This window comes from Pseudoalteromonas sp. PAB 2.2, from assembly GCF_001938575.1.
In the GTDB taxonomy this organism is placed as follows: Bacteria; Pseudomonadota; Gammaproteobacteria; order Enterobacterales; family Alteromonadaceae; genus Pseudoalteromonas; species Pseudoalteromonas lipolytica.
In genome coordinates this window covers 1-115,343 of record NZ_LYPI01000009.1, presented here as the reverse complement: position 1 = coordinate 115,343, position 115,343 = coordinate 1, and the positions used below count along the sequence as shown (strand labels likewise).

Annotated in this window: 105 protein-coding genes, 18 tRNA genes, 1 other RNA gene and 1 pseudogene (1 of these 125 running past the window's edge); 63 read left to right on the top strand and 62 right to left on the bottom strand. The window is 42.5% G+C overall.

Going from position 1 to position 115,343, the window contains the following annotated elements; genetic code table 11:
- The 3 genes in view from BWD47_RS07305 to BWD47_RS07295 are tightly spaced (at most 14 nt apart) and all read left to right on the top strand, a layout consistent with a single transcriptional unit that may run on beyond the window.
- A protein-coding gene (locus BWD47_RS07305) for a DUF3019 domain-containing protein (RefSeq protein WP_036967167.1) crosses the window boundary here: on the top strand, positions 1-97 show its 3' portion. It extends 290 nt beyond the left edge of the window; the window shows 97 of its 387 coding nt (coding positions 291-387); its start codon lies off the left edge, out of view; it ends in the stop codon at positions 95-97.
- A 14-nt stretch (positions 98-111) separates the two neighbouring features.
- The gene (locus tag BWD47_RS07300) at positions 112-804 is read left to right on the top strand and encodes a response regulator (protein WP_074989704.1); all 693 of its coding nucleotides are present in this window, start codon (positions 112-114) and stop codon (positions 802-804) included.
- Between the two features lie 6 nt (positions 805-810).
- Positions 811-2,067: an ATP-binding protein gene (locus BWD47_RS07295; protein ID WP_074989703.1), complete on the top strand. Its 1,257-nt coding sequence runs from the start codon at positions 811-813 to the stop codon at positions 2,065-2,067.
- Positions 2,068-2,383: 316 nt separating this feature from the next.
- Here the strand turns inward: BWD47_RS07295 and BWD47_RS07290 are convergent, their stop codons facing one another.
- From BWD47_RS07290 to BWD47_RS07280, 3 genes are all read right to left on the bottom strand, one after another.
- Complete coding sequence (locus BWD47_RS07290) at positions 2,384-2,599, bottom strand: DUF3820 family protein (protein ID WP_065978107.1); 216 nt, start codon at positions 2,597-2,599, stop codon at positions 2,384-2,386.
- A gap of 140 nt (positions 2,600-2,739) precedes the next feature.
- On the bottom strand, positions 2,740-3,021 hold the full coding sequence (locus BWD47_RS07285) for a hypothetical protein (RefSeq protein ID WP_036967185.1): 282 nt from the start codon (positions 3,019-3,021) through the stop codon (positions 2,740-2,742).
- 284 nt (positions 3,022-3,305) lie between these two features.
- Positions 3,306-4,877: a cation:proton antiporter family protein gene (locus BWD47_RS07280; protein ID WP_036967189.1), complete on the bottom strand. Its 1,572-nt coding sequence runs from the start codon at positions 4,875-4,877 to the stop codon at positions 3,306-3,308.
- Positions 4,878-5,101: 224 nt separating this feature from the next.
- Between BWD47_RS07280 and BWD47_RS07275 the strand changes: the two genes are divergently transcribed.
- Together BWD47_RS07275 and BWD47_RS07270 are read left to right on the top strand one after the other, a co-directional pair.
- The gene (locus tag BWD47_RS07275) at positions 5,102-5,845 is read left to right on the top strand and encodes a sporulation protein (RefSeq protein ID WP_065978106.1); all 744 of its coding nucleotides are present in this window, start codon (positions 5,102-5,104) and stop codon (positions 5,843-5,845) included.
- Positions 5,846-5,908: 63 nt separating this feature from the next.
- Positions 5,909-6,346 (top strand): GNAT family N-acetyltransferase, encoded by a 438-nt coding sequence (locus tag BWD47_RS07270; protein WP_075593719.1) that lies wholly within the window; start codon positions 5,909-5,911, stop codon positions 6,344-6,346.
- Between the two features lie 23 nt (positions 6,347-6,369).
- Here the strand turns inward: BWD47_RS07270 and BWD47_RS07265 are convergent, their stop codons facing one another.
- The 6 genes from BWD47_RS07265 to BWD47_RS07240 all read right to left on the bottom strand — a co-directional run bounded on the left by BWD47_RS07265 (position 6,370) and on the right by BWD47_RS07240 (position 12,301).
- Entirely contained in the window at positions 6,370-7,722 is a 1,353-nt protein-coding gene (locus tag BWD47_RS07265) for a sodium-dependent transporter (protein WP_075593718.1), read from the bottom strand.
- Positions 7,723-7,895: 173 nt separating this feature from the next.
- On the bottom strand, positions 7,896-9,185 hold the full coding sequence (locus BWD47_RS07260; RefSeq protein WP_075593717.1) for an ATP-binding protein: 1,290 nt from the start codon (positions 9,183-9,185) through the stop codon (positions 7,896-7,898).
- 10 nt (positions 9,186-9,195) lie between these two features.
- On the bottom strand, positions 9,196-9,903 hold the full coding sequence (locus tag BWD47_RS07255) for a response regulator transcription factor (RefSeq protein ID WP_036967204.1): 708 nt from the start codon (positions 9,901-9,903) through the stop codon (positions 9,196-9,198).
- Between the two features lie 179 nt (positions 9,904-10,082).
- Positions 10,083-10,469, bottom strand: coding sequence for a DUF3019 domain-containing protein (locus BWD47_RS07250; RefSeq protein ID WP_075593716.1), 387 nt, complete (start codon positions 10,467-10,469; stop codon positions 10,083-10,085).
- Positions 10,459-11,307 (bottom strand): MipA/OmpV family protein, encoded by an 849-nt coding sequence (locus BWD47_RS07245; protein ID WP_075593715.1) that lies wholly within the window; start codon positions 11,305-11,307, stop codon positions 10,459-10,461. Before BWD47_RS07245 ends, BWD47_RS07250 begins: the two co-directional genes overlap by 11 nt.
- A 190-nt stretch (positions 11,308-11,497) precedes the next feature.
- A complete protein-coding gene (locus BWD47_RS07240; RefSeq protein WP_075593804.1) occupies positions 11,498-12,301 on the bottom strand; it encodes a hypothetical protein in 804 nt (267 codons plus the stop codon).
- A gap of 116 nt (positions 12,302-12,417) precedes the next feature.
- Here BWD47_RS07240 and BWD47_RS07235 point away from each other — a divergent pair, with 116 nt between their 5' ends.
- On the top strand, positions 12,418-13,578 hold the full coding sequence (locus BWD47_RS07235) for a serine hydrolase (RefSeq protein ID WP_036967213.1): 1,161 nt from the start codon (positions 12,418-12,420) through the stop codon (positions 13,576-13,578).
- A gap of 68 nt (positions 13,579-13,646) precedes the next feature.
- Here BWD47_RS07235 and yhbY read toward each other — a convergent pair whose 3' ends face one another.
- Entirely contained in the window at positions 13,647-13,943 is a 297-nt protein-coding gene (yhbY, locus tag BWD47_RS07230) for a ribosome assembly RNA-binding protein YhbY (RefSeq protein ID WP_036967216.1), read from the bottom strand.
- Positions 13,944-14,032: 89 nt separating this feature from the next.
- Between yhbY and rlmE the strand changes: the two genes are divergently transcribed.
- The 8 genes from rlmE to BWD47_RS07190 all read left to right on the top strand — a co-directional run bounded on the left by rlmE (position 14,033) and on the right by BWD47_RS07190 (position 21,433).
- On the top strand, positions 14,033-14,662 hold the full coding sequence (gene rlmE / locus BWD47_RS07225; RefSeq protein WP_036967218.1) for a 23S rRNA (uridine(2552)-2'-O)-methyltransferase RlmE: 630 nt from the start codon (positions 14,033-14,035) through the stop codon (positions 14,660-14,662).
- Positions 14,663-14,719: 57 nt separating this feature from the next.
- Positions 14,720-16,666 carry an ATP-dependent zinc metalloprotease FtsH gene (gene ftsH / locus BWD47_RS07220; protein WP_176714535.1) on the top strand — a complete coding sequence of 649 codons (1,947 nt, stop codon included), beginning with the start codon at positions 14,720-14,722 and terminating at the stop codon, positions 16,664-16,666.
- Between the two features lie 114 nt (positions 16,667-16,780).
- Complete coding sequence (gene folP / locus BWD47_RS07215) at positions 16,781-17,629, top strand: dihydropteroate synthase (protein WP_075593714.1); 849 nt, start codon at positions 16,781-16,783, stop codon at positions 17,627-17,629.
- Positions 17,622-18,977 carry a phosphoglucosamine mutase gene (gene glmM / locus BWD47_RS07210; protein ID WP_036967223.1) on the top strand — a complete coding sequence of 452 codons (1,356 nt, stop codon included), beginning with the start codon at positions 17,622-17,624 and terminating at the stop codon, positions 18,975-18,977. The genes folP and glmM overlap by 8 nt, the downstream gene beginning before the upstream one ends.
- A 69-nt stretch (positions 18,978-19,046) precedes the next feature.
- Positions 19,047-19,796: a triose-phosphate isomerase gene (gene tpiA / locus BWD47_RS07205; protein WP_036967226.1), complete on the top strand. Its 750-nt coding sequence runs from the start codon at positions 19,047-19,049 to the stop codon at positions 19,794-19,796.
- Position 19,797: 1 nt separating this feature from the next.
- Positions 19,798-20,145 (top strand): preprotein translocase subunit SecG, encoded by a 348-nt coding sequence (gene secG / locus BWD47_RS07200; RefSeq protein ID WP_036967228.1) that lies wholly within the window; start codon positions 19,798-19,800, stop codon positions 20,143-20,145.
- A 75-nt stretch (positions 20,146-20,220) separates the two neighbouring features.
- Positions 20,221-20,305: transfer RNA gene (locus BWD47_RS07195), tRNA-Leu, on the top strand.
- A 174-nt stretch (positions 20,306-20,479) separates the two neighbouring features.
- Entirely contained in the window at positions 20,480-21,433 is a 954-nt protein-coding gene (locus BWD47_RS07190) for a general glycosylation pathway protein (RefSeq protein ID WP_065978100.1), read from the top strand.
- Between the two features lie 70 nt (positions 21,434-21,503).
- Here the strand turns inward: BWD47_RS07190 and BWD47_RS20115 are convergent, their stop codons facing one another.
- Positions 21,504-21,656: a hypothetical protein gene (locus tag BWD47_RS20115; protein ID WP_178387086.1), complete on the bottom strand. Its 153-nt coding sequence runs from the start codon at positions 21,654-21,656 to the stop codon at positions 21,504-21,506.
- A complete protein-coding gene (locus BWD47_RS07185) occupies positions 21,653-22,498 on the bottom strand; it encodes a VOC family protein (protein WP_065978099.1) in 846 nt (281 codons plus the stop codon). The genes BWD47_RS20115 and BWD47_RS07185 overlap by 4 nt, the downstream gene beginning before the upstream one ends.
- Before the next feature lie 390 nt (positions 22,499-22,888).
- Between BWD47_RS07185 and BWD47_RS07180 the strand changes: the two genes are divergently transcribed.
- On the top strand, positions 22,889-25,111 hold the full coding sequence (locus BWD47_RS07180) for a TonB-dependent receptor (RefSeq protein ID WP_075593713.1): 2,223 nt from the start codon (positions 22,889-22,891) through the stop codon (positions 25,109-25,111).
- Between the two features lie 54 nt (positions 25,112-25,165).
- Here BWD47_RS07180 and BWD47_RS07175 read toward each other — a convergent pair whose 3' ends face one another.
- A complete protein-coding gene (locus tag BWD47_RS07175) occupies positions 25,166-25,531 on the bottom strand; it encodes a hypothetical protein (RefSeq protein ID WP_036967240.1) in 366 nt (121 codons plus the stop codon).
- Positions 25,532-25,581: 50 nt separating this feature from the next.
- Here BWD47_RS07175 and BWD47_RS07170 point away from each other — a divergent pair, with 50 nt between their 5' ends.
- Positions 25,582-26,142 (top strand): GNAT family N-acetyltransferase, encoded by a 561-nt coding sequence (locus tag BWD47_RS07170; RefSeq protein ID WP_075593712.1) that lies wholly within the window; start codon positions 25,582-25,584, stop codon positions 26,140-26,142.
- A 57-nt stretch (positions 26,143-26,199) separates the two neighbouring features.
- Positions 26,200-27,879 (top strand): gamma-glutamyltransferase, encoded by a 1,680-nt coding sequence (gene ggt / locus BWD47_RS07165; RefSeq protein ID WP_075593711.1) that lies wholly within the window; start codon positions 26,200-26,202, stop codon positions 27,877-27,879.
- A gap of 93 nt (positions 27,880-27,972) precedes the next feature.
- Here the strand turns inward: ggt and BWD47_RS07160 are convergent, their stop codons facing one another.
- Entirely contained in the window at positions 27,973-29,175 is a 1,203-nt protein-coding gene (locus BWD47_RS07160) for an aromatic amino acid transport family protein (protein ID WP_075593803.1), read from the bottom strand.
- Positions 29,176-29,575: 400 nt separating this feature from the next.
- On the opposite strand from BWD47_RS07160, the gene BWD47_RS07155 reads away from it, so the two are divergent.
- A complete protein-coding gene (locus BWD47_RS07155; protein WP_036967245.1) occupies positions 29,576-30,481 on the top strand; it encodes a DMT family transporter in 906 nt (301 codons plus the stop codon).
- A 25-nt stretch (positions 30,482-30,506) separates the two neighbouring features.
- Here the strand turns inward: BWD47_RS07155 and BWD47_RS07150 are convergent, their stop codons facing one another.
- The gene (locus tag BWD47_RS07150; protein WP_036967246.1) at positions 30,507-31,385 is read right to left on the bottom strand and encodes an OmpA family protein; all 879 of its coding nucleotides are present in this window, start codon (positions 31,383-31,385) and stop codon (positions 30,507-30,509) included.
- 216 nt (positions 31,386-31,601) lie between these two features.
- Between BWD47_RS07150 and rnt the strand changes: the two genes are divergently transcribed.
- Positions 31,602-32,282, top strand: a complete 681-nt coding sequence (gene rnt / locus BWD47_RS07145) for a ribonuclease T (RefSeq protein WP_036967250.1) — start codon at positions 31,602-31,604, stop codon at positions 32,280-32,282.
- On the opposite strand, the gene BWD47_RS07140 is transcribed toward rnt, so the two are convergent.
- Complete coding sequence (locus BWD47_RS07140) at positions 32,266-33,891, bottom strand: FapA family protein (protein WP_036967253.1); 1,626 nt, start codon at positions 33,889-33,891, stop codon at positions 32,266-32,268. The genes rnt and BWD47_RS07140 overlap by 17 nt on opposite strands.
- 278 nt (positions 33,892-34,169) lie before the next feature.
- Here BWD47_RS07140 and ssrA point away from each other — a divergent pair.
- Positions 34,170-34,526, top strand: a transfer-messenger RNA (tmRNA) gene (ssrA, locus tag BWD47_RS07135).
- An 89-nt stretch (positions 34,527-34,615) separates the two neighbouring features.
- Here ssrA and BWD47_RS07130 read toward each other — a convergent pair.
- The gene (locus BWD47_RS07130) at positions 34,616-35,332 is read right to left on the bottom strand and encodes an enoyl-CoA hydratase/isomerase family protein (RefSeq protein WP_065978090.1); all 717 of its coding nucleotides are present in this window, start codon (positions 35,330-35,332) and stop codon (positions 34,616-34,618) included.
- A 192-nt stretch (positions 35,333-35,524) separates the two neighbouring features.
- Between BWD47_RS07130 and BWD47_RS07125 the strand changes: the two genes are divergently transcribed.
- Positions 35,525-36,298: a sulfite exporter TauE/SafE family protein gene (locus BWD47_RS07125; RefSeq protein WP_075593710.1), complete on the top strand. Its 774-nt coding sequence runs from the start codon at positions 35,525-35,527 to the stop codon at positions 36,296-36,298.
- On the opposite strand, the gene BWD47_RS07120 is transcribed toward BWD47_RS07125, so the two are convergent.
- Together BWD47_RS07120 and mnmC are read right to left on the bottom strand one after the other, a co-directional pair.
- On the bottom strand, positions 36,295-36,933 hold the full coding sequence (locus tag BWD47_RS07120; RefSeq protein WP_036967306.1) for an SDR family oxidoreductase: 639 nt from the start codon (positions 36,931-36,933) through the stop codon (positions 36,295-36,297). The genes BWD47_RS07125 and BWD47_RS07120 overlap by 4 nt on opposite strands.
- A 136-nt stretch (positions 36,934-37,069) precedes the next feature.
- Complete coding sequence (gene mnmC / locus BWD47_RS07115) at positions 37,070-39,115, bottom strand: bifunctional tRNA (5-methylaminomethyl-2-thiouridine)(34)-methyltransferase MnmD/FAD-dependent 5-carboxymethylaminomethyl-2-thiouridine(34) oxidoreductase MnmC (protein WP_075593709.1); 2,046 nt, start codon at positions 39,113-39,115, stop codon at positions 37,070-37,072.
- Between the two features lie 179 nt (positions 39,116-39,294).
- Here mnmC and fabB point away from each other — a divergent pair, with 179 nt between their 5' ends.
- The 4 genes from fabB (at position 39,295) to BWD47_RS07095 (ending at position 47,518) form a co-directional block, all read left to right on the top strand.
- On the top strand, positions 39,295-40,509 hold the full coding sequence (gene fabB / locus BWD47_RS07110; RefSeq protein ID WP_036967312.1) for a beta-ketoacyl-ACP synthase I: 1,215 nt from the start codon (positions 39,295-39,297) through the stop codon (positions 40,507-40,509).
- A 175-nt stretch (positions 40,510-40,684) separates the two neighbouring features.
- Positions 40,685-41,806 (top strand): 4-phosphoerythronate dehydrogenase, encoded by a 1,122-nt coding sequence (locus tag BWD47_RS07105; protein ID WP_075593708.1) that lies wholly within the window; start codon positions 40,685-40,687, stop codon positions 41,804-41,806.
- Between the two features lie 31 nt (positions 41,807-41,837).
- Positions 41,838-42,854: an aspartate-semialdehyde dehydrogenase gene (locus BWD47_RS07100; RefSeq protein WP_075593707.1), complete on the top strand. Its 1,017-nt coding sequence runs from the start codon at positions 41,838-41,840 to the stop codon at positions 42,852-42,854.
- Between the two features lie 320 nt (positions 42,855-43,174).
- Positions 43,175-47,518: a FimV/HubP family polar landmark protein gene (locus BWD47_RS07095; protein ID WP_075593706.1), complete on the top strand. Its 4,344-nt coding sequence runs from the start codon at positions 43,175-43,177 to the stop codon at positions 47,516-47,518.
- A gap of 60 nt (positions 47,519-47,578) precedes the next feature.
- On the opposite strand, the gene BWD47_RS07090 is transcribed toward BWD47_RS07095, so the two are convergent.
- Both BWD47_RS07090 and BWD47_RS07085 read right to left on the bottom strand, forming a co-directional pair.
- Positions 47,579-49,216, bottom strand: a complete 1,638-nt coding sequence (locus tag BWD47_RS07090; RefSeq protein WP_074989690.1) for a M28 family metallopeptidase — start codon at positions 49,214-49,216, stop codon at positions 47,579-47,581.
- 127 nt (positions 49,217-49,343) lie between these two features.
- Positions 49,344-50,029: pseudogene (locus BWD47_RS07085) on the bottom strand (MBL fold metallo-hydrolase).
- 507 nt (positions 50,030-50,536) lie between these two features.
- Between BWD47_RS07085 and BWD47_RS07080 the strand changes: the two are divergent.
- Entirely contained in the window at positions 50,537-51,130 is a 594-nt protein-coding gene (locus tag BWD47_RS07080; RefSeq protein ID WP_036967326.1) for a TetR/AcrR family transcriptional regulator, read from the top strand.
- Positions 51,131-51,138: 8 nt separating this feature from the next.
- Positions 51,139-51,645 carry a YdcF family protein gene (locus tag BWD47_RS07075; protein WP_065978082.1) on the top strand — a complete coding sequence of 169 codons (507 nt, stop codon included), beginning with the start codon at positions 51,139-51,141 and terminating at the stop codon, positions 51,643-51,645.
- A gap of 39 nt (positions 51,646-51,684) precedes the next feature.
- Here the strand turns inward: BWD47_RS07075 and lipA are convergent, their stop codons facing one another.
- From lipA to leuS, 13 genes are all read right to left on the bottom strand, one after another.
- Positions 51,685-52,650: a lipoyl synthase gene (gene lipA / locus BWD47_RS07070; protein ID WP_036967331.1), complete on the bottom strand. Its 966-nt coding sequence runs from the start codon at positions 52,648-52,650 to the stop codon at positions 51,685-51,687.
- On the bottom strand, positions 52,647-53,300 hold the full coding sequence (lipB, locus tag BWD47_RS07065) for a lipoyl(octanoyl) transferase LipB (RefSeq protein ID WP_036967333.1): 654 nt from the start codon (positions 53,298-53,300) through the stop codon (positions 52,647-52,649). Before lipB ends, lipA begins: the two co-directional genes overlap by 4 nt.
- Before the next feature lie 19 nt (positions 53,301-53,319).
- Entirely contained in the window at positions 53,320-53,598 is a 279-nt protein-coding gene (gene ybeD, locus BWD47_RS07060) for a DUF493 family protein YbeD (protein ID WP_036967336.1), read from the bottom strand.
- Positions 53,599-53,779: 181 nt separating this feature from the next.
- Positions 53,780-54,940 carry a serine hydrolase gene (locus BWD47_RS07055; RefSeq protein ID WP_036967339.1) on the bottom strand — a complete coding sequence of 387 codons (1,161 nt, stop codon included), beginning with the start codon at positions 54,938-54,940 and terminating at the stop codon, positions 53,780-53,782.
- A gap of 54 nt (positions 54,941-54,994) precedes the next feature.
- Complete coding sequence (locus BWD47_RS07050) at positions 54,995-55,765, bottom strand: septal ring lytic transglycosylase RlpA family protein (RefSeq protein WP_036967342.1); 771 nt, start codon at positions 55,763-55,765, stop codon at positions 54,995-54,997.
- On the bottom strand, positions 55,765-56,871 hold the full coding sequence (gene rodA, locus BWD47_RS07045; RefSeq protein WP_036967346.1) for a rod shape-determining protein RodA: 1,107 nt from the start codon (positions 56,869-56,871) through the stop codon (positions 55,765-55,767). The genes BWD47_RS07050 and rodA overlap by 1 nt, the downstream gene beginning before the upstream one ends.
- Positions 56,868-58,748 carry a penicillin-binding protein 2 gene (gene mrdA, locus BWD47_RS07040; RefSeq protein WP_075593705.1) on the bottom strand — a complete coding sequence of 627 codons (1,881 nt, stop codon included), beginning with the start codon at positions 58,746-58,748 and terminating at the stop codon, positions 56,868-56,870. Before mrdA ends, rodA begins: the two co-directional genes overlap by 4 nt.
- 8 nt (positions 58,749-58,756) lie before the next feature.
- A complete protein-coding gene (rlmH, locus tag BWD47_RS07035) occupies positions 58,757-59,227 on the bottom strand; it encodes a 23S rRNA (pseudouridine(1915)-N(3))-methyltransferase RlmH (RefSeq protein ID WP_036967350.1) in 471 nt (156 codons plus the stop codon).
- A gap of 28 nt (positions 59,228-59,255) precedes the next feature.
- Entirely contained in the window at positions 59,256-59,573 is a 318-nt protein-coding gene (gene rsfS, locus BWD47_RS07030; protein ID WP_036967352.1) for a ribosome silencing factor, read from the bottom strand.
- Positions 59,574-59,629: 56 nt separating this feature from the next.
- Positions 59,630-60,265: a nicotinate-nucleotide adenylyltransferase gene (gene nadD / locus BWD47_RS07025; RefSeq protein ID WP_075593704.1), complete on the bottom strand. Its 636-nt coding sequence runs from the start codon at positions 60,263-60,265 to the stop codon at positions 59,630-59,632.
- 12 nt (positions 60,266-60,277) lie between these two features.
- On the bottom strand, positions 60,278-61,318 hold the full coding sequence (gene holA, locus BWD47_RS07020) for a DNA polymerase III subunit delta (RefSeq protein ID WP_065978079.1): 1,041 nt from the start codon (positions 61,316-61,318) through the stop codon (positions 60,278-60,280).
- On the bottom strand, positions 61,318-61,809 hold the full coding sequence (gene lptE / locus BWD47_RS07015; RefSeq protein WP_065978078.1) for an LPS assembly lipoprotein LptE: 492 nt from the start codon (positions 61,807-61,809) through the stop codon (positions 61,318-61,320). Before lptE ends, holA begins: the two co-directional genes overlap by 1 nt.
- Before the next feature lies 1 nt (position 61,810).
- Positions 61,811-64,399: a leucine--tRNA ligase gene (gene leuS, locus BWD47_RS07010; RefSeq protein ID WP_075593703.1), complete on the bottom strand. Its 2,589-nt coding sequence runs from the start codon at positions 64,397-64,399 to the stop codon at positions 61,811-61,813.
- A gap of 176 nt (positions 64,400-64,575) precedes the next feature.
- On the opposite strand from leuS, the gene BWD47_RS07005 reads away from it, so the two are divergent.
- From BWD47_RS07005 to BWD47_RS06995, 3 genes are all read left to right on the top strand, one after another.
- Entirely contained in the window at positions 64,576-65,034 is a 459-nt protein-coding gene (locus tag BWD47_RS07005; RefSeq protein WP_074989684.1) for a zinc ribbon-containing protein, read from the top strand.
- A 69-nt stretch (positions 65,035-65,103) separates the two neighbouring features.
- Positions 65,104-67,506: a Lon protease family protein gene (locus tag BWD47_RS07000; RefSeq protein WP_075593702.1), complete on the top strand. Its 2,403-nt coding sequence runs from the start codon at positions 65,104-65,106 to the stop codon at positions 67,504-67,506.
- On the top strand, positions 67,503-67,979 hold the full coding sequence (locus tag BWD47_RS06995) for an FKBP-type peptidyl-prolyl cis-trans isomerase (protein ID WP_065978075.1): 477 nt from the start codon (positions 67,503-67,505) through the stop codon (positions 67,977-67,979). The genes BWD47_RS07000 and BWD47_RS06995 overlap by 4 nt, the downstream gene beginning before the upstream one ends.
- A 135-nt stretch (positions 67,980-68,114) precedes the next feature.
- Here BWD47_RS06995 and lnt read toward each other — a convergent pair whose 3' ends face one another.
- Genes lnt through miaB form a run of 5 tightly spaced genes read right to left on the bottom strand, consistent with a single transcriptional unit; the run spans position 68,115 to position 73,556 of the window.
- Positions 68,115-69,668: an apolipoprotein N-acyltransferase gene (gene lnt, locus BWD47_RS06990; RefSeq protein ID WP_178387085.1), complete on the bottom strand. Its 1,554-nt coding sequence runs from the start codon at positions 69,666-69,668 to the stop codon at positions 68,115-68,117.
- The gene (corC, locus tag BWD47_RS06985; RefSeq protein ID WP_036967376.1) at positions 69,649-70,533 is read right to left on the bottom strand and encodes a CNNM family magnesium/cobalt transport protein CorC; all 885 of its coding nucleotides are present in this window, start codon (positions 70,531-70,533) and stop codon (positions 69,649-69,651) included. Before corC ends, lnt begins: the two co-directional genes overlap by 20 nt.
- Before the next feature lie 22 nt (positions 70,534-70,555).
- Complete coding sequence (gene ybeY, locus BWD47_RS06980; RefSeq protein ID WP_036967379.1) at positions 70,556-71,011, bottom strand: rRNA maturation RNase YbeY; 456 nt, start codon at positions 71,009-71,011, stop codon at positions 70,556-70,558.
- On the bottom strand, positions 71,008-72,060 hold the full coding sequence (locus tag BWD47_RS06975; RefSeq protein ID WP_074989681.1) for a PhoH family protein: 1,053 nt from the start codon (positions 72,058-72,060) through the stop codon (positions 71,008-71,010). The genes ybeY and BWD47_RS06975 overlap by 4 nt, the downstream gene beginning before the upstream one ends.
- 50 nt (positions 72,061-72,110) lie before the next feature.
- Positions 72,111-73,556: a tRNA (N6-isopentenyl adenosine(37)-C2)-methylthiotransferase MiaB gene (gene miaB, locus BWD47_RS06970; RefSeq protein ID WP_036967384.1), complete on the bottom strand. Its 1,446-nt coding sequence runs from the start codon at positions 73,554-73,556 to the stop codon at positions 72,111-72,113.
- A gap of 258 nt (positions 73,557-73,814) precedes the next feature.
- Here miaB and BWD47_RS06965 point away from each other — a divergent pair, with 258 nt between their 5' ends.
- Positions 73,815-74,984, top strand: coding sequence for an FAD-dependent oxidoreductase (locus BWD47_RS06965; protein WP_074989680.1), 1,170 nt, complete (start codon positions 73,815-73,817; stop codon positions 74,982-74,984).
- A 141-nt stretch (positions 74,985-75,125) separates the two neighbouring features.
- On the opposite strand, the gene BWD47_RS06960 is transcribed toward BWD47_RS06965, so the two are convergent.
- From BWD47_RS06960 to lolB, 16 genes are all read right to left on the bottom strand, one after another.
- Positions 75,126-75,200 (bottom strand) — tRNA-Gln (locus BWD47_RS06960).
- Positions 75,201-75,238: 38 nt separating this feature from the next.
- Positions 75,239-75,323 (bottom strand) — tRNA-Leu (locus tag BWD47_RS06955).
- A 65-nt stretch (positions 75,324-75,388) separates the two neighbouring features.
- A tRNA-Gln gene (locus tag BWD47_RS06950) sits at positions 75,389-75,463 on the bottom strand.
- A gap of 40 nt (positions 75,464-75,503) precedes the next feature.
- A tRNA-Leu gene (locus BWD47_RS06945) sits at positions 75,504-75,588 on the bottom strand.
- A 65-nt stretch (positions 75,589-75,653) separates the two neighbouring features.
- Positions 75,654-75,728, bottom strand: a tRNA-Gln gene (locus BWD47_RS06940).
- Between the two features lie 40 nt (positions 75,729-75,768).
- Positions 75,769-75,853, bottom strand: a tRNA-Leu gene (locus tag BWD47_RS06935).
- Between the two features lie 86 nt (positions 75,854-75,939).
- Positions 75,940-76,016, bottom strand: a tRNA-Met gene (locus tag BWD47_RS06930).
- A gap of 4 nt (positions 76,017-76,020) precedes the next feature.
- Positions 76,021-76,095, bottom strand: a tRNA-Gln gene (locus tag BWD47_RS06925).
- A 35-nt stretch (positions 76,096-76,130) separates the two neighbouring features.
- Positions 76,131-76,215, bottom strand: a tRNA-Leu gene (locus tag BWD47_RS06920).
- 60 nt (positions 76,216-76,275) lie between these two features.
- Positions 76,276-76,352: transfer RNA gene (locus BWD47_RS06915), tRNA-Met, on the bottom strand.
- Between the two features lie 452 nt (positions 76,353-76,804).
- Positions 76,805-77,896, bottom strand: a complete 1,092-nt coding sequence (gene ychF, locus BWD47_RS06910) for a redox-regulated ATPase YchF (protein ID WP_036967393.1) — start codon at positions 77,894-77,896, stop codon at positions 76,805-76,807.
- Positions 77,897-77,930: 34 nt separating this feature from the next.
- Positions 77,931-78,515 (bottom strand): aminoacyl-tRNA hydrolase, encoded by a 585-nt coding sequence (gene pth / locus BWD47_RS06905; RefSeq protein WP_036967395.1) that lies wholly within the window; start codon positions 78,513-78,515, stop codon positions 77,931-77,933.
- A 19-nt stretch (positions 78,516-78,534) separates the two neighbouring features.
- On the bottom strand, positions 78,535-79,143 hold the full coding sequence (locus BWD47_RS06900; protein WP_036967397.1) for a 50S ribosomal protein L25/general stress protein Ctc: 609 nt from the start codon (positions 79,141-79,143) through the stop codon (positions 78,535-78,537).
- Between the two features lie 150 nt (positions 79,144-79,293).
- Positions 79,294-80,241, bottom strand: coding sequence for a ribose-phosphate pyrophosphokinase (locus tag BWD47_RS06895; protein WP_036967404.1), 948 nt, complete (start codon positions 80,239-80,241; stop codon positions 79,294-79,296).
- Between the two features lie 85 nt (positions 80,242-80,326).
- A complete protein-coding gene (ispE, locus tag BWD47_RS06890; protein ID WP_036967407.1) occupies positions 80,327-81,193 on the bottom strand; it encodes a 4-(cytidine 5'-diphospho)-2-C-methyl-D-erythritol kinase in 867 nt (288 codons plus the stop codon).
- A 2-nt stretch (positions 81,194-81,195) separates the two neighbouring features.
- Positions 81,196-81,783 carry a lipoprotein insertase outer membrane protein LolB gene (lolB, locus tag BWD47_RS06885; protein ID WP_083633643.1) on the bottom strand — a complete coding sequence of 196 codons (588 nt, stop codon included), beginning with the start codon at positions 81,781-81,783 and terminating at the stop codon, positions 81,196-81,198.
- An 83-nt stretch (positions 81,784-81,866) separates the two neighbouring features.
- Between lolB and hemA the strand changes: the two genes are divergently transcribed.
- The 14 genes from hemA (at position 81,867) to BWD47_RS06815 (ending at position 97,338) form a co-directional block, all read left to right on the top strand.
- Positions 81,867-83,123 (top strand): glutamyl-tRNA reductase, encoded by a 1,257-nt coding sequence (hemA, locus tag BWD47_RS06880; protein WP_036967413.1) that lies wholly within the window; start codon positions 81,867-81,869, stop codon positions 83,121-83,123.
- A gap of 7 nt (positions 83,124-83,130) precedes the next feature.
- Entirely contained in the window at positions 83,131-84,216 is a 1,086-nt protein-coding gene (gene prfA / locus BWD47_RS06875) for a peptide chain release factor 1 (protein ID WP_036967416.1), read from the top strand.
- Between the two features lie 2 nt (positions 84,217-84,218).
- On the top strand, positions 84,219-85,061 hold the full coding sequence (gene prmC / locus BWD47_RS06870; protein WP_074989265.1) for a peptide chain release factor N(5)-glutamine methyltransferase: 843 nt from the start codon (positions 84,219-84,221) through the stop codon (positions 85,059-85,061).
- 45 nt (positions 85,062-85,106) lie between these two features.
- On the top strand, positions 85,107-86,645 hold the full coding sequence (locus tag BWD47_RS06865; protein ID WP_075593699.1) for a DUF3369 domain-containing protein: 1,539 nt from the start codon (positions 85,107-85,109) through the stop codon (positions 86,643-86,645).
- A 21-nt stretch (positions 86,646-86,666) separates the two neighbouring features.
- A complete protein-coding gene (locus tag BWD47_RS06860) occupies positions 86,667-87,041 on the top strand; it encodes a SirB2 family protein (RefSeq protein WP_036967427.1) in 375 nt (124 codons plus the stop codon).
- A 128-nt stretch (positions 87,042-87,169) separates the two neighbouring features.
- The gene (locus BWD47_RS06855; RefSeq protein WP_036967428.1) at positions 87,170-87,997 is read left to right on the top strand and encodes a tetratricopeptide repeat protein; all 828 of its coding nucleotides are present in this window, start codon (positions 87,170-87,172) and stop codon (positions 87,995-87,997) included.
- Positions 87,998-88,012: 15 nt separating this feature from the next.
- Positions 88,013-89,266, top strand: a complete 1,254-nt coding sequence (locus BWD47_RS06850; RefSeq protein ID WP_075593698.1) for a DUF819 domain-containing protein — start codon at positions 88,013-88,015, stop codon at positions 89,264-89,266.
- A gap of 10 nt (positions 89,267-89,276) precedes the next feature.
- A complete protein-coding gene (kdsA, locus tag BWD47_RS06845; RefSeq protein WP_036967432.1) occupies positions 89,277-90,131 on the top strand; it encodes a 3-deoxy-8-phosphooctulonate synthase in 855 nt (284 codons plus the stop codon).
- A 113-nt stretch (positions 90,132-90,244) separates the two neighbouring features.
- Positions 90,245-91,141: a transcriptional regulator GcvA gene (locus BWD47_RS06840; protein WP_036967434.1), complete on the top strand. Its 897-nt coding sequence runs from the start codon at positions 90,245-90,247 to the stop codon at positions 91,139-91,141.
- A 1-nt stretch (position 91,142) separates the two neighbouring features.
- Entirely contained in the window at positions 91,143-91,787 is a 645-nt protein-coding gene (locus BWD47_RS06835) for an alpha/beta family hydrolase (protein ID WP_075593697.1), read from the top strand.
- Complete coding sequence (locus tag BWD47_RS06830) at positions 91,784-92,152, top strand: DUF423 domain-containing protein (protein ID WP_075593696.1); 369 nt, start codon at positions 91,784-91,786, stop codon at positions 92,150-92,152. The genes BWD47_RS06835 and BWD47_RS06830 overlap by 4 nt, the downstream gene beginning before the upstream one ends.
- Positions 92,153-92,161: 9 nt before the next feature.
- Entirely contained in the window at positions 92,162-93,247 is a 1,086-nt protein-coding gene (gene rlmM, locus BWD47_RS06825) for a 23S rRNA (cytidine(2498)-2'-O)-methyltransferase RlmM (RefSeq protein WP_075593695.1), read from the top strand.
- A 15-nt stretch (positions 93,248-93,262) separates the two neighbouring features.
- Complete coding sequence (locus tag BWD47_RS19985) at positions 93,263-96,841, top strand: tandem-95 repeat protein (protein ID WP_083633642.1); 3,579 nt, start codon at positions 93,263-93,265, stop codon at positions 96,839-96,841.
- The gene (locus BWD47_RS06815) at positions 96,838-97,338 is read left to right on the top strand and encodes a hypothetical protein (protein ID WP_075593694.1); all 501 of its coding nucleotides are present in this window, start codon (positions 96,838-96,840) and stop codon (positions 97,336-97,338) included. The genes BWD47_RS19985 and BWD47_RS06815 overlap by 4 nt, the downstream gene beginning before the upstream one ends.
- 30 nt (positions 97,339-97,368) lie before the next feature.
- Here the strand turns inward: BWD47_RS06815 and cysZ are convergent, their stop codons facing one another.
- Positions 97,369-98,079, bottom strand: a complete 711-nt coding sequence (gene cysZ / locus BWD47_RS06810; RefSeq protein WP_174403856.1) for a sulfate transporter CysZ — start codon at positions 98,077-98,079, stop codon at positions 97,369-97,371.
- A gap of 254 nt (positions 98,080-98,333) precedes the next feature.
- Between cysZ and BWD47_RS06805 the strand changes: the two genes are divergently transcribed.
- The 4 genes from BWD47_RS06805 (at position 98,334) to speB (ending at position 102,364) form a co-directional block, all read left to right on the top strand.
- Positions 98,334-98,795 (top strand): GNAT family N-acetyltransferase, encoded by a 462-nt coding sequence (locus tag BWD47_RS06805; protein WP_036967450.1) that lies wholly within the window; start codon positions 98,334-98,336, stop codon positions 98,793-98,795.
- 71 nt (positions 98,796-98,866) lie between these two features.
- Positions 98,867-99,328: a hypothetical protein gene (locus BWD47_RS06800; protein ID WP_075593693.1), complete on the top strand. Its 462-nt coding sequence runs from the start codon at positions 98,867-98,869 to the stop codon at positions 99,326-99,328.
- Between the two features lie 195 nt (positions 99,329-99,523).
- Positions 99,524-101,437 carry a biosynthetic arginine decarboxylase gene (gene speA, locus BWD47_RS06795; protein ID WP_075593692.1) on the top strand — a complete coding sequence of 638 codons (1,914 nt, stop codon included), beginning with the start codon at positions 99,524-99,526 and terminating at the stop codon, positions 101,435-101,437.
- 3 nt (positions 101,438-101,440) lie between these two features.
- Positions 101,441-102,364: an agmatinase gene (gene speB, locus BWD47_RS06790; protein ID WP_036967455.1), complete on the top strand. Its 924-nt coding sequence runs from the start codon at positions 101,441-101,443 to the stop codon at positions 102,362-102,364.
- A gap of 57 nt (positions 102,365-102,421) precedes the next feature.
- Here the strand turns inward: speB and BWD47_RS06785 are convergent, their stop codons facing one another.
- Both BWD47_RS06785 and gloB read right to left on the bottom strand, forming a co-directional pair.
- Positions 102,422-104,005, bottom strand: coding sequence for a LysM peptidoglycan-binding domain-containing protein (locus BWD47_RS06785; protein WP_075593691.1), 1,584 nt, complete (start codon positions 104,003-104,005; stop codon positions 102,422-102,424).
- A gap of 144 nt (positions 104,006-104,149) precedes the next feature.
- Complete coding sequence (gloB, locus tag BWD47_RS06780; RefSeq protein WP_075593690.1) at positions 104,150-104,923, bottom strand: hydroxyacylglutathione hydrolase; 774 nt, start codon at positions 104,921-104,923, stop codon at positions 104,150-104,152.
- 53 nt (positions 104,924-104,976) lie between these two features.
- Between gloB and BWD47_RS06775 the strand changes: the two genes are divergently transcribed.
- The gene (locus tag BWD47_RS06775) at positions 104,977-105,735 is read left to right on the top strand and encodes a class I SAM-dependent methyltransferase (RefSeq protein WP_036967464.1); all 759 of its coding nucleotides are present in this window, start codon (positions 104,977-104,979) and stop codon (positions 105,733-105,735) included.
- Here the strand turns inward: BWD47_RS06775 and BWD47_RS06770 are convergent.
- Positions 105,706-106,569 (bottom strand): MBL fold metallo-hydrolase, encoded by an 864-nt coding sequence (locus tag BWD47_RS06770; RefSeq protein ID WP_075593689.1) that lies wholly within the window; start codon positions 106,567-106,569, stop codon positions 105,706-105,708. The two genes, BWD47_RS06775 and BWD47_RS06770, sit on opposite strands and share 30 nt — an antisense overlap.
- A 74-nt stretch (positions 106,570-106,643) precedes the next feature.
- Entirely contained in the window at positions 106,644-107,114 is a 471-nt protein-coding gene (rnhA, locus tag BWD47_RS06765; RefSeq protein ID WP_036967468.1) for a ribonuclease HI, read from the bottom strand.
- A gap of 68 nt (positions 107,115-107,182) precedes the next feature.
- On the opposite strand from rnhA, the gene dnaQ reads away from it, so the two are divergent.
- The 10 genes from dnaQ (at position 107,183) to BWD47_RS06715 (ending at position 111,044) form a co-directional block, all read left to right on the top strand.
- Positions 107,183-107,893 (top strand): DNA polymerase III subunit epsilon, encoded by a 711-nt coding sequence (gene dnaQ, locus BWD47_RS06760; protein ID WP_036967470.1) that lies wholly within the window; start codon positions 107,183-107,185, stop codon positions 107,891-107,893.
- 54 nt (positions 107,894-107,947) lie between these two features.
- Positions 107,948-109,276 carry a TIGR03503 family protein gene (locus tag BWD47_RS06755; RefSeq protein WP_075593801.1) on the top strand — a complete coding sequence of 443 codons (1,329 nt, stop codon included), beginning with the start codon at positions 107,948-107,950 and terminating at the stop codon, positions 109,274-109,276.
- 98 nt (positions 109,277-109,374) lie between these two features.
- Positions 109,375-109,451 (top strand) — tRNA-Asp (locus BWD47_RS06750).
- Positions 109,452-109,478: 27 nt separating this feature from the next.
- A tRNA-Asp gene (locus BWD47_RS06745) sits at positions 109,479-109,555 on the top strand.
- 40 nt (positions 109,556-109,595) lie between these two features.
- A tRNA-Asp gene (locus BWD47_RS06740) sits at positions 109,596-109,672 on the top strand.
- A gap of 31 nt (positions 109,673-109,703) precedes the next feature.
- Positions 109,704-109,780, top strand: a tRNA-Asp gene (locus tag BWD47_RS06735).
- Positions 109,781-109,817: 37 nt separating this feature from the next.
- A tRNA-Asp gene (locus BWD47_RS06730) sits at positions 109,818-109,894 on the top strand.
- Positions 109,895-109,925: 31 nt separating this feature from the next.
- Positions 109,926-110,002: transfer RNA gene (locus BWD47_RS06725), tRNA-Asp, on the top strand.
- Between the two features lie 50 nt (positions 110,003-110,052).
- Positions 110,053-110,129, top strand: a tRNA-Asp gene (locus tag BWD47_RS06720).
- Positions 110,130-110,321: 192 nt separating this feature from the next.
- Entirely contained in the window at positions 110,322-111,044 is a 723-nt protein-coding gene (locus BWD47_RS06715) for a helix-turn-helix domain-containing protein (RefSeq protein WP_075593688.1), read from the top strand.
- A gap of 23 nt (positions 111,045-111,067) precedes the next feature.
- Here BWD47_RS06715 and BWD47_RS06710 read toward each other — a convergent pair whose 3' ends face one another.
- Complete coding sequence (locus BWD47_RS06710) at positions 111,068-111,532, bottom strand: sel1 repeat family protein (protein WP_036967474.1); 465 nt, start codon at positions 111,530-111,532, stop codon at positions 111,068-111,070.
- Positions 111,533-111,653: 121 nt separating this feature from the next.
- On the opposite strand from BWD47_RS06710, the gene BWD47_RS06705 reads away from it, so the two are divergent.
- Complete coding sequence (locus BWD47_RS06705; RefSeq protein WP_065978728.1) at positions 111,654-112,946, top strand: NCS2 family permease; 1,293 nt, start codon at positions 111,654-111,656, stop codon at positions 112,944-112,946.
- A 26-nt stretch (positions 112,947-112,972) separates the two neighbouring features.
- Here BWD47_RS06705 and BWD47_RS06700 read toward each other — a convergent pair whose 3' ends face one another.
- Positions 112,973-113,731: a hypothetical protein gene (locus BWD47_RS06700; protein ID WP_065978727.1), complete on the bottom strand. Its 759-nt coding sequence runs from the start codon at positions 113,729-113,731 to the stop codon at positions 112,973-112,975.
- Positions 113,732-114,037: 306 nt separating this feature from the next.
- On the opposite strand from BWD47_RS06700, the gene cysB reads away from it, so the two are divergent.
- Entirely contained in the window at positions 114,038-115,015 is a 978-nt protein-coding gene (gene cysB / locus BWD47_RS06695; protein ID WP_036967477.1) for an HTH-type transcriptional regulator CysB, read from the top strand.
- 134 nt (positions 115,016-115,149) lie between these two features.
- On the top strand, positions 115,150-115,343 hold a 194-nt coding region (locus tag BWD47_RS06690; protein WP_075593687.1), incomplete at its 3' end, for a transposase DNA-binding-containing protein.

Here is a 115,343-nt window from a genome sequence, read left to right as displayed (position 1 = left end):
CACGGGGAGTAAAATTGCAACAGCTAAAGTTGAAGTGCAAAGCACTGAAGCAAAAACAACGAGACGCAGATTACGCTCACCGTGGAGCTTATTTTAATTCAGGAGCAACCAATGGCAAAGATTTTACTTGTTGAAGATGATCTCGGTTTACAACAGTTAACACGGGACTATCTTCAGCATAACGGGTTGGATGTTGCGGTCCTTGAACGCGGCGATGAAGTGTTTGATTACCTTGAAAACAACCCGGTAGATTTAATGATTCTAGACGTTATGTTACCCGGTAAAGATGGCTTTAGTGTATGCCGTCAGGTACGCGATAAATATAGCCTACCGATTTTAATGCTGACAGCAAAAGGTGAAGACTTTGACCAAGTTATTGGTCTTGAGCTTGGTGCTGATGACTACGTCATTAAGCCGGCTGAGCCGCGTGTTTTACTTGCACGAATTAATGCATTACTTCGCCGTGGCCAAGCAACAAACAAAATCCCTGAAGAAATTACCTTTGGCGATTTAAGCATTGATAAAACCAGTCGCATTGTTACACTCAAAGGTAATGAAATTACACTTACGTCTCATGAATTTGAATTGCTTTGGTTATTAGCGTCAAATGCAGGTGAGGTGCTAAGTCGTGAGCATGTTCATCAACATATGATTGGTCGTCAATACGATGGTTTAGACCGTACAGTTGACGTACGTGTATCACGGATCCGTAAAAAGCTGGGTGATAACAGTGATAAGCCTTATCGTATTAAAACGGTGTGGGGACAAGGTTATTTGTTCGTATCTGATGCATGGGAAATGTAAGTATTAATGGGGAAACTGTTTGCAAGCTTATACCTTTATATAATAGTTTCTTTGTTTCTGGTTAGTGGGGTCATTGAGCAACTTTGGCCCTATGAAGATACTCAACAACACATCGCCCTCGACCAAGAGTTTGGGAAATCTCTCTGGCTCTTAAGTCAAACAGAAGAGGGACTAGAAAAATTACAGCAAGCGTTTAATAGCGAACGCATTAACCGTAATGATGTCGCTCTACCTGAAGAATTAAACGCCAAGTTAAACGCTGATAAACACCTTTATCTTTTTAATCACCAACAAGAAGTCATTTGGTACATAGCACTGAATGATAAGCAGTTGTTGCATGTGGGTCCTTTTTCAGTGTCCAATCCAAGTTTTAGCTCGGTTTGGCCTTACTTTCTATTATTAACAGTGATTGGTGTGCCTGTAGGCTTATGGAGTTTCTTACTGTGGCGCGACTTCAATAAGCTGACACTTGCTTGTGAGGCGGTCGGTGGCGCACAAGATTTTGAACTTCATGATGCGTCTAAATCATTTTTCTTACCAATCACCGATACCTTAAGCGCGATGCAAGAACGCATCCAATATTTGCTTGCAGCTCAACAAGAGCTTACTTCATCAGTTTCTCATGAGTTTAGAACGCCTTTAGCACGGTTAAAATTTGCGGTTGCTATGCTTGAAGAGCAAATAGAAAATGAAAAGTCATTCGATTACATCGATAACATGCAAGCAGACATTGCTGAGCTTGAAGCCTTAGTGTCAGAAATGCTTGAATATGCACGCCTTGATTCCCATCAGCCAAGTTTAACGCGTCGCCCTTGTGATTTAACGGCATTGATTAATAGTGTTGTGAATAAACTAGAGTTTGCCACTGACATTGATGTGCAATTGAATGCGCCGGCAGAGCTCTACTACGAATGTGATGAGCACTTTATGGCACGCTGCATTCAAAATTTACTGGGGAATGCTCAAAAGTATGCAGCCCATAAAATTCAAGTGAGTTTGCAAGAATTTCCTGATTATATACAGCTCAATGTTGAAGATGATGGCCCCGGTATTGCCCCAAGTGAGTGGCAGAGTGTATTTAAGCCATTTACACGTTTAGATAAGAGTCGAGATAAAAAAACCGGTGGATTTGGTTTAGGTCTTGCTATCGTGGCAAAAATTGTAAGCTGGCATCAAGGGCAATCAGAACTGGGTAATTCTGAGCTGGGTGGGGCAAAATTTATTATTCGCCTCTATAAGCTCGACTATACCACTGTGCATTAATAGGTCATCATTTTGAGTGACTAAACCTAACGCTTGACGTCAGTTGTGTTAAAAACTTCTGGTTGGCGACTGCATGCTTGTAGGAGGCCGAATAGTGCAGGAGCAATTGCCAAGGCACCTCAATTACAAAGTATTACCTTCGTTATTACACGGTTTTTTACGTCAGCATAACTCTCTTCGTTAAGCTAACGTGTAGTCACTCATTAGCAGACATAAAAAAAGCGCCTTAGGCGCTTTTTCTGTGGTTAAAACCAAAAATAAACAAGTAGCAAAGTAATAGACTACGTTCAAAAGTAAAAGTTCACGAAAATTGAAATTATTTTTCATCTAATAATGGCATCAGCATTTTCTCTAAACCATTGAGTTTTACTTCGTACATCATTGCTAGTTGCGCGCCAAGTTGTGTGTCTGGAAATCCTTGCTGTTTAAACCATACAAGATAGGGTTCAGGTAGCAATAAGAGGGGGCGACCAGCGTACTTTCCAAACGGCATTTTTGTATTTATCGCGAGCTTTAATTGGGCTGTATCCATTACTGTCTCAATTGGACTTATATTTATTATGAATGATACGGCAAATAGGAAAGAGAAAATAGGCTGTGACGGGCAAGAAACAGCCTATTTAGTGAGGGAGGTAGGCCCTCGGAATGACTACTGCAAAATAATACTGAATGCTAATGTAGTTGTTGGCGACTCTTTTTCGAAAACCCAAGCTGCTTGAGCCTCGTTACGATAGTCGGGTCGTCAATTCGCTCAGGTGTTTCACTGTCACGAAGAAAATGATCACGCGGAACTTGATAAACATCGAGCATCTTGTTGAATAGCACAGTTCTAATATCCATCGCTGTCATGCCATTTTGTTGTAACTCATCAAGCTGCTGTTGAATATCTACAAGTTTCCCGGAATGTGCATCATCCGTGTTTGCTAAAGATTCTCTGGTAAACTTATTTTTCATTTAAACAACCTTAAACAGTCTAACAGTAGTGCATAAATCATGAAGTACGCAAGCAGACTGATAAACTTTTTTTGTGTTAAAAATAGATACTTAGCGTAGTATCTAAGCCCAGTTTACTCCTTTTTTGACAATGATTGCTAATTTGCATGTAAAGCTTTGTAAATAAGAATGACCTAGGGCGGGTACGTCAGGTATGGGGTTAATTTTTATGTCTAAGCAAGTATATGAATATAATGAAAATAATTCTCAGTACCATAATTAGGTGCTGAGAATTATTTTTTACATCAAGAAAAAAGTTTTTGTTTTACATGTTCAGCAAAGCCACTACCGGCTTCTAAATAGAAGTTATAGGTTGAATCTACGCCCATATCTTCTAGTTCTTTTTGCTGATCTGGATAGTTCGCAATAGCAGTAACTTGGCCTTGATAACCCGAGGCACGTAACTGTTCAAGGGCAAAAATATTCTGCATATGTTTTGGCATTGCGAGCATAACCATGCCCACATGAGAATGATTTACGCGTTGCCAAAAATCAGGGTCAGTCGCATCTGCTATGAGTACCCGTCGGCCACGCTTAATATGTTTTTCTACCACATCGGGCTTAATATCAATACCTGCAACGAGATTAGGGTGTGTTTGACTAATCGTTTCGTACGCACCAGTGCCAATACGACCCATGCCAAAAATAACAATTTTTGTGTCATTTAGGTTTACTGGTAACTCTTCGGCAAGTCGCGTATCGCTTTCAAATTTGAGCAGCCAGTTTTCTAGTTTGACATAAATTTCGTTTGAACGTTTGTTTAAAGGAGACGCCAATATAAAGGTAACAGATACGGCAATAGCCATTACAGCGAGCCATTCACTGGTGATCATATTGCTACTTGCTGCAACAGCACACACAATTAACCCAAACTCACTGTAGTTAGAGAGGCTAAAAGCACTTAACAGTGAGGTACGCGCGCGTAGTTTAAAGAGATTAGTCAGTACATAATAAAGCGCCACTTTGATAGGTAATACAAATACAATCACCATGGCAACTAACACGGCATGAGTCGTTAGTTCTGCATTTAAGCCAATATTTAAGAAAAACCCTACAAGAAGAATATCTTTCAAATTAAGTAGTGATTTTGATAACTCACCGGCTTTCTTGTGCGACGCAAACATCATACCGATGATAAGCGCGCCTAAATCACCTTTAAGGCCTGCAAATTCAAATGCTTGATATCCAAGTACGAGTGCAAAGAAAAAACCAAATAAAGGCAATAGTTCACCGTGTTTTGAACGGTTGAGCACCCAAAACATAAGGGGGCGTAAAACAGGTAAGCCTATTAATAGTGCCAGTGCCCACATATTAGGTGCTTTGCCCGTACTAATGGCTAAGAAAATAACCGCGAAGATATCTTGCATCACTAAGATACCGATAGCGATTTTACCGTGTAGGCTTGCCATTTCTCCGCGCTCTTCAAGTACTTTAACTGCAAATACAGTACTTGAGAAACTAAATGCAAAGCCAACGAGTAAGGCACTTTGCCACGTGAGCTGATCAAAAAGGGGCAGTGCAAGCGCACCCAGCAATAGCATAAAAGCACTGAATAACGTGCTACTAAGCACAATGTGAATAGAGGCTGGTGCCCACACTTGGGGTTTTATTAAGTTAGAGACTTTCAGTTTTAGGCCGATGCTAAACAGAAGAAGTGTTACACCTAAGCTTGCGAGAGTATTGAGTAGTTCTGTTGTTTTGTAGCCATATAAGTTGAGGGCGAAGCCCGCCAACAAAAAACCAATAAGGGGAGGAAGCTTTAGCTGATAAACAGCAAAGCCACATACAAACGCGGTAGCAAAGTATATAAGTTCCATAATTCTTCTTTTGACTTCATTTGTTATGAGTGTAGCGAAATATTCTATATTGGAAAACACTAACGAATATAAAGAGTTTAAAAAATAAACACTTTTGCGTTATTTATTGATTAATGCGCCAAAAGTAACATTTTTTCGCTGACATTAGCTTTTAATTGTGGTTAAGATGCAGTAACGAAGGAATTTAAGCCAATTTGTTATAGAACCTGGCTTAAGGAGAAAAGATGTTTAAGAAAATCCTTGCATCAGTTGGTATTGGTGCAGCAAAAGTAGACACTGTACTAGAGACAGAACATTTACAACCCGGCCAAAAATTTAACGCTGTCATTGTGATTAAAGGCGGGGATGTTGAACAGGAAATCGCGGGCTTAGACTTAGCGTTAATGACGCGCGTGAAGGTACAAAGTGATGATGGAGATTACTTCACCAATCACATTATAGAAAAGTGGCGTATTAACGAGATTGGTACAATTGGTGCGGGTGAAGAAAAGCACATTCCTTTCGAGGCGCGTTTACATTCTGAAACGCCAATGACAGAGATCAACGCGGGGTATAATCAGTCGCATGTTTGGATTGAAACAGGCTTAGATATTGATATGGCACTTGACCCAACAGACCGTGATTCGCTCCATGTGTATCCGAATGATGCGGTAAGCACCTTAATGCAAGCAATGGACAAGCTTGGTTTTAATTTGGTGAAGGCTGATGTCGAAAAAGGGTACTTGCGAGCGCCTACCTTTCAATCACATTCAGGTTGCTATCAAGAACTAGAATACAGACCGAATAGCCGCAGTTTATTTGGATTACAAGAAATCGAATTGTCTTTTGTGCCTGAAGCCCATAAAACACATGTGTTGATTGAACTTGACCGTGCCTTTAGAGGCGATGGATATGTTGATTTAACCATTGAACATGATCATGTGAATTTATCGCAATTGTGTGATCAGCTTGAGCGATTGTTCGCATAATACGCCAAGCTAAAAACCTAGAAACCCAGCTTTGGCTGGGTTTTTTGTTATTAAAGGAGAGTTATGTTTTCAATTAAGACTTATGGTGCGTTAAACAAAGATGAGTTATTGAGTATACTTCGCGCCAGAGTGGATGTATTTGTGGTAGAGCAAACCTGTCCATACCCTGAAATAGATGATATTGATAACCATCAAGAAACGTTGCACTTGTGTTTATTTAAGGACAATAGGCTTGCGGCTTATGCTCGTTGTTACCCAAAAAATACTGAATTGAGTACATTTGGGCGGGTGTTAGTGACTGCTGATTTTCGCGGTCAAGGTCTGGCAAAACAGTTAGTGAAAACGGCCATTGATACTTGCCAGCAACATTGGCCTGAGCGAGCTATTACAATTGGCGCGCAATGCTATTTAGTCGATTTTTACCAACAGTTTGGTTTTAAGTGTGTGGGTGAAGATTACCTTGAAGATGGAATACCACACCAAGATATGTGTTTGCAGTAGCCACAGGGCTACTGCAAAATTTGTTAACTTAACAGTGAGTTTGCAAACACGAGTGCGATGGCAATGGGGCATACAAACTTGATATACCAAGGCCATACTTTCCAAAAAAAGCTATTGCCGGCTTCTGGGCAGCCCTGTTGAATCTCTTTTAGTAACGCACTGCGATGCCAAATCCAGCCAACAAAAATACAGCACATTAAGCCAAGCAGTGGTTGCGCTATTTTTGTGGTCAGTGTGATCACAAAGCCAAATAATGAGCCAAGGTTAAACACAATAGTAAAACTAACGAGCGCAATTAACCCGCCTATTAACCACGTTGCTTGCAGACGTTTCAGTGCAAAACGTTCAACAGCGTATGATACCGGCGCCTCAAGCATCGAGATTGACGATGTTAATGCCGCAATACTCATTAGTGCAAAAAAGGCGAAGCCGACAAAAATACCCACATAGCCCATGCTCGTGAATAGGGCCGGTAACACTTGGAATACCAATGTATCTTCAGAAAGCAGGGTGCCCTCAGCTGAGAAAATTTGCACACCTTGCGCTTGCGCAACATACATGGCTGGAATAATTAGTAAACCCGCGACAAACGCAATAAATACATCAATCAACGTGACATAGGCGCCAAGTGAAACGAGGTTTTCTTTTTTACTTATATACGAGCCGTAAATGATCATTACGCTGGTGCCTAAAGACAGTGAAAAGAAGGCTTGTCCTAGCGCGTTGACTAACAACTCAGGGTTCAAAATAGACGAAAAATCAGGCACTAAATAAGCTTTAAGACCTTCAACAGCACCTTCTTGTGTCATTACGTAAATGATCAACATAAACAGAATACCCAGTAACGCAGGCATTAAGCGCTTTGACCATTTTTCAATACCGTTTTCGACACCTTTTGAAATAATAGCAATCGTTAAAATAATAAACGCGGCGGTAAAAATGATGTTTCTTGAGAGTGACTGCTCACTTAGCCAGGTCAGGGCTTGCTCTTGCCCTGTTAATTGAGCAATGGGTTCAAGTGTTGCGCTTAACATCCATCCGGCAACAATGGCATAAAAACTGAGGATTAAGCCTGCACAGATAATGCCCCCAAACCCAACTAAAAACGCAAACTTCTTTTGCCAAGCTTGATTGGTTACTTTACGCAAAGCGCTAACCGCATTTGCTTGACCATGACGTCCTATGACAAGCTCTGCCATTAACGCCGGATAGGCTAAACAAAATGCTAAAATTAAATAAGCAACTAAAAATGCGGCACCGCCATTACTTGCTGTTTGAGTGGGAAAACCCCAAATGTTTCCTAGGCCAACCGCAGAGCCTGCAGCTGCCATAATAAATCCAAAGCGAGAGCTGAACTCCCCGCGTGATGCGCTCATATTATTTTTACTTCTCTATTTGTGACGGCGCTGACAATCTACTTGAATTAACGCTAAATAAAAAGGGTTAATGACGGGCAATTTTGCTCTATGTCTTACCGTGTGTCGTGTCAGCGTAGATTTCAATCTATTGGGCGTAACAATACGAAAGAATTAACACAATTGAAACATTTTTAGGGGCTTTTATTCTGAATTGAAAGTGTAAAGCAAGCGCCACCGAGCTTTTTGCTCTTCGATACACTGATGGTTCCGTGGTGCCAATCTGCGACTTTGGCTGCGATTGCAAGGCCAAGCCCGTAACTTTCTCCATCACGGTTACGGTGAGTTTGTTCTTGGAAAAAGGGACTAAATACTTTATGCCAGTTTTGCTCATTGACCCCTGGTCCGTCATCTTCTACGTTTATCACCACGAGCTCTGGTGAGCAGTGCGCTGTAATGAGGATGTCTGAGTGTGCGAAATCGCATGCATTACTTAATAAATTTACAATTGCGCGAGCTAACCAATGAAGATCAGCGCAAATATATCCTGTCTTAATATCATGTTCTAAATGTAAAGCGCGTTGCTCTAACTTTGGCTCTACTTGATGGATTACAGTCAGTAAGTAACTGTGTAAATCTGATTCATTAAAAGTTAACTGGTTCGCTTTTTGTTCTAACGTTGCAAATGCGAGATAACTTTTTAGCATAGACTCCATTTGATCAAGGTCTTGTTCCATGCGTGCTAAATACTCAAGACGTTTTTCTTCATTTGGACAGTCTTGTGCGGCTTCTAAACCAAATCGTAAACAGGCAATAGGCGTGCGGATATCATGAGACAAGCTCGACGCCATTAATTTATTTTCGTCTAATAGCTTCTCAATTTGGCTCGCCATTCGGTTAAAGGTCAGCTCAACATCTCGTATATACGTGAAATGAGACACATGAATACGGCTGCTTAAGTCTCCTTTAGCAAATCGTTTTGCCGCTTCATTTAATACTGTTAAGCGTTTTGCGAGAGGGGTAATAATAAAGCCCATAAAAACACACAAACCAGCATAAAATAAAAGCGTAAGTAACACGTCGTTGCCTTGGTCATGTATAGGGTCTTTACCAAGGCGCATTTTTAGATGATGTGCTCCAAGAGAGGCTTCACTGTACAGTAAATAGTAACCTTGTTGATCTTCAAGAATTAAGCCGTTAGGTTGGGTTATTTGCTGCAGTAATGAATGAGGCAGTGCGAGTGATTGGGTTGGTCTATATTCAAGTTGCACATTAAAGTAGCTGTTTAACTGTTTTATCGCCCGTTCACGCTCGGTCGGGGCCATAGCAACCAGTTGTTTAGCAAAGCCTTTAATCATTTGTGTTTGGTTATAAAACTCATCCTGTGGCGTATGAGTTTGCTGACTAAAGGCGTCAATTAGCCAGCCCAATACAATAATTGAGATAAGTGCGCTGCCAAGAAGAGAAATATAAAACTTTTTCACAGGTTTAAATCTATTGCCAAGCCGTGGCGACCAGTAGATAACCTCGTCCCCAAATTGTTTTTATTTTTTCGGGATGTTGCGGATCATCACTGAATTTTTTCCGCAATGATGAAATAAGCACATCAACGCTACGGTCCAAACCGTCGTATTCTCGCCCTTTTGTTGCTTTGAAAACGGCGTCTCTTGAGACAACTTGGCCGGCATTACTCGCAAGGTAGTGCAGTAATAAATATTCGGCACTTGATATATGAACTTCTTCATCATTAAAGTAAACCGTGCGAGAATCGGTATGAATCGCTAACTTGCCTACTGTAATAATACTCGATTCAGTGGCTGAGTCTTGTTTGTCAGACTGAGAACGAAGAGCCGCTTTAATACGGGCGAGTAATGCTCGAGGACGCACCGGTTTCATCATGTAATCACTGGCACCCACTTCTAGACCAATAACCTCATCCATTTCATCATCTCGGGCGGTCAGCATAATAATGGGGGCATGATAAAACTGCCTTAAGTCGCGACAAACGCTGATGCCATCTTGCCCCGGTAGCATAATATCCAGTAATACGAGGTCGGGCGGTGAGGTGCGAACTTGTTCAACAACGAGATCGCCACGCTGGCAAAGTGTGGTATTGTAACCTTGCTCTGTTAAGTATTCGGCTACCCAATTCGCCAAAGAAATATCATCTTCAACGAGTAAAATTGTTCCGTAATGCTCCATTATCTACTCCTAATAGTTATACCAATCCGCAAAAATACTTAATCATTTTGAGTGATCAAACCAGTCGCTACCTGCGTTAAAAATTTCTGATTTAGAACAACTAAATAACTAAATTTTTGCTTTGTTATCAACGCGGTTTTATTGCCTCAAAATAGACCACTTAATTAAGCGGAATGGTATTAGAACAGTCGCCAACGACGTTTTTTCTGACGGTTTTTATATACCCACTGTAACTGTATTTCAGTGGAGGCGACAATTTTTCCATTATCACTATTAATCAACTCAAATCCGACCGTTTCTGTAGAGTCAAACTCATACCTAAACAGCCCTTTATGCTGCATAAGCCAGCATTGAATAATATGTTTGCTGTCGGAATTACGTAAACAGTAGTTTCCTATTTGCTGCTGTCGCCAAGAAATCTCAACATCAGCGTAACAATTTCGTCCTTCACGCAGTGCCACACAGGTATCAGGTATTGCAACAAGAGTATTACTATCGGCTGTCTGTTCTTGTGCATTGACGGGTGCAATGGGTAAGGCGAACAAAAAGTAGTATTTAAAAAACATAGCGCAGGCCTACCTTGGCTTTATGCTGATACTCTTGCGATATAATAGGGCTTTGATGAATGTCATTTGAAAACCAAGTTGATAACCAACCCGTTAAAAAGACCCAGTGCTGATTAAGCGGGTATTCCGCATGAAACTCAAAAATGAGACTGTATGATGTATCTGGGATATACAGAGGTCTGTCAGCGCGTGATTCAGGCTGCGAAATCCCAAAATAGTAATTGGTAAAGTCACTTGAGTAAGCACTCAGGCCAACACCTGAACGAAACTCCCAGTTTCGCCATGGAATGATCTGACTAAAAAATGAATTCATTACCCAGCCATTATGAGTGCCAGATACATCGTGTAAATATTCAAAAGAAATGTGTGAATTTTCAAAGCGGCGGGACAGGCGAAGACCAACATCAAAATCATAATTACGGCGTTTTATTCCCTCAAGTTCCGCGATAACATCGTCGCCGTAAAACGTTAAACCTGTTTCGTCAAACCCTGATTGAACATTCGTCCCGACAATATCAAGACCCCACTCAAATTTATCTATAATGCTGTAGCCAAGAGAAAGGCCACCACTTAATTGGCTTTGGTCGTAATCGAGGTAAAATTTCTCGTAAGAGACAGCAAGATGGATATCGGGCTCAAATCCATCATTATAGGAATCCATGCCAACAAGGTATGAATCTTCAACATAATACCCAGCACCAATTCCCCAATCCCAGGCAAAACCTTGGCTTGGTTCGAGTGTATTGTCGGCATAATAACGATTACTTGCTTGGCTCGACGTGCTAAAAATGCATAAGTAGATAAATAAAAGGGCGCTGCAGGCTCGCAAGTTTGTCATCCTTGTTACTAATAAAAATAAGCTCGTACTAGGATATAGTATATTGTTAATGAGTTCCCGAAATCTGTAAAAAAATGTAGGGGTGTAATCAGGTGTGTTAAAAAGTGTGGCTTAAATTAAACGCTGCTTTCCTTGAGGGTAGTAGGTAAGAAAAGCAGCCACATTAACAGTGTGAGCGTTTATAGATGACTCACTGGACTTTAATTTTGTCGATTAAAATACTGGTGAGGTAGTATTGCATCATCGGTGTCAGCGCGCTTATCTCTGTACGATTACACGGACCTTGTTCTTTCGTTAGAGCTGTCATACGTGAAATAGTTTGATAAGCAGGTATCTCAATGTTTTTGTTAATGCGCTCAAGACGAGCTTGCTCAGTGTTTTGCTCATGAATGAAACTGGCAACTTCGAGTTCATTTTTAATCATTTGCTGCTGTTCAAAGCTGTAAATAAGTGGCTCGCGGTGAAAGCTTGCGCTATCGATAGACGATTTTGCAAACCAAACTACATCACCGGTTTTTTTATGTGTCAAACGCATACTCACTTGTCCAAGCATTGTTGCACACTGCTTAGTTGGGAACTGAGCCGCGATATCATCGAATAAAGGAAATGGTTTTTGTGGTTTTACGAGTGTGTACTCAGTGTCAGCAATTAACTCTAAATCTAATTGATGGATTGAGAGCGTGTAATCCGCTTGACCTTCATCAACAACCTTTAATTGTTTTGCCACTAACGATTCAGAAATTTGTGAATATAGCGTATCTGTCACGCTCGTTTTGTCGGCAACAATCGTCACTGTTTGATTCTTACTGACAGTATGAGCCGGTAACTGTACAGACTTAACTTTAGGTGCTGCATGGTCTGTTTCATACTTTATTTGATAACGTTGGCTTTGTAGCAATGGCTTTTCTGGCATTACTAACAACGGAGCTGGTTCTGGTCTTAGGGCACAACCGGCTGAAATTAAAGTAAAAAGCAAAACGACAAGTAAGCGCATAAAAATAAGTCTACCCATGAAAAAAGTTAAGATTGTGCGCATTGTACGTTAGTCGAAGCAAAAGTTCATGATATTATGTTATGAGAAACTTCCGAAACAGATTAAAAAAATAAATAATGAAGTACTCAGCACCTATTATCATTTGTCTATTTTCATTTCTTTTACTGCTCTCTTTTAGCAGTCAGGCTGCAGGTAGCGGTTCACAATGGCAGACATTTTTAGACGATTACAATACGTACTTATCTCGAAAATTAAGAAGTAAAGGTATTCCAGGTGGAGCGCTTTCAATTGTCAAAGTCGGAGAAGATGATTTTGTGCGGGGGATAGGCCGCACAAAAATAGACAATGGCCGAAAGGTTGATAAACACACGCGTTTTCGTTTGGCATCCGTATCAAAAACTTTTGCAGGGTCATTAACCTCAAAACTTGCTGCGCAGGGGGAGTTTAATATCGATGATCCTCTGAGTAAGTTTATTCCTGAGTTTTCCAATACCGTTTATAAAGATGATTTAAAAATTTACCATATTTTAAGTCATTCAAGCGGCTTAGTGCCGAATGCGTATGATAATCTGATTGAATCGCGAATGAGTTACCCTGATATCGTCGAGCAACTGCTGAGCGTGCAACCAATATGTAAGCCGGGTGAATGTTACGGTTATCAAAATGTGATGTTTAGCTTAATTGACTCGGTGATTTTAAAGTCGACTCAAATGGACTACACGCATTGGATTTCTGAATATATCTTTGCCCCCCTTAAAATGGTCGATGCGAGTGTGGGTTATGATGGCATGGTCCGCGACGATAATTTTGCTCACCCTCATGTTCGTGGCCGAAAACGGTGGTATACATCTCGGTTAAAGAAAAATTACTACAAGGTTGCAGCTGCCGCAGGGGTTAATGCCAGCGCAAACGATATGGCTATTTGGCTTAACGCGCAGCTAGGTCAATACCCCGAAGTATTGCCTTTAGATGCACTAATCAAACAAACCCGACCGTATACACACACCAAAAAAGAGACGCGTCGAAGAGTGTGGCGCAGTCATGTTAAAGATGCATATTACGGGCTTGGATGGCGGGTATACAACTATGATGATGAAGTACTTTATTATCATAGTGGCTGGGTGCAAGGTTACCGAAGTGATTTAGTGGTGTTTCCTTATTTAAATATTGGTTTTAGCTTAGTACTCAATGCCGAGACAGGATTGATCAACGAATTAACCACCGAATTTATAAATCGGACGCTTAAGTTCGTTAGAGAGGATAAAACGCTTAAGTAATAAAATTTAGTTACAAAAAAGCCAGCGCAGAGCTGGCTTTTAGTTTATTGCATGACTTTGTTGCAATATTAGCCGCGAGGAAGCTGAATTTTTTTCTCTTCGCTTTGGCGATAAAGCACAATTGTATGACCAATTGTTTGTAATTTTTCTGCGCCGGTCTCGCGAACAATTGCATCAAAAATCAATGCTTTAGTCTCACGCTCGTCGGTAGGTACTTTTACTTTGATAAGCTCGTGAATATTAAGTGCGCTTTCGATTTCAACTAAAACGCCTTCTGTTAAACCATTTGCACCAAGTAATACAACCGGTTTTAAACTGTGTGCTTGACCTTTTAAAAACTGCTTTTGTTTGTTCGATAATTTCATGATGTTACAAATTTTGCTGAATATGGCTTGAATTAAGGGTATTCTAACGCCATCTAGAGAATATTACTAATTAGTTACGTATTAATTTTATGGCAAACAAAAAACATTCAGCCAGTTCTAAGCGTTGGTTGAAGGAACATTTCGACGATCCTTATGTTCACGAAGCGCAAAAGAAAGGTTGGCGTTCTCGTGCGGTATTCAAATTAGACGAAATTCAAAATAAAGATAAATTAATTAAACCGGCTATGACAGTGGTTGACTTAGGGGCCGCACCTGGTAGCTGGTCTCAGTATTTAGCCGAAAAAGTAGGTGATAAAGGGCAGGTTATTGCCTGTGATATCTTACCGATGGATTCTTTAGCCGGTGTTGATTTTTTGCAAGGTGACTTCCGTGAAGAAGCTGTGCTTGATGCACTATTAACACGTATTGACGGTAAAAATGTTGATGTCGTTTTTTCTGATATGGCACCGAATATGAGTGGCAATACATCAGTTGATCAAGCTGGTAGTATGTATCTTGTCGAACTTGCGCTCGACATGTGTCATCAAGTTTTGAAGAAAAATGGCGCTTTTTGTGTCAAAGTATTCCAAGGAGAAGGATTTGATCAATACTTACAGGACGTACGTAATAGCTTTAAGGCGGTAAAAATTAGAAAGCCCGATGCTTCGCGTGCCCGTTCTCGGGAAGTTTATATAGTGGCGACAGGCTACAAACTGTAGTACAGTTGTGCTGCGTTAAGTTGAATTTAAATTAATTGGATACAAGAGGTTAACCCCTTGAGCGATATGGCGAAAAATCTAATACTCTGGCTGGTCATTGCAGTTGTGCTAATGTCAGTGTTTCAGAGCTTTAATGGTGGTGATCAAGCAGATCGCCAAACAAGTTACACTCAATTTGTTAGTGACGCACGTAGCGGCGCTATTCAAGAGGTCTCTATTGAAAGCACAACCGGCACCATTACAGGTACCAAAACAAATGGTGAGCGCTTTCAAACTATCATGCCAATGTATGATAAAGACATTTTGAATGATTTATTGAAAAGCAATGTAAATGTTAAAGGTGTTAAGCCTGAAGAACAGTCTTTCCTCGCCAGCATTTTAATCTCTTGGTTCCCAATGTTACTGCTTATTGGTGTGTGGATTTTCTTCATGCGTCAAATGCAAGGCGGTGGCGGCAAAGGGGCGATGTCTTTCGGTAAGAGCAAAGCCCGCCTAATGAGCGAAGATCAAGTTAAAACTACGTTTGCTGATGTTGCCGGGTGTGATGAAGCGAAAGAAGATGTCACAGAGTTAGTGGACTTCTTACGTGACCCATCAAAATTCCAAAAGCTGGGTGGTAGTATCCCTAAAGGCGTACTTATGGTAGGTCCTCCGGGTACGGGTAAAACTCTTTTAGCGAAAGCGGTTGCCGGTGAAGCAAAAGTACCATTTTTTACAATTTCAGGTTCTGATTTCGTAGAAATGTTTGTTGGTGTGGGTGCATCACGTGTCCGTGACATGTTCGAACAAGCGAAAAAAGCAGCCCCGTGTATCATCTTTATCGACGAAATTGATGCGGTAGGCCGTAAACGTGGTGCAGGCATGGGGGGCGGTCACGATGAACGTGAGCAAACTCTAAACCAAATGCTAGTAGAAATGGACGGCTTTGAAGGTAATGAAGGTATTATCGTTATTGCAGCGACAAACCGCCCAGATGTACTTGACCCAGCGTTATTACGACCGGGTCGTTTTGACCGCCAAGTTGTGGTTGGTTTACCTGATATTCGTGGTCGTGAGCAAATCTTGAAAGTGCATATGCGTAAAGTGCCATTAGGCGATAACGTAGAGGCCGCTGTAATTGCACGAGGTACACCTGGTTTCTCAGGTGCTGACCTTGCAAACTTGGTAAATGAAGCGGCGCTATATGCAGCGCGTGGCAACAAGCGTGTTGTTAGCATGGCTGAGTTTGATGCAGCAAAAGATAAAATCATGATGGGCGCAGAGCGTAAGACCATGGTGATGAGCGAGCAAGAAAAAGAGATGACCGCTTATCATGAAGCAGGTCACGCGATTGTGGGCCGTATGGTGCCAGAACACGACCCTGTTTATAAGGTGTCTATTATTCCACGTGGTCGTGCACTAGGTGTTACGATGTACTTGCCTGAACAAGACCGTGTGAGTCACTCTAAAGAGTTACTAGAGTCAATGATTTCTAGTCTTTACGGTGGTCGTATTGCAGAAGCTCTGATTTATGGTGAAGACAAAGTAACCACAGGGGCAAGTAACGATATTGAGCGCGCGACAGACATCGCACGTAAAATGGTTACTCAATGGGGCTTAAGCGAAAAGTTAGGTCCACTGCTGTATGCTGAAGATCAAAACGAGATGTACATGGGTGGCGGTGGAAGCCGTGCCATGAGCATGTCAGATGAAACAGCAAAAGTTATCGATAGCGAAATTCGTTTGTTCTCAGATCGTAATTACCAACGTGCTGAGCAAATCTTAAAAGACAATATTGATATCTTACACGCGATGAAAGATGCATTAATGAAGTACGAAACAATTGATGCAGGTCAGATTGACGATTTAATGGCTCGTCAGCCAGTGCGTGAACCGCGTGACATGCATGACCGTCGTCCAGATGACAAAAAACCAGCTGCCAAGGCTGAACCTGTTGCTGAAGAGTCAAAATCGGATGATTCAGTAAAAAAGGATGAAACAAACCTTGATGACAAAGCTGAATAATCGTTAAAATACGTTTAGCAAAAGCCCCGCTTGCCGGGGCTTTTTTGTAGCGACATAAAAAATCGTTTAGGTGCAGCACCTAAACATTCGCCATGGAAGCAGTATAGGTGATAGATGACCACTGTTAGTTTACCTCGAGGCCGCACTTTACACCTCGATACCCCTGTTGTGATGGGGATCTTAAATGTCACTCCTGACTCTTTTTCAGACGGCGGCAATTATTGCCAACTAGACAGCGCTGTCAAACAAGCTCATACACTCTTAGAACAAGGCGCAAAAATCATTGATATTGGCGGTGAATCGACACGCCCGGGTGCCCCTGACGTTTCATTGGAAGATGAGCTTGACCGTGTTATCCCTCTGGTTAAAGCGCTCAGAAAAACAAGCGACTGTATAATTTCAATTGATACCAGCAAAAGTGAGGTCATGCGTCAGGCTATTTTAGCGGGTGCAGATATCATTAATGATGTTAGGGCATTACAAGAGCCCGGTGCTATTGAAGTATTAGCTGCATACCCTGACGTTGCAATTTGCTTGATGCATATGCAAGGACAACCTCGCACGATGCAAAGTAATCCACAGTATGAGGATTTATTTGCAGATATTAATGACTTTTTTTCCGAGCGTATCGAAGCATGTGAGCAAGCGGGGATTCAGCAACAACGTATTATTTTAGATCCTGGTTTCGGTTTTGGGAAAACGCTCGCGCATAACTACGAAATTCTTAATAGGTTTGACGAGTTTAATCAATTCAATTTACCGGTCCTTGCGGGTTTATCACGCAAATCCATGATTGGTAATTTATTAAATAAAAGCACGAATGAGCGTTTAGCTGGCAGTTTAGCAGGTGCTTTAATTGCTGCCCAAAATGGGGCAAAAATCATTCGTGTGCATGATGTTTCAGAAACTTTAGATGTGTTGACCGTATGGCAAGCATGTAAGAAAGGAATTATAAATGAGTAAAACAAGAAAATATTTTGGCACGGATGGCGTTCGTGGCATGGTGGGCGAATACCCTATTACTCCAGAGTTTGCATTAAAACTTGGTTGGGCAGCTGGACGCGTATTATCAAAAATTGGTACCAAGAAGGTTATTATTGGTAAAGACACGCGTATCTCTGGGTATATGTTAGAAACTTCACTGGAAGCAGGTCTTATTGCTGCAGGCATTGATGTTGTTTTACTTGGCCCTATGCCGACCCCTGCGGTTGCTTATTTAACGCAAACTTTCCGTGCTGAAGCTGGCATCGTTATTAGTGCATCACATAACCCTTATCATGACAATGGGATTAAATTTTTCTCTAGTCGTGGTTTGAAGCTAGCGGATGAAGTTGAGCTTGAAATTGAAGCCATGATGGAAGAGCCAATGACTTGCGTAGCTTCAGATAAATTAGGTAAAGCGCGTCGTTTAGAAACGGCTGATGGCCGTTATATTGAGTTTTGTAAAAGCCAATTCCCTCAAGGTTTATCATTAGAGGGTCTAAAAATCGTATTAGATTGTGCTAATGGCGCAACTTATCATATAGCCCCGTCTGTTATGCGTGAGCTTGGTGCAGAAGTCATTTGTCATGCGTGTGAACCAAATGGTGTCAACATTAACCTTGAATGCGGTGCAACTCACGTTGAAACACTCAAGCGCAAAGTACTTGAGCATGATGCCGATGTTGGTATTGCGTACGACGGTGATGGTGACCGTGTGATGATGGTTGACCACAACGGACGTGTCTTCGATGGTGATGACATTGTTTATATTATTGCATGCCAAGCTGCAAACGACGATATGTTGGGTGGGGGTGTTGTTGGCACGGTCATGTCGAACATGGGGCTTGAAAATGCATTAAAAGCGCGTGGTATTGATTTTGCTCGCAGTAAAGTTGGCGATCGTTATGTCATGGAGCTTTTGCAAGAGAAAGGATGGAAAATCGGAGGCGAAAGCTCAGGCCATGTATTGAATCTTGATTTAATTAGTACTGGTGACGGTATTATTTCGAGTTTGCAGGTGTTAGCTGCCATGGTTGCACAGAATAAAACACTGCAAGACTTAGGTGCTGGCTTTACAAAATACCCGATGAAAATGATCAATGTTCGTTACCCTCAAGGTACGGATCCAACGCAAGCACAAGCTGTTATCGATATTGTGGCACAAATCGAAGAAAAATTAGGTGATACAGGGCGTGTTCTACTTCGCAAATCGGGGACAGAACCTGTTGTTCGCGTAATGGTAGAGGCTGATCAAGAGAAAACAGTACTAGACAGCGCACAAAAAATTGCTGAAATTGTCGAATCTGTGAGCAAACAAACCGAGGGATAACAATAACCTCTTGTAACTTTGGGCAAGTCGAGTTAGTATCTTGCCCGCTTTCTAATGTGGAGTGGAAATATGGCAACACGTAAGCCAATGGTAGCAGGCAATTGGAAAATGAACGGTTCGTTAGAACTTGTTGAACAATTAGCAAACGCTATCAAAAATGTTCAGTCTGATGAACTTGATATTGTGGTGTTTCCACCATTCCCGTTGATAAGTTCGCTGCAACAACAAAATGTTGTTGTCGGTTCGCAAACGGTCTCAGAAAACCAAGCGGGTGCGTTTACGGGTGAAGTAGATGCTCAGCTGATTAAAGACTTAGGCGCAACGTATACCTTAGTAGGGCATTCAGAGCGTCGCAGTATTTATGGTGAATCTGATGCGGTAGTTGCGGATAAATTTGCTCGCGCTCAACACGTTGGTTTAACACCTATCTTATGTGTTGGCGAAAGCGAAGAACAACGTGAAGCGAATGAAACCGAATTAGTGGTTGCAGCACAAATTGATGCTGTAATTAACAAATTAGGTGTAGCAGCACTGAAGAATTCTGTGGTAGCATACGAGCCCGTTTGGGCCATTGGCACAGGTAAGACTGCTTCTCCTGAGCAAGCGCAAGCTGTACATAAATTTATCCGTGAGAAAATTGCTTCTGCGGATAGTGATTTAGCTGAACAGCTAACCATCTTATATGGTGGTAGCGTGAATGAAAAAAATAGCGAATTATTATTTGCACAACCAGATATAGATGGCGGCCTAATAGGCGGCGCAAGTCTAAAAGCAGAATCATTTACTGCTATTTGTGAAAGTGCAAAAGGGACCGTATAAGATGTACGAAATTTTATTAGTAGTTTATTTAATTGTTGCTTTAGCGCTTGTTGGTATGGTTTTAATCCAGCAAGGTAAAGGCGCTGATATGGGTTCATCATTTGGAGCAGGTGCGTCTGCTACAGTGTTTGGTTCATCAGGTGCAGGCAACTTCATGACAAAAACAACAACAATTCTTGCAACGATCTTCTTCGTGTTAAGTATTGTTTTAGGTAACCTGACTGCCGGTCAAATTAAAAAGACGGACGAGTGGGAAAACCTAGAGGCTGCGCCAGCTGTTGAAACTGTTACTCCAGCACAAACTGATGTGCCAGTGACAGAAGAGAAAAGCTCTGACGTACCAAATTAATTAGCGTTGCTAATTATTGTTAAGCGATTTATCTCCTCAGTAAATCAAACAGCTTAACATCATACAGAATTGTATGCGGATGTGGTGGAATTGGTAGACACGCCATCTTGAGGGGGTGGTGGCTTCGGCCGTGGGGGTTCAAGTCCCCCCATCCGCACCAAATTTAAAAAGCCGTGACCTAAAAGTCACGGCTTTTTTCGTTTCGGTATGTTTTTGCACTTTTTTGGTGCTGTTCGCCCTCTGTTAATACTCTACCTCATTGATTTGTAAGATATATATAACTTGGTTCTCTCCTTGCTTGTTATCTTGTGTGTGTTCACCAGAGGATGCCATTATGGCAAGAATGAGTTATTTAAGCGCAATAGAACGATATGAAGAATACCAAGGGCTGATTCAAAATTTATTGCTTTCAATTCTGGCAAGTGTGCATACAGCGCTTGCTCAAAAAAAAGATGTTCAACCCCTCATTAAACAGTATCCCTTTTTAGAGTTGCAGTATTGTTTAGATAAGCAGGGAATTCAGCTAGGTAATAATGTGTGCTTTAAACCCCAGTATAAGAAAGACTTAGCTAATAGAGGGGCAGGGCAAGATTTAAGCGCTCGACCCTACTTTACAGCGATATCAAACTCGACAGAGGCACATTTCACCTCACCTTATGTATCAACGGCCACGAGGCATTTATGTATTTCGGTTATAAAGTCTGTTCAATTCAAAGAAGGCGCTCCGTGTTACGTCGTTATTGATGTGTGCCTCACCGAACTTATCGAGTTCATCATGGGGGATACGAAACGAGCGAATATGACGGCTTACTTTAAAGTAGGGTATGGGCTTATTGTCGCTTGCTTATTTTGCTTGGTATTTTATTTATTATTTAAAGTATTCGAGGGCATGTTTTCTTTGGTTACGAGCGAGCAGGCACATTCAGATCCTCTAAAGCCCTTTACGATTATTATCTTTGTTACCTTAGCCCTTGCTATTTTCGACCTAGGAAAAACGATTTTAGAAGAAGAGATTTTAATGCACAAAGATATCTTTCGTCACAGTTCAACACGTCGCACTATTACCCGTTTTATCTCAACCATTCTTATTGCAGTGTCAATAGAGGCGTTACTTACGATGTTTAAAGCCGCTTTGGGTCAAACAGAATACGTGATGCCTGCGGTATTGATGATGTTTGCGGTGGTGGGGTTATTAATCGCATTGGCTATTTATGTCTATTTAGGTGCGAAAGCCGAAGGCATATTAACCCAAGTTCAGCGTGCTAAGATTAATACCTCTTTACAATAATCAGACAGCGTAAAACACATAACTTAAAGCAATACCGTCACAGGGCGTATGAGCCCTATGACGGTCGTTTTTATAACGAACCACCTACACCAATGCTTGGGTTAACATAAACAGGGCCCACTTTAAATGGGGCGTTTACATTAAGGCTTGCATAAGGTGAACATGCATTTAATAGAATAGCTGCTGCGGCTACTGTGATGACTTTAATTAAACGCTTTTTCATTTTATTTCCTCTTGAATGACCAGACCTGCACCCGCTGGGTCTCTAATAATAGCAACACTTCCTTTGCGAACGGTTTCATTTGGTGCCATTAATATAACCCCGCCTGCAGCCGTTACTTTAAGTAATGTTGCATCAACATCGGCGACTTTAATGTAGTTAACCCATGTGTTACCGATTTCAGCATCGGGCTTTTTAACAAAGCCAATGGCGGGTTTATCCTCGACAGCGAGGTAGCTGTAATTGAGCTGTTGAAGTGATTTTTCCTTAGAAGAGTAATTGCCGAGGCGTTGGTAAAAAGCTTTGCTTTGTATTGGGTCATCACTCCATACTTCTTGCCAAATCCACCCATTGTCATGTGTGCTCACTGTGGGGTCGCCGTTCACAGTATTAATTAATGAAAATACAGCGCCTTGAGGGTCTTCTAATACGGCAATTGTGCCTCGCCCTTTGATTTCAGTGCTTTTTACTAATACTTTACCGCCTGCAGCAAGTGTTTTATTCGTGGCATCAGTTATATCTTGGCTACTGATAAGGCTTAACCAGAGGCTTGCATTTTGTGTGTTATCTAACTGTGCCATGCCTGCAATTAATTTACCGTCGAGTTTAGCGAAAGTGTAGCTGTCATTTACCTGTTCAAATTGCCAGCCAAACACCTTGCCATAAAAAGCTTTAGACTCCGCTAAATTTGGCGTAATCAAGTCATGCCACACCACATGGCCCGTGTTTTTTGTACCAGAGTCACTAATAGCGGGGAGTTCATTGGAGGTAAGTTGGCAGCCCGCGAGGGACACCGTCGATACAGCAACAATAATCGCAGCGCGTAATGGGGATAGTAATTTCAAAGTATGCTCCTTGCAAAATAGGGTCAAGTAACAGCATAGACTATTTTTTGTTTATTATTCAATCAAAAACAGTGCACTTTAATATTTTCTAAAGGAACTATGATAATGCGCATAGCGTGGTGATTATTTAGACGGAAAGTGGGTTACTCTTTGAAATTCTGCAATTATTTTTCTTTAAAAATTGGGTTTGTGTGAAAAAGTTATCCAATTTGTCATACATATTATGCATTTAGTTTATAAAAAATAATAAAATATAAAATAATTATACGTATTTTCACAAAATTGACATATAATGTCCCTCCAGAGGAAAGATGCTTATACCTAAGCGTCTTTTTTTATGCCTGCGATTTACAGGTAAAAATACACACACGGTATCCTTTGGAGTTTTAATTGAAATTACGTCATTTCTCACAATTAAGTGTGGCTGTTGTAGCTGCCTTATCTTCATCAGCTTTCGCTGAGCAAGAAAAAACCACCGCGAAACAAGATGCATTCGAAAAAATAGAAGTCACAGCTCGCAAACGCACAGAAAGTATTTTTGAGTCGCCAACAGCGGTTACTTCAATCGGTGAAAACCTGATTGATAAAGCCAATATGAGCAACTTAGAAGATATTGGTAAATACGTGCCTAATTTAAATATTACCCGTTATGGTGTGGGTAATGCAGCGCATGCCTCTGTGTTTATTCGCGGTATTGGTTTACAAGATCACGTGATCACCACAGATCCTGGCGTAGGCGTATACTTAGATGGTGTCTACCTTGGGCGTCAAATGGGCTCAAACTTATCACTCCCGAATGTAGAGCGTGTTGAGGTGTTGCGAGGCCCACAAGGTACTTTATATGGCCGTAATACACTTGGTGGTGCAGTTAACATTATTACTAAACAACCTGGTGACGAAGGGATTGTAACGACAACGGCTAAAGTTGGAAGTCGCAATCGTTTATCGGGTGATGTTTATTTTAATAACAGCCTTACAGACACTGTCAGCATGTCGGCCAGTGTGTCGTACAAACAACGTGATGGAGTCGGTGAGGCAATTAACCTTGTTAATCCAGCAAACGAAATTGGTGAAGAGCAAGAGCTAAGTGGTCGTATGGCGTTGAAATGGCAAGCTAACAGCGACTTATCTTTTGTTTTCTCTGTTGATGGCGTCGACAACGAATCAGGTCAATCACCTTACACAATCGAGTTAACGGCACCGTTGGACGCAAATGATCTATTTAATGGTGATTTTCCACTTTTAACTGAAGACATGCTACCAAGTAATCCAGATGATTTAGCAACGACTGTCGCAGGAATCGAATCAACGGCTTACTCAGGCTGGGGGACATCATTATCAGCACATTGGGACATTAATAATACTTACACGACTAAATTTATCACCAGTTACCGCAGCTCAGAATATGAAGGCGGCCTTGATGATGATGCCGTGGCACTTAATTTATCTGAATTCCCAGAAGAGGGTGGTGCCGATCAGTATTCTTTCGAAATCCAGTTAAACGGTAGCTACGATAATATGGATTTTGTGTCTGGTTTGTATTTCTTTAATGAAGATGGATTTACAAGCTCAGGGCCTTTTGTATTTAGCCCATTCAACACGCCAGACGGATTATTGAATGATGGTACAACGGCTTCATTTGGTAATTATGGTTATTTTGATATTAACCAAGAAACAAATTCATACGCAGCGTATATCAACGCAAGTTACGATTTAAGTGACGACTTAACAGTAGGCGGTGGTCTTCGTTATTCAAAAGACAAAAAAGAAGCCGATGCACAATTTCCAAGCTTTGCAACGCGTAAATACGTAAGTGCTGACTTTGATGCGGTAACATGGGACGTAAACGCGTCTTACCAGCTCAGCAATAACATGAACCTGTATGGGCAAATTCAAAAAGGCTATCAAACAGGTGGCTTTCCGCCACGTCCATTTGGTGGTCCTGATCAATTTGTCTCATTTGATGAAACAAAAGCGATTAACTATGAGCTAGGCCTTAAAGGTCAAGTGCATGAAGATATTTCTATGATGCTTGCTGTTTTTGTCACAGATTATACCGATTTAGCACTTCCATTCTCTGATCCAACAGCCGGGGGTGGTTTTGTAACGATTGTTGAAAATGCTGGCGAGTCAAAAGCACAAGGTATCGAGCTTGAAACAACGATAGCATTTACGGATGACTTTACACTGCGTAGTGCGATTGGCTACTTAGATTCAGAGATCACCGAGGTTGACGAAGGAGTGCAAGGCATTGGTAAAGGTGACTCACCTGCATTAACTCCGCGCTGGACTGTTATGCTTGCCCCATCGTACTTTGTTGACTTAAGCAACGGTGGTACGGTGGCGATTAACGCAAACTATTCGTACCGCAGTGACATGCAAGGCCAATCAGTTTACAACCAAAGTGAACATTTTGAATCGCGTGAACTTGTTGGGTTTAACATTTCTTATTTAAACCCTAATGGCGACTTTGAAGTGACGCTATACGGTGAAAACGTATTGAATGAAGTTTACGATGTTGGTCGTTTACAGCAGTCAGGTTTTGTTGGTGTTATGCGCAGTAATGACCGCAGTGAATTTGGCTTAAAGTTCAAAAAAGAATTTGAGCTTTAATCGCAAGGTGAATGAAAAAGGGTAAGCATGGCTTACCCTTTTATTTTTTACAGTTTAATTCTTTTCTTGTTCAAGCTTTTCGCGGGCTGCTTTTAATTCTTCAGCCAACTCTTTTGCTTTTTGCTTGGTTTTTTCAGAAAGTTCACCAGCGGCTTCTTTACTCTCGATCCATGCATCTATGGCAATTTCTTTACCGTCGTCATACATGCTTAAACCCATTTCTTTGCTTTCTGCTAGCAGTGCTTGTAATGAGTCATCGTTAAACTCACTGGTTGCCTCTTTTACATCTTTCCATGCATCATTGACAGCTTGCTTAACTTCTTCTTTCGCTTCGGCTGCGTCTTTTTTTGCTTCATCAGCATCTTCACACCCCGTTAGGGCAATACATCCTAGTAAAACTAAACTTGCTAATTTTTTCATATTTTTCTCTAATGGTTAATTAACACCATAAGCAGTATAAGCATTTAAAAATGAATATAGCTAGAGCAACACGGCTAAGTTTTCGTTTAATGGACGAAAATGATGCAGAATTATTATACGAGCTTGATAACGATCCTCAGGTAATGAAATATTTAACCCGTGGCAAAGTATCAACAATGCAAACAATTAAAAACACTTTTATCCCCCGTTTAAATGCTTTTCGCAATGAACAAAAGGGCTGGGGGCTTTGGCAGGTAAGCGTTACCGACAACAACATGTTTATTGGCTGGGTGTTAGTGAGGCCAATGGGATTTTTTGATAAGCCAGATTATAGCGACCTTGAAATTGGTTGGCGTTTTAAACGTGTTAGTTGGGGGCAGGGTTATGCATCTGAAGCTGCTTTGAGTGTTGCATTGGCGGTTAGTCAACACCCCGAAGTTAAAACACTCTCAGCAACAGCCCTAAAAGATAACCTTGCATCGATTAGTGTAATGAAAAAGCTAGGGCTAAAATTTATAAAAGAATACCTGCACCAAGATGAACACGGAGAATTACCAGCGGTGCTTTATTCATGTCCGAAAGCAGAATTAACCTCACTTAAGCGTAACTAATTGACCTTAGTAGTTTGGCATGTATAAATGAGTATAAAAACGTCAAAAGGAATTAGTATGCGAACTTTAATAAAATACACGGTCAGTGTCTCGCTTCTCGTTGTATTATTTTTTCATCCGCCATTATTAGCCAAACAAGCGGCTGTGGCGATGCCAGACAGTTACAGTAGCGATACTGCACGGGCAATTTTAGAGCAAGGCGGTAATGCCATTGATGCAGCCATAGCAGCCCAATTTGTGTTGGCTGTCACGTTACCTGAGGCCGGTAATATTGGTGGCGGCGGTTTTATGCTGATTCAAAAAGACGGCAAAGGTGACTTTATAGATTACCGTGAAACTGCCCCCGCAGCAGCTCATCGCGATATGTATCTCGATGAAAAAGGGAATGTGATAGACAACATGTCAGTGTACGGTATTCACGCAAGTGGTGTGCCGGGCAGTGTTGCCGGAATGTGGCTAGCACACCAAAAGCATGGCAGCTTAGAGTGGAAAACCCTCGTAGACCCTGCGGTAAAGTTGGCAGAAGACGGTTTTATTGTGCACCCGAAACTTGCTTCAAGTATCCAAAAATATATTTCGCGAATGCAGAAAAAGTCGATAAAAGTTAACTTTGCTGATTATTTTTCTGATGCTAAAGCTAATAAAACCTTTAAGCAACCAGAGCTTGCGGCAACGCTTAAGCGCATTCGTGATAATGGCAAGGCGGGGTTTTATGAAGGCGAAACAGCTAAAATAATTGCCACGTTTATGAAACAGCATGGCGGTATCATTACAGAGCAAGACCTTAAAGACTATCAGGCCAAATCGCGTATGCCTATTAAAGGTCATTGGCGTGGTTTTGAAGTGCTTACTTCACCGCCACCCAGTTCAGGGGGCATTGCTATTTTACAATGGCTAAAAATGTATGATCTTGCTAAACCAACAGGCCCTTTAGAGCATAACTCGACCCGCTATGTGCACATTCTTGCAGAAGTCGGCAAACGAGTCTTTGCTGATAGAGCAGAGTATTTAGGCGATCCTGATTTTTACGATGTACCAAAAACAGCCTTACTCGCGGATGATTATCTCGCTAAACGTGCAACGGGTATTCGTAATGATGTAATTTCAACAACTGAAAACATCAAACCAGGTTTACATGAAAGTGAGCAAACAACACATTTCTCAATTATTGATCAGTGGGGTAATGCGGTCGCAAACACAACAACAATCAACTTAAGCTTTGGCAGCGGTGTGGTTGTTTCTGGAGCAGGCTTTATTCTTAATGATGAAATGGATGACTTTAGTGCTAAACCAGGTGTTATGAATGTTTTCGGTGCATTAGGCGGTGAGGCCAATGAAATTCAACCACACAAACGGATGTTAAGCTCAATGACACCCACCATTTTATTACAAGATAATAAAGTGAAAATGGTAACCGGTTCACCGGGCGGCACCACCATTATTAGTTCAGTGTATGAATCAATCTTAAATGCGGTAGAGTTTAATATGTCTGCTGAGCAAGTCGTAAATAGCCCGCGATTTCATCATCAACTGTGGCCTAAAAACGTGATAAGACACCATAAAGGGCTTGAGCCAAAGGTTATTAAAGCGCTTGAAAAAATGGGCTACAAACTTGATGAGCGTCACTTTGGTGATATGCATGTGATCATCAATAAAGATGGCAAGCTCGATGCCGCATCTGAAGAATCTGGTCGTGGTAAAGCGATGGTATTTGATACCCTTAATTCGTCTAATTAAGTGAGCAATTTTTAACGCAGGTAGCGACCCGTTTAATCCCTCAAAATAATGAAAAAAGGCACCAAAGGTGCCTTTTTCAGTGTGTGATTTTTATTAACCAATAGCAGGGATTACACCAGCCATCTGTAAACCTTGGGCGCTAATGATTAGTACACCAAATAAAGCCGCCAGTGCTAAACCAACATTTCCCCCTTTTACTTGGTAACCTGTTTCAGGTTGGCTTCGGCGTTGTTTGTAAACCATGGCGACAGGCAAAAATACGGCCAGAATAACCAAAGCAATCGCAGCGTAGCCAAGGGCCATAATAAAACCTTGTGGGTAAAATAATGCAAAACCAAGGGGCGGAACAAAGGTAATTAATGCCGTTTTAATTCGGTCTTTACTGCCATCACCTTTTTTAAAGGCATCAGCAAAAAAATCAAATAAACCCAAGCTCACACCTAAAAATGACGTGGCGAGTGCTAAATCTGCGAAAACATTGACCGCAGTCGCAACATGAGGGTTATGTGCAATACTTGCTACACTGCTAACAAAGCCAGATAAACCTTGGCTTTGTATTAAGTCATTTTGGCTCATTATGCCTTGGCTCAACAGTTGCCAAAAAATGTAAATGACGAGCGGTAATGCGGCACCTGCCACCATGACTCTTCGTAAAGTCTTAATGTCGAGACCCACATATTTAACAATCGATGGAATGGAGCCATGAAAGCCAAAAGATGTAAATACCACCGGAATAGCTGAAAGAATTAAACCTTGTTCAATAGGCATTTCGAGTAGGTGCTGGCCATGCACATACGGTGTGAGCATATAAAATAAGCTTGCCAGTACGCACACTTTAATTGTGAAAAGCACTCTATTAAGCTTATCAACCTTACTTGTGCCCAGTGTTACTACGGTACCAATGATCACGGCTAAAATAACGGAGCCAACTTGGGGGGCCAGCGAGAGTGACAAGCCATTATTTAGCTTTTCTTGCAACTGTGCACCACCGCCTGCTATGTATGCGGCGCATAGGGCATAGAACAAGAACATAACTGAAAAGTTAGCCACCCATTGCCCTCGCTTGCCCAACCAAGATTTAGCCAAGGTGTTGAGTGTCGCGTCTCTGTCTGCATATTGATGAAGCTCTAACATTAATAGAGCTGTGTAAGTCATTAAAAACCAAATTAATAAAATGAGTGACAGCGCGGTGGTGAATCCAAGCCCCGCAGAGGCGATGGGCAATGCCAGCATCCCTGCTCCTATGGTGGTGCCAGCAACAATTAACATGCTACCTATTGTTTTATTTTTAAGCACTTTTTGACCCTTAAACTTCGTGAGAGGCATGCAAGATATAACTTGTTTAATAAAACTTAAATAGTTTTGTTATAAATCAAAGAAACTTATTGTAACTTATGATTTACAAGCACGGTTAGGCGCGTAAATATTAGGCTTAATTTTATTCTACATTGTCGTAATTTTGAGTTGACAAAATAATCATATAGGCAGATTCTTAACGCTCTTCTACTTACTTTTTTATGATGATGATGCAGCTAAATAAACGACCAAATAATCGCAGTATGCGTCTGGCAACGCCAGCCGTGTGGTCAGTTATGTGCTGCGGTTAATTAAGTAAGTTTTACTAACCGCGTTCAAAGCGGTTGGCCATTCTTTGTTTTTTCCTCCGCTTTTTTCGCCTTATTACAGGAATAAGCTTGTGCCAGTTAAAGCCTCATATTTTTTAATGGTGGTGATTTGGTCTACAACCCCTCTAGGTATTGTTTGGAGTAGTGAAACCGTTGCGCCCACATTGGCAGTCTTGTTAAGAATGCTGGTGGGTCTTGTGCTTGCTGCATTGGTGGTTGCTATCGCTAATATCCGAGTGCCTTGGCATCGTCGCGCCTTATTCTTATATGCATACTCGAGTATCGGCATATTTGGGGGCATGCTACTGAGCTATATGGCCGCCAAAACAGTGCCTTCTGGCTTAATATCGTTAATGTTTGGTTTAGCACCTATTTTATCGGGATTACTGGCGCAGAAAATTTTAAATGAACCAAAATTCAGCACACTAAAACTCGCTTCACTTGGGTGTGCACTAATCGGTCTTTTTTTAGTAAGCCAGCGTCATATTCAAGGTGGGGTAGAGCAGCTAAGTGGGTTGCTGTATGTATTTATGGCGGTGTGTTTTTTCAGCCTAAGCGGGGTGATGATCAAACGTGTTCGAATCGCTATTCACCCAATGGCGACGACATTCGGTGCTTTAGTCTTTGTAACGCCTTTATTTTTTATAACCTGGTTATTGGTTGATGGTCAACTCAATAGCGAGCTTTGGAGCGTAAAGTCGCTTTACTCGATTGTGTACTTAGGGGTGTTTGGATCGTTAATCGGTGCATTGGCGTATTTTCATGTTTTGCAAAAACTGAATGCCAGCACGGTAGCCCTGACCACCTTAATTACACCAAGTTTTGCTATTGCAATTGGCGGAATATTTAATAATGAGCCGATTGATCAAGCACTGATTGTTGGCGCAACTGTCATTATGATTAGCTTGGCGTTTTTTCAATTTGGTGACAAGTGGCTTAAGCGCTTTAAACGCGTTAAGCCAATTAAAATGAATTAGCAGTGTAGTCGCCGTATAACGGCGACTACATTTTTGCAATTTGAATAACCAAGCGACGGTTTGTATTTCGCCCTAAAATATTGTCATTAGTGGCAACATGGCGTTTTTCACCAAACCCTTCGGTATCCACTTTATTTTCATCGATGCCTAAGCTCACAATATACTCTTTGATTGCTTTAGCCCGCTTTTTAGAAAGCTCAAGGTTATTCCAACGACCACCGTAGCTATCGGTATAAGATGAAATTGAAATAGCAGAAATACTGGTGTCATATTTGAGGTATTCGGCTATTTTATCTAAGCGTTTTTGAGATGATTTTGTCAGCTTACTGGAGTTAGGTTCATAGTTCATTACCGTGAATGAGATATCTTCAAAGCTGTAAGGCAGCATGGCATCTCGGCATTGTAAAAAAGCCCAATAGGCTTGTTTAAAATTAACACTCGACAAGCCTACGGCAATTTTATCGGCACGGTTTTGCCAATCTTGGTAATAAAAAGTAGGCTGATAGCCTTTTTCGAGCTCTGTCAGCATTTCCCAAGCCGTTTTATTGCCTAGCTCACCGTCAAATTTACGTAATAATTTCATATTCGCAATATCGCGTGCTGGTAGGCCTGCACGCCAACTGGGCGGCACAGCTTTTAAACCAGCAATACTGTAATTTTCTGGACGTACAACCATGTCGAGATTAAAGTTGACGTCTTTATTCTTGCTGGCAGAAGTGCTAAAAATGGCTTCGCCATAAAAAGGAACTTCATGATTTAATTGGCATTCTAAGCGCGATGTTTTAACCATTTGCCAATTTGAAGTATCTGCGGTAGCAGTGTATTCGCGCATGGCACTGCTTGCATGCGTGGCTGCAAACGTTGTTAAAAGGCCGAGGCTTAAAGAAAGTAATGAAAGCTTCATCACAGTAAATCTCCAACAAATCATCAATGCCAAATAATTGGCAAGTTTTATAGCAAGCAGTCCAAAACTGCCTGACAGCGTGTTAGCTCATTAAGTTAAAGCAATTATTGTGCCTAAAAAGCCTGTAAGAATCTGTGATTTAATCGCTTTTGCTCTAGCAGAGCAGCTGTGGTTTTTGACATAATAGCCAGCTTACACTGGCAAACCAAGAAGACTATGGAAAATACTGAACAAACTCTTTTCGCAAAACGCTTTCGTGGCTTTTTCCCCGTGGTTATTGATGTTGAAACGGCAGGGTTTAATAAAGACACTGATGCGTTACTTGAAATCGCTGCTTCTGTTTTAAAAATGGATGACGATGGAGTGTTAAGCATTGACCATACGGTGCATTTTCATGTTGAGCCATTTGAAGGCGCGAATATAGAGCAGGCCGCGATTGATTTTAATGGCATAGACCCATTTTCGGCGTTACGCGGTGCGGTGCCTGAAGAAGAGGCCATTAAAGAAATCTGTAAAGCCGTACGTAAAGCACAAAAAGCGGCAGGTTGTCAGCGCTCAGTGGTGGTTGCGCATAATGCGGCTTTTGATCATGGCTTTTTAAATGCGGCGATTGAGCGTTGTAAAATTAAACGCACACCGTTTCATCCGTTCGTGAGTTTTGATACGACCTCACTAGCGGGGCTTGCGTTGGGGCAAACTGTATTAGCGAAAGCCTGTCGTGCAGCGGGTATTGAGTTTGATAATAAACAAGCTCACTCAGCGCTCTATGATACAGAGCGCACAGCAGAATTATTCTGTCTAATTGTTAATCGTTGGCAACAATTAGGCGGATGGCCATTGCCAGAGCAAGCTGAAGAGAATGAAAAGCCAGACTCAGCCGCTAAAACGACTGAGTAATTTTCCCTTCGAAGTATCGCACTAAGTGGGGAGGGTAAATACGTGAAAAATGTTTACTCTCTTGTGCTATTTTCAGCTCAACGCCCGGATGCATTAACTCATTCACTTTTAAGCGACTGGTTGCCAACAAACGCGCAATCTTTTGCTTAACAAGGTATTTCTTTTTCTTAGTGCTTGCGGTTTTAATTTTTATTTGTTGTTCACTGGCTGTTATTTTATTGATGTAATGCGCACGTTGAGCTGCATTGGTTATTTTATTCGCTTTTTTTCGAGCTTGTTGTAAGGCGGCTGCTTTACTGGCAAGCAGCTTTTCAAAGTCATTGATTTGTTGTTGCTTTTGTCTTAAATCATGCCAGTACTGCGCTATAAAGACACGGGTTTTAGTGCCTGATGGCGCACCTAGCTCACCGGTTTCGATACGCATTGCATCTAAAATATTCCCGCCAATAATTTTGCCGCGAGGGTTATTCGCTTTACCGACACGAATTAGACGACGTGCACTTAAATCACAGTGCAGAGCTTGACGCTCTATAAACAGATCTTGCTCACTTTTAATATGGCAAAACTGTGCATACCCAACCGAAATAGTGCGTGTTGCGCTTATATTGCATGTAAAGTGATCTTCATTTTCACGGTGCCGGCCAATGGCCCCGAGCATAATAGTGACTTCGCTTTTACTTTCGATTGTTGCTGATTCAACAAATCCCAGTACTGTAATATCACCTGTAGCTTTAACGCACATACCATCTTTAACATCGCCACTAATGATAACACTGCCATCAAACTCAACATGGCCTGTACTGATATCAACATGATGAAAGCACAACACATCGTCTACGCGCATGCCGCGGGGCAGTGCAACGGGCACTCCTTTGGTGTCGGCAATGAGTAAATTACTGTTCATCGGATCAAGGCGGGTCCCTTCAAAGGGCTCTAGGGGGTAATCTTTACCTGCTTGCGCGGGTAAAGTATCGCCAAATACAGTAAAGCCATTTTCACCCGCAGTTGCAGGAATACGTTGCATAAGTGGCGCACCGGGCTTAACCGTGATAATCGCGCCCAAGTTTCGCATATCAACTTTGCCACCCGATGTGGCTTGTGGGCTAAGAACGCGATCTTGTGCTGTTGAACATAATCGGACAAACCGTGCATCGTTCCCATCTTTTGGGTTACGGCCATGCGCAACAATAGCACTGTAGTGCGCACCAGCAGGTTGTTTAAACTGCTGACCTAAAAAAGTATCAAGCGCAGAGTGACTTATGCCGCGCTTAACTCCCGCAGCAGATAGCGCTGCTTGTGCATCATCCATACTCACAACTTTGCCACCACGTGCTGTTGTCAGGCTCGCTTCTGCAATCATATTTTTTTCATCAACGGTGATTTCAATATGTGCATCAACGGCTTTTGCAACAACCAATGATTGATTTTGATATTGACTGCTAGGTGTAAAAAGTTTGCCAATATTGGCATCAACAAGTTCACAGTCTGCGTAAGACGATTGCTCAATTAACTCAATGAGTTGTGAACTCGTTATGGGAAAGCCAGCATCGCGCGGATGCTCACACAAGGATACATATCCACTTTGCTCATCGAACAAAAACATCGACATCAAGTAAGTCCTGTAAAAGAGGCCTGTTATTATTATTTTTTCGTTGCTACAGGATTGTTTTAAGAAGAGGTAACAACGTCTCCCATTTCAGCACAACTTTTGTATGATGTTAAGAACTTGTATGCTTAATATGTGAAAATTCGTATAAAAACTGACTTTTCCTGTTTGGTTTTTCAGCACTCAAAGGGGTTATGCCAAAATAACCTGATTAATGCCTTGAGTATAAAGGGTTTACTCAGTTATACTTCACATACACTCTGAATGAGATACCAAATTCAGGGGCTGATTAGGATTCGACGGAATTCAAGACGCCCGAGGTGCATGTCGAGGTGCGGTTGGCCTCGTAAAAAAGCCGCAATTTAAAGTAATCGCAAACGACGATAACTACTCTCTAGCAGCTTAGGCTGGCTAGCGCTCCTTCCATGTATTCTTGTGGACTGGATTTTGGAGTGTCACCCTTACACATGATCGCGACGGAAACCCTGGCCGGGGTTGAAGCGTTAAAACTAAGCGGCCTCGCCTTTGCAGATCGTGTTCGTCCGAGCTGTAAAGGTTAACTAAAAGACGATACTAAGCATGTAGTACCAAAGGTCGAGGCTTTTCGGACGGGGGTTCAAATCCCCCCAGCTCCACCAAACATAAAAGGCCGCTCTCAGAGCGGCCTTTTTTATTGCCTAAAATACACCCCTAATTCATTGAGTCTGAAGGGGTTAATCACATTAAATCACACAACCAACTGAACGGCATCGATGATGAGTTTGTTTTCAACATCAATCGTTTCGATGATGTGTTTATGAAGGCGCTTTTTATGTTCGGCAAATATAGGGCGTTTTTTATCGAACTGGCTGGCAAATTCGAATGCGGTATTAAACAAGCTTTCGCTGTCGGGGCAGGCTTGTTCGATGACGTGGTCTGCAACAAGCTCGCTTGCGGTAACCCGGCGTCCTGTCAATTTCATTTCGTTAAAGCGGTAATAAGGCATCGATTTTTTTACAAATTCAATCATGCCTGGTAAAAACGGAATCGATAAATCAACTTCAGGAAAACAGAAAAAGCCACGGTTACTTTGCATAAATCTAAAATCGCAGGCGCACGCTAAAATAGCCCCATTACCAAATGCATGGCCATTAATAGCGGCAATGACTGGCATTGGGTAAAGTAACAAACGTTTAAATACGGCATCCATAGCGTGCATAAAACCACTTACTTCTTCATATTTTTGTGCTTTTAAAGCGGGCATTAGCCAGTCGGTGTCTATACCTAAACTCCACGATTTTTCATCACTTGAGGTAATAATCAGTGCTTTGTGTTCTGAGTTCGCTTCAATGTCATTAAGGCAATTTAAAAATGCTTCTGCAAACGTGGGGTTATGGCGGTTTTCACCTGCGGTCATTGTGAGAATAGCAACACTGCCTTGTGTGCTTACGGTTATGGGGGTCATGGTGTGCCTTTATCGTTTTCTTTTGTTATAGATATAGTTATATACCATCAGTTGCACAAAATAAACCTCTAGTCCGACCAGTTTGAGTGCTGAGGAGGTTCTCCGCTTTTAGTCGAAATGCAGTTTCAAACAGTCGCTAATACTATCTTGCCATGGTAATTTTAGTCTAAACACTCTATTTAAAGCGCGATAATGGAACTGGTAAGTTGGGATTTCTTTAGTGGGGGGTTGTTAAGCCCGATCAGCACAATTATCTTAATTATATTGGCAGGTTTTACCTCGATGGTGTCTGCTGCATTTGGTGCTGGTGGCGGGTTAATGTTGTTAGTCATTATGGCGTCAATGATGCCTATGAGTGTGGTGATCCCTGTGCACGGCTTAGTGCAGCTGGGCTCTAACGCGAACCGCTTTTTATATACTTTTAAGCATATCGATGGCGCTATGTTTTTATATTTCTCGTTGGGAGGAATCTTTGGTTCACTGGTAGCGTCAACTATCGTCACCGCTATTCCGCTTGAGTTAATGAAAATAGTGGTGGCAGCTTTTGTGCTCTATTTGCTTTGGGGGGTGACACCTAAGATCAGAGAAACATCAACGCTTTGGCGCATATTAGCAGGGCTTTGGACCTCGTTTATTTCGATGTTTGTGGGTGCCAGTGGGCCGCTGGTTGGTAGTTGTTTGTATGTAAATAACTACAATAAGCTGCAATTTACCGCGACATTTTCGAGTTGTATGACGGTACAGCATACTTTAAAGGCTATTTTGTATGGTGCTGTCGGGTTTGCATTTTGGCAGTGGTTGCCGCTTGTAATGTCGATGATTATGAGTGGTGCAATAGGCACTTGGCTGGGTTTGAAGCTATTGCACCGTATCTCATCAGATAAATTTAAACAGATTTTTCGTTTAGTACTGACGTTACTTTCCCTGCAACTTGCGTGGCAGGGAATCTATTTTGTGTTTGCTTAGTTACCTGCTAATAGCTCGTCGAGTGGTTTGTCACCATTAAATAACTCGAATAGTTGCGATTTATCAGGTTTATGACTGGCGATATAAACCAGTGCATCAGCAACATCTTCTCGGTTTATCACGGCATCTTGGCGTGTTGCAGGACGATTTATGGTGAATAATCCAGACGCCGATTCGTTAAGGAGTGTGCCTGGTCTTACTATGCTGTAATGTAAGCCACTGTGTAGTAGATGCTCATCGGCCATGTGCTTAGCCACTAAATAGGGTTTGATGCTGCTTTCAATGCCATCGGGATCATCAGCGCCAATGGAGCTTACCATGATAAAGTGCTCAACCTGTGCATCAACTGCATAGTTAATTGCTTTTACCGCAGCCCATAAATCAATGAGCAAGGTTTTATCGGCACCGGTTGCACCACCAGAGCCGGCACTAAAAATAACTTGCTGTACCCCTGTAAGTGCGCGACTAAAATCATTTTCTAGATCCTGCTCAACAATGCTCAGGTTTGGGTGCTCAATATCAGTCAATTTGCTTTTATCACGTACTAATGCCACGACTTCATGCTCTTGAGCGAGCATTTTTTGGGTGGTCATTTTACCTATTTGTCCGCTTGCACCTATGATTAGGGTTTTCATACCAAACTCCTTCCAGTTGCGTTAACTTTTACGTGTAACTTACTACTTTGGGGTGTGATCTTAATTTTAAAGGGACAAATTAAACTAATTTGTAATCGGCTTGAAAAAGAAGGGGACTTTTTAGCCCCCTGTCTTTTTAGATTTTATTACGAATTAGGTCGCGAATAATAAAGCGAGCAGGGTGAATTGCTTGGCTAACACGTTCGCTAAAAGGTCTGGGTTCATTGTTTAAGCAGGCGACCAAGTGTTCGGCACACAGTGGCGCACTGCACAGACCTCTTGCCCCAAACCCTGTAAGCACATGCAAGCCTTGTTGAGGTTTTGCTAAGGGCTGATATTGGTAACGTTTTCCGAGTCTTAAATTCGCAAAGGCATTGACATAATCGTCTTGCTCCGCCCACTCGCCAGCCATTGGTAGGTGATCAATAAAGCTGCATCTTACTGCTGCTTTGGCTGCGGTAATTTCGCCTAATGATGTGGCAAAGTCACTGTCTTTATAGAAGCTAAGCAGTTGTTCTCGATTTGTTTGGTTGTCTTGCTCTTTCACTTCGCGGCTTTTTGAGTTTTTCTCAAATGTTGCCCCCATGCAGTGATGCTCTTGAAACTCAGGGGTAAAATATCCTTTATGACACAGCACCGTTTTTAATTGTTTGGATTGCTCACTTGCCTCAACATGCGATACCTGACCACGCACACCTACAGCGGGCAATGCCTGGGTTTGCTTAAATTGGTCGCTATGCTCGCCCGCACATATTATTACATCGCTAAATGGACCAAATTGCTGTGTTTTTGTGTGTAACACCCAACCTGATTCTGTTTTTTCAAGTTGTTCAATATGGCAGTTAAAATGGGTTTTAATTGGATTGAGTGAGTATGCCTTATTAAAGAGGGCGGTCACTAAGGCAGGCGGGTTTACCCAGCCACCTTGTTCAAAGAATACGCCAGAGTAGCCTGTGTTTACTCCCGCAATATCATCGCCTTCAGTCGCACTGACATTGCGCATTAATTCAGTTGGCCAAAGCGCTTTGTCGGCTAAATTTTGGTGTTTATCGGCCAAGCCCTGTTTTACTGCGTGTTGCAATACACCACACCATTGGTGAGGGTAGTCGAAGCCGTCATCGAGTAATTGTTGATATAGGCGTTTTGCGTATAAAAAGCTATGCGCAAACATTTCGCTGTGCGGTGAGTTCTTGGCTTGCAGGTGCGGGTAAACAGCGCCCTGAACATTGTGTGAGGCCCCCATAGCAAGTGCGTCATCTTGGCAAAAAAGTGTCGTTGTAATGCCCCTTTTTGCTAAAGAGTACATCACACTACTACTGGCGATGCCGCCACCGATAACAGCAACGTTATTTAATGTACTTGCATGATGAGAAAAATACGAAGGGCCAGATTGCTGCTCTGTGGGTGTTGTTAAGGTGCCAATCAGCATTTCACGTTTTTTGCCGTAGCCTTTGGCTTTGGCCATAGCGAAACCGGCTTCAATTAAACCGCGTCTAACAAATCCTGCAGCTGTGAACGTAGCTAGGGTGGCATGTTCGCGTGAAATTGCACGCATCTTATTAAACACACTTTGCTGCCACATATCGGGGTTTTTACTCGGCGCGAAACCGTCTAAGTACCATGCATCAACAACGCCTTCACGTGGATAACTCATGGCATCAATGCTGTCTTGTACGTCACCAAAATAAAGGTCGAGTACGACTCGCCCGTCGGCAAATTCTAATCTGTGGCAGCCAGCAAGGTTAATGGGGTATTGAGCAATTAACTGGGCACTAAATGTGTGTAAGCTAGGCCACGCCTTTAGTGCATGGGCAAGGTCATCACGTTTAATTGGAAATTTTTCGAACGAGATAAAATGCAAGCGTCTAACCGAGCTATTGACACTTTTATTTACACTAAGGTCGTGTTGATTTTGAACTTCTTGCTTGTCATGCTGCCTATCAAGGTGAGCAGCAAATTGCTGCCAGGTATTTAAAAAGTTAAGCCCTGTACCAAAACCCGTCTCGGCAATAACAAAATGCGCGCGGTCATGATTTTGTAACCGTTGCGAGATATTGTTTTGTTGATAAAACACATAATGCGATTCAGCTAAGCCATCGTCATTGGAGAAGTAAACATCGTCAAACTGATCGGCGACGGGTGTACCAAGGTGATTAAAATGTATATTTGCGTTTTTGATCATGGTTTAACTAAATAACTACAACTTTTTTTCATTATTTTACGTGTTTTCTTTGAAATAGTCTGGCGTTATTTATAAGCTACACATTCAGAGTACATGTGTACGCTAGAAAGCTGACCACTTAACGTGTATTTTCAGCGTAAAATAGAACACAATTTAGTATAGAGCTAAGGTAATTACCCATGAGAAGAGCCGTTATTACGGGCATCGGTGTTGTTTCAAGCATCGGTAACAACAAAGAAGAAGTATTAGAATCATTAAAACAAGGCCGTAGTGGTATCGCGTTCAACCAAGAGTTTGCTGATTACAACCTACGTAGCAACGTTTCAGGCAAAATCGATATTGATGTTAAAGAATTTGTTGATCGTAAAGCGATGCGTTTTATGGGCGATGCAGCAGCATATGCTTATATTTCAATGGCACAAGCAATTGAAGATGCAGGCCTTAATGAAGAGCAAGTTTCAAACGAACGCACTGGTTTATTAGTGGGTTCGGGTGGTGGTTCATCTAAATGGCAAGTTGAAGCCGCTGACATTCTTCGTGAAAAAGGCGTGAAGCGTGTAGGTCCATACATGGTACCGCGCACGATGGCGAGCACCACGTCGGCATGTCTTGCAACACCATTCAAAATTAAAGGTGTTAACTACTCAATTAGTTCTGCTTGTGCAACATCTGCACACTGTATTGGTCATGCGGTTGAGCAAATTCAACTTGGCAAGCAAGATGTGATCTTTGCGGGTGGTGGTGAAGAGCTTCACTGGACACTGGCGATGGAATTCGATGCAATGGGCGCATTGTCGACTAAATATAACGAAACTCCTGAGAAAGCATCGCGCACTTACGATGCAAACCGTGACGGTTTTGTTATCTCTGGTGGTGGCGGTATCGTTGTCGTTGAAGAACTTGAGCATGCACTTGCTCGTGGCGCACACATCTACGCTGAAATCACAGGGTATGGTGCAACTTCTGACGGTTACGACATGGTAGCACCATCAGGTGAAGGTGCGGTACGTTGTATGAAGCAAGCAATGCAAGGTCTTGAAGGCGGCATTGATTACTTAAATACGCACGGTACTTCAACCCCAGTTGGTGATGTTAAAGAGCTTGGCGCAATTCAAGAAGTGTTTGGCGGTAACTCACCGATGATCAGTGCAACAAAAGCAATGACGGGTCACGCATTAGGTGCGGCAGGCGTTCACGAGGCTATTTTCTCGTTGTTAATGCTAGAGCACAACTTTGTTGCACCTTCTATCAATATTGATGAGTTAGATGAGCAAGCAGAAGGTCTAAACATTGTTACTGAGCGAAAAGACGTTGAACTGAATACAGTAATGTCTAACAGCTTTGGTTTCGGTGGCACAAACGCCACACTAGTAATGAGCAAATATAAAGGTTAAACCTCTCCAGTATTTGCCAAAGCCGAGCGTTTGCTCGGCTTTTTCGTTTCTAACTCCGCACTGTATTCTTTGCCTTTTATATTTATTAAGCGTGAGTCTGTATGAGCAGTTACGCTATCCGTATAGCTATATTTTCGTTACAATAGCGCCACTTTTCTGCTTCTCGGACACACAGATGAAAATTCTTGCAGATCAAAATATGCCATTGGTTGAGCAGTACTTTGCCGATTTTGGTGATGTTGAGCGATTTGATGGCCGTAACTTACAACCTGAGCAGTTGGCTGGGGTTGATATACTATTAACTCGTTCAGTGACAAATGTTGATAACGCGTTATTAACTCTGGCAGATAAGTTGAAGTTTGTTGGTACGGCAACCATAGGTGTTGACCACATTGATACTGAACTACTGGCAGAGCGCAATATTGCATTTAGCAGTGCGCCGGGCTGTAATGCCGTTGCTGTAGCAGAATATGTTATTAGTAGTTTATATGCTTTATGCCAAGAAAATGCTGAGTCACTGCAAGGTAAAACCATTGGTATTGTTGGGGTAGGCAGCATTGGTAGTTGTCTGCGCGATAAGTTAAACCTACTGGGTATGAACGTATTGCTCTGCGATCCTCCTAAGCATGAGACGGGTGAATTGGTAGAACATACTGATTTTGATACCCTTCTTGACACTGCCGATATAATTACGTTTCACGTGCCGTTGGTGAAGCAGGGGCCGCATAAAACGTTGCATATGTTAAACAAACAACGTTTAGCGAAGCTTAAAGATGGCACGACGCTTATTAATGCAAGCCGTGGTGATGTTATCGATAATCAGGCTTTGCTAGAGTTATTTGAGCAAGGAGCGAAACTTGATTGCGTGCTTGATGTTTGGGAAAACGAGCCAAATATACTTACTCCGCTGCTTAATTATGTGCGTTTTGCGAGTGTGCACATTGCAGGCCATACCCTTGAAGGAAAAGCCCGTGGTACTCAAATGTTGTACCAAAAAGTGTGCGAACTTGAGGGTGTTGCAGCGCTGAAGTCGCTGGAAGATTTTTTACCTGAACCAATTAGCCATGCTGTCTCGCTCGGTGAAACCTTTACGTTAGATGACATAGGCCGCTTAGTACACCTTATTTACGATGTTCGTCGTGATGATGGCATCTTGCGTAGTAAGTTAAATCAAGAAGGGTTTGATAGCCTACGGAAAAATTACCCGCCACGACGTGAATTTAATACACTGTCGGTGGCTGCAAACAGTGCCTGTGAAGCCGCTTTAGCTGCACTGGGATTTAGAATTAACGAATAAAGTCAGTACTTTATTCATATGAGGAAAACACATGTCGCAAAAATTTAATGTTGCTGTCTTAGGCGCCACAGGTTTAGTGGGTCGTCAAATTATCGAAACTTTAGAAGATCGTAAATTTCCGGTTGGCGAGTTGTTCTTGCTTGCGAGTAGCCGCAGTGCGGGTGAGGAAATACAATTCCGTGGTGAATCGATTGAAGTACTCGACGTAGAAGGATTTGACTTTAGCCAGGCACACATAGGTTTATTTTCAGCTGGGGGAAATGTTTCTGAAAAGTACGCTCCCATTGCTGCAGACGCAGGGTGTGTGGTGATTGATAATACCTCGCATTTTCGCAATGACTTCGATGTACCATTAGTGATACCTGAAGTGAATGCATCGAGCTTAGCGGATTTTAGAAACCGCAATATCATTGCAAATCCTAACTGCTCAACTATTCAAATGTTGGTCGCGTTAAAGCCTATTTACGATGCATACGGTATTGACCGTATTAATGTATCGACTTATCAGGCTGTGTCGGGTGCGGGCAAAGAGGCCGTTGATGAACTTGCTAAGCAAACCGCTAACCTAATGAATGCGCGTCCAATGGATAATGCTGTTTTTTCTAAGCAGATTGCCTTTAATGTCATCCCACAAATCGATACTTTTGAAGACAACGGTTATACCCGTGAAGAAATGAAAATGGTGAACGAGACACAAAAAATCTTAGGTGACACGAGTGTCGTGGTAAACCCAACGTGTGTTCGTGTTCCGGTTTTCTTTGGTCACAGTGAAGCGATTAATATTGAGACACGTATGCCAGTTGATCTTGAGCATGTAAAACAGTTACTGAATGATGCACCCGGTGTAGAACTGATTGATGACTTGGGTGATTACCCAACAGCGGTATCTGATGCAAGTGGTAATGACACTGTGTATGTTGGTCGTTTACGTGCAGACATTTCTCATCCACACGGCTTAAACATGTGGGTAGTGAGTGACAACACGCGTAAAGGGGCTGCAACGAACAGTGTGCAAATCGCTGAAGAGCTAATTGCAAACTACCTTTAAATCTGATGATTTTGACTGAGTCATTCAGTAAAGAGAGCGGCTAATTGCCGCTTTTTTTATGTTTTCAGTGCCAAATTATTGCCGCATACGCTGTAAAAGCGTATAAACTTAACATAACAATAAAAAAGTCTCTCAGCCGCTAATATTTAAGCTATTTACTATCAACGTGTTGCAATAGATATTGCTCACCAACTGGTTTATAGTTTGCAGCTGGAATAGAGCTTGCAAGAAAGCATAATTAAGAATCAATTCTGCAAGAATTACTTGATGTTTAAGCAACCAACGTTGCTGCGTTAACATTTAAAACATAAAGGATCAGCATGCGCGGTTTAGCAACACTCTTCATATTAGCGTCTGCCTTGGTGGTAACACCGACTTACTCTGATGAAGGCTCCACTCTTAAAGGCCCTAAAGGCGTCGATTATGGTGCGCAGGGGCGATCAATTGGTCCGATAAAACCGACTGATACTCTGTGGCGTATTGCCGCTAAAATTCGACCTGATAACTCTGTAAGCATTTATCAGGTTATGCAAGCATTGTACGACAAAAACCCGTCATCGTTTTTAGATCAAAACCTGAATCACATGCGTGATGGCGCGTATCTTAAAATTCCGACTATTGCAGAAATGCGTGCTGTTAACCCGACCCTAGCGAAAGCCCGATCTGAGCAAGACGATGAGCTGTGGGAGAAAAAGAAAAATGGCACATTAACAGTCGCCGAAATAAACGAATCGCAAAAAAAGGTGACGCAAGCTCGTAAAGTCGATTTAGACGAAGCAAAGCAAGAGCTTAAACAAGAAATAAACACAATCAAAACTGAGCAAGGCACGCAGCTTGTTGAATTGCAAAAGCAATTTAAAACATCGGTCGATAATGTTGAAGAAATTCTTGCCGAAAATAATAAGTTAAAACAACAGCTAACAGGTATTTCGAAAGAGCTAGAAACGGTTCGTGACCAACTCGGACAAGACAGTGAAATTCAAAAGCAACTTAAAGAGTTAATTGCCAAACAGAATGAGATTATAGAGCAGCAAAAAGCAAAAAAGATTGAAGAGGACAGTGGGCTTAACGTGTCGTCAATTTTAAGCAACCCATTTGTTCTCGGTGCTTTAATGTTCATTCCTGCGTTACTTATTATTGCGGCTGTTGTGTTGTTTTTGAAAAAAAGAAATAACAACGCGCCAGAAGCCAGCGATGACGATGAGTTTCTACCACAAAGCCCAACTTACACTGAAAATGATGAGTTAGACCCTCTAGTCGATAATGATCCGCTTATTCCTGACCCCGTTGAAGATAACGATGATCTGAGTGTTCGCTTAGATGATGACTTAGACCAAGATATGCTGCCAGATGATGACATTATCTTTGATGACAGTATTGATGATAGTTTTGACGACGATGACAGTGTTTTAAATCAAGATGAACTCGAAGGGCTTTTAAGTGACGATATTGTGTTTAATGATGAGTCAGAAGGCAGTGAAGATGATGATTTAGACGCATTTTTACAGCAAGATTTTGATCAATCTGATGACGACAGCTTAGGCGATGAAATTGATTTAGAAGGTGAACAATCACAAGTCGACTCTTCAGGCGATATTTTAAGTGCGGATGATATTGATGATCTATTCGCCAGCGACAACACCGATGATTCGCAAGACAGCAACAAAAACGATGATATGGCGGCATTAAGTGAAGAGCTTGCCGAAGACGATTTTGATATTGACAGCCTAATTGACGAGCAAAACAATAATACCAGCTCAGAGCAAAATGAAGACGTTAATTTAGATGACATTGACGACTTACTCGATGAAGAGGACGAGACCCCTGTAGGCACTATTGATGCTGAATTAATCGATGAAGATGACTTTGATATCGATAGCTTAATTGATGACGTGCAAACGGATGAGCAGCCAGCACACACATCGAACACAGTGGAAGAGGAATCGGTCGATGCTGACGATATTGATGCTTTATTAGATGAAGCGAGTGATGATGATGCGCTAGATGTTGATGACATTGACTCACTACTTGATGACGTTGCAATGGATGAAGCCGCAACAGAACAAACTCTCAGTGAAGAGCCTGAAGTTGATGACCAGCCTCAAACTGACGAACAGGTCGATGAAAACGAGCTAGTTGACGAAGATGAACTAGACGATTCACTCGATGTTGACGACATTGACTCACTCCTTGATGACGTTGCAACAGATGAAGCCTCAACTGATGAAGCTACGACTGAACAAACTCTCAGTGAAGAACCTGAAGAGGATGACCAGCCTCAAGTTGACGAGCTAGTTGATGAAAACGCGCTAGTTGACGAAGATGAACTAGACGATGCACTCGATGTTGATGATATTGACTCACTCCTTGATGACGTTGCAATGGATGAAGCCGCAACAGAACAAACTCTCAGTGAAGAGCCTGAAGTTGATGACCAGCCTCAAACTGACGAACAGGTCGATGAAAACGAGCTTGTTGATGAAGATGCGCTTGTTGACGAAGATGAACTAGACGATGCACTCGCTGTTGACGACATTGACTCACTCCTTGATGACGTTGCAATGGGTGAAGCTGCAACAGATGAAGTCATGACTGAACAAGCACTCAGTGAAGAGCCTGAAGTTGAAGAGCAGCCTCAAACTGATGAGCTAGTTGATGAAGATGCGTTGGTTGATGAAAACGAGCTAGTTGACGAAGATGAACTAGACGATGCACTTGAGATTGACGACATTGACTCACTCCTTGATGACGTTGCAATGGATGAAGCTGTAACAGATGAAGTAACGACAGAACAAGCACTCAATGAAGAGCCTGAAGAGGATGACCAGCATCAAGCTGACGACCAACCTCAAGTTGACGAGCTACTTGATGAAGATGCGTTGGTTGATGAAAACGAGTCTGTTGACGAAGACGTGCTAGACGATGCACTTGATGTTGACGACATTGACTCACTACTTGATGAGGTTGCAACGGATGAAGCCGCAATTGAAGACGCACAGAGTGAAGAGCCATTAGTCGATGAAGAACCTGAGTTCGATGAACAGGTTGATGAAAATGAGCTTGATGACGCGCTTGATATTGACGACATTGATTCCTTACTTGATGAAGTCGAAACCGATCAAGATGAAGCCGATGAAGAGACAGGCGTCGATACACTTGATGATGAAGATGAGTTAGATGATTCGCTGATTACTGAAGACGATGATCTCGATGATATTGATGAACTCATTCAAGAAGCAAATGAGCTTAAGCAAGAGACAGAAGCGCAAATCTCTGACCTATCGAACGAAGAAGACAGCAACGCGCAGCATAACGAAAATCTACAAGACTCATTAGCTGATCTTGCTGATGCTGATCAAGCTATTGATGATATGAATGTGGAATCAGTGGCATCTGAATTAGTTGATAGCACAGAAGAAGTAGACATTGATGAAGCTCTGCATCAGGAATTTAATGAAGACAGTGATGAGCTGTTAGACGAAGATGACCGCTTAGATGAATATGATGATCCGGCATTAAAAAGTGTTGATGAACTGCTCAACGAAATCGGTGAAGACGAAGACTATGTTGCCCCACCAGATTGGTCTATTGATGAACCCGAGCAGGACTTTGAAGAGGTCGAAATTGATTTAGGTGACGACCCGCTTGCCGAGGACGAGTTAACCGATGAATTTGATTTAGACATTGAAGACGAACCTTTAACGCAAGATACGGTGACACCAAGCCAAGAACTGGAGGAATACCCAGAACTTGAGCTAGATGAAGCAGGTTTTGAGTTAGATGATAATGACACAGAGCTCAAAAACGAAGATACGATAAAGCCGAGCCAAGCAGAGCAAGATCTAGCTAACTCACTCGCAGGTGGCAATGAACTTGACCAGCTTGAAGATGATTTTGATGATGATCTTTTGCTCGATAATGAATTCACTGAAGCTGATGCATTTGAGCCTGAAAGCGACTCTGCTGAACTTGAAAATAAAGTAACAGTAGATGACCCGCTACCAGAGCTTGATGATTTACAAGAGTTTGAGTTAGAAGAGGCTGAACTAGAAAGTGTTGCAGATAATGCGCAAACACTGGCTGATATTGAATCTACGCTTGCGGATAGTGACGGTATCGGTGAGCTTTCAGATGATGAAATCGATGATGATTTTATGGCAGATCTGACGCAAACAGATTTTGATGCATTGCTTAATGAGCTCGCCGAACCGGATGAAACAGACATAACGGATGCCAGTGAGTTCGACGTTGATTTCAATGCACTGTTAAATGAAGACCTGCAAGTTGAAGCCGCAGACGAAAGTGACTTTTCAACTGATATTGAACCCTCAGATGAACAAGCCTCTAAGCAAACAGACGATGAGTTTGTTGATATAGATTCATTGCTTGAACAGAGTGATGATGAAGCGCTTGATTTTGAACCATATGACGATGTTGATATGGATGTGGGTCTTAGCGATTTTAATGACTTGCTTGCAGGTGATAACCCTACAGATGTTGATGCTGAAAGTGGGGGTTACTCTGCCAAGCTTGATTTAGCGCGAGCGTATATCGAAATAGATGATTTTGATTCTGCGTTAGAGGCAATTGAAGATGTGATTGCCAATGGCCCAGAAGAAGTGCAAGAAGAGGCGCTATCTTTAAAAGCTAAAATTAAGTCATAAAGTATCAAAGTAAATAAACCGAGCTTAGTCGCTCGGTTTTTTTGTATTTAATATAGGGTATTACCTATCTTGTAAACGGCGAGCCTTGAAATCAGACTCGGCTTTCCATTTTGGCCAATCACCGTTATTAGCAAGCTTGGCTGCAATATCAACAATCAGTTCAATGTCTTGTTTCACACCGCCCATTGACCATTGCGGCGAATAGTCGTCAGCTTCTTTATGGTATTTATGAGCAATATAGTCGGGGTCTGTATCGCCTAAGCTCATAAATAACAAGCTTGGCACGCCTTGTTTAGCCAATGAAAAATGATCTGAGCGGAAGAACAAGCCATTCTGTGGTCTTGGATCCATCTTTACGTGACGTCCTTGTGACTGTGCTGCCTCAGCTAGGTAGTCTTCCATTTCAGACATGCCTTTGCCGTATTGTAAAATGTAGTCAACGCCATCAAGTACGTTCATACCATCGATATTAAGCAGTGCCACCATTTGTTTGGTGGGGGCAATTTCGCCGGTAGCGAATTGCTCTGAACCAATTAGCCCCGTTTCTTCTGCGGTGAAATTTGCGAAGATTATTGAGCGTTTGAATGGCTTTTTCTTATGCATTTCACTCAAAATGCGGGCAATTTCAATAGTGGCTGCGGTGCCTGAAGCGTTATCGACAGCACCATTATAAATCTTCAGCCCCTCTTCGGTTTGCTTCGTACCAAAATGATCCCAGTGAGCGCCAATAACGATGTATTCATCAGGTGTTTCACTGCCTTTAAGTGTTGCTACAACATTATGCGATTGTGCTTGGGAGATATCACTTTTCAATGTCAGCTCCGCTTTCACTTTTAAATCAAGCGGCTTAAAATCAGCTTTTAATGCGTTGGCTTTTTCGGTTTGATAATCAAAGCCTGCTTGAGCAAAAATTTCATTTGCGGCCTGCTCATCAATCCATCCCATGACAGGAATGTCTGATGCATTATTGTCTTGGTCGATAAGTGTGTATTTACTGCCTGTGTTCGAGCTTTCAACAACTCCCCAAGGGTAAGCGGCTGGTGCTGTTTCGTGCACGATAAACACGGCTTTTGCACCTTGGCGTGCACCTTCTTCGTATTTGTAAGTCCAACGACCATAATAGGTCATGGCATTGCCTGTAAATAGCGTGTCGTCTTGAGTCGCAAATCCTGGGTCATTGACAAGTACAATAACTGTTTTGTCTTTTACATCAATGTCAGCAAAGTCATCCCAGTTATACTCTGGGGCATTAATACCATAGCCAACAAACACCACGTCAGAGCCAGCAATATTGATCTCTGGATTAATTTGTTGCGTGCGTGCGGTAAAATCACTGCCAGCATTAAAGCTTAACTCGCCAACCTTTAGCGTCATATTCTGATCAGGCGTGAGTTTTGCCATTGTCACTGGCTGTAAAAAATTGCCATTAAAACTGCCCGTTAAGCCTAGCTTTTTGTATTCGTCAGCTAAGTAGTTAATGGTCAGAGTTTCGCCTTCTGTGAGTGGACCACGGCCTAAAAACTCATCAGAGGCAAGCGTTTTAATGTGTGAGCGTACTTTGTCAATGTTGACGGTTTCAAGCGTGGATGTGCTTAGTTTATCAGTGCTTGCTTCATCAGCGCTTGGGGTTGGTTGCTCAGAGCAACCGAATAAACCCACAGCAAGCGCTAAACTTGCATATTTAAGGTAAGTTGTCATAGTTTTTCTGGTTGATTGTACAGAGTTTCACTATATGGGACGAGAAGAGGGCTGTCCAGAAAGACGCTACAAACAACTGATTATTCAGGATGAGTAGATAATCATTCAATTTTCAGCCATGAAAAATTTACCACCAGGTTTTGTTTATCGCAGGATCTTGAATACTGAATACCTCGCCAACTAGTGGGGTGCTTAGCGAGACATGCTCTTGTACAGCCTTTTTAGTCACGCGGTTGAGTGGTTCATACCAGGCGTGAAATGCTAAATCGAATGTGCCATTATGCACTGGGACCATGATATTTCCGTGTAAATCTAAATGCGCTTGAACAGATTGCTCTGGTGTCATGTGAATATTTGACCACTCTTGGTCGTAAGCCCCAGTTTCAATAAAGGTAATATCAAATGGCCCATAGCGTTTGCCAATTTCTTTAAAGCCCGCGAAATAACCAGAGTCACCATAAAATAAAAGCGTTTGTCTTTTACTTTTATAGCCCATGAGCCCCACAGTGTTTTGTTTCTATCCGTTAAGCCTCTGCCTGAAAAGTGCTGTGTGGGTGTAAAAACGATTTGGCTGTTTGTAGTCGTATGGTCTTGCCACCAATCAAAGCTAAGCACTTTTTGCTTTTTTACCCCCCATTTTATGAGATCATTTTCTACACCGAGCGGAACATAAAAAGAGTCGGTTTTGTCGGCCAGTTGCTTGATAGCTGCTTTATCTAAATGATCATAATGGTTGTGCGAGATAAAAACCTTCGCAATGTGAGGTAACTGTTTAATGCGTATTGGCGTAGGTTGAAAACGCTTTGGTCCCATAAACGAAAATGGCGAAGCTCGCTCGGAAAATACAGGATCAAACAGCCAAAATTCACCATACACTTTAGCTAAAATTGATGAGTGGCCCAGTTTCACAAAATGGACGCTGTCATTCGATAAAGACGCAAGCTGCTGTGTTGATAAAGCATACATAGGCAGTTCGTGTTTGGGTTCTGCATCAATTTTCTTTTCTGTCATGAAACGTATGAAGATTCCCAGCGTTTTTCTAAAACCAGGCTGCTCAACCTTTGCATTATTATAGAAGGTGCCATCTACTAATTGAGCTGAGTGACTGTCATCACTTACGCCTTCAGCGGCAATTTGATTATTCATAATTAACACGCCGACCATGAAGCATACTGTGGCGATTACGAGCCATCTTAGAAATTTCATATCGTTACCATAAGTAAACTGAGTGGTGTAGTTTTTCATTGTTTGCTTTAAAAGTAAACTATCTAGTGCATTTTTTATTTTTGCGTTACACTATTGATGTCATGGGGGAAGTACATGAAATTATCACAAAGAAAACGACTCGATATTTTGAATGCAGCTGAAACGTTGTTTTTTCAACAAGGTTTTGAACAGACGAGTATGGATCAGGTTGCAAGCTTAGCGGGCGCTTCTAAACGCACTGTTTATAATCATTTTGAAAATAAAGGTGTGCTGTTTCAGGCTATTCTGGTGTTTATGTTTGAAAAAGTGCGTCAAGAAAAAGCCGTTATTTTTAATAAGCAACACCCTATTGCAGAGCAGTTAACACAAATTGCTGTGCAAGAGGTGGCTTTGCTTACCTCGGAAGAGTTTCTAAAAATAGCGAAAGTGGCTTTTATGCAAATGCTCCAACAGCCCGATTTAGCTAAGTCGCTCGCCAACAACAGTATGGGTTGCATGCAAGATTTAGTGGCTTTTTTAGAGGCGGCCAGTGACGCGCATGTGTTACATATTGACGATGCTGAATTTGCGGCTAAACAGTTTGTGTATCAATTAAAATCGCTGATCTTTTATCCTCTTTTGTATGGATTTGAGCGCCAAAATGGCGACACAGAAGAGAAAGTGATTAGCGAAACCGTGAAAATGTTTTTAGCGCGTTATCAACGATAGTATTTCTGATGAAAACGGCAATTGTAGTATTAGGCGCTCCAAATGAACCTGACGGCAGATTATCTGTTATTGCAAAAGCACGCTGTGATAAAGCCTACGCCGTTTTTCGCGATCATCAACATGCAAGTCTATTGTGTACAGGTGGCTTTGGCAGCTTTAATAAAAGTGCGTATCCGCATGGCGAATTAACCAAGCGGTATTTAGTTAAACAAGGTATTCCAGTATCTCGCTTTTTGGCGCATGCCCCAAGCCGTTTTACCTTTGAAGATGCGACACTTGCACAGCCTATTTTAGACCGTGCAGAGATTAAAAAAGTACTATTAGTCAGCTCTGAGTTTCATATTGAACGTGTTCATTATGTTTTTCGACACATTATGCCTTTGATGGAATTTGAGTGTGTGCCTGCAGTCACGCCTTTACCAGCTGAAGAGCTTGCTTTGTTACGTGCTCATGAACAGCAGGCAATGTTAAGAGAAGAGCAAAATATTTTAAGCTACAAAAAAGCCGCGCTATAAAATTTTATAGCGCGGCTTTTAAATGTTTAATAAGAAGTGTTATTTAACTTCTTTACCTGCTGCCTGTTGATCAGCATGGTAGCTTGAGCGAACAAACGGGCCACATGCAGCATGTGTGAAGCCAATTTCGTCAGCATAAGCTTTTAAGCCATCAAACTCGGCTGGTGGCACGTAGCGTTTAACCGGTAAGTGGTGCTTTGAAGGCTGTAAGTATTGACCTACCGTGAGCATATCTACGTTATGTTCACGTAAATCGCGTAATACTTCTTCAATCTCACTGATTTCTTCGCCTAGACCGACCATTAGGCCAGACTTTGTTTTCACTTCTGGGTGCGCTTCTTTAAAGCGACGAAGTAGCTCTAATGACCATTTATAATCAGCCCCTGGACGCGCTAGTTTGTATAATCGTGGTGCCGTTTCTAAGTTGTGGTTGAACACATCTGGCGGCGTTTCAATTAAGATATCAAGCGCTCTGTCCATACGGCCACGAAAATCAGGTACTAGAATTTCAATGGTGATATTTGGGTTATGCTTACGAATTTCACGAATACAGTCAGCAAAGTGTTGTGCACCGCCATCACGTAGGTCATCACGGTCAACAGACGTAATAACAACATAGCTTAACTTCATATCTTTAATCGTTAGAGCTAGTTTTTCTGGTTCTGCTGCATCAGGCTTTAATGGACGCCCATGCGCAACATCACAAAACGGGCAGCGACGCGTACAAATTGCACCAAGAATCATAAAGGTTGCTGTACCGTGATTAAAGCATTCTGATAGGTTAGGGCACGATGCTTCTTCACACACAGAGTGTAAGCCGTGTTTACGCATGGCACTTTTAATACCATCAATACGCTCTGTTGATTTTGGCAAACGAATCTTAAGCCATTCTGGCTTACGTAACATTTCGTTTTTTTCTGTTGGTAAAACTTTCACTGGGATCAGCGCCATTTTCTCAGCATCACGCAGTTTTACGCCTGGTTCCATTTTGACTGGTTTATTCATTCGTTTTCAAACCCTTCAGTGTGCTTAACCACAGTAGCATTAAGCTTTTTAATCATGTGTTTAATAAGCCCTGAACCTGCTTGCTCTAGGTTCTGTGGGCCATTGAGATCGGTTGTCTGCACCATGTTCATACCAGCATAACCGCATGGATTGATACGTAAAAATGGGCTTAGGTCCATATTTACATTCAGTGCTAAACCATGGAAAGAGCAGCCGCGACGAACGCGTAAGCCTAACGATGCAACTTTACTGTCGTTAACATAAACGCCAGGTGCATCCGCCTTTGCATAGGCTTCAATATCATAATCTTTAAGTGTATCGATAATACACTCTTCCAACCAAGTGACGAGTTCACGAACGCCAATATTTAAACGGCGAAGGTTAAACAGCACGTACATCATTTGTTGACCCGGTCCGTGATAGGTCACTTGACCACCTCGGTCTACTTGAATCACTTCAATATCACCGGTGTTTAATAGGTGCTCTGCCTTACCTGCCTGACCCTGTGTAAAAACAGGTTCGTGTTCCACAAGCCAAATTTCATCAGCTGTGTGCTCATCGCGGGTATCGGTAAATGATTGCATTTTTTGCCAAATTGGCATGTAACGCTGTCGCCCTAATTGGCGAACGATTAATTCTCTCTCGCTCACGACTTACTCCGTAATCAGTCTATAGCATATGACGTACGTCATCGATGTTGCTGATCACGTTATAGATTTCTTCGATGTGCTCTTTGCTTGTTACCGTAGCAACAAGTGTGACTGACTCATAATTCCCTTTACTGCTTGGTTTGATCTTAGGTGCGTAATCGCCCGGTGCAATGGGTTGCAGCTTTTCTAGGATCTGATCTGTCAGATTTACATTAGCTAAGCCCATGATTTTAAATGTGAATGGGCAAGGGAAATCTAAATACTCGTCAAACTTAGTATCTTTTACAGGTTGAACCACGACGGTGACTCCTCAAACAATGGTCTGCTTAATAGACGTTTTCTTTGCCATTTCTTGGCGTTAAGCAAACTGGATTACGACGCACTCGACCCAGCGCGACTGATATGGGGCGCATTCTATCATTTTTCAGGCAAAAAAAAACGCCTTGCAGTGCAAGGCGTTTATAATCTTTTTTACGGGTTTACATTATTTGTAAACGTAAGTAATCGTAAATTTTGCTAAAGAAGCTACCTTCTTCCACTTCTTCTAAGGTAACAAGTGGATATTGCGCAATTTCTTCACCTTCAAGCTGTAAGAAAAGTGTGCCTACTTTAGTGCCTTTCGCCAGTGGGGCTTCTAAGGTTTTATCCAGCTCAAAGTTCGCTTTTAAGTTTTTACGTTGACCGCGTGGGATAGTAATGGGTGTATCTTCTAAAATACCTAACGATACGTTTTCTTTATTACCCATCCAAATACGTTGCTCTGCAAAACTGTCACCTGCTTTATAGGGTGTGATTGTTTCGAAGAAACGGAAACCGTAGTTAAGTAGTTTTTTACTTTCTACCTTACGTGCACGCTCGCTTTCAGTTCCCATTACAACTGCAATTAAACGCATATCATCTTTGGTTGCTGAGGTAACTAAGCTATAACCCGCTTCTGAGGTATGGCCTGTTTTAATTCCGTCTACGTTTAAGCTCTCATCCCATAACAATGAGTTACGGTTGTATTGTTTAATGCCGTTATAAGTAAATGATTTTTTTGCATAAACTTCATATTCATCAGGTACGTCACGGATAAGTGCAGCGCCTAATGTTGCCATATCACGTGGCGTGGTAAAGTGCTCGTTGGTATCTAAACCATGGCTATTAACAAAGTGACTGTTGCTCATGCCTAGTTTTTCAGCATGGGCATTCATTAAATCAGCAAATGCACTTTCGCTGCCTGCAATGTGCTCTGCCATTGCTACGCACGCATCATTTCCTGATTGGATTATGATACCGTGGTTAAGATCATCAACACTGATTTGTTTACCCACTTCGATAAACATTTTTGATGACTCTGGGAAGTTCTTTGCCCATGCTTTTTCGCTCACTGTTACCATATCGGTCGGTGAGATATTACCTGCTTTAATTTCTGTACCAATGACATAACTGGTCATCATTTTGGTCAGACTTGCTGGTGCTAGTTTTGTATCAGCTTCGCCTTCGGCAATTACTTTTCCTGTGGTGAAATCAACCAAAAAGTAACCTTTAGCATTAACTTGAGGTGGGGCGGGGATGATTTGGGCTGTTGCAGAAAATACGCTAGCAGTGCAAACAAGGCCACAAACGCCACTTAAGATTTTATATTTTATAGATTTCATCGTACTCATTAATGGTTGAAGTTAAACATGTCGCGTTAACCTATTCTAAAGGTCTTACTCACTGTAAAGCAAGAACGCGTTCTGAAATTGGTTTTGTTTTAATTTATCTAAAACGGATTGTGCTTCTGCAGCATCTTTAATTGGCCCTAGACGCAGACGATAGATCCCGTCTTTTTCAACAATGTTTGTTGGCACATGGTATTGCTGGCGAAGTTGAAACGCGAGCGCTTCGACATTAGAAAGAGTACTTCCCGCTGCAACCTGTATGTAACTTAAACGAGGGGCAGAATTTGCAAGTGTAATGGCTTCAACCTTAACACGGGCTGTACCTTGACGATAGTAGCCAAGCTTATATGCTGCAGAATAAGATAAATCGATCAGTCTATCGTCATGAAAAGGGCCGCGATCATTAACACGCACAATCACTGATTTGCCGTTATCTAAATTCGTGACGCGAGCAAAACTTGGCAGCGGCAGTGTTTTGTGAGCTGCAGTCATGGCAAACATATCGTATATTTCGCCGTTCGAAGTGTGGTAGTTGTGAAATTTTCGACCATACCAAGAAGCGATGCCTTCTTCTGAGTAGCCCGTTTCATCTAGCATGGGCGTGTAGCGCTTTCCTCTCACCTCGTAGGGGCGGCTTGCACTGGCGCTTTTGATAACAGCAGTGACCACAGCATCTTGCATTTCAAGTTCTGTCGGTGTTCGCAGTGGCGCTGCATCATGCTGCATTGCATAGCGCCCTTGTTGTGACGACGGTGAGCTACATGCGCTGAGCACAACACAGATAAGCGCGATTAAAAGGGCATTTATTAAGTGGGTCATTATTTTAACAGCATCCTTTTATCGGTGGCGATAGACATAATAATGCCAAATCCAGCCATCAGGGTCACCATAGAAGTCCCCCCGTAACTAATTAAGGGTAAGGGGACACCAACGACAGGTAATAGGCCAGAAACCATTCCTATATTCACAAACACATAGACAAAGAAAGTCAGGGTTAAGGCCCCAGCGAGTAGTTTACCAAATGCGTCTTGTGCATTTACGGCAATGTACAAGCCACGACCAATAATAAATAAATACATGCACAGCAGTAAGCAAACACCAAATAGACCAAATTCTTCACTGAGTACCGAAAAGATAAAGTCAGTATGGCGTTCGGGTAAAAACTCAAGTTGCGATTGGGTCCCTTGCAACCAGCCTTTACCTTCAATTCCCCCGGAACCAATGGCTATTTTTGATTGAATAATGTGATAACCCGAGCCTAAAGGGTCACTTTCAGGGTCTAAAAAGGTGAGTACTCGCTGACGTTGATAGTCATGCATTCCGTAATGCCAAAATGGCCATGCAGCGAGTGCAACAACGGCTGAGAAAAAGCCAATTAAGCGCCAGCTTAAGCCTGATAAAAACAACACAAATATACCTGAACTGGCAATTAAGATTGACGTTCCTAGGTCTGGTTGTTCTTTAATTAAAATGGTCGGCACCATCACAATTACAAAACCAATGATTAAATGAATCGCGCGTGGTGGCAGGTGATTACGGCCAATGTACCAGGCAACCATCATTGGCACGGCTATCTTCATTAATTCGGAAGGCTGGAAACGCGTGATACCTAAATTAAGCCAACGTTGCGCTCCTTTGGAGCTGACACCAAAGAATAACACGCCAACGAGCATTAATAAGCCCAAGCAATACAGAGGAATGACCATGCTTTTTAAGGTATTCGGTGAAAACTGCGCCAGAATAAACATGCCCAGTACAGCACCAAACATACGTGTAGCATGGCGGATCATCATCGCAGAATCTTGACCACTGGCACTGTATACAATAGCAAGGCTTGCAACCATCATGAGCATGAGCGCAATCAGCAAAGGTACATCAAGATGAAGGCGCTGCCAAATCGAGCGTTTTTTATTTAATGGGATCATGGCGCATCACTTTGAGCAAGTTTTATAGGGTTAGCAGAAAAGTAGTAATCCATTAATTGGCGCGCAATTGGCGCACCAACAGTACTTCCCCCACCGGTATTTTCGACGACCACCGACACCACAATTTGTGGGTCATTATAAGGGGCAAAGCCAACATATATTGCGTTATCTCGTTGGCGTTCTTTGAGTGATTCTGCATCATATCGCTCGCCTTGAGCAATACTGACTACCTGCGCCGTTCCGGTTTTACCGGCTGGGTCATAGGTTGCACCTTTAAACGCTTTGTGTGCTGTACCGGTTACTTTATGCACTGTGTTGTGCATTGCATCGAGGGCTATTTGCCAATGATGTGGGTTTTTAAGTTGTACAGGGGGCTTTTCATCATTATTGATTTGCGTTACTTCGTTTTCTTTTTTGGCTACTTGCACAAGGTGAGGTGGATGATCAATGCCTTTATTAACCAAAATGTTAGTTGCATTGGCTATTTGCATCGGGGTCGCGGTCCAATAACCTTGTCCGATACCCACCGAGATTGTATCGCCTCGCCACCATGATTCTCTGAAACGGGCTTCTTTCCATTCTTTAGATGGCATAATTGCCGTTGTTTCTTCATGAATATCAATACCAGAGAGCTCGCCAAAGCCAAATTGAGTCATAAAGTCACTGATTTTAGTGATGCCTAGTCGGTAGGCAACATCGTAAAAGTAGGTATCACATGACTCCTCAATCGCTTTGTAAACATCGACATGACCATGGCCCCAACGTCTCCAGTCACGCCATTTGTGTTCAACATTCGGAATTTGGAAAAAGCCCGGATCCCACATCTGTGTTTGTTCTGTTACCAAACCTTCTTCGAGGGCTAAAATGGCCATATGGGGCTTAACCGTCGATGCCGGAGCATAGCGACCCTGCGTAGTACGGTTAATAAGTGGGCGGTCTGGATTTAATAATTCTTTGTAGTTTTTACTGCTAATGCCATGCACAAATAAGTTTGGGTCATAACTTGGGTTTGAATACATTGCCAGCACGCCCCCGTCTTTTGCATCAAGCACGACCACTGCGCCGCGCATGTCTTTTAAGGCATGCTGGGCTATTTGTTGCAAGCCAATGTCCAAGGTTAACACTAAGTCATGGCCCGGCTCTGGCGGAGTCAGACTAAGAGTACGGATAACGCGACCACGGTTGTTTACTTCAACGCGTTGTGAGCCAACAACACCGTGTAGTAACTCTTCATAGTATTTTTCGATACCAAGCTTACCAATGTCATGAGTGGCGCGGTAATTCGTTGCTTGGTCTTCGGCTTCAAGTTTAGTGAGTTCTTTTTTGTTTAGCTTGGCAACATAACCTAAGGCATGAGTGAGTGTATCGCCATACGGGTAATAGCGTGCTAAACGCGCTTCTATACTGAACCCTGGAAATTTATGTTGGTTTACTGAAAACGTGGCTACTTCGGTTTCGTTTAACCGTGCTTTAAGCACTTGGCTTTTAAAGCGGCGATTATGTTTGATATCGTCTAAAAAGTCGGCTTTTTGTTGTTCGCTTATCGTAATTAGTTGCTCAACAGCAGCCAGTGCTTTGTCAAGATCATCAACTTCTTCAGGAATGACTTCAAGGTTGTAAACGGGTTTGTTCTCGGCAAGTAACACCCCATTTCTGTCGTAAATCAGGCCTCTATTAGGCGCAATTGGTATTACTTTTATGCGGTTGTCGTTTGAACGTGTTTGATAGTCTTGGTGATCAATAACCTGAATGTTATATAAATTTGATAACAAGACACCAATAAGCAGGGTAACAAACACAAAACCCACAAATGCTCGACGGGCAAATAAATTTGCTTCAGCCGAGTGGTCTCGAATGGTGGGTTTGTGTTTTCGCATGGGCTTTACTACTCGCGATGATAAGGGTGGTTGTTATTTAAGCTCCAGCCACGATAAAGGCTTTCAGCAACAATAATACGCACCAACGGATGCGGTAGCGTTAGGTTCGATAAAGACCATTTTTGCTCAGAGGCTGCTATACACTCAGGTGCAAGCCCTTCAGGACCGCCAATCAGTAGGCTGACATCTCGGCCATCAAGCTGCCATTTTTCCATACTTTTAGCGAGCTGATGCGTATCCATCGGCTTACCGGTTACTTCAAGTGTAACAATGCGGTTTCCTTTGGGGATAGCCGCCAATGTCTTTTCACCTTCAAGTTGTAAAATACGTTTGATATCCGCATTTTTACCACGCTTTCCTGCTGGGATTTCAATGAGTTCTAACGGCATATCACGCGGAAACCGGCGTTGATATTCCGTAAACCCTGTTTCTACCCATGCTGGCATTTTCGTGCCAACGGCAATCAATTGTATCTTCAAAATGCTTTACCTATGTCCTTGCTAAGGGTTAACCCCAAAGTTTTTCTAGATCATAGAAGTCGCGAGTTTGGTCTTGCATTACATGCACAACCACATCACCGAGGTCTACCAGTACCCATTCACCTTCATTTTGGCCTTCGTAGCCGAGTGGCTCTTCACCAGCATGGCGTGCTTCTTTCGCGACATGATCAGCAATAGACTGAACGTGGCGTTTAGAATTACCTGAACACACCACCATGTAGTCAGTAATGTCAGATTTTCCACGAACATCAAGTTGTACCACGTCACGGGCTTTCATATCGTCGACTTTATCAAGGGCAAATGCGAGTAGTTGTTTAGAATCCAAAGTGTTTTCTCAAAAGTAAATAATCGTAATGTGTTATTTTATCACGCAGATAGTATTTATTCATCTGTTTGGTAAAGATGATGCTGCGCAATGTATTGACTGACGCTAGCGGGTAAAAGTTCCGCGGCCTGTTCATTTAAATATAATTGTTTTCGAATCTGACTCGATGCAGCATCAACTTGTAAGCCATTTAAAAAGAATAACTTGCCAGCAGGTGATTGTTTTAGTTGCGCGAGTTTGTCAGTCAACGCATCGGCTTTGTAAGCGGCCAGTTCACCCTCAACATGGCATATTTGGCCAGGGCGCTGATACACCACGATATGGCACAGTGTGACTATTTCTTGCCATTGATACCATTTATCTAAGTTATTAAACGAATCCATGCCGATTAAAAACAGAATAGGGGCGGTCGGGTGTTCACTGCGAAGCTCTTTTAAGCTCAGTAATGAATACGATGCACCGCTGCGGTTAAGCTCTCTGTAGTCTATGGCAAATTGCGGGTTAGACGCTATCGCAAGCTTGAGCATATTAATCCGATGCTCGTCGCTTATACCCGGTTTTGCTTTATGAGCGGGGATAGCGCAAGGCATAAAATAGAGGGTATTCAATTGGCACTGTTTAACACACTGTTCAGCCATATTTAAATGACCTAAGTGAATGGGATCAAACGTGCCACCGAAAATAGCAATCATCAGTTACGACTCTCAGTCAGAATGTGGATGACAAGGTAAGGGGATTGATAACGGCTGACAAAACACTAAACAAATATGAGTCAACGCTTGATAAGGGGCAATTAAGTTACCTTGTTTGTAAGCGGCATCAAATTGAGCGAGTTGTTTAATTATTTGCTCAAGTACTTTGCTGTTTAAACGATTCAGCGCGTGTTGGATTGTCGCCTGTTGATTCTTCCAAATATTAAACTGCTTGTATAAGTCAGTCATATTGGCGCCCGTTAGTCTGGCATGTTGCATAGCAAGTAGGTTGCTGGCTTCTTTATTAATAGCCCAAAAAATACTCATGGCTTCGGTATTATCCGCAGCGAGTTTGGTCATGACTTTGACTGCTTGCTCAGCGTGACCTTTGAGTAATGCATCGCTCAAATCGAAAATATCAAACTTTGATTGATTGAGCAGCCCTTGCATCACGGCTTGTTGGTCAACTAAGTCACTGCCATAAAGCAGTGATAGCTTTTCAAGCTCTTGATGACACGCAAGCAAGTTGCCTTCAGTTGCTTCTATGAGGCTTTGCTTAGCATTGTTATGCAGGTTTAAATTTAAACGATAACATTGCTCATCTAACCAGCGGGTTAGGTGATTGCCTGTTAGCGGATAACAAGGCACAAAGATGCCTTGTTTATCGAGTGCTTTAAACCAAGCGCTACGCTGGATATCTTGGCTGGCTTTGGCGCCTTTTAACACTAAAATAGTGTCATCATTGACCAGCTCAGTAAGCTGTTTAAATATTTGACTGCCCGTGGTGCCCGGTTTTTGCTCGTTTAAATCAAATTCAATCAGGGTGCGTGCACTGAACAGTGACATACTTTGATATTGAGCAATAATCTCTTGCCAATCAAAGCCCTGCATCAATGTGAATTTGATGACTTCGTCAAAACCGTGCTGTTTAGCTGCTTGACGTATCTGTGATACGCATTCCGCTATTTGGTAGGGCTCCTCACCAAACACCATGTAGAAAGGGGCGAGGCCTTTTTTTAGTTGGCTGGTGAGTTGATTCGCATAACAACGCATTACAGTTGCGATAACTCTCTAACAATACGGCGGCTTGCTTGCTTTCTGATTTCACTCAGCAGCAGCTCAAGTTCTTTGGCTTTTGCAAGTGCGTTATCAGGATCGTCTTGGTAGTTACGATACAGCTCAAAACGTTGGTTAACCGCTTCTTGGCCCGGGCGTTTAAGGGTGTAACTGACACTATAAGCAAGCTCATATTCTGCGACCTGACCGTTATCAAATAACGACAATATTTGTCGCTCTAAGCGGTCTTTGTGAATAGTGAGCTCAGGCGTTGAACTGTCGCCGTGGTCAAATTCTACTTTACTGGCTATTAGCTCTTTTTCGACTAACTCGAACAGGGTTGATTTTTCGTCATCACCAACCAGCGAGATCACCTTTAAGTCATCCGGTAAGTTAGAGGCTTTCTTTAAATGAAAGCCACAGCTTGTTACTAGTAAACAGACTAGCACTAAAGCTAGTCTGTTTTTCAGTGCATGAAGCGCTGCCATCTTAGTTAGCAACCACATTCAGAAGCTTGCCTGGTACGTAAATTACTTTACGGATTGTCACGCCGTCTGTGAACTTAGTCACATTATCTTCGGCGAAGGCGAGGGCTTCAACTTGCTCTTTAGTGGCATCTGCTGGCACTGTTAACTTAGCACGAAGCTTGCCGTTAACTTGTACGATGATTAGCTTTTCATCTTCAACAAGTGCCGACTCATCCACAGTTGGCCAAGAAGCATCTAAGATGTCACCTTCTTTGCCAAGGTCTTGCCATAGTTGATGACACATGTGCGGCGTAATAGGTGCAAGCATGATAAGTAATGCTTCAAGCGCTTCGTTTGCTATCGCGACATCTTGTTTATCAGCAAGTGGCGCTTTTAATAACTTGTTTGAAAGTTCCATAATGGCAGCAATTGCTGTGTTGAACGTTTGACGGCGCTCAACATCATCGGTCACTTTTGCAATGGCTTTATGAAGCTCACGACGAAGTACTTTTTGATCGTTGCTTAAAGCGGCTTTATCAAGCGCTTGATAACCTACGGTTTCAACATCGACTGCGTATTTCCAAACACGTTTTAAGAAACGCATTGCGCCTTCTACACCTGAATCAGACCATTCAAGAGTTTGCTCTGGAGGTGCTGTGAACATCATGAATAAACGTACCGTATCGGCACCGTATTCGGCAATAACTTGTTGTGGGTCGATACCGTTGTTTTTCGATTTCGACATTTTACTCATGCCTGCAGAGAATACCGGCTCACCATCTACTTTATGCCATGCTTTTGTCACACGACCTTTTTCGTCAGTTTCAGTTTGTACGTCGGTTGGTGATATCCACACATCACCGCCTTTCTCATCTTTACGATAGAACGTTTCTGCTAATACCATGCCTTGGCACAGTAAACGCTCGAATGGCTCGTCAGAGTTAACTAAGCCAAAATCACGTAGTAGTTTGTGGAAAAAGCGAGAGTAAAGTAAGTGTAAAATCGCATGCTCAATACCACCGATGTATTGGTTTACAGGTAACCAGTAGTTTGCAGCGCCAGGCTCAATCATTCCTTCGTCAAAACGAGGGCTACAGTAACGTGCGTAGTACCACGATGATTCCATAAAGGTATCGAATGTATCAGTTTCGTGAAATGCAGGTACGCCATTTACGGTTGTTTTAGCCCATTCAGGATCCGCTTTGATTGGCGATGTAACACCATTCATAACCACATCTTCAGGTAAGCGTACTGGTAACATGTCTTCAGTAGCGGCAATCTCTTGGCCATTTTCGTCGCTTAACATAGGGATTGGAGAACCCCAGTAACGCTGACGGCTCACGCCCCAGTCACGTAAACGGAAGTTTACTTTACGCTCACCAACGCCCAGTGCTTCTAACTTGTCTGCTACCGCATTAAATGCCGCATCAAACTCTAGACCATCAAACTCACCTGAGTTTACTAACACGCCTTTTTCTGTGAAAGCTTGATTTGCAAGGTCAACCGTATCTTCGCTGCCAGCTGCTGGTGCAATAACTTGCGTAATTTCTAGGCCGTAAGTACTTGCAAACTCGTAGTCACGTTGGTCATGCGCAGGCACCGCCATTACCGCACCTGAACCGTAGTCCATGAGTACAAAGTTAGCGACCCAAATAGGGACTTGCTTGCCTGTTAATGGATGGATTGCGTAAAAGCCAGTTGCAATGCCTTTTTTGTCCATGGTTGCCATGTCGGCTTCAGCGACTTTGGTGTTTTTACACTCATCAACAAACATCGCAACAGCATCGCTATTTTTAGCCGCTTCTTGTGCAATTGGGTGACCGGCTGCAACAGCAACGTAAGTCACACCCATAAAGGTATCTGGGCGTGTTGTGTAAACACGGAATGTGTCATCGTTGTCGGCACGTTTGAATTCAATTTCTAAGCCTTCAGAACGACCAATCCAATTGCGTTGCATGGTTTTAACTTGCTCAGGCCAGTGATCAAGTTTATCTAAATCATCTAAAAGCTCTTGAGCATAATCAGTGATTTTGATGAACCATTGTGGAATTTCTTTTTGCTCAACAATCGCACCTGAACGCCAGCCACGACCATCGATTACTTGCTCGTTGGCAAGCACTGTTTGGTCAACTGGATCCCAGTTTACTGTTGACATCTTTTTGTATACTAAGCCTTTTTCATAAAGCTTAGTGAAGAACCACTGTTCCCATTTGTAGTACTCTGGGTGGCACGTCGCGATTTCGCGATCCCAGTCATAACCAAAGCCTAATTGCTTTAATTGGTTACGCATGTAGTCAATGTTTTCGTATGTCCATTTAGCCGGTGCCGTATTATTTTTAATTGCGGCATTTTCAGCTGGAAGACCAAACGCATCCCAACCCATAGGTTGCATTACGTTTTTACCTTGCAAGCGTTGGAAACGTGATACTACGTCACCAATAGTGTAGTTACGAACGTGACCCATATGCAGTCGGCCGCTTGGGTATGGGAACATTGATAAGCAGTAATACTTTTCTTTGCTCTCATCTTCAGTGACTTTAAATACTTGGTTTTCATCCCAGTAGGCTTGTACTTTTGACTCTATGTCTTGCGGGTTATATTGCTCTTGCATCTACGATTCCAGACTTCTTGCAAATTGATAAAAAATTGTCGCTAAGGATAACCCAAAATACAGGCTAATCACAGCGGCAAATAAGGGCTTTTCCGAAATTATCACTTTCAGGGCAGGTTAACCTATACTCAACTATAGTAAGTATTGATTTTTCATCACTTTTGAAGGAGTAAACGATGGCAGATTATAAAACATGGCTCAGCGATTTAAGTGCATGGCTTAAAGATGTAAAAGACCACGAGTTGAAGGAGGCAATGGAGAAGTTTGTTGAATCTGAGCAGGCACTTAAAGATCTAGGAAAAGAAAAACTTGAGCTGTATCGCGACTACCTTAAACGCGATATTGATCACATCAAAGAAAACGATAAACATTATGACTCCTTAGCGTGGCTTGAACTAAAAGAGTCGCTTTGGTACGAGTTATCGCACATCGAAGACAAAACCCAGTTAGAATGGCAGGCCCTAAATCAAGATTTTAAGCACAATGGTGTCTATCATCAGGGAGAATGGATAGCCATGGGCACATTAGTATGTAAAAATTGCCAACATAGTTACGATGTTTACCATGCTACTCAAATTACCCCTTGTACTGAATGCGGTGGTATTTACTTTAGCCGTAAGGCATTACAACCTTAATCTGTAACGCAAGCAAAAGCTGGGCGTTACCCATAATGCCCAGCTAATCCTGGGAAATAAGAAGTTAGAATGACAAAAAAACTAATCCCATTGCCAGTCTCTACCTTAGCGCCAGAAATTGCCGCCAGTCATGTTGCTACATGCATGAATAATCCATACCCAGAGGCTTTAACGTTTATTGGTCAACAACGTGCTCAAAGTGCGCTCGATTTTTCATTAGGTATGGAGCTACCTGGTTACAATGTTTATGTTATGGGTGAGGCTGCACTGGGTCGTTTTACCTTAGTGAAAGACAAGCTAACAGCCCATTCAAAAGGCCGCCCAACGCCTAATGAGTGGCTGTATGTCAATAATTACGACGACCACCGCGAGCCTATCGCGCTGTTTATGCAAGCTGGGCAAAGCAAGCAGCTTGCAGATGATATTGATTCATTTATTGATGAAGTGCTTGATACATTCCCAGCTGCATTCGATAACCCAGGTTATCAGCGTAAGAAGAAATCAATAGACCGTGAATTCACCGATACTTACGATGCAGCTATAACCGCAGTAGAAATTGCCGCGCTTGAGCAAAGTGTAGCGCTTATCGAAGAAAATGGCGTGGTAGGGTTTGCGCCTTTGGTTAATGGTAAGCAATTAAGCGACAGTGAGTTTGCGGCACTCGAAGAGCCATTGCGTATTGAATTTTATGACGTGATTGAAAAGCTCGAAGATGCGTTAATCGAAGCGCTGATTGAGTTACCGCGTTGGAAACGTGAATCATCTGAAAAACTGCGTAATCTTAAAAAATCAACGGCTGAGTTAGCGACCAAGCCACTTATTAAAGCGCTCGAGCACAAATATGCAACGCATATTGGTGTGCTGCGTTATTTAAAAGACATACGTGAAGAAATCATTGATGCGGTGCTGGAGTGGCTCGACGATGATGACAACGACGAAAACAAAGAAGACTTTGATCGCAAGGGCATGCTAACCGACTTTTTCGCACCCAATATTTTAGTCGAATTTAAAGAAGGGGATGCAGCGCCTGTTGTTTACGAGCCTAACCCAACGTTTGGCAATATTTTTGGCAAAATTGAATACGCGACATCGCAGGGCTCGCTCATAACCAGTTATCGCTCAATTCAGCCGGGTGCACTGCACCGTGCTAATGGCGGTTACTTGATTATGGACGCTGAAAAAGTAATGGCGAATCCACAAGTGTGGGATGGCCTAAAATTGTCTTTAAAAACGCATCAAATTAAGAACGACTTACCATATCAAGACAGTTCAGTGGGGAGCAGTTTTACTTTACGTCCACAGCTTATTCCGCTGGATGTAAAAATTGTGCTGCTGGGCTCACGTGATTTGTATTACACCATTGGTGAGTACGATGAAGAGTTTGCTGAGCTGTTTCGTGTGCTTGCTGACTTTGATTATTACTTACCAAGCAGCGATAAGCTGCAGTACCAGTTTATTACCAAAGTGACTGAATACTGTGAGAAAACCTTAAATTGCACTGCAAACGAAGCAGCAATGGAACGTTTACTCAAGTTTAGTTATCGCCAAGCTGAGCATCAAAATAAGCTGTCTGCACGTTTTGCAGATGTCCTTGAGTTGGTGGCCGAAGCCAGTTTTTATGCCAAGCAAGATGGACATACACTGATTGATGCGCACCACATTGATGAAGCCATTCTTGGTAAACAGTACCGTACTGGGCAAATTTCAGAAACCATGCTTAGCGATATTAAAGAGGGGCAGATCCTCATTGCTACCGAAGGTCAGGCTGTGGGTAAAGTAAACGGCTTAACGGTGCTGCATATCGGTGATACATCGTTTGGTACGCCTGCACGTATTACTGCCACGGTTTATGCCGGTGCCGATGGGGTCATTGACGTTGAGCGTGAGGCCGAGCTGGGTAAAGCAATTCACTCAAAAGGGGTGATGCTACTAACCGGCTACTTAGGTAACAAATATGCGCAGCAATTTAGTTTAACGCTCAGTGCTAATATCGCGATTGAACAGAGTTACGGTTATATCGACGGTGATAGTGCGTCACTGGCCGAGCTCTGTGCGCTTATCTCGGCAATAACCAACTTACCTATTAGCCAGTCAATTGCGCTTACAGGCTCAATTAACCAACATGGTGACGTGCAATCTATTGGTGGTGTTAACGAGAAAATCGAAGGCTTCTTTAAACTCTGTAAAATGCGTGGCTTAACGGGCGAGCAAGGCGTGATCATTCCAAAGTCAAACCAAGTGAACCTGGTGCTTGATGATGAAGTGCTCGACGCCGTTGAAAAAGGCCGCTTTAATATTTATGCCGTTGAAACAGTAGACCAGGCGTTAAGTCTATTAATGGACAAAGACGCGGGTGAAATGACGGAGCAGGGCTATCAAGACGGCTCTATTAATGCCTTAGCATTAGCCCGACTTGCAAACATTGCCGATATTGTTAATGGCGATAATGATGATGAAAAGGAAGCGGAATGATTAACTTAATTCTTTTATTGGTCATAGGTGTATTTTGTTTTTTGATTTTTAAAAATAGCAAAAAAGCGAAATTACAAGCACTTGAAAATGAAACGTTGGCCGCTGATTTTTTAGCGACAAATGGTAAAGCTGATGATATTCATGAAACAGCATCTGGGCTGCAATACAAAATTGAGCACAGCGCGGGTAATGAAGCTAAGCCACATACTAGCAGTAAGGTGAAAGTGCATTACCATGGTACGCTCATGGATGGCAGTGTATTTGACAGTTCAGTCGTACGCAATTCGCCAATTAGCTTTGGTTTAAACCAAGTGATTGCCGGCTGGACTGAAGGCTTACAGTTAATGAGCGAAGGCGATAAGTTCACCTTTTATATCCCGCCACAGCTTGCCTATGGGCGTAAACGTGTTGGCAGCATTCCGCCAGGCTCGTTACTAATATTTGAGGTTGAACTTCTTAAGATTGAATCGTAAGCGTCAGCCAAACGACAAAAAAGAAAGGGCTTCATAAATGGAGCCCTTTTTTGATTTAATTCCGCGGGATTAATGAGGCTATACCCATTAGGTATAGCCTCAAAATAGTACTCTAATTAAACACAGTCGTATTCTTTACGCGTTTGCTTTGGTTTTTCTTACTAACCCTATGACAGTTAGTAATAAAACAGCCAGCCATACCGGCCAATTACCTAAACGACTGTATAGCGTGTCACCTTGAATTAAGGTGATATTCGCTTCAAGCACATCGGCTTTAAACTGTGGCATGCTCAATTGCGATTTTGCGATAGGGTCGTACACAGCGCTAATACCGGTATTCGTTACGCGAATAAGCGGGCGCTGAAGCTCAAGGGCGCGCATACGGGCTATTTGCATATGCTGATGCGGGCCATGAGAGTCTCCAAACCAGGCATCATTACTAACAGTAAACAAAATATCAGAATCACTTCTATAGTTTCCACGTACTAAATCGGCAAAGGCAATTTCGTAGCAAATAGCAGGCAAAATATTTAAACCATTGGCGCGTAAGTTATCTTGTACTTCATCACCACGGGTGAACGATGACATTGGTAAGTCAAATAGAGGGGCGATAGGGCGTAGTAAATCTTGAAATGGCACAAACTCACCAATGGGTAACAATTGATGCTTTTGATAGCGGTTATACCCTAAATACTGATAGTGACCTTCATTGTCACTGGGCTCTTTTTTACCAAGTACAATGAGGGTATTAAAAATATTGCGGGTGTCGTACTGGTAATCAACAATGCCAGTGATAAGTGCGGTGTTATTAAATGTTGCGGCACTGTCAAGGCCAGATAAATATTGCGTCGCAAGGGCTTCTAGCTCAGGCACGGCGGCTTCAGGCCAAACGATTAAATCAGCATTCCAATGCAGGCGTGTCATGTCTTGGTATTTGCTCATGGTATTCCAAAACTCAGACGGCTCAAACCGTAAATGTTGCTTGATGTTACCCTGTACCAGCACGGTTTTAATCGTTTTATCTTGGTATTTAACTGGGCTGTTACCTGCAATAAAATATAAGCCAATGAGCACGGCGACAGAGACTATCAAAGGTTTAATGTCTTTACTTATTAAGCGATATAGCGCAAAGGCGATTAATACACATATAAGCGTAATACCAAACTCACCAATCACAGGGGCTAAAAAGTTTAGTGGGCTGTCTGTTTGTGTATAGCCAAAACTAAGCCATGGAAATCCAGTCAGTAGCGTGCCACGCAGATACTCAGTGACCGCAATACTTGCCAATAATAAGCACACAAAACTATAAGGCCCTGAAGCCAGTCGAGTACTAAGCCAAGCAGCTAAAGCTGGATAAAGTGCAAGGTAGGCGCATAAAACAACCATTAAACCAAGAGAGGCAATTAATGGCATTCCACCAAAGGTGGCTATTGAAACATGCACCCAGCTGATACCGGCACCAAACCACCCTAAACCAAAGATGAAGCCATATTTTGCGCTGCGCTTTGCTGCGTCTTTACCGTTTGCAAGAGGGTTGATGCAATAAAGCAGTGCACCAAGAGAAAGAAAGGCAATGTGCCACAGATTAAAGGGGGCGTAACTTAAGGTTAAAAAGAGGCCCGCAATAAGTGCGAGCCAGGCTTTTTTATCTTTTGCAAGAACGCAGAGGTTAGTTAGCAGTTTCTTCACTGTCGTTATCATCAGCCTTAGGAATGGTGACTTGCAATTGTAAGATGCGACGATTGTCAGAATTGGTGACTTTAAATTGTAAGCCTTCAATGTCTATCGTCTCACCACGGCTTGGCATATGACCAAACGCATGTAAAACCGTACCACCAATTGTATCGGCGTCAGAGGTGCTGTAACCCGTTTTAAAATATTCGTTAAAGTCATCAACAGGTGTTAGAGCTTGAACTGCGTAAACATGTTTCGCAACTTGTCGAATATCTTGTTGTTCCTCTTCTTCATCGTGTTCGTCTTCTATTTCACCCACAATGATTTCGAGAATATCTTCGATGGTTACTAATCCTGACACACCCCCGTATTCATCAATAACGATGGCCATGTGATAACGTTGTTGACGAAACTCATTTAACAGCGTATCAACTCGTTTGCTTTCAGGAACCACCATCGCAGGACGTAAATAGTCACGTAGTGATGGCAATAGTTCATCTTTATTTAGAATTAAAGGCAATAAATCCTTTGCGAGTAATATACCTTCGATGTGATCTTTATCTTCACAAACCACGGGGAAACGAGAATGTGTAGAGTCAACCATCATCGGGAGTAGCTCTTCTAATGGGGCGTCAATTTCAAGCGTCACCATTTGAGAACGTGGTATCATGATGTCTCGAACTTTTAGTTCTGACACACCTAATACCCCTTCAATCATTTCTTTTGTTTCAGGGTCGATAAGGTCGCGTTCTTGCGCATCGGCAATTACTTCTACCAGCTCTTCTCTATTCTGGGGTTCCCCTTGTAACATCTGGGCTATGCGGCCCAGCCACGTTTTACCAGAAGAACCCTGGCTAGTTTGCGAGTTGTCGTCGCTCATTGCGTCTAATTGCTCCGTAAATTTAAATATCGTCTCGATATGGGTCAGCAATGTTCAGATCGGCAAGTAATTGCTTCTCTATGCTTTCCATTTCGAGTGCATCTTCGTCCTTTATATGGTCAAATCCAAGTAAATGCAAGCATCCATGGATCACCATATGGGCAAAATGGTCGTGAAAGGTTTTTTCTTGCTCAATTGACTCAGCTAAAACGATAGCTGGACATATGATTAAATCACCCACTAAAGGTAACTCAATACCAGGGGGGGCTTCAAATGGAAACGATAAGACATTAGTCGGTTTATCTTTACCACGGTAGTCATTATTGAGTTGTTGGCTTTGTGCTTCATCACTGATCACAATTGTCAGTTCAGCATCTTCACGGTAGTGACTGAGGGCTTTATCAGCCCACAGTTGAAATTGTTCAAAGCTTGGTAAGTTGTCAAACTCACACGCTATTTGTAAATCTAATTCGGTCACGAGTTTGCTTCTTGTTGGTTTGCTTGTGCTTCTTTTGCGCGTTGTTTTTCAGCCCGTTTTAAACGTTCAGCTTCATCGTTGCGCTCATAGGCTTCAACAATACGCGCCACAACAGGGTGGCGTACCACATCATGTGATTGGAAAAAGTTAAAGCTAATTTCATCGACACCGTTAAGTACCTCAATCGCATGGCGAAGGCCCGAGCGCGCACCACGCGGTAAATCTACTTGGGTGATATCGCCTGTAATAACGGCCTTAGAATTAAAACCAATACGGGTTAAGAACATTTTCATTTGCTCTGCGGTGGTATTTTGGCTTTCATCTAGGATGATAAATGCGTCATTCAATGTACGTCCACGCATGTACGCTAACGGTGCTACTTCGATAATATTTTTTTCGATCAGTTTTTCAACGCGCTCGAAGCCGAGCATTTCAAATAATGCATCATAAAGAGGGCGTAAATAAGGGTCGATTTTTTGGCTCAAGTCGCCAGGTAAGAAACCCAGTTTTTCACCTGCTTCAACGGCAGGGCGAGTAAGCAGAATACGGCGAATTTCTTGACGCTCCAGTGCATCAACAGCAGCAGCAACGGCAAGGTAGGTTTTACCTGTGCCTGCAGGGCCAATACCAAAGGTAATATCGTGATGCAGAATATTAGCCACATACACGCCTTGGTTATCGTTACGCGGTTTAATAACGCCACGGCGAGTTTTTATCACCATGTCTTTACCATAAACGCCCGGGTTGTCGTCTTGATCAAGGGCGTTTGATTCGCTAATCGCTAAGTGCACAGCGTCGGGTTCAATTTCGCCAATTTCACCACGAACTGGTTGAGTATCAACATAAAGGTTTTTTAAGATTTCGACACTGGCTGCTGCACAGTGAAGTTTACCAGTGACTCTAAAAAAATTATCGCGATGGGCAATTTCAACACCTAGTCGGCGTTCAATTTGTTTGATGTTTTCGTCAAACGGACCACATAAAGATGAAAGGCGTTTGTTGTCGGCGGGTTCTAAATAAATCTCTAAAGTTTTTAATTGATTACTCAAAATTGCTTCCTATTGATGGGTGCTGGCAAGGGCCAGCACCAAAATTCACCCTAAGGGACGAAAGTTGCAACGCCAATTTCGTTAGGGGCTTGTGCAGCGTCTGCTTCGGCTGCTTTACTAAGAATAGACGATGGCGCAATATCACGGCGCAGATTCATTTCTGATTCTGTACGAATTAATTCACCGCGTAAAGAGTTTGGCAACGCTTCAGTAATACGTACATCAACGAATTGACCGATCACTGAATGTGGGCCTTCAAAGTTAACCACACGGTTGTTTTCAGTACGGCCACGTAACTCCATAGGGTTCTTCTTAGAAGGACCTTCAACTAAGATTCGCTGTTCAGTGCCAAACATTTGGCGACTGATTTGCTGTGCCATTTGCGTAATACGGTTTTGTAAAAGGTATAAACGCTCTTTTTTCTCTTGCTCTGATACGTCGTCCGGTAAATCAGCTGCTGGTGTACCAGGGCGTGCACTGTAGATAAAGCTGAAGCTCATATCAAAACCAATATCATTGATAAGGTTCATTGTTGCTTCAAAGTCTGCTTTGCTTTCGCCAGGGAAACCAATGATAAAATCAGAAGACATACTTAAGTTAGGGCGAATTTTACGTAATTTACGAATCGTTGATTTGTACTCTAGAGCTGTATGACCACGTTTCATTAAATTAAGAATACGGTCAGAGCCACTTTGCACTGGTAAATGTAAGTGGTCGACAAGCTCTGGTACATCGGCATATGCATCGATGATGTCAGGAGTAAACTCTACTGGGTGCGAAGTGGTGTAACGAATGCGGTCAATACCATCAATCGCGGCAACATAACGCAGTAGGTCAGAGAAGTAACAAATTTCGCCATCATGCGTTTCACCGCGGTAAGCGTTTACGTTTTGACCTAGTAAGTTTACTTCACGCACGCCTTGCTCTGCGAGCTGGGCGACTTCGAGTAGTACGTCATCAAGTGGACGGCTTACTTCTTCACCGCGCGTGTATGGCACAACACAGAAAGTACAGTATTTAGAACAGCCTTCCATAATCGATACGAACGCACTTGGGCCTTCTGCTTTTGGCTCAGGTAAACGGTCGAACTTTTCGATTTCAGGGAATGATACGTCAACAACAGATGTACTGTCGCCACTTTGCACTTGCTTAATCATCTCTGGTAAACGGTGTAACGTTTGCGGGCCAAAAATTACATCGACAAACGGCGCACGTTGACGAATTGAGTCACCTTCTTGTGACGCTACACAGCCACCTACACCAATGATAAGGTCAGGTTTATCGTCTTTTAATAGCTTCCAACGGCCTAGCTGGTGGAATACTTTTTCTTGCGCTTTTTCACGAATTGAACAGGTGTTGAGTAAGATCACATCTGCATCTTCAGCTTCATCAGTTAACTGATAGCCGTTAGTCGCATCCAGTAGATCCGCCATTTTCTGAGAGTCGTACTCGTTCATCTGACAACCCCAGGTTTTAATATGCAGCTTTTTACTCATTGAAATATAGCCTCGTTTTCAATTCGGTAGTGACACAAAAATGTGTTAGAAACATGATTAAGCGGCTTTAATGCCGACTTAAAGGACGCGTATTTTAGCTGGATACCCGCACAGATCCAAGTATAGTTTTTATCTTTGTGGTGTGAAATCAAACAAGTCACTGTTTTAAAATTCTTAACGCGTAAATGCACTGACACAGTTTAGTGAATTACGTTACAATTTATGCCGTATTCAAATAGCCAAATGAGCGACTATTAAATGAAGAAAAATAAGGTAATTGTTGTTGGTGGTGGCATGGTAGGTGCTGCCACAGCTGTTAAACTGGCACAGCAGGGCAGGGACGTCACTATTATTGAAAAGCACCTTATCGATGCTGATGACATTCTCAGTTCAGATAAGGTGGATATTCGCATTTCGGCTATTAATCGTTTTTCAGAAAACTTACTTGATGAGCTGGGGGCAATGCCGTTATTGCGCCAAAATCGTATCGCTCCATACCAACAGCTTGAGGCGTATCAGCAACAAGGCGAAAACTTATTGTTTGATTGCCATGATATTGGTGAAACACATCTGGGTCATTTAATCGAAAATAGCCTAATTCAAGCGAGTCTTTGGCAGCAATTTTCTCAATATGGCATTGAGGTTATTGAGCAGACAACACCGGTTACAGCGATAAGCCAAGAGAGTGATTCAATCACGCTTCATTACGGTGACACCCAATATACGGCTGATTTAGTGGTTGCTGCAGATGGCGGACAATCACAATTACGTAGCAAAGCTGGCTTAGGTGTAACAGGGTGGCAATATGGTCAACACTGTATGGGTGTGTTAATTAAACTGGATGCGCCGCAACAAGTTAAAACGTGGCAACAATTTACGCCAACGGGCCCTGTGGCGTTTTTGCCTATGCAAGCCCCGTATGCAAATTTAATTTGTTACCACAACGCGTCGGTTTTAAACCGTTGGAATAAACTCCCCACAGAACAACTAAAAGCCCAACTCATTGCGCATTTTCCTGAGTTGCCGGGTGAATTTGAGTTACTTGAGCATGCTGTTTTTCCATTGGCTCGTCAGCACGCAAATGATTATTCGCAAGGGCGCTTAGTCTTAGTGGGCGACTCAGCACACACTATTAATCCCTTGGCAGGCCAAGGGGTTAATTTAGGTTTTCAAGATGTGGTTGCACTTGCAGAGGTTCTTGCTGGCCACGATGATGTTGGTCAGCATGCGGTATTAAAGCAGTATGAGAAGAAACGTCGTCGCGCTAATTTACTTATGATGAGTATGATGGATGCCTGTTACTTCGGATTCTCAAATGAACTACAGCCACTCAGTTGGGCACGTAGTAAGTTTTTAAAACTAGCGAACAATATTGGCCCGGCTAAGAACTGGGTATTAAAATATGCCATTAGTGGGACACTCAGTTAAACAAAATAATACACATAAACGATAAAGAAACGGGTTAATGAAAATTAGCCTGTTTTTTTTGCGCTAAATAAAATGAATTAAATTTTGGAGAAATTAGAAATTAGAAATTAGAAATTAGAAATTAGAAATTAGAAAGGAAGTTGGCTGGGATACCAGGATTTGAACCTGGGAATGGCAGGATCAAAACCTGCTGCCTTACCGCTTGGCGATATCCCAACGCTAAACTTGAAGAGTTTTAGTTCTACTTAAGAACATGGTGCGGAAGGAGAGACTTGAACTCTCACAACCGAAGTTACTGGAACCTAAATCCAGCGCGTCTACCAATTCCGCCACTCCCGCATCATTAAGTTGTATTTTTATACTCTATACAGAGTTTTTCTTATTCACTCTCTTGGTAGAGAAAGTGGCTGGGATACCAGGATTTGAACCTGGGAATGGCAGGATCAAAACCTGCTGCCTTACCGCTTGGCGATATCCCAACAAAGAAAAAGTTGATAGTTTTGGTTCTTATCAAGAACATGGTGCGGAAGGAGAGACTTGAACTCTCACAACCGAAGTTACTGGAACCTAAATCCAGCGCGTCTACCAATTCCGCCACTCCCGCATCATTAAATTGCATTTTTATACTCTATACAGAGTTTTTCTTATTCACTCTCTTGGTAGAGAAAGTGGCTGGGATACCAGGATTTGAACCTGGGAATGGCAGGATCAAAACCTGCTGCCTTACCGCTTGGCGATATCCCAACAAAGAAAAAGTTGATAGTTTTGGTTCTTATCTAGAACATGGTGCGGAAGGAGAGACTTGAACTCTCACAACCGAAGTTACTGGAACCTAAATCCAGCGCGTCTACCAATTCCGCCACTCCCGCATTTTGTGTTTAAAAACACTGGTAGTTATTTTTAACTCTTCATTGAGTGCAGTTTAAACTCCTGCAGAGCCATTCTAAAAGAAGAATGGTGGCTAAGACGGGATTTGAACCTGTGACCCCATCATTATGAGTGATGTGCTCTAACCAACTGAGCTACTTAGCCATTGTGGCTGGGATACCAGGATTTGAACCTGGGAATGGCAGGATCAAAACCTGCTGCCTTACCGCTTGGCGATATCCCAACAAAAATTTGATAATTTTAGTTCTTATCAGAACATGGTGCGGAAGGAGAGACTTGAACTCTCACAACCGAAGTTACTGGAACCTAAATCCAGCGCGTCTACCAATTCCGCCACTCCCGCATTTTGTGTTTAAAAAACACTGGTAGTTATTTTTAACTCTTCATTGAGCAACAAAAAGAATGGTGGCTAAGACGGGATTTGAACCTGTGACCCCATCATTATGAGTGATGTGCTCTAACCAACTGAGCTACTTAGCCATCTTTTTTGTTAGCACTTCATCGCTGAGTGCGGGGCGTATTATGCTGATATGACCTAAATCCGTCAACACCTTTTTTGCAAAAAAACGCTTAACAGGGTTTGTTTGCATTAAAATTAAGCTAAGCGGCTAAATTTTATTTAAATTGCTGTTTTTTTGACAGACAAAGACACCACTAAAAGTATATTACGTATTGTTGCTAATAAAAGCCCACTTTTAATCTGTTTGATTTTCATACAAAAATTAAGGGTGTAAATTTAAAAACTATTTTGTTGAGAGTTTTTATAACACCTAAACGTATTTACAGTGATAGGAGTAGAATACTATACACAGAGCAAATAGATAAAATGGCTCTGTTTACAGCGCTAAAAATAGCCTGCGCGTCGTGGTGTCAATTCAGAAAACAAAAAGGCTCGTGATAACGAGCCTTTTAAATAGAGTGTGCTACACAACTTATACGTTAAATAAGAAGTTCATAACATCACCGTCTTTCACGATGTACTCTTTACCTTCTTGACGCATTTTACCTGCTTCTTTCGCACCGCTTTCACCTTTGAACTCAATATAATCATCAAAAGCGATAGTTTGTGCTCGGATAAAGCCACGTTCGAAATCAGTATGAATTTTACCTGCCGCTTGTGGTGCTGTTGCGCCGACAGGAATTGTCCATGCACGTACTTCTTTTACGCCTGCTGTGAAGTAGGTTTGTAATTTAAGTAATTCGTACCCACCACGGATCACTAAGTTAAGGCCCGGCTCTTCAAGACCTAAGTCAGCCATAAACTCAAGCTTGTCTTCTTCTTCAAGCTCAGATAGCTCTGATTCGATAGCCGCACAGACAGGAATAACAACCGCATCTTCTGCAGCTGCGATTTCACGCACTTTGTCGAGGTATGGATTATTTTCAAAACCATCTTCTGCCACGTTTGCGATGTACATTGTTGGTTTAATTGTTAAGAAGTTTAAAGGCTTAATAGCTGCTTTTTCTTCTTTTGTTAGTTCTAAAGAACGTAACGTTAAACCTTCATCAAGGTGTGCTTTTACTTTTTCGAGAACAGCGTTTTGTTCTTTTGCATCTTTATCGCCACCTTTCGCTTTTTTCGCATTACGGAAACTTGCTTTATCAGCGCTGTCCATATCAGCCAGTACTAATTCGGTGTTAATGACATCAATATCGTCAGCAGGGTCGATAGTGCCGGCAACGTGAACGATGTTTTCGTCTTCAAAACAGCGCACTACATGACCGATTGCATCAGTTTCACGAATATTCGCAAGGAACTGGTTACCTAAACCTTCACCTTTTGAAGCGCCTTTTACAAGGCCTGCAATATCAACGAATTCCATCGTTGTTGGTAAAATGCGTTGCGGATTTACGATTTCGGCTAATGCATTTAAGCGTGCATCAGGCACCGGTACCACACCTGTGTTCGGCTCAATGGTACAGAAAGGGAAGTTAGCGGCTTCAATTCCCGCTTTAGTTAGTGCATTAAATAATGTTGATTTACCAACGTTTGGCAAGCCAACGATGCCACATTTAAAACCCATAGTAAGATACCTTGTGTAATTTCATTAAAACGGATTAAGGTTTAAATGAATGTAGTCTGTTTTGTGCTTTTAACACACCATCTTTTGCAAGAATTTCCATACAACGAACTGCCTCATCAATAGCGGCATCCATTTTTTCTTGATCTTCTTTAGCGGCTTTACCAAGTACCCAGCCTGTCACCATTTCTCGGTGACCCGGATGACCAATACCGATACGAAGGCGCATGAAATCTTTTTGGTTTGCCATTTTCGCAATAATATCTTTTAAACCATTGTGACCACCGTGGCCGCCACCTTTTTTTAGTTTAGCAATGCCGGGATCAAGATCCATTTCGTCGTGCGCTACGAGAATGTTCTCAACAGGGATTTTAAAGAAATTAGCGAGACTACTCACCGCCTTACCACTTAAATTCATGTAAGTAGTTGGGATCAGTAATTTAAATTCTTGGCCTTGAATGATCACTTTGCCAGTGAGGCCGTGATATTTAGGATCGTGTTTGAGTGTGCAGTTATAGCGTGCTGCGAGTTCTTCAATGAACCAAGCACCTGCATTATGGCGTGTATTTGCGTATTCGGGGCCTGGATTAGCCAGGCCCACAAGCATTTGAATAGAATTCAAGGTGTGTACACCTTAAAAATTATTCTGCAGCGTCTTCTGAAGCTTCTTCAGCAGGAGCAGCTTTGTTAGCTTTTACAGTAACAATTGACTGATCGTGGTCTGCACCTTTAGCTAGCTCAACAGATGAAACACCTGCAGGTAGTTTAAGGTCTGAAAGGTGGATTGAATCACCTGCAACTAAATCAGCAACGTTAACTTCAACGAACTCAGGAAGTGACTTAGGAAGACACGTGATTTCGATTTCAGTTAATTGGTGAACAACAGTGTTACCTGCTTTAGTTACTTTCTCTTCACCGATGAAGTGTACTGGCACTTTAGTGTGAAGTTTGTGAGAAGCATCTACACGTTGGAAGTCTAAGTGAGTGATCTTAGGCTTGAACGGGTGACGTTGAATATCTTTAAGGATAGCTTCAACTGACTCACCGCCAATGTTTAAAGTAAGGATGTGCGTGTAGAAACCTTCGTCTTCTTGCGCTTTAATCATATCTTTGTGTGCAAGAACGATTGATGCAGCTTCTTTGTCAGCACCGTAAAGGATTGCAGGAACTTTATCTTCACGGCGTAGGCGGCGGCTCGCACCAGTACCTGTTTCTGTACGTAATTCTGCATTGTATGTATAAGTTGACATAATGTCTCCAAAAATTAAAAGTCTTAGGGCCTTTGCGACCAAGGTCCCCAGCCAAAAGGCGCGCTATCATACCACCACTTTGAGGGAAAATAAATAACGACCACAAAAAAAGCACCTAGACGGTGCTTTTTGGCTATCACTGCGTGTTTATTAGTGTTCAAACATCGCTGAGATAGATTCTTCGTTGCTGATACGACGAATTGTTTCAGCAAGCATATCTGCAAGCGTAAGCACTTTGATTTTATCCAGTGCTTTAAGCTCATCAGACAGTGGAATTGAGTCAGTAACAATCACTTCGTCGATGACCGATTCACGGATGTTTTCAGCTGCGTTGCCAGAAAGTACAGGGTGAGTTGCGTATGCAAATACACGCTTAGCACCATGTTCTTTAAGTGCAGCTGCCGCTTTACACAGTGTCCCGCCTGTGTCGATCATGTCATCTACGATGATACAGTCGCGACCTTCAACGTCACCAATAATGTGCATTACTTGTGAAACGTTAGCTTGTGGACGACGCTTGTCGATGATAGCAAGGTCTGTATCGTTTAATAGCTTCGCGATTGCGCGAGCACGAACAACACCACCGATATCGGGTGAAACAACAACAACGTCATCGAAGTCGCGTTCTTTCATGTCTTCTAATAGCACTGGGCTACCGAATACATTATCAACCGGCACATCGAAGAAACCTTGAATTTGTTCAGCGTGTAAATCAACCGTAAGAACACGGTCAACACCTACACTTGATAGGAAATCTGCAACGACTTTAGCTGTGATTGGTACACGAGCAGAACGTACGCGACGATCTTGACGTGAGTAACCAAAGTATGGGATTACTGCAGTAATACGTCCAGCAGACGCACGACGTAGGGCATCAACCATAACGATAAGTTCCATAAGGTTATCGTTAGTAGGGTTACAGGTTGATTGAACGATGAAAACGTCAGAGCCACGAACATTTTCATTAATTTGAACACTGATCTCACCGTCACTAAAACGGCCAACAACAGCATCGCCTAATTCAATATACAAACGTTTTGCAACTTTTTGAGCTAGCTCAGGTGTTGCGTTACCAGCGAAGAGCTTCATGTCAGGCACGGTAGGGTTCCTCAGGCACTGAATTTTGGGACTAACAGGCTTTGGTAGGCACCAAAGCAGGTTAACTTTTACATTTACTTGTACGTTACTTCATTTCAAAGTGAGCATTTAATGCTGTATGAGCAGGAGAAAGTGTAGCACTAGTTGCTACAAAACCTGTCCACTTTTCTGGCAATTGAGCTAAAACTTGTTCTGCCTCGGCCTGAGTTGAAAACTCAGCAAAGCAGCAAGCGCCCGTGCCAGTCATCTTTGACGGAGCGTATTTTAGCAACCACTGGAGGGCTTTTTCAACCTCGGGGCAGAGCTTTTTGACCAAAGGCTCGCAATCATTGCGTAAATTTTCTGTTTGCCAATCAGCTTTTAGCTTGGCTGTGTCGCGTTTTAAATCAGGGTGAGTAAAGATTTCTGCCGTACTCACATGCTCGCCAGGATGCACAACACAGAACCAACCTGGGGTTAATTCAACATTATGTAATTGCTCGCCAATGCCATGCGCAATTGCGGTATGACCATTAATAAATACGGGCACATCAGCGCCAAGCGTGACTCCTAGCTGTGCTAATTCAGCCAATGACAGATTACAGTTCCATAATCTATTGAGTGCCAGTAAGGTGGTTGCCGCATCTGATGAGCCACCACCAACACCGCCGCCCATAGGCAAGCGTTTAACTAAATGAATGTTTACACCTTGCTGGCACTGACAATGTTGTTGCAATAAAAATGCGGCTTTATATATGAGGTTGTCGTGAGTAGGAATACCTTGTGTGTCACCCGTGACGGTAATTTTACGGTCATCGGTGAGTGAAAACGTTAAATCGTCACCAAAATTTAAAAACGTGAACAGGGTTTCGAGTTCATGATAGCCATCCTCACGACGACCATTAATATGTAAAAACAGATTTAGTTTTGCGGGTGCTATTAAGGTGAGTGGAGCGTGCGAAGTTTCTGTCATGATTAATTAAACTGCCAATCATTAAGTTGAATTTTAATACGAATTTGCGGGTTTTTAAGGCTCAGCTTTGTTGGAAGCCAATAGCCATCTTGTTTTATATAATGAGAATAGGTGATTTGCCATTGCTGGCCGTTTTCAGCGTGCCATATTAGACTTGTTAAGCGATTGAGTTCGTCAAATTGGGTGTGTTCGTTGTTAGCGGTCCCTTTGAGCCATGTCGCCGCGTTATTGAGCGGAATAGTGAAACCCGTCAGCCGGTAAAGTAATAAGGAGGCATCGCGGTCTGTGTAAACATCACCGTCGTATTCAATTTCAGCGCCATATGCATTTTGTTTTAACGACAAAATACGGGTACCGATAAAACTGGTTAAGATCATGTCGCTGTGTAACTCGTCGTGTTGCCAATTGACGTTAGCTGATTGACGTTGCTCTGAACTAATAAAGGCAATTTTTCCTTGTACTTGCCACTTGGCATGGTGATCAAGGCGGGTTTTCCAATCAGGGTAAACGTAGTCAATCGTTGATGTTTTTTGGGCGCAACCACTGATAAATAAAAAAAACATGAATAAAATCAAATATTGTTTAATCAAATGTCGTTCCTTACTTTCCATATTCCGCTGATTTTTGGTAAAATTAACGCCTTTACAGCTGGGCTTAGCAATATTTGGTACATATGACCATCGTAGCACTTGGTATAAATCACAAAACCGCATCCGTAGAATTACGCGAAAAAGTCGCGTTTTCGCCTGAGCAAATGTCTGAGGCGTTACAACAATTAAGTGGCCATGCGCATTTTAATGAAGCGGTTATTGTTTCGACCTGCAACCGAACCGAAATCTATTGTAGCCTTGCTGAGCGTAATTCCCAAACACTGTTGCACTGGTTAGCCAGTTTCCATGGTTTGGATGAACAAGAACTGAGCAGTAACACCTATTATCATGAGGGCGAGCAGGCTATTAATCATTTAATGCGTGTGTCGTGCGGCCTTGATTCCTTGGTATTGGGTGAGCCACAAATTTTGGGGCAAATAAAGCAAGCCTACCATAATGCAAAAACGCATGATGCCATTGGTGTGACATTTGACCGCTTGTTTCAAAAAACGTTCTCGGTAGCAAAACAAGTTCGCACAGAGACAGACATTGGTGCCAGTGCGGTATCCGTGGCTTATGCTGCTGTTAATTTAGCCAAGCATATTTATGGTAAGTTAGATAAAACCAACGTATTGCTGATTGGGGCAGGTGAGACCATTGAACTGGTGGCTAAACATTTATACCAAAATGATCCGCAAAAAATCACGGTGGCAAACCGCACCATCGAGCGTGCAAAAAGTTTAGCTGTCGAAGTTGACGCTGATGTTATCGCTTTGGCGCAACTACCTGAGCGTCTCCACGATGCCGATATTGTTATTAGTTCTACCGCGAGTACTTTGCCAATTATTGGTAAAGGGGTGGTTGAGCAGGCTTTAAAAAAACGTCGTCACAAGCCCATGCTGTTTATTGATATTGCTGTCCCTCGGGATATTGAGAGCCAAGTAGGCGAATTAGATGCGGCCTATTTGTATTCAGTAGATGACTTACAAGCGATAGTGAGCGAGAATATCGCCGCGCGCGAACAAGCGGCGCAGCAAGCGCAAATAATTATTGATGCGCGCACCAATGAATTTGTCATGTGGCTGCGCTCTCTCGATTCGGTCGATATTATTCGTCTGTATCGAAATGATGTACAAGATATTAAATCAGAACTTGTCGAAAAAGCACTTGGCCAGCTGCAAGCAGGCAAAGACGCAGAAAAAGTGATACTCGAGTTGGCAAACAAACTGACCAACCGCTTGATGCACGCACCTACCCGTGCTATTCAAGATGCGGCTAAAAATGGTGAAGCCGCTGAGTTAAGTCAATTAAAGAAAATGTTAGGTATTGATCAGGAATAGCCGTTAAATGAAAGAGTCTGTTTATAGAAAGTTAGAAACCTTAGTCGAGCGTTATGAGGAAGTGCAAGCGCTGCTAAGCGACCCCTCTGTGATCAGCGATCAAAATCGCTTTCGTGCCTTATCTAAAGAATATTCAGAATTAGAAGAAATTGTTAAAGCGTTTTTAGCGTACCAGCAAGCACAAGATGATGTCGCTGCAGCAGAAGAAATGCTAAAAGACTCTGATCCTGAGATGCGCGAAATGGCGCAAGAAGAATATAAAGAAGCAAAAGCACAAATTATTGCATTAGAAGATGAAATTCAGATCTTAATGCTACCAAAAGATCCGAAAGACAATAACAACGTCTTTTTAGAAGTGCGCGCAGGCACGGGGGGCGATGAAGCCGCTATTTTTGCGGGCGATTTATTCCGCATGTACAGCCGCTACGCAGAAACGAAAAAGTGGAAAGTCGAAATAGTGAGCACCAACGAAGGTGAGCACGGTGGCTATAAAGAAGTTATCGCACATATTTCGGGTGAAGGCGTGTACGGCCAGCTTAAGTTTGAATCAGGGGCGCACCGTGTTCAACGTGTACCAGAAACTGAGTCGCAAGGCCGTGTTCATACCTCGGCGTGTACCGTTGCGGTTATGGCAGAAGTGCCTGAGGCAGAGGCTATCGAAATTAACCCTGCAGATATTAAAGTCGATACATTCCGTGCGTCGGGTGCCGGTGGTCAGCACGTAAATAAAACTGACTCAGCAATTCGTATTACCCACCTTCCAACGGGTGTGGTCGTTGAATGTCAGGATGAGCGTTCACAACATAAAAACCGTGCGAAAGCGATGTCGGTACTTGGTGCACGTTTACAACAAGCTGAAGATGAAAAACGCCAAGCGGCTGAAGCATCAGAGCGTCGTAATCTAGTGGGCAGTGGTGACCGTTCAGAGCGTATTCGTACTTATAATTACCCGCAAGGTCGTATTACTGATCACCGTATTAATTTAACACTGTATCGTTTAAATGAAGTTGTTGCAGGTGATTTAGGCTGTGTTATCGAGCCCCTAATGCAAGAACACCAAGCTGATTTACTTGCTGCGATGGGCGATGAATAATCGTGCCACAAAGCATAGAACAAGCACTGATTGCTGCGACGGCGTTATTAACGCCTAGCAGCGACAGCGCGAAACTAGACGCGCAAGTCCTGCTACTTTCTATTCTCGACAAACCCCGTAGTTACTTATTTAGTTGGCCTGAAAAACACCTAACGGAACAGCAAGAAGCTGAGTTTAATCGTGCATGCCAGCGTCGCTTGCAAGGTGAACCTGTCGCGCATATCACCGGCATTAGAGAATTCTGGAGTTTGCCACTAAAGGTGAATGCCACCACTTTGATACCTCGTCCTGATACGGAAACGCTGGTTGAGTATGCGCTGGGGCTTGAATTACCCCATGCTGCAAACGTGCTCGATTTAGGAACCGGGACGGGGGCAATTGCGCTTGCACTGGCCAGTGAAATGCCTAATTGGCAAGTATTAGGGGTTGATAGAGTACCCGAAGCCGTTGCGCTTGCTAACGAGAATCAACAACGACTTAATATTAACAACGCCACTTTTGCTTTAAGTAATTGGTTTAGCGCTGTAAACCATAAAAAGTTTGATCTGATTGTTAGTAACCCACCGTACATTGAATACGATGATGAACATTTGAGCCAAGGTGACGTGCGTTTTGAGCCCTTGTCAGCCTTGGTGGCTGATGATGATGGCATGGCTGATATTAAGCAAATAATTACAATGGCACGTGACTATTTAGCAACAAATGGCTATCTTTTAATTGAACATGGCTACCAACAAAGTGTTAAAGTTCAAGAATTTTTTGCACAAATGTCGTATAGCCATATACTTACAGTTAAAGATCTTGGCGGTAATGACCGTGTAACGTTAGCACAATGGCCTAAATAAAATAACAGAACACTGTGCGCATATAGCCTTTGAGGGTCCCAAACAATGGATGATTTTTTGTTTTCGGATGAAGCACTTGATGATGTATCAGAAGTGGTTCAGGGTAGTTGGAAAGTCATCGTCGTTGATGACGAACCAGAAGTACATGCCGTAACAAAGCTTGCGCTCAGTGACTTTGAATTCCAAGACAAACGTCTTGAATTTATTAGTGCTTACTCAGGTGAAGAGGCAAAGCAATTAATAGAGCAGCACCCAGATGCAGCCATCGTATTACTCGATGTAGTAATGGAAACCGATGACGCTGGCCTGCGGGTTGCAAAATATATTCGTGAAACTGCAAAGAACAATCATATTCGTATTATTCTTCGTACAGGCCAACCCGGTCAGGCACCGGAAAGACAAGTAATCGTTAATTATGATATTAACGATTACAAATCTAAGACAGAGCTGACAGCACAAAAGCTCTTTACAGTGGTGATGTCGAGTTTGCGTTCGTATCGCGATATCTTATCTATAGAGCAATCACGCCAAGGCCTTGAAAAAATTATAAAAGCATCGCGTGATATTTTTTCTACTCATTCATTAGAGCACTTTATTGAAGGGGTGATGCAACAACTCACCTCATTGCTCGGTACAGTAGAGCAAGCCGTGTATGCTACGAGTCTGGTGGCAAGTAACCCGCTCGATAACCAGAAAAAGCTCGTTGTATTCTCAGGTAAAGGTGAGTTTGAACGCAGCGAAGGTAAAGCGATTGAAGAGGTGCTCAATGAAGAGCAGCTACAAGCTTGTCAGCAAGCGCTAAGAGAAAAAACCATCGTTTACCGTGAAAACTACCTATTTGCGTATTGCAGCAGTGAATACAATCATAATTCTATGCTGTTTATTTCGGGTATTCCAAAGCACTTATCCGATACACAGCGCCACCTCATCGAGATATTTTCACAAAACGTGCAACTTGCTTATGAAAACGTTCAGCTTCAGGCTGAAATAGAAGCAACTCAACAAGAACTGGTGTTTAGATTAAGTGAAGCGCTTGAACAACGCTCTACCGAAACAGGAAACCATGTAAAACGTGTGTCGCACATTTGCTACGAATTGGCTGTGGGCTATGGATTACCGAAGCGCGAAGCTGAATTAATTCGACATGCAGCTCCTCTTCATGATGTTGGAAAGGTTGGGATACCCGACGCTATTCTCAATAAACCAGGGCCACTCAGCGATGAAGAGTGGGCAATCATGAAACAGCATGCAGAAAAGGGGCACCGAATATTAAAAGACTCGTCACGTGATATTGTTAACACAGGGGCTGTTATAGCGTTATCTCAACATGAGCGTTGGGATGGCACAGGCTATCCTGCAGGCTTAAAAGGGGACGATATCCCGATTGCTGGGCGCATTGTTGCACTGGCCGACGTGTTTGATGCACTACGACACAAGCGTTGTTACAAAGAGCCTTGGTCTCTTGAAGATGTTGTAAAAGAGATAAACGCTCAGCAAGGAAAACAGTTTGATCCAAAGTTAATAGATGTGTTTAATCAACGCATTAAAGAAATAGAAGACGTACTTGTACGTTACCCAGATTAATGACAATTAGAATTGAGGCATATGGATTATTTAGCAGTTAAACACACTCACATGTTACTCGCTGTGTTGAGTATCATTTTATTTTACGTTCGCTCTTTTTCGCGGTTAAAAACAGCCACATTAGCAAAGAATAAAATCGTTTTTATTGGCAGTCATAGTATCGACACGTTGTTGTTGGTTTCTGCTATTGCATTGATTGTAATGGCTGGGTTTAACCCGCTAGAGCAGTCGTGGTTGCTTGAAAAAATTATTTTAGTGATTGCCTATATCGCTTTAGGAATTGTTGCAGCCAGACAAAGCTCACAATCGGCACGTGTCATTTTACTTGTTGTGACAACCTTCATTTTACTTGCGATTGGTTATCTCGCCTCTGCAAAGAACGCTTTTATCCTGTAAACATTGAAACGCGGTATATCGACTGTTAACCGTTATACCGCTGCTCACTTTCTCTTTTCAAGATTGGCAACTGACGCTAAAAGTAGGTAAACTAGCATCTCGTTTTCGAAAGAGATGTTGCAGTATAAATGACCACCCCTTGGTTTGAAGATCACAATGAATCCTATCAAGATGAGGCCTTTGACGCATTTTCTTCAAACGTGCTTTATCGTTGTATCGATGCTGAATTAACGTGGGACACACAGGTAGATTTAACTGCTTGTTATGACACATTAAATGAGTTTGAAGATACCGTATCAGCACTTTGTACTGAATTTAAAGAGCCACACGAGCGTCTAGATAAACTTCTTGATACCTTTTATCAGCAATGGTTGTTCAGTGCCTCAAGCCTAAAAGTGCCTGAGTACACGTTAAACAGCTTTAGCTACACCATTACGATGCGTAGTGGTACACAAACCACACTGGCGATATTACTTTGTCACTTATTACAGCACGCTGAATTTGATGCCACAGTGACTTTAAGTCAAGGTGAAGTTCATATTCATGTCGCAATAAGCGAAGAAGAGGGCTATTTAATTGAGCCAAGTACGGGCCAGCAAAGTTGGTATATTACCCCCGAAAATGCCTGTGAAGAGAATGGTGATGAACAAGAACCACTTGAGCTAATTTTTGAAGAAGAGCTTTATAAGCTGTATTTAGCACAGCAAAAGTGGTCGTTTATCAGCGAGAGCAAGTTTGGTCATGCCCTTCATTGCGTTGACATGTTAATGGAACTACTCGGTGATGACCCCTATGAACGCCGTGACCGAGGGTACCTGCTTAATCAATTAGATTGCCCTAAAATGGCCCGTGACGATTTGCAGTATTTTATTAATGAATGCCCAGATGATCCGGCCATAGAGATTATTCAGCATCAAATTGCTGAAATCGAAGATAACAATAATACACACCACTAAATTAAAGGAACATTTATGACTGACGCCCACAGTGCGCTTATTACCAATGACGCAGTCGTACTTGGTTTGCTTGCCGTTATTTTGGGGTTTATCTTTAAAACCTCACATAGTAATGATGCGGCATGCCGAAAATTTTATAAATATGTACCCGCACTCCTGCTGTGCTACTTTTTACCCTCGTTATTAAATACTTTTGGGATTGTTGATGGTCACTCGTCGAATGTTTATTTTGTAGCATCTCGCTACTTATTACCGGCTTGTTTAATTCTGTTAACCATCAGCATTGATTTAAAAGCCATTTTAAACCTTGGTCCGAAAGCGTTAATCATGTTCTTAACCGGTACCATGGGGATTGTGATTGGGGGTCCGTTAGCGATTTTAGTGATGAGCGCGGTCTATCCTGAAGCCGTTGGTGGTCATGGCCCCGATGCGGTTTGGCGCGGTATGACAACTATCGCAGGTAGCTGGATAGGCGGGGGCGCTAATCAGGCCTCAATGAAAGAAATGTTTGAAGTTGGTGGGGATATTTTCTCGGCAATGGTAACGGTTGATGTCATTGTGGCTAACTTATGGATGGCTGTACTGTTACTGATGGCTGCTAATCACAAAGCAATTGATGCCAAAACGGGGGCAGACACCCGTGCAATTGAAGAGCTTAAAGAGCGTGTTGAAGCCTATCATGCTGAACATGCACGTATGCCAACACTTAATGATTACATGACCATTATTGCGATTGCCTTTGGTATAACGGGCTTGGCGCATTTTTGTGCGGACTTTTTAGGGCCGTATTTTGGCGCTAACTTCCCATGGGCACAAGAATATAGTTTAAACAGTAAGTTCTTTTGGCTAATTGTAATTTCGACGACAATCGGGATTAGTTTATCGTTTACTAAAGTACGTCATATCGAAGCATTTGGTGCATCAAAAGTGGCTTCAAGCTTCTTATATATTTTGGTGGCATCAATTGGTCTTCACATGAATATTACGGCTATTTTTGATTCGCCAATGTACTTTGTTTTGGGTGTGATCTGGATGTTAACACACGCAAGCTTAATGCTGATTGTAGCGAAATTAATTAAAGCGCCTTTATTTTATATGGCCGTTGGGTCTCAAGCGAATGTAGGCGGGGCAGCATCAGCGCCCGTAGTTGCCTCAGCGTTTCATCCATCACTTGCCCCTGTAGGTGTTTTACTGGCAGTTTTGGGCTATGGTGTCGGAACCTATATGGCATATATTTGTGGATTAATGCTGCAAGCTGTTGCACCTTAAGGAATAAAAAATGAACAACCAGTTAATTAAAATTAACGAGATTGAATTAGCGAACGACAAACCCTTTGTGTTGTTTGGTGGTATGAACGTGCTTGAGTCTCGCGACCTAGCAATGCGCATTGCTGAGCACTATGTCGAAGTAACCTCGAAGCTAAATATCCCATATGTTTTTAAAGCGTCATTTGATAAAGCAAATCGCTCATCAATTAACTCTTATCGTGGCCCGGGGATGGAAGAAGGGTTAAGAATCTTCGAAGAAATTAAAACAACGTTTAACGTGCCACTCATCACCGACGTGCATGAGCCACACCAAGCTGCGCCAGTGGCAGAGGTAGTTGATGTTATTCAATTACCTGCTTTCTTAGCACGCCAAACTGATTTAGTTGTCGCGATGGCGAAAACAGGTGCAATTATTAACGTGAAAAAACCACAGTTTTTAGCACCGCACGAAATGCGTCATATCATTAAGAAATTTAATGAAGCAGGCAACAATAATGTGGCGCTGTGTGAGCGTGGTACAAGTTTTGGTTACAATAACCTTGTTGTTGATATGCTCGGTATGGATGACATGAAGCCAATGGCTCCGGTTATTTTTGATGCAACGCATGCGTTACAACGCCCGGGTGGCCGTGCTGATTCGGCTGATGGTCGTCGTGCGCAAGCGGCAGAGCTTGCTCGCAGTGGTATGGCATTAGGTATTGCGGGTCTGTTTATTGAGGCGCATCCTAACCCTAACGAAGCAAAATGTGATGGCCCTTGCGCCCTTGCACTAAGTAAGCTTGAAGGGTATTTAACACAAATGAAAGCGGTTGATGATTTAATTAAAAGCTTTGCACCGTTAGACACCAGCGCAAGCGATTTATAGAATACTCAGTATTAATGAGTATTTAATGACGAAAAAGGCGACCAAGGTCGCCTTTTTTTATTTGTATCGCTATAATCGACGCATAAGAAAAACTAATTCTAAGCTTGGTGTTTATGTCTCGTCGTGTCCCTCCCTTAAATGCACTAAAAGCGTTCGAAGCTGCAGCGCGTCACTTGAGTTTTACCAAAGCAGCTGAAGAGCTGTATGTGACACAAGCCGCGGTCAGCCACCAAATTAAAACGCTGGAAGAGCATTTAGGCCTTAAATTATTTCTTCGTAAAAATCGTTCGCTATTATTAACGGAAGAAGGGCAAGGGTACTTTCTCGATATTAAAGAGATATTTACTCAGCTGATTGATGCCACTGAAAAGTTATTAGCACGCGGGGCAAAAGGGTCTTTAACGGTTAGTTTAACGCCCAGTTTTGCTATTCAATGGTTGGTGCCAAGGCTTAGTTTATTTAATGAGTTACACCCTGAAATCGATGTGCGAATAAAAGCACAAGACCAAGACGAAAATTCATTGTCTGATGATGTAGACATTGCCATTTACTATGGTCGTGGTCACTGGAGTGGCGTACAAACTTACAAGTTACACACAGAATACCTTGTGCCGTTATGCAGTCCCATGCTGCTAACAGGGCCTAAGCCTTTAAATCAGCCGAGTGATTTGGCTAACCATACTCTGTTGCATGACACAACGCGTAAAAATTGGAAAACGTGGATGAAAACAGCCGGAGTGCGTAATGTCCAAGTAAACCAAGGTCCTATTTTTAGTCACTCATCAATGGTGCTCCAAGCGGCAGTGCATGGTCAAGGCGTGGCAATTGGGAATAGTGTCTTAGCAAAACCCGATATTGATGCCGGGCGTTTAGTGATTCCGTTTAATCACTCATTAGAAAGTAAAAATGCCTATTATTTAGTGATACGCGAATCGCAAACAGAACTGGGGAAAATAGTTTCTTTCAAAGACTGGATGCTGAGCTTAGTTGAACAAGAACAAGAGTATTAACATGTTACAGTGGTTTAAAAGTGCAACGGGTGATGCCCGTGCACAGTTTATATTTGCTCATGGCGCAGGGGCGGGAAGTGACTCAGCGTTCATGCAAAATATGGCAACGTTAATTAGCCAGCATCAGATTGATGTGGCGTTATTTGACTTTCAGTATATGCAAATCGCAAAACAGACCAATAAACGCAGGCCCCCAGATCGTGCCCCTAAGCTGCTGGCTTATTTTGCTGAAGTGTTGGCGCATCGTCAGCCTGATTTACCTGTAGTTATTGGCGGAAAGTCGATGGGCGGTAGAATGGCTTCTATGCTTTGCACACAAGAAGACGCTAAAGAGGTTGCTGGTGTTATTGCGTTTGGCTACCCGTTTCACCCTCCCGGAAAACCCGATAAGCTTCGTATCGATCACTTCATCGATATGCCATGCCCCTTTTTAGTACTTCAAGGTGAACGAGATACTTTTGGTAATCAGCAAGAATTAGCCGAGCTTGAAATGAATAATCCACCAGAAATTAGCTGGCTAAAAGACGGTGATCATTCATTAAAACCGCGTAAGAAAAGTGGTTTAACTGAAGACGATAACTTACAACACGCTGCGAACCTTGCGGCCCAATTTATACTTAAGTTGATTGATGGAGATTCACAATGATCAAACTTTATTTAATCGCGGGGAGTCTGTTTTGCATGCTGTCGGTTGTGCTAGGCGCGTTTGCTGCGCATGGTTTAAAAAGCCGCGTATCCGACTATGCATTAGGTATTTTTAAAACAGCTGCAGAATATCAAATGGTGCACGGCTTGGGCTTAATCGCCATCGCGATTTTAATTAAGTGGGGAATGAACTTAAGTTGGGCTGGTGGCTTTTTTATCGCCGGTATTTTGTTATTTAGTGGCAGCCTATATTTACTCGCATTAACAGGTGCGAAATGGCTTGGTCCAATCACACCCCTAGGCGGTGTGTGCTTTATTGTTGGTTGGACTATTTTATTAGTTCAAGCCGCACGGTATAAATTTTAAGGGTTATCTATGTCGAGTGTTGTTATTTATTGTCGCAGTGGGTTTGAAAGCGACGCTGCCGCTGAAATCACTTTTCAGGCTGCGGAACAAGGGTTTACGGGCTATGTAAAAACGAAGCCGAACACTGGAATTGTCGTCTATGAATGTTTTGACCCGAGCCATGGCGATGAAATCATAAAAAAAATAGATTTCAAAAACATGGTCTTTGCCCGCCAATGGTTTACCGGTACTTTAGTCGATAATATGCCGCTTGAAGACAGGGTCAGTGCGATTGTGAATGCAACCGTTGATTTTCCATCCTGTGGTGACTTACGAGTTGAAACCCCAGATACCAATGAAGGTAAAGAGTTGTCTAAATTTTGTAAAAAGATTTCGACACCGCTAAAAAAAGCCCTAGAAAAACGCGCGACGGTTACGCGTGAACTTGCTGATAAAAAGCCTGTGCTGCATGTACTCTTTTTAAGTAATGACACTGCGTATGTAGGGTATTCGTATACTTTTAATAACTCGCCATTTTTTATGGGTATCCCACGCCTGCGTATGCCAAATGACGCACCAAGCCGTTCAACTCTTAAACTTGATGAAGCGTTTAATGTGTTTATTCCGCCTCATGAAGCCGAAGACCGTTTGCAGCCAGGAATGCGAGGCGTTGATTTAGGAGCGTGTCCGGGTGGTTGGACATACCAATTGGTTCGTCGTGGTATGTTTGTTAGTGCCATAGATAACGGCCCAATGAACGATGATTTAATGGAAACCGGACAAGTAAAACATTTCCGTGTTGATGGCTTTAAATACCGTCCTGAAAAGCGAAATATTCATTGGTTAGTATGTGATATGGTGGAAAAGCCAGCAAAAGTTACTAATCTTATGATTGATTGGGCCGTGAATGCATACGCAAAAGAGCTTATTTTTAATCTTAAACTGCCAATGAAAAAACGCTTCGACAGTGTTTATGAATGTTTAAAGATGATTAAGGAAGAGCTTGAAAAATACGGTGTTAGTTATGAGCTTCAGGCAAAACATTTATACCATGACCGTGAAGAGGTTACGGTTCATTTAAATGTCACAAAGGTGCCGCAAAGCCTATACAGTTAAATAGAGGATAGGAAAATGGGGAATAAAATAGTAACGGTTTGGTTGTGTATTTTATTCCCTATTTTCTTAACCGCGTGTGGGGGAGGAGGCGGCAGCGATGAGCCTGCATCTGCCAGCAACCAAGCGCCACAAGTCACGGTGTCGGGCAATAGCCAAGTTAATGAACTTTCAACACTGACAGTTTCGGCATCAGCAAGTGATTCAGATGGCACTATTAGCCGCTTTACATGGCAGCAAACAAGCGGCCCTACAGTCAGTATAACCAGCAGTAATGAGCAACTCACTGTTGCTATTCCCGCCGTAAACGAAAATACCCCCATCAGTTTTTCAGTCACCGTGACTGATAATCAAGGTGCGACAGCCAGTGCCTTGTATACAGCGACCATTATTAATGTTAACCAAGCACCGAGTATCGTTGTACAAGGCCCACAAACCTCTCCCTCTAGCAATATAATAACACTCAGTGCAAATGCCACCGATGTTGACGGTGAAGTCCTGAGTTATAACTGGAGTCAAACAGCTGGGCCAAGTGTGGCATTTAGTAATGGCAGTAGTGAAATCAGTTTTACGACCCCTTCAGTGAGCAGTAATACAGAATTGGCATTTACTGTGCGCGTGACAGATAACTTTGGTGAGCAAACAAGCACAGATTTTAGTGTTGTGGTCAGTGCCAATATTGCTCCTACAGTATCAATTTCTGGGCAGCAAACAATCCGAGAAGGGGCAGAGGGCACATTAAGTGCGGTTGCCGTTGATAGCGATGGCAGCATTACAAATTACAGTTGGAGCCAAGTATCAGGCCCTACAACTTCATTTACTGCCAGTGGGAGCGAATTGATGTTTACAGCCCCTGAAGTCGATGCAGATAGCGGTGTGCGTTTTCAAGTCATTGTTACAGATAACGACGGGGCTACACGCTTGGCCGAATATGATGTCGTGATTGAAAATTTTGTAAATTTAGCCCCTGTGATTACGGCTGACCCTATTGCCAATATTACCGAGCTCACTGAGGCGTCAATCAGTGTGATTGTGACCGACACTGATGGCACAGTCAGTGAAATTGCGTGGCAGCAACAAAGTGGACCCACACTAAACTTTGTTCAAAATGGCCAAGCAATTAGTTTTACAGCCCCCGAAGTGTCTGTGAATAGTGAGGTCGTATTGTTAGTCACGGCAACCGATGACATGGGGGCGATATCATCGTTAACGCTGACGTTTACGATTGTACATGTTAACAAAGCGCCCACTATTGACGCTATTGCCTTTACTACGGAGTTTAATCAACCGAGGGATTTCACGGTTAACGTAAGTGACACTGACGATGATGAGTTATCGGTTACTTTTGCCAGTGACATTGGGGGAGCAACCATCACTACGCTCAATGCGACACGTTTTAATTACCAATATCAGCCAGCAGAAAATAGTATTGCTCAAGCCCCCTTCAAAGTGACCGTATCAGATGGTGTTGACAGTAACGAGGCGACAGTCAGCGTTACAATCACAGACACAACAGCAGCCACTGTCGTGAATGTGAGCCCACAGGATAACAGTCAGGCAGTGAGTGCAAACGCGCGTATCTCATTTTCGTTATCTGACGTGATGAAGACCACAAGCTTATCGTTTAATGAAAATGAAGGGGTGTGTACTGGCTCAGTGCAATTATCAGCAGATAACTTTAACAGTTGTTTAGCGCTTAGCTCACTCGTCTTATCAGGCCCAGAAGCGAATACCAGTGAATACTTTAACGGTGCTGAATTTACGGCTGCTTTGAGTGAGTCAACACAATATCAATTAAGGCTGACCAGTGACTTAGTTAATTTTGCCGATACGCCCGTGTCTGCGCAGGTTATTACAACATTTACGACGGGCAGCGAAGATTTAAAAATCACCGAGGTGGTGGCGATTCGATTTACGAACGACACCCCATGGTTTGAACTTTACAATGGCACTAACAGTGATGTGAATTTGGTTGATTACAGCGTCAGGGTTAAGAGTCGTGATAGCGCGGATAATAGCGTTGCGGCTTCTACGATTTTTACTCTACCTAATCAAATTCTTGCTGCCGGTGAGTATGTGATTATTCACAGTCGCTTTGGGGATTCATTATTTTATGATGCTGCTGATCAGAATAAATACATTGCCTTTATTGGAGACGTTGGTTCCACTGTTCGCCCTTATTGGTTTTTGAATGGGTTTATTGAATTACTGACGAGCGATCAAGCTCAAACTATTGACTTTGTTCGCTTTGGAAATGATACAACGGAACCGACATCGGTGGGTCAATGGCAAACGGGAGCGGCACCCACAATCTTGAACTTTACGGGCTCAAGTATCAAGCGTGACCAGAGCAGCACAGATACGAATAGTGCCACCGACTGGACATACAGCACCTTTACCACTCCTGGGGGGGTCAATGATATCACGTGTTCGTTAGATGAAGACGAAGACGGTATTCCTGATTGCTCAGAGCAACCAGGCTCAACATTTGCTGGATTACCACTTTATGATTGGGGAGCCAGAGCAAATCAAAAAGATATCTTTATTGAAGTAGATTACATGGACAGCAGTGATGCAGGCATTACACCTCACAGGACGGCGCTTGAAAAAGTGGCATCGTCATTCGCTGCAGAAAACATCGTGGTGCATTTTGATGTGGGTGATTTGTTTCACCAAGCTGAGGGGGTATCACCTGCTGATCATGATTTAGGTGGCGGTGACCGTGTTATCTTTAGGCAATATACACCGTACAGCTTTAACCAAGGCGTTGAGAGTTTATTTCATTATAAAATGGCTAATTTCGATATGCGCCGTAAACCGATTTTTCATTACATGTTAATGGCGAATAGCCGCAATGTTGATGGCAGTGCAGGGTCATCTGGCGTTGCCGAAATTAACGGTAACGATTTAATGATAAGCCTTGGCAACTGGGGCTTGTCGTTGGACAATCAAATCTCAACCAATTTAGCCTATAACTACCAGGCTGCGACAATCATGCATGAACTGGGTCATAATTTAGGGCTTGATCATGGCGGTAATAATGCCGTGAACTATAAGCCGAACCATCTAAGTATTATGAATTATCTTTATCAATTACGCGGTTTAGCGACAATAGGAAATAATGAAGGTGACCGTTATTATTCAAGTCGTTATAGAAACAACCCAAATTGTGGTGTGCAAACAGCCGACCTTATTAATGGCCCACAAGGGTCGCCCGATAACTTTGTGATGTCGTTTTCTCATGGGTTGGGAAATGCACTCGACGAAGCAAATATTAATGAAGCAAATGGCTTGGGCTACCCAGGTTCCACTGCGATAGACTATAACTGTAATTTAGATCTTACTGAAACCTTAAGCCAAGATACCAATGGCGATAGTAACCTTTCAACGTTGAGTGATGTTGATGAGTGGAGTCTTATTGAGCTGCGCTTTTATACCTTTTTCTCGGGTAACCGTTTAGGAATTAATACTGTTCAAAATGATCAATTAGATGTGTCTCAAGTGCCTGTTCAACACATCATTGAAGAGCAAGCTCCTCCACGTTATTTATTAGAAGAGATCAAAGCAGTAAGAACATCACAAGGTGAAAACCCATGAAGTCCTTCGTGTATATAAGTGTGATGTTCGCGCTCTGTGGCTGCAAGCCTGCTGCAGATTCTGCATGGCAAATGTCATCAAGACTTAGCTTTGATGGTTACCCGATTAATTGGCAAGCAGAATCAATAAAAGGGTGTGAACAATGTGAGTTTAAAAAAGAGCGTCTGTTGGAGCCCGATGGTGTCAGTGATGTTATTACTGTTTTTCAGCAAGGGCATTGGCGTGCAGAGCACCGACAATCTCATCAAGCTCGTATTGTCTTTGAAAACGGCGCGCATTTTTTACTTGTTAAAACACGGGAAGATGGCTTATTAGAATTAGAAAACAAGCACGCTGAACTTAAAATAATCACCAAGCTTGCACAACCGTTCACAGTCAATATCGGCGAAAATACGTATGATGCGGTTATTAGTAAATTTGAAGAACCGCGTTCTGATTTAGGTCTTTCAGACCCTTTACCGGTGAAACTCGATTACACGGTACTAAAAAGCCAATAGTGTCACTATTGGCTTAATGGCTTTTAAGATTTAACGGCGGTATTTACTGCGGTAATTATCAACCCATAAACGGGTGCCTCCGCAGACTGCAACAGGCATCACAATTAAATTAACAAAGGGGATTGCTGTGAGCACCATAACGGCAAGGCCAAAACCATAAGAGAGAGTTTGTTTTTCTTTTAAATCATCTTTCATATCATTAAAGCTGACTTTGTGATTGTCAAATGCGTAATCCTCATATTGAACGGCATACATCCAACACGTAAACAACACCCATAAGAGTTGACCAATAACAGGTAAAATCCATAGCAAGATAAAAAAGCCAATTGCTCTTGGTAAGTAATAGCAGAGTTTTGTCCATTCACGCCCAAGCATTCGTGGCACATCTTTCATGGTATCAAGTAGCCCATCATCATTGACTTTTTGACCCGTCAAAAATAGCTCGACTTTTTCACTCAGCAAGCCATTAAAGGGGGCGGCAATAAAATTGGTGATGACGGTGAACAACATACTGTAGCTAAATAAAATCACTAATACGGCAATAGGCCACATTAACCATTCAAGCCAGCTAAGCCACTCTGGTAACAGCGAGTTTAAATAGGCAAAGCCATCGGTAAGCCAGCCGTATAAAAAGAACAGTGAGCTGCCAAAAAGTACGATGTTGATTAATAAAGGAATAAGTACAAAACGTTTTAACCCTTTTTGGCTAATTAATTTAAAGCCAGAAAAGAAGTATTCCATACCTTGAGTAAACTGCACGCGATAACCTCTCATTATTACTTCGTGTTTGCAGTATATGATTTTCACTGTATTTGAACAGCCTTTTTCCGTAACAAAGTGTTTTTTCAGTTACATAGCAAGGAACTACGCGGTAGTATGGTAGTCATACGTACCGATAAGAACGAATAATGAAAACAGCACTAGAGGATCAGACGATGATCCGATATTATTGTTAACAGAATTAACAAAAATGACATATTCAAGATGGGAGTTTTATGCAGTTAGTCGATTTAAATCCACATGATCCTGAAGTAGTACACGTGTTTTCTGATATAGACCGACTTATAAACTCTTTATATCCAGTTGCAACCGCACAATCATTAAGCGTCGAAGAATTAGCAGAACCTAACGTGTATGCAATTGGCTTAAAAAACGAGGATGGTATTGTTGCCTGCGGTGCTATTGTGATGCAAGAAGGGAATCCGCCTTATGGCGAAATTCGCCGTTTGTATGTAAAACCAAGCTATCGAGGTAAAGGGTTATCACGTCGTATTATGCAAATTTTACTGCATCATGCGGGAGAGCAACAAATTCCCCTTATTCGCTTGGAAACAGGCCCTAAGCAAACAGAATCAATTAGTTTGTATGAGAACTTGGGGTTTCATCGTTGTGGGCCGTTTGGTAATTACACTGAAAACCCACAAAGTTTATTTATGGAATTAGGGCTTAATCAATAACGAGTTAACCTAATCACATTATTTATGGGGTTATTGTTATAGTTAAATTATGTGCGCGTCTGTTTGGCTTTTTGTCGCTTATTGTACTCAGTGCATGTGGCGATACTAAACAGTCAGACACGGTGCGTGTATCCCCCGAGCAACGTAATAAACACAGCCCTTCTGACCTTGTTGTTGGCAGTAATACCTTTTATTTCAATTCATGCCATTCGGTAACTGGTGTTTTTAATGACAAGGGTGAAATTACCTCGCGAATTATATTGAAAATACCGCCTCGCTTTTTGAGTACTTGCTCCAGTTCAACTGAAAACCCGCGCCAATTAGAGTTTGATGGCACCTACCTGATTGTTAAACTCTGTCGTGTTGCCTTTGGTGCCGGAGGATGTGGGGTTGAAAAATACAGAAGTAAAGACTTTGAACATTGGCAAGAGTATATCGGTATCACGTGGCGTAATGGTGAGCAATATGAAGCGTGGCGACAGTTAGGGTCTTCCTCTGCAAAGGCTGACGAAATTATTCACGTTAAGCGCTGAGAACGCCACGCACTAAACACGTTATTAAATACGCTGATTCTTCAGCCAATGTAATCTACAACTTAATCAGTTTCTCACATCAAAAATCACTCGTTACGAGTAAAAATACTTGTTGGACTTAAGTCACTATTTTTCTTTTAATGCGCGGCAATACCCTTGCCGATTTTGGCACCATTAAATAAAAGAGAAAGATAGATGAAAGAGACAACATCACTAGAACAAGCTCGCACGAGCTACAATGTTCGTCATTGGAGCCAAGGATTCTTTGGTATAAATGATCAAGGTGATGTGTATGTTGCGCCAAAGGCCCATGCCCCAGAGCAAACCATTGCACTTATCGATATAGCACAGCAACTACAAGACAAAGGTTTAAGTTTGCCGGCGCTTGTGCGTTTTCCTCAAATTTTACATCACCGTGTACACAGCCTGTGTCAGGCATTCAATACGGCGATTGAAAACTATGGTTATCCGAGAGATTACCTGCTTGTTTACCCAATTAAAGTGAATCAACAACGCGAAGTGGTTGAGGAAATTGTGGCAAGCCAAGCCGATGTTGAGAAAAAGCAATTAGGTTTAGAAGCGGGCAGTAAACCCGAACTACTGACTGTTTTAGCGATGGCAGAAAAAACCAGTGCAGTGATTGTATGTAATGGCTACAAAGATCAAGAGTATATTCGTCTGGCACTTATCGGCGAAAAGCTGGGTCATAAGGTTTACATCGTACTGGAAAAGCTATCTGAATTAGACATGGTGCTCAGCCAAGCAAAAGAGCTAAACGTGAAGCCTCGTATTGGTATTCGTGTTCGTTTAGCGTCACAAGGTAAAGGCAAGTGGCAAGCGAGTGGCGGCGAAAAATCAAAGTTTGGTTTATCGGCATCGCAAGTACTGAGCGTGGTAAATCGCTTAAAAGCGTCTGAACAATTAGATTTAATTCAGCTTGTGCATTTTCACTTAGGGTCGCAAATGGCCAACATTCGTGACGTACGTTTAGGCGTGAGCGAAGCGGCACGCTTTTACTGTGAGTTGCGCAAGTTAGGTGCGCAAATAGAGTGCTTAGATGTGGGTGGTGGTTTAGCGGTTGATTACGATGGCACACGCAGTCAATCACATAACTCGATGAACTACAGTCTTAGCGAATATGCGAATAACATTGTTTACACCATTGGTGATACCTGTAAGCAGTATGAGCAACCAATGCCGCGTATTATTTCTGAATCTGGCCGTGCGCTGACTGCGCATCATGCGGTATTGATTTCGAATGTGATTGGTACTGAAAGCTACGAGCCTGAAGATATTCTTGCGCCTGCGGCCGATGCACCTCTTTTATTAAACAATATGTGGACATCGTGGCAACAGCTAAGTGGTGATAACGACGACCGTGCGTTGATTGAAATCTACCATGATAGTCAAAGTGATTTAGCCGAAGCGCATAATCAGTTTGCACTGGGTTTACTTGATTTAACAGAGCGTGCATGGGCGGAACAAGTTAACCTTCGTGTCTGTTATGAACTTAACAAACACATGGATAATAAAAACCGCTTTCATCGTCCAATTATCGATGAATTGAACGCGCGTTTAGCAGACAAGTTTTTTGTGAACTTTTCATTGTTTCAATCTCTACCTGATGCATGGGGTATTGACCAAGTGTTCCCTGTTTTACCATTGAGTGGTTTAACAGAAGCACCACAAAAACGTGCTGTACTACTTGATATTACGTGCGATTCAGATGGTGCCATGGAGCACTATGTGGATGGCCAAGGCATTGAAAGTACGCTACCTGTGCCTGCATATAGCGAAGAAAGACCATATTTAATGGGCTTTTTCTTAGTGGGTGCTTATCAAGAAATTTTAGGCGATATGCACAATTTATTTGGTGACACACACAGCGCAATTGTGAAAATGGATGAGCAAGGTCAGGCTGAGATCACTGAAATTAACGAAGGTGATTCGGTGGCTGACATGATGCGTTATGTGCATTTAGATGTAGAGAGCTTCCAGCAGTCTTATGCTCAGCTGGTGGCTACAAAACTGCCAGAAACTGAACAGCAAAGCGTGTTAGACGAGCTGCAAGCTGGCTTAAACGGTTACACTTATTTAGAAGAGTTATAAGCAATGTCGACATTGTTTGACCATACAGATCATTCGTTATATTCAAACGGCATGACGTTTTTACGCCAGCCAATGGTGCAAAACATCACTGCAATTGATGCGGATGTCGTGGTATTAGGTTTACCTTTTGACTTAGCAACATCGGGGCGTCCAGGTGCACGACTAGGTCCAGACGCTATACGCCGCGCCTCTGTACACCTTGCATGGGAAGAAACCAAATACCCTTGGACATTCCCATTGTTTGAGCGCTTAAAGTTAGCGGATGCAGGGGATTTTACCTACCCCGTAGGCGACCCTGAGTATTTCACTGCGCAGCTTGAATTAGCGGCTGAGCAAATTTTACGTCAAGGTAAAACGTTACTAGGTTTAGGTGGCGACCATTTTGTGACGTTGCCATTGCTGCGCGCACATGCCAAACAGCATGGTAAAATGGCTTTGGTGCATTTTGATGCGCACACAGACACTTACAGTAATGGTTCACGCTATGACCACGGTACTATGTTTTATCATGCGCCGATGGAAGGGCTGATTGACGTTGACCACAGTATTCAAATTGGTATTCGCACTGATTTTGATCAGAGCAAACATGAATTTGCGGTCATTGATGCCATGGCAGCAAATGACCTGTCGGCAGATGTGATTGCAGAGCAAATTAAAGCGCGAGTAGGGGACTTACCTGTTTACCTGACTTTTGATATTGATTGCCTTGACCCCGCATTTGCACCGGGGACTGGTACACCAGTATGTGGCGGTTTAACCAGTGATAAAGTGTTAAAAATATTAAGAGCGCTTAAAGGCATTAATATGGTGGGTATGGATGTGGTTGAGGTTTCACCCTCGTATGATCAAAGTGAGCTTACAGCCATTGCTGCAGCCACGATTGCTAATGAATTACTGCATTTGTGGGCCTTAAAACACAAATACTAAATGTGAGATGCAAAGAGCGCCCTTAGGCGCTCTTTTTTATTGGCAGTAAGTTTAAACTTAGGCGCTGCGAACATCGACCCTTAATTTTAACTTTTGGCCTGGTTGAATGTATTTTTGCCCAGCCAACGAGTTCCACTTTATAATATCATCCACAGAGACATTAAACTTAGCAGCGATACGTGCTAATGAATCGCCACGGCGAACTTTATAGGTAATGGTGCGCTCGGTCGTTTGAGTCGCTGCAAGCTGTGTTTTTTCATCTTTATACACCGTTAGTGTTTGACCAACACGTAACACGGCATTTTTCTTAAGATTATTCCACTTAGCAAGTTCAGCAATTGTGACATCGTATTCGCGGCTTATGTCCCACAACGTGTCACCACTGGCTACTTTATGGCTCAGTTTTTTTCGCGTTGCTTTATTTGCAGCCATGCGAACAGAGTCTGGCAGGTGTTGGCTGTTAATTTCGCCATCACTTAAAGGCACTAATAATTGTTGCCCAACACGTATTGTGTTTGATGACAATTTATTGAGTGTTTTAATCGCTCCCGCACTGGTTGAAAACTTTTTCGCAATAACCGATAAGCTATCGCCGCGCGCCACAACATACTGTTGCCAGCGTAAACGATCTTTTTGCTCTGTTTTTGCCAATTTCTCAGAGAAGGTGTCTATTTTATCTGATGGTAATAATAAGAAATGCGGCCCATTCGGATCGGTTGCCCAGCGGTTAAAACCGGGGTTCAAACGGTATAACTCCGTTAAGCTAATACCTGCCATATCTGCAGCGAGGGCTAAATCAATTTGACTTCCTACGTTAACGACATCGATAACTTGTGCATTAATAATCGGTTGCCACTTAATGCCAAATTCATCGCTACGTTTAACAAGATCAGAAAGTGCGAGCAGCTTTGGTACGTAAGAGGTGGTTTCTTTGGGCAAATCTAACGACCAGAAATCGGTCGGTAAATGTTTCTTACGGTTCTTTTTAATCGCTCTTAGTAAACGACCTTCACCTGAATTATAGGCTGCAATTGCATTTAACCAGTCACCTTCTAAGGTCTTGTGCAAATAGGATAAGTAATCCAAAGCAGCCCGCGTTGATTGCACGATGTCGCGACGACCGTCATACCACCAGTTTTGTTTTAAATCGAAACGCTCGCCTGTTTGTGGCATAAATTGCCATATGCCTGATGCACTGCGATGTGAATAACCAAAGGGATCAAATGCACTCTCAACAATTGGCAGCAGTGCAATTTCGATAGGCATTTCACGTTTTTCGACTTCTTCAACAATAAAGTAAAGATAAGGCTCGGCACGTTTGGCGATACGATCTAGGTATGCTTGATGGCGTGCATAGTAGTTACGCTCGGCGACAACAGGGCGATTTTGCGGTACATCAATAGACAGCTGGTAGCGAATACGCTCCCATACATCATCAAATACTGGGGGGGGCTCATCAGTATCAGCTAATTGCTGATACTGTGCGTTGAGCATCAATGCATCATTGATGTCACTGGGGCTTGCGCCTGCAAGCTGTTGCTCAACACGGTTGTCATTATCTGATCCTGCATTGTCAGTTGCTGTTAATTGACAGCCACTCAAAACCAGCGCAAGCGTTAAAACTAAAGGAGACTTATACATACATACCCATACATCAGGTAAAAAAACTCGGCGAATATTACCTGCTCAGAGAACATATTGCCACTTTATGACCAATTTATGTCAGCTTATTTTTACAACGTACTGATCTAAAAATACAAAATTGTAACCAAGATAATACACGTTTTAAAAATTATCTTTCCACGCCCTGAGACTAGCAAAACGTTGCCAAGGTTCATTTAAGTTAAAATTAACTTTTAGCGTGTTGGGTAGCTGGTCAGTTATGTGGGGCAAATGACTGCGTAAAAATGGATTTAGCTGTTTTTCAATGGCAATGGTGGTGGGCAGACTGATGTCATCATTCGCTCTTAATGTGTCTATTTTATCACTGTACCTCAATAATGCTTCATTTGTTGGCTCAACCGCCTTAGCGAACGCTAAGTTGGCTTGCGTATATTCGTGGGTACAGTAGATTTTACAGTTATCAGGCAGCGATTTAAGTTTACATAACGAATGCCACATTTGTTCTGCACTGCCTTCAAATAAGCGGCCACAACCAGCACTAAAGAGTGTATCGCCCGTAAAGCTCAATTCATCATTAACATAACAAATGTGATCCAAAGTGTGGCCAGGTGTAGCAAGCACTGTAAATGTGCGATCATAAACCGTGACTTTGTCTGCTTCTGAAAGCGGGTGATTAATCCCTTTAAACGGACTGTGTCTTGGCCCGTATACGGGAATGTCACGGTTGGTTTTGAGCAATGGCTCAACACCATCAGTGTGATCATAATGGTGGTGTGTAATTAAGATACCTGCCAAGGTGAGGTTATGCTCATCAAGATACCGGTTGACGGGGTCTGCTTGGCCTGGATCAACGACCCAAGCGCTTTGTTGGTCATTATTTACAATGCACCAGATATAATTATCAGAAAAGGCTTTAATTGCTTTAACTTGCACCATGTTTAATTGCTCTATAAAGTGACAGTTAAGATACAGTATAACGAGCTCAGAAAATGAAACCAGCCCTTAGTTTTCAAGAAGGTCCTAAGCCGTACTCGTGGCAGCAGTTCCCTCATGGGGACTATTTGCGTGCTGAAATTGAAAGAAAGTTAACACCTTGGTTGCCACGCATGTTTGGTTACCACATGCTTAAATTAGGTAATTTAAGTGGCGAGCTTGCTACGAGTGAGAGCCCCATTAAGCATCAGGTTTGTGTTGCTGAGCCGGGCTTATTTACCGGTGTTATTGCCGATGTTGATGAACTGCCTTTTTATGAGCACAGTGTCGATGCGTGTATTTTATCTCATTGCTTAGAGTACCATTCTGACCCGCATCATATATTGCGAGAAGCACACCGTACGCTGATCCCAGGTGGATACATTGTAATAAGCGGTTTTAATCCATTTAGTTTATGTGGCCTGGCTCAATTGTTGCCGTTTAGCCGTCAAAAGCTGCCTTGGACGGGGCGCTTTTTTACCCCTTCACGCGTGAAAGACTGGCTGAATTTATTAGGGTTCGAAATTATTTCTGATGAGCGATTTATCCATTCATCGCTTGCACGAGGTAATCGATTATCGCGATTTGCGGCATGGCGTCGCTTTGGTAAACATTACTTAAAGCCCATGGGAAGTGTCTATTTACTCGTGGCACGCAAGCGAGTAGCACCACTGACGCCAATTAAACCTAAATGGCACGCAAGACCTCAATTTTCACCTGTAAAAGGCGCAGGTCTTCGCCAAACATCAAAGCAGCACTGTGAGCGGGATAGCTAAATAGTGTTGTTTGCCATCGTTTTTAAGCGGGTACTGGCCAGCGCGAATATTTAATTGAATCGACGGATGCAACAATTTTGGCACTGCTAACGTTGCATCTCGGCTTTCACGTATTGCAATAAAACTCTGTTTATCACCTTTTAAATGCTCGTTTTGCTCTCGCTGTTCTTTAACCGTTGTTTTGTACGCGAGTGCTCGGCCGTCGGGTTGATAGTCGTGACACATCCAAAGCACGGTATCATCCGGCAGTGATAAAATACGTTGTAAAGAATCATATAACTCAGCCGCACTGCCGCCTGGGAAATCACAACGTGCTGTGCCGCTGTCTGGCATAAAGAAAGTGTCGCCAACAAATACATTGCCATTTATGTGATAACACACGCTATCAGGGGTGTGACCGGGGGTGGCAATAACATCGACTGTAAATTCCCCTAACTGAAACTGTGCTTTATCAGCGAATAGTTGCTCAAAGGGTTCGCCATTACATGGCATATCAATATTATAAAGCTTACTGAAATGTGCTTGTACGTGAACAATACCTTCACCGGTGCCCAGTTTACATGGGTGAGCGTGTTGCAGTTGCTGTTTAATATAGCTTGATGCGGTAATGTGATCTGCATGAGCATGTGTTTCGAGCAACCACTGTAATGAGAGCTTATGCTGCTTTATGTAGGCGATAATTTCATTGGCAGTGCTAAAACTTAATTCGCCACTTGGCATATCAAAATCAGCTGGTGCATCAATAAGTAGGCAGTGTTTGCTGTGTTCACACCATACTAGATAGCACAAAGTTGCGCTTTGTTGATGAAAAAAAGAGTGAATGCGCAGAGCCATAATGAGTCCTTAATTATTGTTATAGCTAAATCTTATAACATATAACAAAAACTTTAAATGCTCTGCGTTAATTTTTAACTTGCTTCGTCGTAACCGGTGTCTTCAAGTAGGGCATCGCCACCTGCTGCTTCACGGGCAAGGTCATCAACGAGTTCATTGTATTTATTCCCGCTGTGACCTTTTACCCAGCGCCACTCAATGGTGTGTCGTTGGCAAGCTGCATCAAGGCGTTTCCACAAGTCGACATTTTTGACGGGTTTTTTGGCTGCGGTTTTCCAGCCTCGTTTTTTCCAGTTTTCAACCCATGACTCAATACCTTGTTTGACATATTGGCTGTCGGTGGTAAGGATAATATGGCAGGGGCGGGTTAATGTTTCGAGTGCAACAATGGCTGCGAGCATTTCCATCCGATTATTTGTAGTAAGGGTATATCCTTGGCTTAATTGCTTCTCATGACCGTTATACCGCATCACTGCGCCATAACCTCCTGGCCCCGGATTACCTAAACATGACCCATCGGTGTAAATCTCTACGGTTTTTTGCACTGTTTTACCTTGATATTATGTACAATAAAGTGATTATAGAAAGATACCAGAGTCAGGCTTAAGACGATATGGCACATAGACAAATAGTTTTAGATACAGAAACCACGGGTATTGACCCAAAGCAAGGCCATCGGATTATTGAAATCGGGTGTGTAGAGCTTGTAAATCGCCGCCTTACTGGCAACAATTTTCACGTGTATATTAATCCACAGCGTGACATTGAAGAAGAAGCCATCGATGTTCACGGTATTACTAATGAGTTTTTACGTGATAAACCGTTGTATCACCAAATAGCGCATGAATTTCTTGAGTACATAAAAGGCGCAGAACTTGTCATCCACAACGCGGCGTTCGATATCGGCCATATGGATAATGAGTTTGCGCTGTTGAATCAGGGCTATCCGAATACTGAAGATGTCTGTCAAGTTCTTGATACCTTGAAGATGGCGCGTGATTTGCATCCTGGTCAAAAGAATAACCTTGATGCGTTATGTCGTCGTTATGATATTGATAACTCAAAGCGAACCTTACACGGCGCATTACTGGATTCCGAGATTTTAGCCGACGTTTACCTCGCCATGACCGGTGGGCAAGTTAAGCTAAATTTAAATCAGAATAAAGATGAAGGTTCAGAGCAACAAATGGGTGGTATTCGACGCGTGAGCGCTGATAGAGCGCCACTGGTTGTATTAAAGGCCACAGAGCAAGAGCATGCCGCTCATGAAGAGCGTTTAGACTTGGTCGCAAAAGGCGGTCAATGCTTATGGCGTGCAGAATAAGGTAATAAAATGAGAAAACAGCTTCTAGCAGGATTAGTGTGTGTATTGCCCTTGATGGGACTTGCCACTGAGCAAGATAAAATAACCCCGTTACAGCGTGACGGGATTCAAAATGAAATTCCTCTACTAGATAACCGTTTTCGCATTGATCACAACGTTGATAAAATTACGTTATTATTTTTCCGTAAACGCGGTGCACCCGCCGTGGTGCTTGTACGCCCAGATGGCAGCAAGTACTACGCGACTGACTCGGTGAAGAACGCCAACTTAGATTGGCATGATGAACTAAGCTACGATTTGATCACCATCACAGACCCGATGCCTGGCCCTTGGCAAGTCGTTGGCAGTATTTTGCCAGACAGTCGAGTAATGGTCTTAGGCGAAATTGAATTACGTGTAGACCCTCTCCCTCCCATGTTGTTTCGTGGCGAAACCATTAAATTAACAGGCCGAGTACTCAATGATGGTAAGCCAATTGAGGTGGGGCAATTTCGAGATGTCATAAGTCTACATGTTGATTTTGTAAGTACCAATAACAGTGACTTCGCTAATTTTGGAGCGGGCACGCAAAGTGTTACCGATTTTAAAGATGATGGTCGTGGGTTTGATGAACGCCCCCTTGATGGTGTGTTTACCGGGGAGTTTAAATTAGTCTTCCCAGCAGGGGAGTGGCAACCAGAGTTATATATAGAAACACCTATATTAAAACGCACTGTAGTACAAAAGCCGATTGTTGTTCATGAGCCTCCTTTTAGCTATGACATGGCATTAGCAGAGCAAGATACCGATGAGCATACCTTAACGATTACTTTAAACCCTGAAATAGTCAAACCAGAAACAGTGCTTATTCAAGGTAAAATCTATTACCCCAATAATGAAGAGCAAATGTTTTCAATTGATGCTGATAAATCTCAAACCAGAGAATTAGCAATCAAAAATTATGATTGGGGTCGATACAGTGTCGAGCTATCGGTGTTTGGTAGTAATATAAATGACCGTGAATTTATGGCGACGCTGCCGACGTATAAATTTGAAATTGAACGACCCATTGAAATTGTACCTGAAATTGTTCGTCCAGAAGTCGATTTAGCAGCGCAAGCTGAGCAGCAAAGAATCCTAGAAGAAGAAAAAAAAGCATCCACTGTGCTAATGGTGACACTTATTATTGTTGGAAATTTAATCGTTCTTCTATTAGGGTGGTTAGCCATTCGTATTTTTGTGCAAAAGAAACCACTTAAATTCAAATTATCGTTACCGTTTTTAAAGAAAAAAAGCTCATCTGAAAATGTTGAGCAAGCAACGAATGAAAATGAAGTTGGCAAAAATGGTTCAAAAAATGACAAATCAGGTGAAATTTTAAACCTTTCGATGTCAGATGACTAAAAAACCTGTAAAAATACAAAAAAGCCCTTGACGAACCAGAGGGTGATTCGTATTATTCACGCCGCTGTCAGGGGAGACTCAGTCAGCAACGAAATTGTGGAGTGGTAGTTCAGTTGGTTAGAATACCGGCCTGTCACGCCGGGGGTCGCGGGTTCGAGTCCCGTCCACTCCGCCAATTTTCGACAATTTGTAAGTACGCGCTGGAGTGGTAGTTCAGTTGGTTAGAATACCGGCCTGTCACGCCGGGGGTCGCGGGTTCGAGTCCCGTCCACTCCGCCAATACTTACACAACTAATGGTTGTAAAACATTTTCCTTTGCGGAGTGGTAGTTCAGTTGGTTAGAATACCGGCCTGTCACGCCGGGGGTCGCGGGTTCGAGTCCCGTCCACTCCGCCAATAGGAAAAAATAAATAGCATTAGATACTGCGGAGTGGTAGTTCAGTTGGTTAGAATACCGGCCTGTCACGCCGGGGGTCGCGGGTTCGAGTCCCGTCCACTCCGCCACTATTTAACAGCTATTTAATTACAAAATTTGTATCGCGGAGTGGTAGTTCAGTTGGTTAGAATACCGGCCTGTCACGCCGGGGGTCGCGGGTTCGAGTCCCGTCCACTCCGCCAACAAATTAAGTAATAACAATGATATCTCTGCGGAGTGGTAGTTCAGTTGGTTAGAATACCGGCCTGTCACGCCGGGGGTCGCGGGTTCGAGTCCCGTCCACTCCGCCACTTGATATCATGAACAAATTTAGTGCATTACCCCATGCACATACCACTGCGGAGTGGTAGTTCAGTTGGTTAGAATACCGGCCTGTCACGCCGGGGGTCGCGGGTTCGAGTCCCGTCCACTCCGCCATTTGTTTTCCTCAAACAAATGATTGATTTTAAAAAACACCCCTTTATTCTGATAATCTCGTATCTCGTATCTCGTATCTCGTATCTTTCCAATTAACTTGCTAATATTCTTCACTATTCATATTTATTCAGCTTCTTATTTCTGCATGAATAGCAAAGAATGATCGCTCCACAATAGAAAAGGACATGCGTTATGAGTACATTCGGTTCACAACTAAAACACTATCGTAGTGAGCTTAAACTAAGCCAACCAGAATTTGCTGAGCAAGTAGGGATAGAGCAAAGCTACTTATCAAAACTTGAGAACGATAAGTCAGTGCCTTCTAATGACACATTTCGCTCTATATTAGCCGCACTCAATTTAACCATTTGTGATTTTATGCAGCCATTAAAACACTCAGTAGATAAAGCTCGGCTGATTAATGTGCCTGATATTGAAGCTTGGTATAAGCAACAAACTAACAAACAATTTATAAAACAGCGTTCACTGATTTATAGCGCCATACTGATAAGTGCTTTAGGTTGTGCGCTATTTTATTTAGGCCATCAAGAAAAGTTATTTAACACAGAATTTTATGAGTACAAATCATACGGTGTAGTGAAAGATAATGAGCCGGATGGTATTTTTTATGATTGGCGGACACTACTCGTAGATAAAAGCGGGGAAAATATAGATGCAAAACATCGCGAAATGACTAACAGACGTGATTTTAAATTTATTATTTCACCTGAATATAAAGGCACTTCGTTCGTCGAGTCAGGCGAACAGGGCAGGCGTTTATTTAGTGTAACTTCAAAAACACCTATTATTAAGTCGCATAAAGGCCATGTATGGCTTGAGTTTGTTGGTATTTTATTGGTTGTGATAGGCGCAGGGCTTATCACCTTTGAGAGCAAACTGACAAAACACTCGTAATTAGCAGTGAATCCTGACGCTTGTTAATTGGCGTCAGGGTTGTGTGGAATAAGGTGCGAAAATTGTTGCTGGTGGATTTGTTCATATAGCGTTGCTGCATAGCTTTGTGCGTCTTGCAGACGGCGAGTACTAATGTGCTTTCTTAAATCATTTAGGGCAGCGGTTGCAGGCTCGTAACCTTGGCTGCTGGCGAGACTCAACCAGACTGAACCATGGAAAACACTGTGCGGCACGCCTTGGCCTTTTATAAAAAACAGCCCCATGTAAAATTGTGCTCTATGATTACCTGCCATTGCAGCTAAACGCATCCACTTAGCGGCAAGTGGCGCTTGTTCGTTTTTAAGATAATACAACGCTTTGTTTAGTGTTTTTTCAACTGATTGCGTACTTTTTTGTGGCTCATCCCCTGTATCAGGCTGCGTTATAAAGGCAAGTACGTTGTCAAGTTGTTGCTCTAAATCTAAGCCTACTGGCGATTTATCAGACATAGTTTAGTTATTTTCTTGAAATAAAAGACCTTATTAGTTTAGAACATTGCAAGGTAAATTGTCCTCTAATTATGAGAAAATATGATAAAATTAGCCAATTAATCTTAACTTAAAGTTCAACATGTTCGAAAGACTTTTCAAAATACGTGAAAACAACACGTCAGTCCGCCGTGAAACCATTGCGGGTATCACAACATTTATCACTATGGTTTATATTGTTTTCGTTAATCCAGCGATGCTAGCAGAAGCAGGTATGGACCAAGGTGCTGCGTTTGTAGCAACCTGTATTGCTGCGGCGATTGGGTGCTTTATTATGGGGTTGTGGGCAAATTACCCATTAGCGTTGGCTCCAGGCATGGGCTTAAATGCATTTTTCACCTATGGTGTCGTACTTGGTATGGGTTACAGTTGGCAAGCAGCGCTTGGTGCGGTGTTTATGTCGGGATGTATTTTTTTATGCTTGAGCTTATTTAAAGTCCGAGAATGGATTATCGACGCGATTCCTTTGGTTTTAAAGCGTGCTATCGCAACGGGTATTGGCGCTTTTTTAGCGCTAATCGCATTAAAAAATGCAGGGATAATCGTCGCAAGTCCTGCCACACTGGTGCAATTAGGTGATATTACTGCGCCTGGTCCTTTATTGGCTATCTTAAGCTTCTTTGTGATTGCTGCGTTATTGTATCGTGATATGAAAAGTGGGGTGTTGATCAGCATCTTGTTAGTGACGGGCATCGCATTAGGTTTAGATCTTGTTGAATACAAAGGCATTGTTTCTATGCCACCTTCAATTGCGCCTACGTTTATGCAATTAGATTTTGCAGCCGCACTAGAAATTTCGATGTTGACGGTTATTTTTGCGTTTCTCTTTGTAGATCTATTTGATACGTCAGGCACGCTTGTCGCTGTAACACAAAAAGCGGGTCTTGCTGATGAACAAGGCAAAATGCCACGTTTAGGCCGAGCGCTGAGTGCGGACAGTACTGCCACGATTGCAGGCTCTATGCTGGGAACGTCGACAACCACATCATATATTGAGTCAGTGGCCGGTGTATCTGTAGGTGGGCGTACAGGTTTAACGGCGGTAGTCGTCGGAATTTGCTTTTTGCTTATGATGTTCTTTGCACCGCTTGCCAGTATGATCCCAGCCTACGCAACAGCGGGCGCGATATTGTACGTGGCCGTCTTAATGATGCAAAATTTAAAGCTGGTTAATTGGGATGACATGACAGATGCAATTCCTGTAAGCGTAGTGCTATTAATGACCCCGCTAACGTTTTCAATTGCGCATGGTATTGCACTGGGTTTTATTGCGTATACTGCGGTTAAATTAGTGTGTGGTAAAAAAGATGAAATCAGTGTGAGTGTATGGGTACTAACTGCACTATTTATTATTAAATTCGCGTTTTTATCGTAATGAATGCAGACCAAAGAAAAAGTGGATTACCACTTTTTCTTTGGGGCAAATAACACATCTAAATCGTCTTGCTCTTGCTCTGCTTTTTTCTTTCTTGATGTTGCGTTCGACGCCTTTAGCTCCGTGCTGATAGCTTCTAAGTAATTTTCGATTTCCTGCTTTTTAGTATTTATGTAGTCATCGCTGTAGCTTACAGAAGCAAGTGTGGCTAACGCTTTTTCAAAGTACTGACGTGCTGAGCCAACCATGTTTGCTGCACGCGCTGAAATACCGCGCTTAATTTGGCTTTCAACATTGATTCTTAATTGCAACTTTTCTAAACGCTTATCCTCGGCCACAAATACCTGACTATCTACTTTGCCTTTACCATGTTCAGAGCGCAGTAATGCACGTAACTTTTTTATACTTTGGATCAGCGAAATTAATTGTTTGTCATTATCGGGTAATACAAGTGCATCAGAATTATTAGAGTCAATTGGCAAGGTTAAGCGTTGCTTAGCTTCGTTTAAGCGACTTTTTAGTTCTTTTGAGTTAGGTGATAGCTGCACCATGCTCGCTAATGCATCATAAACACGGCGCTGAATAATACGTAAAATATTTTCAGACATCGGAATGTTTGTACTATTGAGCAGTACTTCTTCTGCTTCTTCGATGATTTTTTTCTGTTTTGTTAGTTCTTTGCGACGCTCTGACTCTTGTTTTTCTTTATGTTGTTGCACCGCGCTTACCCACAGTGCAATGACAATCAAGGCAACAATGAGCATAATGATGATAGAAACAATCATAGCTAAATCTCAGTTTTCACTATCTAATTTTTTTATCTTACATTAAAAATATTACATCTGGATAGTTTTGCGCATACTTATGTGCAATAAACTATCAATCAGCCATTCTTTTTTATTAGGGTCATGTTAAGCAAGCATGTTTATTGAGTATTTTATGAATAAACATCGCTACCGAGTCACAGTTGAATGTGGTAGCCTTAGAAAGAATCGCGATAAAAGTAAAAAATGACAGTGCGATGAAATATCACTTGGCATTGCGCTTAGCAGCCTTTATAAATAAAGAATAACAACGTTTACAATGCAGCCATGAAACTACAACAACTCAGATATATAGTCGAAGTCCAAAATCATAAACTCAATGTCTCTGCGACAGCTGAAAGTTTATTTACATCTCAACCAGGGATCTCAAAACAAGTTCGTATGCTAGAAGACGAATTGGGTGTTCAGATCTTTGGCCGTAGTGGTAAGCATTTGACACATGTAACCAGTGCTGGCAATGAAATCATTAATATTTCACGAGAAATCTTGTCGAAAGTTGAAGGTATCAAAGCCGTCGCAAATGAACATACTTTGCCAGATCAAGGTAAATTGAACATTGCAACCACGCACACACAAGCCCGTTATGCGCTGCCAAATGTCATTCAGGGGTTCATGAAAAAATACCCCGCGGTGTCACTGCATATGCATCAAGGCACGCCGCAGCAAATTTCTGATGCGGCAGCACGTGGTGATGCTGACTTCGCTATCGCGACCGAAGCATTACACTTATATTCTGACCTTGTCATGCTGCCTTGTTATCACTGGAATCGCAGTATTGTGGTTGCAAAAACACACCCGCTGGCGAAAAAAGCAGATAACCTGACTGTTGCCGATGTCGCGAAGTATCCGTTAATTACCTATGTGTTTGGCTTCACAGGTCGCTCTGAACTTGATAAAGCCTTTAGTGCACATGGGCTTGAACCGCATATTGTGTTTACAGCCACGGATGCCGATGTTATTAAAACCTATGTGCGTCTTGGCCTTGGGGTTGGCGTGGTAGCGTCGATGGCAATTGATCAAGTGACAGACAACGATTTAGTGTGTATTGACGCAAGTCATTTATTTGAAGCGAGTACCACTAAGATTGGCTTTAGAAAAGGCAGCTTTTTGCGTAGTTACATGTACGACTTCATTGAGCGCTTTGCCCCTCATTTAACAAAAGAATTGGTTGAACGTGCCAGTTTGCTGCGTAATCAAGAAGACGTAGATAAGCTGTTTGAAAATATTGAATTGCCAATCAAGTAGTGAAGTTATTAAATTAAAAGCCGCTTAAAAGCTGTCTCTTATACACAAATCCCTGCTGAGAAATTAGCAGGGATTTTTTTGAACTAAATCTCAACGTCATGATCAGATCTTCAAATCTTGTTTGGAGACACATCATGATTAACGAACATACTCATTGGGCAACACAACAATTCGGTAAATCGGACTTAGGTGATCCACGAAGAACTGCGCGTCTGGTAAGGTTAGCATCAACTCTTGCAAATGAACCAGGAAAACCACTTGTGAACATCACTCAATCCCCCGCCGATATGGAAGGTGCCTACCGCTTTATCCGCAACGAACACATTGA

Coding starts and splice junctions, on each gene's coding strand:
- BWD47_RS07240 (WP_075593804.1), bottom strand. CDS start 12,301: ATGCGCTTACTTGTCGTTTTGCTTTTTACTTTAATTTCAGCCGGTTGT.
- BWD47_RS06830 (WP_075593696.1), top strand. CDS start 91,784: ATGATCAAACTTTATTTAATCGCGGGGAGTCTGTTTTGCATGCTGTCG.
- BWD47_RS06860 (WP_036967427.1), top strand. CDS start 86,667: ATGGATTATTTAGCAGTTAAACACACTCACATGTTACTCGCTGTGTTG.
- dnaQ (WP_036967470.1), top strand. CDS start 107,183: ATGGCACATAGACAAATAGTTTTAGATACAGAAACCACGGGTATTGAC.
- BWD47_RS06855 (WP_036967428.1), top strand. CDS start 87,170: ATGACCACCCCTTGGTTTGAAGATCACAATGAATCCTATCAAGATGAG.
- BWD47_RS07250 (WP_075593716.1), bottom strand. CDS start 10,469: ATGTTTTTTAAATACTACTTTTTGTTCGCCTTACCCATTGCACCCGTC.
- BWD47_RS06775 (WP_036967464.1), top strand. CDS start 104,977: ATGAAACCAGCCCTTAGTTTTCAAGAAGGTCCTAAGCCGTACTCGTGG.
- rlmE (WP_036967218.1), top strand. CDS start 14,033: ATGGCAAACAAAAAACATTCAGCCAGTTCTAAGCGTTGGTTGAAGGAA.
- BWD47_RS07055 (WP_036967339.1), bottom strand. CDS start 54,940: ATGAAATCTATAAAATATAAAATCTTAAGTGGCGTTTGTGGCCTTGTT.
- mnmC (WP_075593709.1), bottom strand. CDS start 39,115: ATGATCAAAAACGCAAATATACATTTTAATCACCTTGGTACACCCGTC.
- BWD47_RS07050 (WP_036967342.1), bottom strand. CDS start 55,765: ATGACCCACTTAATAAATGCCCTTTTAATCGCGCTTATCTGTGTTGTG.
- leuS (WP_075593703.1), bottom strand. CDS start 64,399: ATGCAAGAGCAATATAACCCGCAAGACATAGAGTCAAAAGTACAAGCC.
- tpiA (WP_036967226.1), top strand. CDS start 19,047: ATGGCAACACGTAAGCCAATGGTAGCAGGCAATTGGAAAATGAACGGT.
- BWD47_RS07095 (WP_075593706.1), top strand. CDS start 43,175: ATGCGCGGTTTAGCAACACTCTTCATATTAGCGTCTGCCTTGGTGGTA.
- BWD47_RS06965 (WP_074989680.1), top strand. CDS start 73,815: ATGAAGAAAAATAAGGTAATTGTTGTTGGTGGTGGCATGGTAGGTGCT.
- BWD47_RS07000 (WP_075593702.1), top strand. CDS start 65,104: ATGACAAAAAAACTAATCCCATTGCCAGTCTCTACCTTAGCGCCAGAA.
- BWD47_RS06840 (WP_036967434.1), top strand. CDS start 90,245: ATGTCTCGTCGTGTCCCTCCCTTAAATGCACTAAAAGCGTTCGAAGCT.
- BWD47_RS06850 (WP_075593698.1), top strand. CDS start 88,013: ATGACTGACGCCCACAGTGCGCTTATTACCAATGACGCAGTCGTACTT.
- fabB (WP_036967312.1), top strand. CDS start 39,295: ATGAGAAGAGCCGTTATTACGGGCATCGGTGTTGTTTCAAGCATCGGT.
- yhbY (WP_036967216.1), bottom strand. CDS start 13,943: ATGAAATTATCGAACAAACAAAAGCAGTTTTTAAAAGGTCAAGCACAC.
- BWD47_RS07075 (WP_065978082.1), top strand. CDS start 51,139: ATGAAAACGGCAATTGTAGTATTAGGCGCTCCAAATGAACCTGACGGC.
- ggt (WP_075593711.1), top strand. CDS start 26,200: ATGCGAACTTTAATAAAATACACGGTCAGTGTCTCGCTTCTCGTTGTA.
- BWD47_RS06785 (WP_075593691.1), bottom strand. CDS start 104,005: ATGTATAAGTCTCCTTTAGTTTTAACGCTTGCGCTGGTTTTGAGTGGC.
- BWD47_RS07255 (WP_036967204.1), bottom strand. CDS start 9,903: ATGGAGCATTACGGAACAATTTTACTCGTTGAAGATGATATTTCTTTG.
- BWD47_RS20115 (WP_178387086.1), bottom strand. CDS start 21,656: ATGAAAAAGCGTTTAATTAAAGTCATCACAGTAGCCGCAGCAGCTATT.
- BWD47_RS07265 (WP_075593718.1), bottom strand. CDS start 7,722: ATGAGCGCATCACGCGGGGAGTTCAGCTCTCGCTTTGGATTTATTATG.
- BWD47_RS07300 (WP_074989704.1), top strand. CDS start 112: ATGGCAAAGATTTTACTTGTTGAAGATGATCTCGGTTTACAACAGTTA.
- BWD47_RS07270 (WP_075593719.1), top strand. CDS start 5,909: ATGTTTTCAATTAAGACTTATGGTGCGTTAAACAAAGATGAGTTATTG.
- BWD47_RS06715 (WP_075593688.1), top strand. CDS start 110,322: ATGAGTACATTCGGTTCACAACTAAAACACTATCGTAGTGAGCTTAAA.
- prfA (WP_036967416.1), top strand. CDS start 83,131: ATGAAAGAGTCTGTTTATAGAAAGTTAGAAACCTTAGTCGAGCGTTAT.
- miaB (WP_036967384.1), bottom strand. CDS start 73,556: ATGAGTAAAAAGCTGCATATTAAAACCTGGGGTTGTCAGATGAACGAG.
- BWD47_RS06805 (WP_036967450.1), top strand. CDS start 98,334: ATGCAGTTAGTCGATTTAAATCCACATGATCCTGAAGTAGTACACGTG.
- BWD47_RS07280 (WP_036967189.1), bottom strand. CDS start 4,877: ATGGAACTTATATACTTTGCTACCGCGTTTGTATGTGGCTTTGCTGTT.
- BWD47_RS07175 (WP_036967240.1), bottom strand. CDS start 25,531: ATGAAAAAATTAGCAAGTTTAGTTTTACTAGGATGTATTGCCCTAACG.
- BWD47_RS06835 (WP_075593697.1), top strand. CDS start 91,143: ATGTTACAGTGGTTTAAAAGTGCAACGGGTGATGCCCGTGCACAGTTT.
- hemA (WP_036967413.1), top strand. CDS start 81,867: ATGACCATCGTAGCACTTGGTATAAATCACAAAACCGCATCCGTAGAA.
- BWD47_RS07130 (WP_065978090.1), bottom strand. CDS start 35,332: ATGACCCCCATAACCGTAAGCACACAAGGCAGTGTTGCTATTCTCACA.
- corC (WP_036967376.1), bottom strand. CDS start 70,533: ATGAGCGACGACAACTCGCAAACTAGCCAGGGTTCTTCTGGTAAAACG.
- BWD47_RS07245 (WP_075593715.1), bottom strand. CDS start 11,307: ATGACAAACTTGCGAGCCTGCAGCGCCCTTTTATTTATCTACTTATGC.
- BWD47_RS06815 (WP_075593694.1), top strand. CDS start 96,838: ATGAAGTCCTTCGTGTATATAAGTGTGATGTTCGCGCTCTGTGGCTGC.
- BWD47_RS07080 (WP_036967326.1), top strand. CDS start 50,537: ATGAAATTATCACAAAGAAAACGACTCGATATTTTGAATGCAGCTGAA.
- ispE (WP_036967407.1), bottom strand. CDS start 81,193: ATGACAGAAACTTCGCACGCTCCACTCACCTTAATAGCACCCGCAAAA.
- BWD47_RS19985 (WP_083633642.1), top strand. CDS start 93,263: ATGGGGAATAAAATAGTAACGGTTTGGTTGTGTATTTTATTCCCTATT.
- BWD47_RS06700 (WP_065978727.1), bottom strand. CDS start 113,731: ATGATTGTTTCTATCATCATTATGCTCATTGTTGCCTTGATTGTCATT.
- BWD47_RS07090 (WP_074989690.1), bottom strand. CDS start 49,216: ATGACAACTTACCTTAAATATGCAAGTTTAGCGCTTGCTGTGGGTTTA.
- holA (WP_065978079.1), bottom strand. CDS start 61,318: ATGCGTTGTTATGCGAATCAACTCACCAGCCAACTAAAAAAAGGCCTC.
- ychF (WP_036967393.1), bottom strand. CDS start 77,896: ATGGGTTTTAAATGTGGCATCGTTGGCTTGCCAAACGTTGGTAAATCA.
- BWD47_RS07290 (WP_065978107.1), bottom strand. CDS start 2,599: ATGGATACAGCCCAATTAAAGCTCGCGATAAATACAAAAATGCCGTTT.
- BWD47_RS07120 (WP_036967306.1), bottom strand. CDS start 36,933: ATGAAAACCCTAATCATAGGTGCAAGCGGACAAATAGGTAAAATGACC.
- lipA (WP_036967331.1), bottom strand. CDS start 52,650: ATGAATAAACCAGTCAAAATGGAACCAGGCGTAAAACTGCGTGATGCT.
- glmM (WP_036967223.1), top strand. CDS start 17,622: ATGAGTAAAACAAGAAAATATTTTGGCACGGATGGCGTTCGTGGCATG.
- speA (WP_075593692.1), top strand. CDS start 99,524: ATGAAAGAGACAACATCACTAGAACAAGCTCGCACGAGCTACAATGTT.
- speB (WP_036967455.1), top strand. CDS start 101,441: ATGTCGACATTGTTTGACCATACAGATCATTCGTTATATTCAAACGGC.
- BWD47_RS07170 (WP_075593712.1), top strand. CDS start 25,582: ATGAATATAGCTAGAGCAACACGGCTAAGTTTTCGTTTAATGGACGAA.
- cysB (WP_036967477.1), top strand. CDS start 114,038: ATGAAACTACAACAACTCAGATATATAGTCGAAGTCCAAAATCATAAA.
- BWD47_RS06710 (WP_036967474.1), bottom strand. CDS start 111,532: ATGTCTGATAAATCGCCAGTAGGCTTAGATTTAGAGCAACAACTTGAC.
- BWD47_RS07150 (WP_036967246.1), bottom strand. CDS start 31,385: ATGAAGCTTTCATTACTTTCTTTAAGCCTCGGCCTTTTAACAACGTTT.
- gloB (WP_075593690.1), bottom strand. CDS start 104,923: ATGGTGCAAGTTAAAGCAATTAAAGCCTTTTCTGATAATTATATCTGG.
- BWD47_RS07140 (WP_036967253.1), bottom strand. CDS start 33,891: ATGTCGATGTTTTTGTTCGATGAGCAAAGTGGATATGTATCCTTGTGT.
- lptE (WP_065978078.1), bottom strand. CDS start 61,809: ATGGCAGCGCTTCATGCACTGAAAAACAGACTAGCTTTAGTGCTAGTC.
- secG (WP_036967228.1), top strand. CDS start 19,798: ATGTACGAAATTTTATTAGTAGTTTATTTAATTGTTGCTTTAGCGCTT.
- mrdA (WP_075593705.1), bottom strand. CDS start 58,748: ATGCGAAAACACAAACCCACCATTCGAGACCACTCGGCTGAAGCAAAT.
- BWD47_RS07295 (WP_074989703.1), top strand. CDS start 811: ATGGGGAAACTGTTTGCAAGCTTATACCTTTATATAATAGTTTCTTTG.
- BWD47_RS07235 (WP_036967213.1), top strand. CDS start 12,418: ATGAAGTACTCAGCACCTATTATCATTTGTCTATTTTCATTTCTTTTA.
- BWD47_RS07105 (WP_075593708.1), top strand. CDS start 40,685: ATGAAAATTCTTGCAGATCAAAATATGCCATTGGTTGAGCAGTACTTT.
- nadD (WP_075593704.1), bottom strand. CDS start 60,265: ATGATTGCTATTTTCGGTGGCACGTTTGATCCCATTCACTTAGGTCAT.
- BWD47_RS07100 (WP_075593707.1), top strand. CDS start 41,838: ATGTCGCAAAAATTTAATGTTGCTGTCTTAGGCGCCACAGGTTTAGTG.
- rodA (WP_036967346.1), bottom strand. CDS start 56,871: ATGATCCCATTAAATAAAAAACGCTCGATTTGGCAGCGCCTTCATCTT.
- BWD47_RS06755 (WP_075593801.1), top strand. CDS start 107,948: ATGGGACTTGCCACTGAGCAAGATAAAATAACCCCGTTACAGCGTGAC.
- rnt (WP_036967250.1), top strand. CDS start 31,602: ATGGAAAATACTGAACAAACTCTTTTCGCAAAACGCTTTCGTGGCTTT.
- BWD47_RS07125 (WP_075593710.1), top strand. CDS start 35,525: ATGGAACTGGTAAGTTGGGATTTCTTTAGTGGGGGGTTGTTAAGCCCG.
- BWD47_RS07285 (WP_036967185.1), bottom strand. CDS start 3,021: ATGAAAAATAAGTTTACCAGAGAATCTTTAGCAAACACGGATGATGCA.
- BWD47_RS06770 (WP_075593689.1), bottom strand. CDS start 106,569: ATGGCTCTGCGCATTCACTCTTTTTTTCATCAACAAAGCGCAACTTTG.
- BWD47_RS06900 (WP_036967397.1), bottom strand. CDS start 79,143: ATGTCAACTTATACATACAATGCAGAATTACGTACAGAAACAGGTACT.
- BWD47_RS07190 (WP_065978100.1), top strand. CDS start 20,480: ATGGCAAGAATGAGTTATTTAAGCGCAATAGAACGATATGAAGAATAC.
- kdsA (WP_036967432.1), top strand. CDS start 89,277: ATGAACAACCAGTTAATTAAAATTAACGAGATTGAATTAGCGAACGAC.
- folP (WP_075593714.1), top strand. CDS start 16,781: ATGACCACTGTTAGTTTACCTCGAGGCCGCACTTTACACCTCGATACC.
- BWD47_RS06995 (WP_065978075.1), top strand. CDS start 67,503: ATGATTAACTTAATTCTTTTATTGGTCATAGGTGTATTTTGTTTTTTG.
- rlmM (WP_075593695.1), top strand. CDS start 92,162: ATGTCGAGTGTTGTTATTTATTGTCGCAGTGGGTTTGAAAGCGACGCT.
- BWD47_RS06865 (WP_075593699.1), top strand. CDS start 85,107: ATGGATGATTTTTTGTTTTCGGATGAAGCACTTGATGATGTATCAGAA.
- BWD47_RS07005 (WP_074989684.1), top strand. CDS start 64,576: ATGGCAGATTATAAAACATGGCTCAGCGATTTAAGTGCATGGCTTAAA.
- BWD47_RS06705 (WP_065978728.1), top strand. CDS start 111,654: ATGTTCGAAAGACTTTTCAAAATACGTGAAAACAACACGTCAGTCCGC.
- BWD47_RS07275 (WP_065978106.1), top strand. CDS start 5,102: ATGTTTAAGAAAATCCTTGCATCAGTTGGTATTGGTGCAGCAAAAGTA.
- cysZ (WP_174403856.1), bottom strand. CDS start 98,079: ATGGAATACTTCTTTTCTGGCTTTAAATTAATTAGCCAAAAAGGGTTA.